We start from the raw sequence: 103,774 nt of genomic DNA, 5'->3' as shown, positions 1-103,774 counted from the left end.
CGGCGCCGGGCTGGAGCTCGATGCCATCGCCGCCGTGGTCATCGGCGGCACCAGCCTGATGGGCGGGCGCGGCAGCCGCATCATCGCGGTCGGCACGAGCGTGGTGCGCGCGCTTGAGGCGGCCGCCAATCCCGATGGCAGCGTGCGTGCAGGCAATGGCATTGCGACGGGCCGCGTCGCGCGAGACACGCCGCTTCGCGTGGTCGATGCGATTCTCACAGGCGTCCACCAGCCCGGCGAAAGCCATTTCGAGCTCCTGCGCGCCTTTGCCGACGATGCTCTGCTCGCCAACGCCTCCGCAGCCTTCGCCGCGCACCGATACCGCACGCATGAATTCGGCGATTCCATGCTGCTCGTCGGCAACCGCTGGATCGATCGCGCGAACCGAACCGTGCGCGAGACGCAGTCTCCACTCTATAGGCGATCCGATGATCTTAGTTTCCAAGGCTTCTGGGAAAACAATGTTTTGACTAAACAATTGATTTAAAACGACTATATTGACATTGGTAACTACGAATCTGGGGATCAGGAGTCCGAATCTCTTCGGCGCGCCAATCGGAGCGCTCAGTCCTCGGGCAGCCGGCCAGAGAACTATCCTTCCAGAAGCGACGCGAGATCAAGGGACGTCGCCTGGCCGGACGTGACGCGCAGGAGGGGGCATCTTTGCAACCGCGACGATCACTCCGGCACGCCGGAGATGCCCAGCGCCTCGACGTAACTCTCGGCGAACACCTTGTCCCGCCACGGGTTGATCTGTCTCTGCAGGGTGAGCGTGTAGGTCGGGAACGCCTCCATCAGCCGCCGCGCCGCCGCCTGCGCCTCGTCCAGCCGGTTGAGTTTGACCAGCGCCATGATCACCACCCGGTGCGAGGAGCCGTAGTTCGGCATCTCGTGCAGCGCGCGTTCTCCCCATGCCAGCGCTTCTTCGTAGCGCTCGAGCATCAGGTAGCTCATCCCGATGCCGGAGAGCGCGATGCCCTTCTCGGGGTCGACCGGGCTCAGCCGCATTGCCCTGTGAAAGTGCTCGATCGCGACGAGCGGGCGGCTGGAATGTGCGTTCACCCAGCCGCTGCCCGTATGGCCTTGCGCCGAATTGGGGTTGAGCAGCAGGGATCGTTCGATCGTGCCCAGCGCCATCTCGTAGTCCTTCGCGCTGTAGGCGATCACCTGCGCGGCGAAGCGTAGGCTCGTGGGGTCGTCGCGCGCTTCCGCCAGTACCTCGCGCGCCATGCGCGCGGCGACCCGGGTATCGTCGGGCTCGTGCCAGCACTGGCTCACGGATAGGCTGCGGATATAGGCGCCGAGTGCCTTCGCCAAGTTGAAGCTGGGGTCGATGCTGAGCGCCTCGTTGGTGAGCCGGCGCACGTCGGCAAAGCCTTCGCGCGTCATGCTGTAGAAGCGCGGCAGCGCGCGAAGGTAGAGGTCGTAGGCGCTGATGTAGTCAGTCGGCTTCATGCGCGCCTGCTTGATCTCCTGCAGCCGGATGCTCGGCTCGACGGCGCCGACGACGCTCTCGGTCACCTTGTCCTGCAGGTCGAAGATGTCGCTCACGTCGCCCTCGAAGCGGTCGGCCCAGACATGGTGTCCGCTGATCGCGTCCACCAACTGCCCACTGATGCGGACCCGCGATCCTGCTCTGCGGATGCTGCCTTCGAGCACGTAGCGGACGCCCAGCTCGCGCCCGACCTGGCGCAAGTCCACCGCCCGGCCCTTGTAGGTGAAGGACGAGTTGCGGGCGATCACGAAGAAGGAGTTCACCCGGCTCAATCCCGTGATGATGTCCTCCACCAGCCCGTCGGCGAAGTATTCCTGGTCGGGGTCGCCGCTCATGTTGGTGAAAGGCAGAACCGCGATCGAGGGCTTCTCGGGCAGGGAAGGCAGTGCAGCCACCGAGGCGCTGGCGTCGGTCTCGACGCGGTAGGCGCGCACAGGCCGCTCGATGTTCTTGAGGCGCAGGTCGCCGAGCGGCGTGAAGCCGCAGTCGAGCTTGCCCTGAAGGTGGTCGTAGGCGGTGCCCGAGACGACCACGGTGCCGGGATCGGCGATGCTTTCGAGGCGGGCGGCGATGTTGACCCCGTCGCCGTAGAGGTCGCCGTCCTCCTCGCAGACCACGTCGCCGAGATTGACGCCGATGCGGAAGCGAATCCGCTCTTCCTCGGGCGTCTCCGCCTCGTGTTCTGCCAGGGCCTGCTGGATCGCCATCGCCGAGGTCACCGCGTAAACGACGCTCGCGAACTCGCACAGCATGCCGTCGCCGGTGAGCTTGACGATCCGACCCTGGTGCTCGGAGACCAGCGGTTCGAGGAGGTCCTTGCGGTAGATCTTCAGCCGCTCGAGCGTGCCGCGCTCGTCGCGCTCCGTCAGGCGCGAATAGCCGACCACGTCGCAAGCCAGGATCGCTGCGAGGCGGCGCTGCGTGGTTATTGCACCGCTCAGCCAAGCGCCTGCACGCGGGCCGCCCCGCGTCCATGTCCTGCCAACTTCCGGACGCCCTATATGCATGGTACCCATCTCTCCCAGTCGTCGCCGATACAGAACGGAGAACGCAGCTGACCCTGCCTTCACGAGACTTCGCTATCCCGCTTGCGAGACGTGGAGCGTTCCAGTCGCCGCGCTAATAGCCAACCGACGACACGCCCACGCAGCCTCTGGGACGCTGACCACTCTCCCAGAAGGCCGGAAATATTTCCTGCTCTGTGTAACCGGTTGACGCCACCGTGGCGGGTGCTTTGTCACCGCGATGTAACAGCGAGATGCCCTACGAACGCCCGCATCACACCAGACGTTCGAGCTTAGAGGTGCTGAGGTCGGCAAGTGGTGCAAAGCCGATCCTCCGCTCCGAGAAGTGATCTTAGAAATCAATGGGCGCAGCAATGACATAGCGGTGCCCAGTTTCATCCTCTCCGACGCGCCATTTGCAGCCGATAGTCGGTGACCGCAAACGGCAGCACATTTTTTTGTTTCTGGCAGATCAGCGGCGATCGGCGGATGGGAAAGCGCCAGCACATTTCCATGGCTGTCATAATCCTGTTCCGCCGTCGCAACGCCTGGTGAATGTCTGATGGATCCACCCTTTGCTCAACTCACCCGCAAAGCGAACTTGCCGACGTAGTGGGTGGCAAGCGCTCGGTGCGCATCGACAACCCTGTCGAACGGGAATGTACGGGCGACATGGACGTCGAACGGGCCAGAGTCGATCAGGCGGTTAAGCTTGTCGGTCGCGTCCTGGCTGCGGGCGCCGTTGTAGCGAATGAGCTCCACGCCGGGCCGGACATTTGGATCGGGCGTCGCGCCGTGCGGGCAGGCGACCCGACCGCCGTCGCGCACTGACGTCAGCGCGCGGTCGGCCGCCTCACCGCTTACTGTGACAAGGGCAGCGTCGAGGCCGCCGGCGGCGAATTCACGAGCGGCCGCCACCACGTCGTCCTTGCGCCCGTTGACGATGGCGTCGGCGCCCAGCCGCTGCGATAGCGCCACGCCGTCATCGCCCGAAGCCACCGCCAATACGCGGGCGCCCAATCGTTTTGCGAGTTGGATGGCCATGTGACCGATACCGCCGCTGGCGCCGAAGATCATTATTGCATCGCCCTGCTTTAGGCCGACCTCTTCCAGGCCGCTGAGCGCGGTCAACGCATCCCAGCCCATGACGCCGGCTTGCTCGATCGTGAGCTTGGCGGGGATGAGCGACACGTTGTCCGCATCCGTCACTGCGTAGGTGGCATAGGTTCCACCCTTGGGAAGTGGCATGGATGCAGCGTACACCCGGTCGCCTTCCCTAAAGCGGCTAACCTGGCCGCCAACGGCGACGACTGCGCCCGCGCAGTCCCAGCCGAGCACATAGGGGAATGTCGACGGCATTCCGAAAGCCCCGTCGTAGCCACCCTCACGCTCGAGCGCGTCCCACGAGGCCACGCCCGCCACTTCGACCCGGATTAGGACATCGCTCGGCCCGACCTCGGGCATTGGCACGGCTCGCACAATAACCAGCTCGGCTCCACCGAACCGGTCGATGGCGGCGGCCTGCATTGTATCCGGTTTTGCATTCCTCATGCTTTTTCTCCTAAAAATACTGTTGGTCATGGAACGGCCACCGCTTCCAGCGGTCGTCGATCGAGCCTCGCCGACGTGATTTGTTGTTTCGCGCCGGAGTTCGCTTTTCGGAGGCGTTCCATGATTGGTTGATGATGAAGGCTTGGATCGCCTCCTGTCCCTTTTGCTGTCCTGTCCCGGACGGTCGTGCGATATTCCGCTTCAAGCAGCGCGCGGGGGAGCGCCGATCCCATACGTCCAGTGTCTGGGGCACCAATTGTAGGCATCATTCCGACATCCCATATTTGACTGGCCCAACGCTCGGCTCGCTTGTCGTCCGAGGCAGAGTTATGGCTTGGGAAGCGCGACACCAATACGCACGCAGGCGTAAGTGGTTACCTGCCGGTAAGGAGGGCAAAGTGAACAAACCCACCGAGAATGGATTGGCAACCGCGATAAAGATGGTTTCCGGCAAGTGGAAGCTGGACATCATCTGCGAACTCGGCGCGACACCACGCAGGTTCGGCCGGCTGCGGCAGTCAATTCCGGCGATCAGCGAAAAGATGCTGACGCAGCAGCTGCGAGAACTCGAGGCAGACGGGCTTGTGAACCGAAAAGTCCATCCGGGTTCTCCGGCGAAGGTCGTCTATTCGTTGACGGAAAGCGGATCGACGCTCTGTGCCGGGGCAGAGGGCTTATGCCGCTGGGGTGAACAGGTGCATTGCTCGGGTCAGCCGGAATGATCGCCGCGATGAAGCGACTGCGGTTCGCACTTTCACGTCGCTGACGATTTACCCGACGAGACTTTCCAACGGTCGATGACGAGGATATCGTCGACGAACTGTCGAACCAGCGCCTTGTTGGCCGTCCTCCAGTTTGACAGTGGGGTGCCGGATGCGCGGGGTTTTGCTGTTCATTCTGTTGGTGCTTGCACCGATTGCATCGCATGCCGCCGCCATCCACGACGCCGCGAAAACGGGCGATGTCGCGGCGATTGCGGCAGCGCTCGACGCAGGTGCCGATGTCGATGAGAGTGATGGGCAAGCCACACCACTCTATCTTGCGGTCAGGGGCGGGCATTTTGCGGCGGCAAAACTGCTCATCGAACGCGGTGCCGACGTCAACGCCGCCCCGACGCCGGGTTTGGGTCCTGCCCTCATGCCGGCTCTGGCAAAACGCCGGATCGATTTGATCAATCTGTTGCTGGAGAGGGGCGCAAATCCAAATTCGCAGCGCAACCGCGAAAACGCCCTTCACATCGCCGCCAGATCCGGTTGCCTCGATTGCGTGAAGGCACTGGTTGAGGCCGGCGCGGATGTGAATGCGAAGACAAAGGACGGCAAGACATCGCTCCATCTGGCGAAATTCAAGGGGCAACGCGAAGTGGCTGATTATCTCATCGCGCACGGCGTCATCTTGCCAACGCCAGCCCCGATCTCGAAGAAGTTGGCTGCCGCCGACGTGGAGAAAGGCCGAGCCTCCTTCTCCCGCCTCTGTGCCTACTGCCACAATGCCGTGCCGGACGAAGGGGCCAATCAGGGACCGACTTTGTGGAACGTCGTCGGTCGCGACAAGGCATCTGTGGCCAAGAGGCGTTACTCCGACGCCTTGCTGGCATGGCAGGGTGTCTGGACATACGAGGACCTGAACAAATTTCTGCTTGAGCCCATGCTCACGACGCCGGGCGTTTACATGGAAGTGCCGGGTGCTCCGGACGGGACTGAAAGAACAAACATAATTGCCTACTTGCGCACACTCAGTGACAAGCCCATCCCGCTACCCTGAGCCCTCGCGCCCAGGAGTGGCGCGGCCGGGTTGCGCCGAAGCCGATGAGCGCTCGAATTCTGCATGGAGGTCACTTCGCTTCCCCTTGACCATTGACCGGTTGGTCCGATCTTGGCTGGGGCGGCGAGAGCAGTTTTTGGGGCGCAAGTCGGACCGCTCCGAGCGGTGATCTCAGAAAGGCGCAGCAACAATGTACGAGACCCAGTTTCATCCTGTCCGGCGCGCCAAGCCACACTTTGGGGCTAGACTGCAGTGCACGCTCCGCATGCCCAGCCGTTGAGTTCACCTCGACTTGGCTTTGAGTTGCGCTATCTAGCCAAAAATGGAGGCAGCCGTGCGTATGAAGTTCCTACTGGTGACATCAGCGACGATGATGGCGACAGTCGTTGCCCACGCGGGCAGCCAGTCCTCGAACACCAGCTCGAATAGCTCGTCGAACAACGGCGTTGTGCGTGAGCGGATTGTCGAGACCTACTGTGAAGATGACTATTGTGAGACCTACGTCAAACGCAGCGTTTACCAGGAAGACCGATCCTCCCGTCGTTACAAAGACTATGATCGTCGCCGCTATCGCGACCGCTACACCGATGAAGACGACGAGGACTAAGGAAGAAGCCGGGCCGCTGACGCATGCCAAGGCCCGATCTTGGCATCGGATCGGCGGCCCAGCTTCTCGCATCGTTCCGAAATTTTTGGCCCACCCAGGACGAGGATGACGGTTCGCGACTTTGCGGCGACAAGGATTATCGCCGCCAGAAGGGCTTGGCGATCTCTGCCTCGACCTGCCGTCTCGTCAGCCCGATGTCGTCGATCAAATGCGGATTGTCCTTCGCCATCTGCTCAAGCTCCCAGCGAAAGCGTTTCCGGTCGTCCCAGGCCGCGATGATGCTTCGCAGGGTCGTCAGGTGCCGACGCAATATTCCCGCCGGCTCGACGGGCGTTGCCCCTGCCTGATGCGGGGCCGATGCAAGAGTATCGTTCATAGCAACCTCCATAGGTTTGAGGTCCAGGGACCTTCGACCTGAAAGAGGCTGAATTCTGCAGGATACGAACAGCGTCGTAATTAAGCTCTGCCAAATAGTTCTCAAAGCTTCCAAACGGGCTATAGATACGCCGCATGCAGGGATCGCGCTTCGCCTTTGGTCCGTTCGTGCTTGATCCCGGTGCGGGAACGCTGCTTCGCAACGATGTCCCCGTTGCCGTAGGGTACCGCGGGCTAAAGCTGCTTGCGGCGCTCGTTGGACGAGCCGGCGAAATCCTTGAGAAGGCCGAGTTGATGGACGCGGCGTGGCCGGGCACGGCCGTCGAGGAAGGCAACCTCACCGTACAGATCGCGCTGCTGCGAAAGCTGCTTGGCCCGGCTGCAGATGGCGGCGAATGGATCGCCACGGTTCCGCGCGTCGGCTACCGCTTCACGGGGCCCGTCGAACAGCTCGGCGCGAAGCGAAAACCTTTGCCGCTGCCCGGCAAGCCATCGATAGCGGTGCTGCCCTTTGTCAATGTCAGCAACGATCCCGAGCAGGAATCCTTCGCGGATGGCTTGACCGAAGACCTGATCACCGACCTGTCCAGGATCTCCGGGCTGTTCGTCATCGCACGCAACTCGGCCTTCGCCTACAAAGGAAAGGCGATGGACGTACGCGATATCGCACAGGATCTCGGCGTGCGCTACCTGCTGGAGGGGAGCGCACGGCGCGTTGCGGGGCGCGTGCGCATCAACGCCCAGCTGGTCGACGCAGTGAGTGGCGACCATCTATGGGCGGAGCGCTTCGATCGCAGCCTGGAAGACATTTTTGCCGTTCAGGACGAGGTCACCGGCAAGATCGTCGAGGCGTTGCTCGGCAGGCTGCGCGCACCGCCGCCGCGCAACCGGCCCAAAAGTCTCGAGGCTTACGATCTCTGCGTGCGGGCGCGAAAGCTGATGGATGACACGCCGCAGACGGCGCGCGAAGCGCATCTGATGCTTACCCGCGCGGTTTCGCTCGATCCGGAATATGCCGAGGCCTATCGCTGGCTTGCCATGAACCACTGGATGGGATGGGTGCATTCCGGCGGACCAACCAAAACGGCCCGTAGCGTTGCGTTGGAACTGGCGCGCAAAGCCGTGGCGATCGATCCGAACGATGCCGGCTGCCGCTGGGTTCTGGCTTACCTGCTTGCCTATGAGCGCAGCTTCGCCGAGGCGGATGCGGAATTCGCCAGGGCGATCGAGCTCGATCCGAACGAGGCCGATGCCTGGGCGGCATTGTCCGACATCGCGGTCCTGGCCGGACGGGTCAAGGAAGGCCTTGAGCACATTCGCAAGGCGTTCCGGTTGAACCCGTTTCCGGCAAGTTGGTACTATCTGACGCTTGGCCAGGCGCAATATGCCGCCGGCCAATACGAAGCGGCTGTCGAAACACTGCGCAGGGACGAGACTTATCGTACAAGCTCGCGCCGCTTCCTGGCGGCAAGCCTTGCCCAACTGGGCCAGGTCGACGAGGCGCGCGCAGAGGCCGAACTGTTCCTCGTCGGCAACCCGCATTTCACCACGCGCCACTGGACCGCGACGGAGCCATTCCGCGACGCTGCGACGCTCGAGCATTTCGTCGATGGCTTCCGCAAGGCCGGCCTTCCGGAGTGACGTGCCGTTCGTGCGACTATTCCTCAAGGCGACTCGTGGCGTCACGATCGCGCTCGTACCGTCTGGTCAGCGGAAACGGCGGCAACCAGGACTCGCGACGGATGATCCAGCTTTCGTAGGTTGGCATCAGTTGGTCAGGGGCATCCAGGGATCCCAGGTTCACTTCGATTTCGTCTGCGGTGCGTCCGAAAATTGTCGAGCCGCAGCGGGGGCAGAAAAACCGCCCGGCGTAGTCGCGCGTCTCGCCTTCGATCGTCACCGCATCCTGGGGGAACACCGCGGAAGCGTGAAAAAGGGCGCCATGATGCTTGCGGCAGTCAAGACAATGACAAATGCCGACCCGGTATGGGAGTCCCGACGCCACAATCCGGACGTTGCCGCACAGGCAACCGCCAGTGAATCGGTCCATGCTGCGTCTCCTCCAAAATCAAGTGGTCGCAATGGCTACAACGAACGGCACCGTCATTGCAATTGCCCCGTGCGGGGCCGTCTGCGGGACGCATCGACTCCGCAGTGGGCGATAGCTGGCTCGCTTGCTGCAGCCGCAACCAGCTGGAAAGTTCGGACGAAGCGGCCCTTTCGCTCTTGACAATTACACTCGTCAACGCGCATTGACAGGAAAGATTGTCAATGTGAGGGCTGCATGCTCGATATCGAAGTCATAGATCGGCCGAGCGCGGCCGCCGCCGCGTTGGAGCCCGTTCGGAGTCAACTCCTCTCAGAACTGCGGGAGCCGGCCTCGGCCGCTACCCTCGCCACACGCCTCGGCCTCAAGCGGCAGAAGATCAATTACCACCTGCATGCTCTGGAGGAGCACGGGCTTGTCCAAGTTGCAGACACGCGCAAGTGGGGTGGCCTGACGGAGCGGCTCATGGTGGCGAGCGCCACAAGCTATGTCATCTCGACGAGCGCACTGGGTCCGGTCGGCGCCGATCCGGACAGCACCCCGGACCGCCTGTCGGCAAGCTACCTGATCGCGCTCGGCGCCCGGCTGGTGCGGGAGATCGGAGTTCTCCAGCGCGCCGCCACCGATGCCGGCAAGCGCTTGGCGACCTTGGCGATCGACACCGAAATCCGCTTCCGCTCCGCCGCCGACCGCGCCTCGTTCACGCGTGAATTGACTGAGGCCATCACCACGCTGGCGGCACGCTATCACGACGAAACCGCGCCGCAGGGACGGTCGCATCGCCTTGTCGTGACGGCGCATCCGTCACCAGCCAAACCGCAAGGAAAGGAGATTCAGTAAAAAAGATGCTGCCGGCGATCGCTCGGTCGATGCAGCAAGCATCGCAAAACGGGAGGAGCCAAAATGGCGAACCCGGCTTGGAAAGCACTTCCCAACGCCCGCGGAGTAGCGCCGCAGGGGAAACGCAATTGTCAGTTTCATCCACGCTGGCGGCGCCGACGAAGCTTTCCGAGCTATGATTGCCGACTTCGTGCGGGCAAGCCGCTGGGGTGCTTCTGCGCAGTCTGCTCCGCAAGCAGATCGAAGAGCCATGCCACGCCCGCATCCATCATCGCGACCTTGGGAGCGACGGCGTTGAGCCGGAAGCCGGGCAACGGCAACGGGGCATCGAGGCTCAGCACGCCGAAACGCGCCGCATGCATGGCAACGAACCGCCGCGGCAGGGCCGAGATGAGGTCGGTCTCGGCGATGACCGCGAGCGCAAACATGAAGTTCGGAACCGTCAACGCAACCCGTCGCGCCCGGCCTTGCTTGGCCAGTTGTTCATCGACGAAGCCGTAAGGATCGCCGCTGTCCGAGACGACCAGATGCTGCATGCTGCAGTATCGTTCCAGGCTCGGATCACGCGCGAACGGATGTCCAGGGCGCATGGCAATGACAAAGTCCTCTTCGTAGATGCAGCGCTTTTCGAAGCGAGGCGGGATGTCATCGGACGGAATGATCGCGATATCGATGGCGTGCGCCTCGAGATCGACAATCGCGCTCCGCCAGACGCGGGCTGGCGAGGGCAAGATCTGACGCACGCCGACGTCGATGCGTGGCGCAATCCGGCTGAGTTCGGCGAGGAGCGGGCGCAGGATCACGGCTGAGACACCGTCCGGTGCGCCGATTGCGAACCGGCGCATGGCCGTGGCGGGATCGAAGGGCGCGGCAGTCGCCATCACGCTGCGCACGCGCGCCAGAACGTCGGCGATCGGCGCGGCGAGTTCCGTAGCACGCGCCGTCGGCACCACGCCCTTGGGCGTTCTCAGGAACAGCGGATCGTTGAGGAGCCGGCGCAGCCGGCCTAGTCCGTGACTGACTGCCGATGGCGTCAGGTTAAGCCGGTCCGCCGCCCGGCCCACGTGGCCCTCTCCGAGCACGGCCTCGAAGAGGACGAGGAGATTGAGATCGGTGCGCGAAAGATCAGTTTCATTCAGCATATTCCTGAAATCATATCATCGGCTTCATCAAGATCAACATGCAATTCTGCCGGCTGAGCGGTGCATCGCTCGGACGAACGCGAATGGCGGCTCGAGCACCGTCACGCGGACCCGCTCGTCCCGGGTGTCAGCCTGGAGCAGGCGGCCGCGCTGGAGCTACAGCGGACCCAAAGAGATGGCACCGCCCATTACAAGGCCTGTTGCGCTGGCGGCTCTTTCGCCACTGCGGCTTCCTCCTGGCTGAGGGCGCCCGGCCGGAGCTTGAACAGGATCAGCAGCGGCCCGGCGACGAAGATGGAGGAATAGGTCCCGGCGAGGATGCCGAAGATCATTGCGACTGTGAAGGACTGGATCACCTCGCCGCCCCAGATCGAAAGCGCCGCCAGCGCAAACAGCGTGGTCACGCCGGTCAGGACCGTTCGCGCCAGCGTCTGGTTCATCGACAGGTCGAGCAGCTCGGCAATCGGCATTCTTTTATAGCGGCGCAGATTCTCGCGGACCCGGTCATAGACGACAACCGTATCGTTGATGGAATAGCCGACAATAGTCAGGATCGCGGCAATCGAGGTCAAATTGAACTCTATGCCGGCGACGACGTAGAAGCCGACCATCAGGATCACGTCGTGGAACGTCGAAATGATGGCGCCGAGCCCGAACTGCCACTCGAACCTGATCCAGATGTAGACGAGCATCGCCAGCAGCGAGGCGAGCACGCCCATTGTGCCGTTGAACGCGAGTTCGGAGGACACTGTCGGACCGACAACCTCGATGCGGCGGAACTCGTAGTCGGTTTCGAGCGCGCTTCTTACCTTCTCGACGGCGGACTGTTCGGCAACGTCGCCGCCCCCCTGGGTGCCGATGCGGATCAGCACATCCCGGGCCGAGCCGAACTCCTGCACCTGCACCTCGCCCAGTTCGAGACCCGTCAGCCGCTCACGGATGTCGCCGATGTCGGCCTGCTGGCCCTTTGCCTGCACCTCGATGCTCGAACCACCGCGGAAGTCGATGCCGTAGTTCATGCCGACAGTGAAGAACAGCACCGCCGAAGCGATCGACAACAGCACGGACAGCGTGAAGGCGTATTTTCTGAAGGCCATGAACGGCACGCGCGTGTCGTCGGGCACCAGCCGCATGACACCGGCGGGCATGGTTTTCGGCCGCTGCCGGCGAAGCCAGAACGCGACCAGCCAACGCGTCAGCGTGAACGCCGTGAACACGGTGGTGACGATACCGATGGCGAGGGTGACGGCAAACCCCTTGATCGGCCCCGAGCCGAGGAAGAACAGGATGACGGCGGCAATCAGCGTCGTCACATTGGCGTCGACGACAGTCGCCAGCGCCTGTTTGAACCCGGAATCCATCGACTGCACGATCGAGCGCCCTTGGCGGTTCTCTTCGCGGACGCGCTCGAAGATGATGACGTTGGAGTCGACCGCCATGCCCATCGTCAGCACGATGCCGGCGATGCCAGGCAGCGTCAGCGTCGCCCCGAGCACGGACAGGACGGCGATGATCAGTGCGACGTTCGCGAGGAGCGCGATATTCGCGATCAGCCCCAGTCGCCCATAGGCGAACAGCATGAAGCCGACGACGAGGACCCCGGCGATGATTGCCGCGAACTGGCCCGCCTCGATCGAATCGCTGCCGAGGCTCGGACCGACGGTGCGCTCCTCGACGATGGTGAGGTCGGCAGGCAGTGCACCGGCGCGCAGCAGGACCGCAAGATCGTTCGCGCTCTCCACCGTGAAACTGCCGGATATCTGCCCGGTGCCGCCCAGGATCGGTTCGCGGATCTGCGGCGCGGAGATCACCTCGTTGTCGAGGATGATCGCGAACAGGCGCCCGACATTGGCCTGGGTAGCCTGACCGAAGCGGGTGGCGCCGCGGCTGTCGAAGCGAAACGAGACCACCGGCTCGTTGGTGCGCTGGTCGAAAGTTGCCTGCGCATCGACAAGGTTTTCGCCGGAAACGATGATCCGGTTCTCGATCAGATGCGGAACCCGCGGCTCTTCCGTCGAATACATCACCGTCGAGCCCGCCGGCGGGCGGCCGGAGATCGCCTCCTCGACCGGGATCGACTGGTCGACCATCTGGAAGGTCAGCTTAGCCGTCTGTCCGAGGATATCCTTCAGCCGCTGCGGATCCTGCAGGCCCGGCACCTGGACCATGATGCGGTCCGATCCCTGGCGCTGGATGATCGGCTCGGTCGTGCCGAGCTCGTTGACGCGCCGGCTCACCACCTCGATCGATTGGGTCAGCGCCGCGGCGATCCGGTAGTCGATCCCGGCTTCGGTCAGCGTGAAGCGCAGCAGGCCCGGTTCCGGCTCGGTCATCTCCATCTCGGTCACCGAGCCGCTCATGAACATGCCCGTCGAGATCGGCTGCACCAATCTTTCGAGCGCGCTCTTCGCCGCTTCGATCTGGCCTTGGTCGCGAATGCGGACCTGGATGGAACTGGCGGTGCCGGCAAGCCCGGTATAGCCGATCTGGGCATCGCGCAGCGATGTGCGGACCTCGTCGCGTGCCGATTCGAGGCGTTCGTTGGCAAGGTCCTGCCGATCGATCTGGAGCAGGATGTGCGAGCCGCCCTGCAGGTCGAGCCCCAGCGTCAGCTGCTGCTTGGGCAGCCAATTCGGCAGCGATGCCAGAGTGGAGGCGGGAACCAGATTGGGAGCTGCGTAAAGAATACCGGCCAGGACCGTCAGCCAGATGAGAATGGTCTTCCAGCGCGAAAAATGCAGCATGTTCTTGTCCGTTCAGCCCATATCGGGCACAAACCGCCTCCGACAAGAGCTTTGGCGTTCCGATCGGCGAGCAACTCGACGAACGGAACGCGATGTGAAGTTTTGCGAGTCTAGAGCCGCGGTCGCGCGGCCAGGTTCACGCCGTGAGAAGCGGAGGCGCGCGCGCATCAAAGGCGTGGATCGGCGACATTTCCGGCCGGCCGTCAGACCATATGCCAAACGGTGCGGCTGACGCAGTTTCGAGCGGCAGCCGCAAATCCGCGATAATGCAAAACGGTTTGCCATCTCTCGCAATGACAGGTGTCTTGACACGGGAAGTCTCAGCGCCGACGTGGCGCGCAACGCTGCGGGCAAGGACAGTCGGGTGTGCGACTGGCTCGGTCGCGCCGATTTGGCCTTCGGCAAGGTCATGCGCAACCTGGTCGGCTGTTGCCGCAGGAATGGTCCAGATCAGAAAGAGCAGCGAAGCCAGCAGCCGCAGACCGGCACCCAGGCTGAGCACGACGCCGGGCCCGTCCCGTCCTCGGCCGCCTCGTCTCATCCCATCGCTACGGCGTGCATACACTGCGACCAAAACGCTTTCGCTTTCGTTGCCTCGGTAAGCGGCGAGCCGCTTTCCTGGTCTCACTATAGCACTTGCGTTGCGAATTGAAGCGCAGCTTTCACGTACTCAAAGGGTAAGTCAGTTGGCCGATCGGCTGGCAGCCTACCGCTTCTCGACCAACCGGACATAGTTTTGCAGGATACCGCACCAGCCACGATCGGATTCGAAGATCTCACGCACCGCTTCACCGGCCGCGCCCATGTTCTCAAGCTGACGATGCTCGAGCTCGACGCGAGTCGCGTTCTCGCCGGCCTCGGAGAACTTGACCTCGACTTCGGTCAGCAGCGACGGATCATATTGCCAGTCGGCGCGAATCCGCCATGCCAGGACGATGCGGTTTGGCGGCCAGCACTTCGCCCCAGTCGCATTCCGTCCCATCCTCGCCACCGATATCAGCATGTATTCCAAGGCGATGGCGGCAAGCGGCGTCGCTATTGCGAGATTATCGATCGGCTGGTGGCGCACGGGCTGGCACGCGCTGGTCGATCAGCTTGACCGTGCCAACGGCCCAAAAAAGCCGATGATACGCGTTATTCGCGTATGACCAGGGTCGAGGAAGGCTATGTCCAAACCCTCAGGGAAGGACGATCGATCAGGCATCACAAACTTCCACGCAAAGCGTGCGATCCCATGATGAACATCCACGTCACTTGTCCGTAGATGCGGGCACCGGGACGCTTGGCCAGAACTCTTGCGATGTGCGCGAGCAGTTCTTCCACGCCAGTCGCATGGACTGTAGGGTCTGTGTATGTCGCGCCGTCGCTCCAGATCGGTAACAGCAATGCCCGCCGCTGCTCGGCGTTCTGATCGGACAATACGAATCGATGAGAAGCGTCAAAGGCATTCTATTCCCCCAAGTAGGTCACTGGTCTGACCGGCCCTGCTCGGACAACAAAGCCCGATCCCGCTGGCTGACGGCAAAGCGTGGTCCGCCTCAATAAGGCCGGAGACCAAATCCGCTCAGCCAGTCAGAAGGGATCCGCCTCGCACTCCAGATCGGAGAGATCTCTTATCCGGACTTCCCAGAAATTGCGACAACGCTGCGAAATCATCATGTAAGCGGCCAGTTGCAATCGCCCGTTGGAAGATCGCGTCGTAACCGTCGGCCACAGAGCGGTCGATCTTGCGCGCCTCCATCAGCTCCAAAAGATGCTGGAATGCGCCGTAATGCGGGGAGATCGACGAGAGCGTCTCATCGTCGCTGGCAAAACGGCCAGCATCCGTTCGCTTGATCAGGTCGGCGACAAGCCCGTCAACAACAGGCGCTGTTGCGGTCCACTGCCGAGCCAACTCGCCGAGGTCGATCTCTTCGGCCTGACTCACGGCGATCGCATGCAGCGTGCCGAACAGCGCGCCCCACGTGAGAGCAAGCAGCGCGCTATCAAGTGCGTTCGCACGTCCCGGCTCTTCCCCGATATGCTGGACATTGCCGCCCAAGGCACGAAACATCTCCTCGTTCGCGTCGAAGCCTGGCTTGGCCCCGAGATCAGTATCGTCCCGGCATCTGTGCCGATGAAATCCGGCGTGGCCATGATTGCGCCATCGAGATAGCTGGCTCCGTGCTCGGCAAACCATTCAGCGGCTTCAAGTGCGCCATGCGGCGTTCCCGAAGTGAGTTCCACGACCAGCTTGCCGCGAATAGCTGAAGCAACAGCATCGTCGTGCAGAACTGCAGCGGTTGCCTGGTAGTCACTTACGTTCACAATGACAATTTCAGCCGCATTGACAGCTTCCAGGACGGACCCCGCGACAGTGGCGCCGAGCGTGGCCAGCGGTTCGGCCTTCTGTTTCGTCCTGTTCCAGACCGTCGTCCGATATCCCGACCGGAGCAGGGCGCGGGCGAGCGCCGATCCCATACGACCCGTCCCGACAACGCTGATTGAAAGCTTCATTGCAACACTCCATGCCAATAGACGCCAATAGGCGAGCGGCGCCAATGTTTGCCGTCAAGGGCAGAGGTATGTCGGAGTGAATGGGGCGCATAATACGCACCTGGAGGTAAGTGGTTACCCAACGGTAAGGAGAGCATCATGAATGAGCCGACGGGCAATTGCGGCTTCGCAACGGCGATCATGGCGATCGAAGGGAAGTGGAAAGTGGATAGTCTTTGTGAGCTTGGAACGGCGTCTCGCAGGTTCGGCCGATTGAGGCAGTAGATTCCGGCGATCAGTGAAAAGATGCTGACGCAGCAATTACGCGAACTGGAGGCTGACGGGCTTGTGAACCGAGAAGTCTATCCGTGATCGCCGACCAAGGTCGTCTATTCGTTGACAGAAAGCGGAGCGGCGCTCAATGCTGGAGCAGAGGCGTTATGTCGTTGGGGTGAGCAATTCCCTTCCCGCACCGATGCTTAAGGATGCCGTTCGCCATGCGAGTTGGAAGTTGGCTCATGGCGCTTCGCCCTCGGCCGAAAACAGCGACAGCCAATACCGGGCGATATCGTTGCGGCGCATGAAGACGGCGAAACTGTATGTCAATCCGCAGAACTCTGGACACAAGGATGCCGATCCACCACGCCAGGCGACAATTTCGGGGCCACCGCCCTTTGCGGGGCTTGTCTGGCTTGGAGCGGCATCAGTACGGCGTTTGCATTGACGGAAGTCTGGAGGTGCTCAGCTGGCTGTCAGTCCGTGTGTGCGCCCAGGCGCCACGGCACTGACCGATTCCCGCTCGACCAGCGGGCATTCAAGCTTGGTAATGGGGTAGCGGCCGCGGCCGGGCGGTGCAGGGACTTCCAATTGCTCGATCGCCCATTGCCCCATCGCCATATGCGGCAGGATCGACGTCGTCAAAGGTGGGAACAGATGCCGGGCGATTTCCTCGTCGTCATAGCCGATCACGGAAATATCCCCAGGGATGTGCAGGCCGGCTTCCTTCAGCGCTTCGTAGCAGCCGATCGCGGTTCGGTCGTTCTGGCAGAAGATTGCGGTTGGGCGGTCCTTGAGCGCCAGAAGCTTGACGGTCGCGGCGTAGCCGGCGCTCGCTGACCAGTCGCCCTCGACCACCAGCTCCGCATCGAACGGGATGTCGGCCGTCGCCAGCGCCCGGCGGTAGCCCTTCAGCCGATCCTGCGCCGCCTGCATCCACGGCTCGCCGGTGATTGTGGCGATGCGGCGGTGGCCATGGCTGATCAGGTGGCGGGTGGAACTCTGCCCGCCGGCGATTTCGCTCGGCACCACGGCGGGGAAGGCGTAGTCGGCGGTATAGCAATTGAGCAGGATGACCGGGATATCGAGGTCGTAGAGATAGTCGGGCGCGGCGATCTCGCGCGTGAAGATGGTCATGTAGATCAGCGCCGAAATGCCTCGCTTGGTCAGTGCCGCAATCGCGCGCGGCTCCATGACGGAATCACCCAAAGTCTGAGCGACCAGCACGACGTTCCCGGCATTCCACGAGGCTTGGCGCGCTCCTTCTATGGCGACGACTGCCTCGGGACTGGTCGCCAGTTGATCGACTGCGAAGCCGATCACCCCGTCCAGCCCTTCGAACGAGGCGATGGGGCTGCGAAGAGCAGAGAAGGCTGGTGGCGCATAGCCGAGACCCCGCGCGGCCTCAATCACCCGATCGCGGGTCTGCTGCGAGAGCCTTATGCCCGGCGTGTTGTTGAGGACGAACGAAACCGTTGCCTGCGAGCAGCCGGCGGCCTTGGCGATATCGGTCATGGTGACGCGACTCTTGGGATTCTTGGCCGATGGCTTTCGGCGCCGGGAGGCTTCGAGGGGAGGATCGCGCAGATCCGTTGGTTCGCTCATGGCATTGTATTCCATATTCCCGGCTTGGCTAACCAGCGGTCGTCCTGGGACATCATTAAAGACGGCAGGACGGCCGACGGCGCTTCGCATTTATAAAACAGGCATCGATTAATCATTATTATCATCCTGGCAGCCGAATGGCTAGCAGCGCGGAGACAGCGATACGCGGTTCTGGAGATCGATTGCTGGGAACGTGATCCAATTTCAAGGTTCCCTTTCTCACCACACGGCAGGCAGCCATTCGCCAGCGACAACCAGGTTTCCAACCAGAGACTAATACTATTTACTAATAGCAGTAAGCGTTCTATTCTCAATTCGTCATGCCCGGCTCGGGACCGAACGGGCCATGACGGGAAGCAGGCGTGTGGCGCGGCATCCGGGCTCTTGGGCCGGCAAAGCAACGCCACGCAATTACTGAAATGTCAGACAAATCCGACTATACGAACTGCCAATGAGTCTCTAAAGTCCAAAATCGCGGCTGGGATGGCGCCGTTCTTTCGCTGCCAGCACCCTTGAGGAGGAGGGCGTCCAAGCCGCATTCGACAAAGTTCAGATCAGCGAAAATGACTGGATCAAACGGGAGGTTGAACATGAAATCTGCGATACGAAATGTGTCCGTCGCCGCAGCGGCCCTGGCTCTCGGTCTGTCCTTCACGGCGATCGCCGGTGCCCAGGACAAACCGACGCTGGCCTTCGTCGTCAACGGCGCTTCCGATTTCTGGAAGGCGGCCGAAGCCGGCGTCAAGAAGGCCCAGGCCGAATTGCCCAACTACAATCTCGAGCTCAAATATCCGGAACAGTCGTCGGTCGCCATCCAGCAGCGGCTGATGGACGATCTGGTGACGGCCGGCGTCAAGGCGATCATGGTTTCGGCCGTCGATCCCAAGACCTCCACCGACGGGCTCAACAAGATCGCCTCGGAGACGGCGCTGTTCACCACCGACAGCGACGCGCCGCAGACCAAGCGTATCGCCTATATCGGCTCGTCCAACATCGATGCCGGCAAGCAGGCGGCCGAGATCGCCAAGAAGGCGATGCCCGACGGCGGCAAATGCCTCGGCTTCGTCGGCCTGCTCGGCGCCGACAATGCCAAGGAGCGCATCGAAGGCATGAAGGAAGGGCTCGCCGGCACCAAGATCGAGCTGATCGACGTGCGTGGCGACGACATCGACCAGGCCCGCGCCAAGAAGAACGTCGAGGACGCGCTGGTCGCCAGCCCAGACGTCACCTGCATGGTCGGCTTCTATTCCTACAACACCCCGCGCATCTATGAAGCGCTGCGCGACGCCGGCAAGCTCGGCCAGATCACGGTCGTCGGCTTCGACGACGATCCGATCACGCTCGGCGGCGTCAAGGAAGGCACCGTTGCCGCCACCGTCGTGCAGCAGCCGTTCGAGTGGGCCTACCAGGGCATGAAGCTGATGGCTGCCTATCTCGAGGGCGACAAGTCGGGTATTCCGGAGAACGGCCTGATCATCATCCCGACCAAGATCATCGGCAAGGACGACGTCGACGCCTATGCCGCCAATCTGAAAGCGATGTCCGGAAACTGATCGTCGTCGGCGCTGGCCCCTCATCCCCCTTCTTCCCGTGCAGAACGGGGAGAAGGGCAGTGGTTGCAACACTGGCGAATCCTCCGTTTTTTACGGGGAGAGGGTGAGGGGGAGGGCAGCGCGACGCTGGCGTGACTGGCTCCGCTTGTTATTGACGGGCCTGATCAGGCTCGTCAATCTGCGGGGAGGCCGGCCCGCCAACTGCTGTCAGGCATGATGAACTATTCCGACGCATCCATCGGCGTATCCACGATTGCCCCGTTCCTCAGTCTCGAGGGCGTGCGCAAGACCTATCCCGGCGTGGTCGCGCTGGACGGGTTTTCGCTGGAGGTCAGGCCTGGCGAGGTTATCGGCCTCGTCGGCGAAAACGGCGCCGGCAAGTCGACGCTGATGAAGATCCTCGGCGGCGTGACCACACCCGACACTGGCACGATCACCGTCGACGGCGTCGCCCATGACGGGCTGACGGTCGAGGCCAGCATCGGTTCCGGTATCGCCTTCGTCCACCAGGAACTCAACCTGTTCGAAAACCTCGACGTTGCCGCCAACATCTTTTTCGGCCGCGAGCCGTTGCGCGCCGGTCCGCTCAGGCTTGTCGACCGCACCAGGCTGCGCACGCTGGCGGCGCCACTGCTCAAACGCGTGGGCGCCAATTTCTCGGCAAACACCCCGGTATCGGCGCTGTCGCTTGCCCAGCAGCAGATGGTCGAAATCGCCAAGGCGCTGTCGATCGAGGCGCGGCTGGTCATCCTCGACGAGCCGACGTCGAGCCTGCCCCTTGCCGAAACCGACAAGCTGCTCGATGTCATCAAGGCGTTGAAGGCCGACGGCATCAGCGTCATCTTCATCTCGCATCGCCTTCACGAGGTCGAGCGGGTTGCCGATCGCGTCGTCGTGCTGAGGGACGGCATGCTTGCCGGCACGCTGCCGAAGAACGCCATCAACCACGACCAGATGGTCAAGCTGATGATCGGCCGCATGCTGAAGGAGCGGGAGAAGGCTGCAGAATCGGCGCGCCCGCCCGGCGCCGTCGCGCTGTCGGCCAAGGCCGTTCGCACCAGCGCCTATCCAGACCGACCGGTCGATCTCGGCGTCAGGCGCGGCGAAATCCTTGGCCTGGCGGGCCTTGTCGGCTCCGGCCGCACGGAGCTTGCGCGCGTGCTTTTCGGCATCGAGAAGAGCCTTGGCGGCGCGCTCCAGCTTGATGGAAAAGATCTGGTTCTTGGTTCGGCGGCCGACGCTGTGGCCAACGGGATCTTCCTCGTCCCCGAGGATCGCAAGCTGACCGGCATCCTGCTCGACCTGTCGATTGCCCAGAATATTTCGCTCCCCAATCTGCCGGCACATGCCCGGCGATCCCTGGTCTCTGCCCGCGCCGAAGCCGTCACCGCCGAGAAGCAGAAACGCAATCTCGGCATCAAGGCGCCCTCGGTGGCGACGCGCACCGGCACGCTGTCCGGCGGCAACCAGCAAAAGGTGGTGCTGGCCAAGTGGCTGGCCATGAGCCCCAAGGTGATGATCCTCGACGAGCCGACCCGCGGCATCGACATCGGTGCCAAGGCGGAGATCTACGGGCTGATGCGGGCGCTGGCCGATGCCGGCGTCGCCGTGCTGATGATATCGAGCGACATGGAGGAGGTGATCGGCGTCTCCGACCGCATCGCCGTGATGCATGAGGGCCAGATCTCAGGCATCCTCGACAAGGAACAGTTCAGCCAGGAAAACGTGCTGCTGCTGGCCGTCGGCAAGCAGCCGAAATAGCTTTTGTTTGGCGCAGGTTCCGGTCGCAAAACCGCGCAACACTTTTGCGGAACCTGCTTAGGCAGGCATTGGGGAGAAGACGATGAGCAAAAAAGATCTCGGCCTGCTGATCCTGATCCTTGTGGTCGGAGCGGTGGTGGCGATCATCAACCCGCGATTCCTGCTGCCGATCAACCTCGCCAACACATCGAACCTGATTGGGCTGTTCGGTATCCTGGCGATCGGCCAGGCCTTCGTCATCATCACCGGCGGCATCGAATTGTCGGTCGGCTCGGTGGTCGCGCTGCTCGGCGTCCTGTTCGTCGATTTCATCGCCACGCGCGGCATGGCATGGCCGGTGGCACTGCCGCTGATCCTGGTGCTTGGCGGCATCATCGGGCTGGCACATGGCTGGCTGATCACGCGGCTCAAATTGCAGCCTTTCGTGGTGACGCTGTGCGGCCTGTTGATCTATCGCGGCGTGGCGCGGTTCTACACAGCCGACGGCACGGCGGGCTTTGCCTTCGGACAGAACTTTCCGGAGCTCGAATTCCTGACCGCCGGGCGATCCTATGGCGTGCCGAACAGCTTCATCGCGCTGATCGTCATCGCCATCGTGATGTGGGTGGTGCTGCACCGTTCGGTGTTCGGCCGCTACCTCTACGCCATCGGCAAGAACGAGGAAGCGGCGAAATATTCGGGCATCCGCACCGGCCGCGTCGTCATGGCGGCCTATGTCATCTGCGGTGTGCTGACGGCGCTGTCGGCGATCTATTTCGCCATGTACACGCGCTCGATCTCGCCGGCCAGCCACGGCCAGTTCTACGAACTCTACGCCATTGCCGCAGCTGTGCTCGGCGGCTTCTCGCTGCGCGGCGGCGAAGGCTCGCTGATCGGCGTGATCCTGGGTACGGTTCTGCTGCAGGAACTGCAAAACCTCGTCAACCTGCTCGGCATCCCGTCCTCGCTCAATTTCGCGGTGATGGGCGGTGTGATCTTGATCGGCGTGCTGGTCGACCAGCAATGGGGCGTGTACCGGGAGCGGCGGCTGATGCTGGAGGCAACCCGCAAAGGCGCGGCCGGCGCGGCAGCGGAGTAGCGGCTCCGCCTCTCCCTTCTCCCACAGAGGGAGAAGGTAAGAGGCGGCTTAAATCGTGCCCGACCGGTCGGAGAACGCCATTGCCTTGCGCAGCACTTCGACAAAACGCTCGCCGGCCGCCTCGCGCTGGCCGCTATTGTCGATCGGGGTGACGCCTGGCCCGGACAACGCCACATTGGCGCTGCGCGCCAGCCGCGCCAGCACTTCGCCGCGCGACTCGCGGCCGCGCATCGCCAGTCGTTCGGCCAGGATCTGCGGCGATGCGGTGATCTCGACGACAGCCAGATTGGCATAGCGATCGCGCAGCGCCGGGATGATGGCGCGGGAGACATTGGCGATGGCGACGCGGCCATTGGCCACCGACCGGTCGACTTCAGCCGGGATGCCGTAGCGCAAGCCATGCGCCTCCCACGAGATGGCGAAGGCGCCATCCGCTTCCGCCTCGACGAAGGCCGCATCGGCCAGCGTGTCGTGATCCTCGCTTGCCGTGTCGCTCGGCCGGGTGATGACCCGGCGCACGAACTCCAGCCGGGCCTCGTCGGCAAACAGCGACCGGGCATAGCCGATCACCGTGTCCTTGCCGGCGCCGCTCGGCCCGACGACAGCGACGAACACCCCGTCGCGGATCGGAAACGCCGCGGCCGACAATTCACGCTCGATCGACGCCGACACCATCACGCGACCCGACGTCCCTGCCGCCAGACCGTGCGGACAACCGGGACATGATCGTCAAGACGGACGCGAACCAGATCGGCGCGCCGGCCCTGCTCGATGACACCACGGTCGGCGAGCCCGACTGCCTCGGCCGGGTTCTTCGAAACCATCGCCACTGCCTGCGGCAGGGAGATGCCGTCGACAACGTCGCCGAGGAAAAACGCCGACTGGATCAGGCTGAAGGGGATGTAGTCGGACGACAATATGTCGAGCAGGCCTTCGCCGGCGAGTGTCCGGGCTGAAACATTGCCCGAATGCGAGGCGCCGCGCATGACGTTCGGGGCGCCCATCAGCACCCCGAGCCCTGCCGCCTTCGAAGCTTTTGCGGCCTCTTTGGTGGTCGGGAATTCGGCGACGCGGACGCCTTGTTCGATCGCCTCGTCGACATGGCCGGTCGTGGCGTCGTCATGGCTGGCCAGCACGATGCCGCGCTGATGGCAGGCAGCAGCGATGAAGGCGCGGTTCGCCCCAGAATGCGTCGCCGACTCCGCCATCCGCTTCTCGCAGAATTGCTGGAATTCGCGATCCGTCAGCTTCAGCTTGCGCTGGTAGTAGTAGGCATAGGTTTCCAAATCGACGAACTGACGCTGTCCCGGTGCATGGTCCATCAGCGACGCCAGCTTGATCCTGTCATCGCCGTCAAAATGCGCGAAGGCTGCGAGGCAATCCGGCGCCGAAACCTCGCAGCGCAGATGGATGAAATGGTCGGCCCGCAGCCGGTCCTGCTGGACGCTGTCCTCGATCGCATCGGCCAGCTTGCGCATGTCGGCCGAATTCATGTCGGCATCGTCGTCCATGCCGACGCGCAAGGCATCGAGCACGGTGGTGATGCCGGCGGTCGCCACCTGCGCGTCGTGGGCGAGAACGGCGGCGATCGGGTTCCAGCGCACCTTCGGCCGCGGCGCGTAGTGACCCTCCAGATGGTCGGTATGAAGCTCGACCAGCCCGGGAATGATGAAATCGCCGGCCATGTCCTCGCCGTTCCGGCCGGCGCCGGCATCGATCCCGGCGATCAAGCCGTCGCGCAGCACGATCGAGCCTTCGACGATCTCGTCGGCAAGCACGATGCGGGCATTGTTGAGAACGGTCTCGACGGTCATTTCAGGCAGTCCTTGGAGCATTTGCAGCCAATTGGGATGAGTTGGCGTCGCACAAAAGCGGTTAAAACAAGTAGTTTTCAGGCGGTTTTTCTCGCCGGGCGGCGCCCGAGCGCGTGATGGGAGAGCACCATGAACGGGGCGCCAGGTTCGGTTTCGACAAACAGGGTCAGTGCGTCCACCGGCACCGGCCGTTGCAGGACTCCCGCAAACAGGCTGTCGATTGCTGCGCGAAGACGAGGGCTTTCCTGTGACGAGGCCCGGCCGGACAGCGTCATATGAAAACGGAAGGTCTCGAAGACATAGGGGTAACCCCACTGGCAGAGATTGCGGAATTCAGCCGGCTTCAGCGAGTCAGGGCTGCGCCGTTCGATCTCAGCCTCGCTCAGCGGCGCGCGAAAACGGTCGAAGTCGCGCACGACGTCGTCGGCGAAGCGGTTGAGCGCCGGCAGCGGACCTTCCGGCACCAGCGCGAAGAAGCCGTCGATCTGGCTGACGACCAGCCGAGGGATCGTCACCACTGGGGTCGTTTCGGCGAAATCGTCCAGTGCCGCCCGAAGTGCGGCTTCCGTTTCGTTCGAAGCCAGCCGGAAGGGCGCCTTCAGCGTCGCATGAAAACCGTAGCGGCGCGCCGAAGCGGTATGGAAGGCGACTTCCGCCGCCGACAGTTCGCCCACGGCCTCGACCGGCCTCGTGGCGGCGCCGAACGGGTCACGGCCGAGCCAATTGGCGGCGATCCGCGCCAGCGGTTCGTCCTGCCGGGGGGTGAAATAGATTGCGTAGCGCATCGAAAGTCCTCGTCAACTCCCGCTGCCATAGGCGATTTGCATGACGAAATGACGAAGCTGATGATCGCTCCTGATAACAAACTTGTTTAGGCGGGTCATTAGCCGACGATTTTTTCGCCTTGGGCCAGTTGCCGACCCGGACGGGCAGCGCCTCAGGCCTTCATCAGCCATTCGTGCTCGGGCGCGTTGTGGAATTTCCACGTCCGCTTCGGCCCGGCCATGACGTTGAGGTAGTAGAGGTCGTAGCCATGGCAGGCGGCGCAAGGGTGATAGCCCTTGGGCACCAGCACAACGTCGCCGTCCTCGATCGCCATCGCCTCGTCGAGCGACCGAGCGCCGTTCCGGTCGGCATCGGTGTAGACGCGCTGGAAGGCAAAGCCCTGCGGCGGATTGAGGCGGTGGTAATAGGTCTCCTCGAGATAGGATTCGGCCGGCAGATTATCCTGGTCATGCTTGTGCGGCGGATAGCTCGACGTGTGGCCGCCGGGCGTGATGACCTCGACCACCAGCAATGAATCGGCCGGCTTGCCTTCCGGCAGGATGTTGGTGACATAGCGCGTGTTGGTGCCCTTGCCGCGAACCTCCTGGCCGAGATCTTTTGGCGCAATGACGCGGACCGGCAGGCCACCGCCAAGCCCCGGCGCCGAGCAGACCGCGAGTTCGAGACGGGTGTCGGCGGTCACCGACCAGTCAGAGCCCTGCGGCACATAGACCGACCACGGCTTGCCTTCGAAGGGCGACATGCGTTCGCCGAGCAGGCCGAGATCCTTGCCGCCGGCCTTGGCCTTGCCCTTGCCGGTGACGAACACCAGGCAGACTTCACGGCTCGCGGTTTGTCCGGAGACGGTCTCGTCGGGCCGCAATCGATGCAGATCGAAACCGACATAGGTCCAGCCGGCGTTTTGCGGCGTCACATGGGCGACGCGGCCATGGCCCTTATCGGCTTTGACGAGCAGTTTCGACATCTTGGCTCATTCCTTTGGTTCGGTGTCGGCCGAACCCTTGCCGCCGTCGGCCGGCTTGTAGAGATAGAAGAACTGCCAGACGGCATAGCCGGCGAAGCCGAGCGCGATCGTGCCCCAGAACGGCGCGCCGGTGGCAAACTCGACCACGGCCCAGACCAGGCAGACGGCGACGATGGCAACGCGCCGCCACAGCGGCCGGAAGAACGGATGCTCTGAATCCTTCATCGGATCAGCCCCCGCATCGGATCGCCCCGTCGCCGGGAATAGAGTCGCTCAAGCATTGGGGAAGCCCTGCGTTTCAACCGTGTAGCCGGCGGCCGTCATCACCCGCATCAATTCCTTGTAGCCGACTTGCGCCATCCTGAGCGGCGGATTCTTCTTGGGGTCCTGCTCGGCCTCGACCACGAACCAGCCTTCATAGCCGTAGTTCGCCAGCCTTTCCACAATGGCACCGAAATCCAGCGAGCCATCTCCCGGCACCGTGAAGGCGCCAAGCGCCACGGCATCGAGGAAGGATAGCTTCTGGCGATCGAGTTTCTCGATCACCTCCATCCGCACGTCCTTCACATGGACATGGTTGATGCGCCGGTGATGATTGTCGATGGCGCGCAGCACGTCACCGCCGGCAAAAGCCAGATGGCCGGCGTCGAGCAGCAATGGAATGCCTTCTCCCGAATGGCGCATGAAGGCGTCGAGCTCCGGCTCGGTCTCGACGACCGCCGCCATATGATGGTGGTAGGAGAGCGGCATGCCCTGCTCGGCGCACCATTCGCCGAACTGCGTGAGACGCCTCGCATAGGCTTTCATCTCGTCGTCCGAAAGCCTCGGCTTGGTGGCGAGCGGCTTTGAGCGGTCACCCTGGATGGAGCGGCCGACCTCGCCATAGACGATGCAGGGCGCGTCCACCGCCTTGAACAGATCGATCATCGGCTGGATGCGATCCTTGTTCCTGGCCATGTCTTCGTCGACCAGAGTACCTGAGAACCAGCCGCCGCAGAGCGTCACGTCGGCGTTCTTCAGGATCGGCAGCATGATTTTCGGATCACTGGGAAAACGGCGGCCCATTTCCATGCCGGTGAAGCCCGCCGAGCGCGACTGCGCCAAGCATTCCTCCAGCGACACGTCATCGCTGAGTTCCGCAAGATCGTCGTTCCACCATGCAATGGGGGACATGCCCAGTTTGGCTTTCAAGTCGTCACTCCAATGTCAGTTCGTTCAATTTTCATTCGCCGACATCAATCACCAACACTCTGCATCCGCCGCTTTTCTTCATAGGCTTTGCGTGCGGCGTTGACCTGCGGCCGCGAAGAAACTTCCGGCACGGCGACGTCCCACCAATGGCCGCCGACATCGGTCGACACCAGTGGGTCGGTGTCGATGACCAGTACCGTCGTCTTGCTGTTGTCTTTTGCTTTTGTCAGCGCCGTTTCCAACCCGGAGATCGACGAAACCTTCTCGGCGATGGCGCCGAGGCTTGCCGCATGCGCGGCGAAGTCGATGTCGGGCATAATCTCGTGGCGGGCGTCCTTCAGCAGATTGTTGAAGTTGGCGCCGCCGGTTGCCATCTGCAGCCGGTTGATGCAGCCGTAGCCCCTGTTGTCGAGCAGCACGATGGTCAGCTTGAGGCCGAGCATGACCGAGGTTGCGATCTCGGAATTGAGCATCAGATAGGAGCCGTCGCCGATCATGACGACGACCTCTTCGTCGGGCTTCGCCATCTTGACGCCGAGCCCGCCAGCGATCTCGTAGCCCATGGTTGAGAAGCCGTATTCGGCGTGGTAGGAGCCGGGCGCGCCCGCCTGCCAGAGCTTGTGCAATTCGCCGGGCAGGCCGCCGGCGGCATGAAGCAATATCACGTCGGAGCCCATGGCGCGCTGCACGGCGCCGATCACCTGCGCATCCGACGGGTAGGCGGCATTGGTCGAGGCCGTCACCTTGCCGGATTCGGCCTGCCATTCTTTCTTCCCCCCGGCCGCATTATCGGTCCAGGCAGCCGGCGCCTGCCAGCCATTCAGCGCCGCGCCGAGCTCGGCCAGCCCTTCCGCCGCATCGGCTACCAGCGGCAACGCCTGGTGCTTGCCCGCGTCGAAAGGCTGGACGTTCAGCCCGATGATGGTCTTGCCGGAATTCTTGAACAGCGCCCACGAGCCGGTGGTGAAATCCTGCAGCCTGGTGCCGACGGCGAGCACGACATCGGCTTCTTCAGCCAGCCTATTGGCCGCCAAAGTGCCGGTGACGCCGACCGCCGCCATGTTGAGCGGATGATCGTCCGGCAGCGAGGATTTGCCGCCCTGCGTCTCGCAGACCGGGATGCCGGCGCCTTGCACCAGCTTCGCCAGTTCGCCGGAAGCCTGCGAATAGAGCACGCCGCCGCCGGCAATCACCAAGGGCTTTGTTGCCGCCTTCAGCGCCGCCACCGCGGCCGCCAATTCCCCACGATCCGGACGCGGCCGGCGCTGATGCCAGACCCGTTCGGCAAAGAAGCTCTCGGGGTAATCAAAGGCCTCGGCCTGCACGTCCTGGCAGAGCGCCAAGGTCACCGGTCCGCATTCGGCCGGATCGGTCAGCACCTGCATGGCACGGTTGAGCGCCGGGATGATCTGCTCGGGCCGGGTGATGCGGTCGAAATAGCGCGACACCGGCCGGAAGCAGTCGTTGACCGTCGCCGTTCCGTCGGAAAAATCCTCTGCCTGCTGCAGCACGGGATCGGGGATACGATTGGCGAAGACGTCGCCGGGGAGAAACAGGACGGGCAACCGGTTTACATGCGCAAGTGCCGCCGCCGTCACCATGTTGAGCGCGCCGGGGCCGATCGAACTGGTCGCCGCCATGAACCGGCGGCGGAAATTGGCCTTGGCATAGGCGATCGCCGCATGCGCCATGGCCTGTTCGTTGTGGGCGCGAAAAGTCGGCAATTCGTCGCGCACCTGATAAAGTGCCTCGCCGATGCCGGCGACATTGCCGTGGCCGAAGATCGCCCAGACGCCGCCGAAGATCGGCATTTTCCTGCCGTCGATCTCGGTCATCTGGCAGCCGAGAAAGCGGGTCAGCGCCTGCGCCATCGTCAGGCGGATTGTCTTGGTCATGTTGTTTTCCTCCGCAGTCCTTGTGCCGCGCCTTCTTATGCTGCTTTGCGGCCGCGCGCGGCAAGCCATGCCTCGGTCAGCCCCTCGAAGCGCGACGCCATGTCGGCCACCGCCTCCTCGTCCGACATCTTGCCGGCAAGCCATTGTTCGGCCGCGTTGATGAAGATGGTGCGACCGACGGCGAAGCCCTTGACGATGGGCGCCTTGGCGGTGGCGGCAAAGGCCGCTTCCAGCTCGTCCTGCGGCGCTTCGAGGCCGAGCAGCACAACCCCGCGGCACCACGGATCGTTCTTCAGGATCACCGCTTCGATCTTCGCCCAGGCCCCGGCTGAGGCCTGCGGTTCAAGCTTCCACCAGTCGGGCTTGATATCAAGCGAATAGAGTTCCTCCAGCGCCCGCGGGATCGTCGTGTCGTCGAGCTCGCCGTGCTTGCCGGCGATGATTTCGATGAGAAGTTCTCTGCCTACTTTCCGCGCGGCCCCGAACAGGCTTTTGAGCTTCTGCTGCTGCTCGGTCTTCAGCGCCTCCGGGTCGTCGGGGTGGTAGAAGCACAGGCACTTGATGCAATGGTCGACCGGCCACTCGACCAGTTGCGAGCCGATATCCTGCGAGAATTCGAAACGAAGCGGCCGCGATCCGGGCAATTCGACTGGCCGGCCAAGCCAGGCGAAACGATGGCGGGCGAATTCGAACATCGCCTCGCGGCCGTATTTTTCGTCGAGCAGCATGCCATAGCCGGCGCGGCCGGCGGCAACCTTTGCCGCCGCCTTGACCGTCAGCACCTTGAAATCATGGATGCGCGACGGGTCGGCGCCTGCCTTCGCGGCGACATCGTCAAGCTGGATGCGGTGATCGCAGGCCAGCGCCATCAGCGAGGGAATGTCGCGTCGGCGCGTCGTCGTCCAATGGATATGGTTGATCGCCTCGTCCTTGCGCAGCGCCAGGTGCCTGCTGCCGTTCTTCAGGAAGAACTGCAATTCCTCGAAGGTCGGGTATTCCGGTGCACAGAGCAGCCGCGACACGGCGAAGGCGCCGCAGGCATTGGCCCAGGTCGCTGCCGTCTCCAGGCTTTCGCCGCCGAGCCAGCCGCGCAAAAAACCCGACATGAAGGCATCGCCGGCGCCGAGCACATTGTAGACCTCGATCGGAAAACCCTTGCCAACGATCCCGTCCTCGAGGTCGTCGCTGATCGGCCCGTCATAGACGATGCAGCCCATGGCGCCGCGCTTCAAGACGATCGTGGCCTTGGACAGGGAGCGGATCGTCTTCAACGCGCTCAGGCAATCATCGGCACCGGAGGCGATCATGATCTCTTCTTCGGTGCCGACGATCAGGTCGCAGTCGGGCAGCACAGTCTTCAGCTGGGCGGAGACCCGGTCGGATTTCACATAGCGCTCGAAGCCTTCGGCATGGCCGGCAAGGCCCCACAGATTAGGGCGGTAGTCGATGTCGAACACCACCTTGCCGCCCGTGGCCTTGATGGCACGGATCGCCTTGCGCTGCGCGGCGTCGCTGTTGGGCCGCGAAAAATGCGTGCCGGTGACGACGATGGCGCGTGCCGAAGCGATGAACGTCTCATCGATGTCGTCTTCCGAAAGCGCCATGTCGGCGCAGTCGGTGCGATAGAAGATCATCGGCGACACGCCCTCGTCCTCGACCGACAGCAGCACCAGCGCGGTCAGCCGGTCCGGATCGGTCCTGAGGCCGTCAACCGAAACCCCTTCGCGCGTCAACTGCTCGCGGATGAAGCGGCCCATCTGCTCGTCGCCGACTCGGGTGAGCAGCGCCGAGCGCAGGCCGAGCCTCGCCGTGCCGACCGAAATGTTGGCCGGACAGCCGCCGACCGACTTGGCAAAGGAGGTGATGTCCTCCAGGCGCGAGCCGATCTGCTGGCCATAAAGATCGACCGAGGCGCGGCCGATGGTGATGACGTCGAGCGGCGCATGTTTCGCGTCCACGGCTTCGCTCATTCGAACCTCCCATCAGCCTTGTTGTCTTGGGTAACACGCGCGAGCGGCAGCGTGGCGCCGGCAATATGAAATAATAATTCCAATCGATAGTCAATATGGAACGCGCGTTCCTTTGCTGAAAAGTAGCCTGTCAGGCCCTGCGCTTCCCGCCGGAGTCGCGCCGCTTTTAGCCGACCGCAACGGTCAGCGCCATGGCCAGCGCCATCGTCGCCGACAGCGAGCGGAAGCCGGCGAAATCGGCCTCGGCGACCTCGAACCAGACTTTAGCGAACTGGGCGAGCGGGGAAAAGGAACTGTCGGTGATCGCTACGATCGGAACGCCTTGCTCCGAGATGATGCGCGCCTCCTCGATGGCCGCCGGGGCATAGGGCGAGAAACTGATGGCGATGACGGCATCCCTGGGCGAAGCAAAGCTGATAATCTCGGCGTTGAGGCCGGCGGCTGATTCGATCAGCTGGTTGCGGATCTTGAGCTTGCCCAGCGCATAGGCGATGTAGGAGGCGACCGGATAGGAGCGGCGCTTGGCCAGCACATAAATCGTCTCCGCCTTCGCCAGCAAGGCGATGGCAGCTTCGAAATGGTCTTCGTTCAACCTGCCTGAAATATCGTTGAGCGAGGTGCTCGCCGCGGCGACGAAGCCGTCGAAAATCGCCCGGTGACCGGCGCCTTCCTCGGCCTTGGCGCGCAATGCCGCCAGCCTTTCATCATAAGACGAATTGCGCTCGCGCAGGCGCTCGCGAAACACCAGCTGCAGGCTGGTGAAGCCGTCGAAGCCGAGCTGCTGGGCGAAGCGGATCAGGGTCGAAGGCTGGACGCCGGCGGAGGCGGCGATGCTGGCGGCGGTGCCGAAGGCAATATCGTCGGGATTGTCGAGCGCATAGGCGGCGATCTGCGCGATGCGCTTGGGCAGGCTCTGGCGCCGTTCCAGGATCGTCGTACGCAGCGTCTCGAAGTCGCGGGGCACCCGTTCGTCCATCGTCGCTCCGCCCAGGTCCATCAGTCGATGCCGTGTGATGCCCTATCATAGCGAGCCTGTGCAAGAAGGCCATAAAAAATGAGCCATGCGTTCCATTTCTGGAAAAAATGGACTAATTCATCCACGCAACCTTTCTGGCAGTGGAGACAAGGAAATGGTCGGAGTCGGTCTTATCGGCACGGGGTTTATGGGCAAGTGCCACGCCATCGCGTGGAACGCGGTCGGCACCGTCTTTCCCGACGTGGCCAAGCCAAGGCTGGTCCATCTCGGCGAGGTCGATGACGACCTTGCCAAGCGCCGGGCGACCGAGTTCGGCTTCGCCAAGGGCTCCGGCGACTGGCGCGCCGTCGTCGATGACCCGGACGTCGATATCGTCTCGCTGACCACGCCGAACCAGTTCCACCCGGAGATGGCCATCGCCATCCTCGAAGCCGGCAAGCATCTGTGGTGCGAAAAACCGATGGCGCCGAGTTTTGCCGAGGCGCAAGCCATGGCGGCGGCGACCAAAAAATCCGGCAAGGTGGCCGCGCTCGGCTACAACTACATCCAGAATCCGGCGATCCGCCATATCGGTGCGCTGCTCGACGAGAAGATCATCGGTGAAATCAATCATCTGCGCATCGAGATGGACGAGGATTTCATGGCCGACCCGGAGGCGCTGTTCTTCTGGAAGCACGAGGCGGCGTCCGGTTACGGCGCGCTCGACGATTTCGCCGTGCATCCGCTGTCGCTGGTCTCGGTGCTGTTCGGCCGCGTCGCCCGCGTCATGTGCGACATGGCAAAGCCCTATGCCGATCGCCGGGTCGCATCAGGCGGGCGTCGCGCGGTCGAGACCTACGACATCGCCAGCGTGCTGATGCATCTCGAAAACGGCATTGCCGCCGCACTGCTGGTCAACCGTTCGGCTTGGGGCCGCAAGGGCCGGATCGCCATTCAGATCTTCGGCTCGAAGGGCTCGATCCTGTACGACCAGGAGCGGATGAACGAGTTCCAGCTTTACCTGACAGCCGACCGCCCGACCGAGCAAGGCTATCGCACCATCCTGGTGGCGCCGCACCACAAGCCCTACGACGCCTTCCTGCCGGCGCCCGGCCACGGCCTCGGTTTCAACGACCTCAAGATCATCGAATGCCGCGAGCTTTTGACGCGGCTGGCCGGCAAGCCGGCGCGGATCATCGATTTCGACGAAGGCCTCGAGATCGAGCGCACGGTGCATGCCATGGCGCGCTCGTTCGAGGAACAGCGCTGGATCGCGGTGCGCTAGCGACCCGCAATCCGAGCCTCGACGCCACCCATGCCAGAGCAAGGGAGAGCTTGTGTTGGAGAGGGCCAATTGTCGATATTGACGCAGCCCCTCATTGCCCATGAGGGGCGGCGCCGGCCTTTCAAAGCCAAGCAGCACGGTAGCAACCGCCCGCAAAATTCCGTGCCAACCGCTTCAGGCGGCTCCCGGACGGCTGGCGACTAGGGCGCGTCGCGCTGACCGGCGCCGCTCGACGGCGTCGGCAAGGCCGTGCAGCACCGTCTCGGTGGTTGTCCAGTCGATGCAGCCGTCGGTGATGCTCTGGCCATAGACGAGCGGCTTGCCAGGCATGACCTCCTGCCGGCCGGCGACGAGGTTGCTCTCGATCATGACGCCGATGATGCGTTCGTCGCCTGCCGCGACCTGGCCGGCGACGTCGGCCGCCACCATCGGCTGGTTCTCCGGCTTCTTGTTCCTGTTGGCGTGGTTGACGTCGATCATCAGCCGTGGTGCTACGCCGATCCGGCCGAGTTCCGCGCAGGCGGCAGCTATGCTCGTTGCGTCATAGTTCGGCACAATGCCGCCGCGCAGGATGACGTGGCAGTCCTGGTTGCCGGTCGTCGTCGCGATGGCGCTGCGCCCGCCCTTCGTCACCGCCATGAAATGGTGCGGCTGGGCGGCGGACTTCACCGCCTCGGCGGCGATCCGCAGATTGCCGTCGGTGCCGTTCTTGAAGCCGACCGGGCAGGACAGGCCGGATGCGAGTTCGCGATGGATTTGGCTCTCTGTCGTGCGCGCGCCGATCGCACCCCAGGCGACGAGGTCGGCAATGTATTGTGGGGTGGCCATGTCGAGGAATTCGGTCGCCGCCGGAAGGCCAAGATTGTTGACAGCAGAGAGCACGTTGCGGGCCATCCGCAGGCCCTTGTCGATGTCGAAGCTGCCGTCCAGGTCGGGATCGTTGATCAGGCCCTTCCAGCCAACCGTCGTGCGCGGCTTCTCGAAATACACGCGCATCACGATTTCCAGCCGGTCCGACAGGCTCTCGCGCAGCGCCGCCAGCCGGCTGGCATAGTCGACGGCAGCGACCGGGTCGTGGATCGAACAGGGGCCGACGACGACGACCAGCCGATCGTCGGCGCCAGTCAGCACGGCGTGGATAGCGTTGCGTGACGCGGCAACGGTGCGCGTCGCCGTCAGCGTGCGCGGTATCTCCCGCATCACGTCGTCCGGCGTACTCAGCTCTCGGATTTCCTTGACCCGAAGATCATCTGTGGTGGTCAACACGGCTTTCTGCTCCTGATTGGGAGACCTGCCGGCTGAAAACAAAAAAGCCGCCAGGTCTGGCGGCTGTTCGGATGTTGTTGCTGCAATCTTCAGATCGAGCGCAATCCTCCCGCCGCCAGCGAGCTGCCGTAGCTAAAGTACCAAAACGAGGCGGTCAGGTGGATCATGCCAGCCCTTTAGCCGAAGCCGGGGCGCTTGTCACGCATCCAGGCGAGATTGGGGAACAGGTCTTCTCCGTCCTGAAGCGCACCCCTCCTTGCCTCGGGTCGCTTGAGGCCCAACATGCTGCGCCAAGCGGTTCATGCAGTCCAGGGATAGAAGAGTCCGATTTCAAAGCCTTCGAAATCGTTGGTATTGCGCGTTGCCAAGGTGAGCTCCTGCGCAATCGCGGTGGCTGCAATCAGGCCGTCCATCGACGACAGACCGCGACCGCGGCGCTTCGCAAGGCCCATCAGGTCTCCCCAGGCCAGGGCAACCGATTCGTCCACGGGAAGAACCCGCTGTTCGAAACGCTGCGGTAGGTCTTGGACGAGCCATTGGGCCAATGCCTCGCGTTTCCGGCCCTCATCCATGAGGGCGACGCCGCGTCGGATCTCGGCGATCGACACGACGCTGATGAATGAGCGGTCCTCATCAAGTCCGTCCAGCCAGTCCAGAACGCGTGCGTTCGGCGCCGGTCTTGTCACCTCGGACAGGACATTCGTATCGAGCAGTAGCCTCACAGCGGCAGATCACGCGGTTCGTCGCGCTGACGCTCAAGGTTGAGATCGGTGCCGCGCAGCGGCGACTCCAGCAGGAACTCCGCAAGCGTACCCTTGCGTACGGTCTTTCGCTGCCATTCCTCGACCGAGACCACAACCACGCTTGGTTTGCCGTTTCTGGTGATCGTCTGCGGCGAAGACTGCGCACGCTCGATAACCTCCGAGAGCCGGGCTTTTGCCCCAGCGACTGTCCAGCTGCTATCCTCTTTGGGCTCAGACAGCATTTCGACCTCCGTGACCATTCTGACCATCTTGACTATATGGAAATGGCGATACGGCGGCAACAGGGAAGGAGAGCGGTTTTCAGAGCCCGGGTGCCTTGGTGAGTTTGGTCGAACCGATCATTCCGGCGAAGACCCTGCAATGGTTTGGTCGTAGTCGACCAGCGAGCCGGTCATGACGCCGGACTGCGGGCTGATCATATAGCTGATCAGCCTGGCAAGCTGCGCCGGCTTCACCAACTGGCCCATCGGCTGCGCGGCCTCGGCCTTTTCCAGCCAGTCGTCCGGCGCGTCGTGCCATTTCTTCTGCACGATCGCCTCGCCCTCGGTATCCATCCAGCCGGGCAGCACGGCGTTGCAGCGGATGCGATTGTTGCGATAGGCATTGGCGACATTCTTGGTCAGCGTCGCCAGTGCGCCCTTGCTCGACGAGTAGGGCGCCAGGAACGACTGGCCGCAATGCGCCGACATCGACAGCACATTGACGATCGAGCCGGGCGCCTTGCGGTCGAGCAGATGCGCCACCACACCCTGCATCAGGAAGAAGGGGCCGCGCACATTGGTCTGGAAGATCTGGTCAAAAAGATCCTCGGAGGTCTCGACCAGTGAGCCGCGGGCCGAGGTGGCGGCGGCGTTGACCAGCGCATTGACGGTGCCGAAATGAGCGATCGCCGTTTCCACGACCCGCTTGCAGTCGGCCACCACTGAGACGTCGGCGCTGATGAAGATGGCGTCGACGCCGTCTTTCGCAAGTGCGGCGACCGCCTTGTCGCCCTTCTCCCTGGAACGGCCGACCAACGCCAGGGAGCGGCAGCCCTCGTCGGCCAGCACCTCGGCGACGGCGAAGCCGATGCCTTGCGCGCCGCCGGTGACGATGGCGCGTGTTTCTGAATTGCGACCGGCGGAACCGTTCATCGCCTTGCTCCTGTGCTTGATGGTCAAACGAGGCGGACGGTCTTGCCTTCCCTAGCTGATTTCAGCGCCGCGTCCGCCAGCCTCAGCGCGACCAGCCCGTCCCCACCGCTCGGCGACGCCTTGTTGCCTGACGTCGCCGCCGCGATGAAGGCGGCGATCTCGTTGGCATAGGCGTCGAGGTAGCGGGTCATGAAGAAGTCGTGCAGCGGCGGGCGCGTGTAGCCCTTTTCATTGGCCAGCTCGACCGACACCGGCCGCTGGTTCTCGGCCGCAACCATGCCTTTCGAGCCATGCACCTCGATGCGCTGGTCGTAGCCATAAGTGGCGCGTCGCGAATTGGAGATGATGCACTGCTTGCCGGAGGCGGTTTCGAGGATGACGCTGACGCTGTCGAAGTCGCCGGCCTCGCCGATCTTTTTGTCGACCAGCACCGAGGCGTGGGCGCTGACCGCCACCGGTTCCTCGCCGAGCAGGAAGCGTGCCATATCGAAATCATGGATGGTCATGTCGCGGAAGATGCCGCCCGAGCGGCCGATATAGTCGAGCGGCGGCGGGCCGGGATCGCGTGAGGTGATGGTCACCATCTCGACCGTGCCGATGGCGCCGTCGTCGATCGCCTTGCGCACGGCGGCGAAATGCGGATCGAAGCGGCGGTTGAAGCCGACCATCAAAGTGGCGCCGGCCTTGTCGACCACGGCCAGGCATTCTTCCACTCGGCCGGCGTCAAGGTCGATCGGCTTCTCGCAGAAGATCGCCTTGCCGGCCTTGGCGAACCGCTCGATCAGATCGGCATGGGTGTCGGTCGGCGTGCAGATAATGACCGCATCGATATCCCCGGCTTTTTCGATGGCGTCGATGCTGCGCACTTCCGCGCCATAGGCCGACGCCAGATCGGTCGCCGCCTTCTCGAAGGCATCGGCAACTGCGACCAGCCTGGCCTGCGGATTGGAACCGACGGCGCGGGCGTGGACCTTGCCGATGCGGCCGGCGCCGAGAAGAGCGAAGCGGAGAGACATGAAAATTTCCTTTGGGATGGTTCGAAATGGAAGTGCGTCTTTACTGCACCGTTCAGGGCAAGGCGCAGTAGATTTTCTTATTTCGGCTGATCGGCGACGGGCCGATGACCCGCCGCGCCGGCATCCGCCCTAGGCCGCAAGTTCGGCCTCCCCGGTCTTGGCGCCGGTGATGTATGAGACGATGTCGTTGCCGTCGGTGTCCTGCTTGCGCAGATTGGCGACGATGCGGCCGCGCCGGAACACCACGATGCGGTCGACGAGGTCGAACACCTGGCGCATGTTGTGGCTGATCAGGATCAGCGGCTCGCCATTGGCTTTCAGCGTGCGGATGATGTTTTCGACCTGCATCGTCTCCTGCACACCAAGTGCTGCCGTCGGCTCGTCCATGATGATGAGCTTGGACGCAAAGGTAGCGGTTCTGGCGATCGCCACGCACTGACGCTGGCCGCCCGACATGTGTCGGATGGTGTTGGAAAGGTTGGGAATCTTGACCGCCGTGCGGATCAACGCTGCCTCGGTCGCCTTGCGCATGAACTTGCGATCGAGGATCGAGAAAGGCCCGAGATTGAACAGCACCTTCTCGCGGCCGAGAAACAGGTTCGACGGCACGTCGAGATCGTCGGCAAGCGCCAGGTTCTGGAACACCGTTTCGATGCCCGCCTCGCGCGCCGCGATCGGGCCGGCGAAGTTCACTTCCTTGCCGTCGAACCAGACCTTGCCGCTGGTGCGCTGCTCGACGGCGGTGATCTGGCGCACGAAGGTCGATTTGCCGGCGCCGTTGTCACCCATGATGGCGACATGCTCGCCCTTGCGCAGTTCGAAATTCGCGCTTTCGAGCGCATGCACGCCGCCATAGTATTTGGTCAGGTTTTCGGTCTTCAGGACGATGTCTGACATGATCAAGCCCTCATTGCCCGCAGGCGCTGGCGCCACTGGTCGAGAACGACTGCGCCGATGATGATCACGCCCTTGACCATCTCCTGGTAGTAGGCGTCGAGGCGCAGGAAGGTGAAGCCGGAGATGATGACGCCGAAGATCAGCGCACCGATCACCGTTCCGATGATCGAGCCGCGGCCGCCCGACAGCGAGACGCCGCCGATGACCGCCATGGCGATCGCGTCCAGTTCGTACATCACGCCCATGCCGGCCTGAGCGGTGAGGTTCTTGGAGCTCAGCACCACGGCGGCCAGCGAGGCGAGGATGCCGGCAATGACAAAGACGAGGATCTTGTGGTTCTGGACATTTATGCCGGACATGCGCGCGGCGTCCTCGTTGGAGCCGATGGCATAACAGTGCTTGCCGTACCTGGTGTATGACAGGATCAGCTGGAACAGAATCGCCAGCGATATGAAGATGATGACCGGCATCAGCCCCTTGCCGATGGCGGCGAAACTTTCGGTGGGAAACGAGATCGGCTGCCCCTTGGACCACCATTTGGCGATGCCGCGCGCCGTGACCATCATGCCGAGCGTGGCGATGAACGGCGGAATGCGCGTGTAGGCGACCAGCGTGCCGTTGACCAGGCCCGCCAGCAGGCCGCAGCCGATCGCGACCAGCACCGGCACGATCACCGGCAGGTCGGTCCAGCCTTGCGCGAGGAACACCGCCTTGGGATTAGGGTTGCCGTTGACCGTCGCCACCTGGGCGAAACTCATGGCGATCATCGCCGTGGCGCCGACGATCGAACCAGAGGAAAGGTCGATGCCGCCGGAAATGATCACCTGCGTCACGCCAATGGCGATGATGCCGACGATCGACACCTGCAGGATGATGATCTGCAGGCGCGCCTCGTTGAAGATCGTATCGACATTGGGGCGGGTGTTGAACAGAAAGCTGTCGCCAAGAAAGACGCGGCCTATCAGCTCGAAGGCGCCGACCAGGATGATGAGCGCCAGGAAAACGTTGAATTCGGCAGGCCATGTCCGCTTTTTCGCATCATAGCTCAATCCGCCGACGCCATGGGTTGTCTGTGTCAACTCTTGCTTCCTCCATCAGCAGCAGTCGCCCTCCCGCCGGCTGTTCACGGCGATGAGCGAAAGAGGAGCGGCGCTGTTTTTTGTCCTTCGAACATCGGATTCTCAAAACGGTTCGATGCTCTGACGCGCCGCTCCCTATCGAAAAATGGTCCTCTGCCTCAGTTCTTCTGCAGGAACTTGTCAATGTTTGCCGGCGTGACCAGCTGGAAGGGGATGTAGACCTTCTGCTCGACCGCCTCGCCCTTGGAAAGCTTGAGCGCCGCGTCCAGCGCCCCGGCGCCTTGGCCGGCCGCGTCCTGGAACACGGTGACGTCGAGATCGCCCGCCTGCATCGCGGCAAGCGCGTCCTGGGTGGCGTCCACGCCGCCGACAACAACCGACTTCATGTCGATGTTGGCAGCTTTCATGGCCTGGATGGCGCCGATGGCGCTCTCGTCATTGTTGGCGATCACGCCATCGAACGGCGCGCCGGTCGACAGCCAGTTGGTCATCAGGTTCTGTGCTTCCTCGCGTTTCCAGTTCGACGTCTGCTTGTCGATGATCTTGATGAAGCTGCATTCGGGAGTGGCGATCACATCGTCAATGTCCTTGGTGCGCTGCACCGCGGCCTGGTTCGACAGTTCGCCCATGATCACATAGACCTTGGCCTCGGTCTTGCCGGCTTCCTTGAACAGCCGGCAGACTTCCTGGGTCTCGAGAGTTCCTGATTCAACCTCGTTCGAGGCAACGAAAGCCTGGTTGTCCGGCAGCGTGTCGACATTGACCGGCTCGCGGTTGACATAGACCAGCGGAACGTTGGCCGCAGCGGCGGCATCCGACATTGCCTGGGTGGCCGAGGTGTCGACTGGATTGACGACAATAGCGTCGACGCCCGAGGCGACGAAGTTCTTGATCTGGTCGAGTTGCTTGGCGACGTCGTTCTGCGCGTCCTCGACCTGCAGTTCGACGCCTTCCATGCCTTTGGCCTGCTCGATCATGCCGTTGCGCAGCACGGTGAGAAAATTGTCGTCGAACAGCGCCATCGACACACCGATTTTGGCAGCGAGGGCGGACGAGCTCATCAGCGCCAGGAATGCGGCGCCCAACAGCAGCTTTTTCATTCTATTTCTCCTCCACACAATTGGTGTCCGGCTGCACCGATCTACCCGGAATCCCCGATCTCCCAGGGAATCTCTCCCGATTGCTTCTCCGTTTCCGATGGCGATTTCCGCGTTGGCTGGAACGCCAAGCCCTCCGTTGAAATAGATGTTCCGGAACGAAAGAACCAAAATACCTAGTTGGTGAAATATTTATTCCATTCTACTGGCGGGCGTCAAGGAGATTCCGAAAGCGGCTGCCGGTTTTTTCGGACAACGCGGCTGAGGGCCGGCAAACCTTCTGCAAGAATCCATCAGGCTGATGGTTCACATCACTGCCGACGCCCCCGATCTAAACAGGATGTCTTGGCTGAGCCCAGATGTTCTGCCGAGCCTAGATGTTTTCCGGCAGATAGATGTCGAAGGGCAGGAAGGTCTGGCCCGGCGCATTGGCGGCGCCTGCCTCGATGGCATGCACCATCAGCCCGACAAGCTCGCGGCATAGTGCTGCCAGCGGCGTCGAAATCACCATGGTCAGGATGTTGTCGGCGAGCGCCGCGCGCGATTCGGCGTTGATCTCGTTGCAGACGACCACCGGCATGTTTGCCGGCCTGGCCGCCCGTAGCGCGGAAACCGCGCCTTCCATGCCGCCGCCAGCGACATAGCAGCCGGCCAGATCCGGGTACCGCGCCAGAAGATCGATCATTGCATCATGGGTCACCTGGTTGGCTTCCAGGTTGACCAGCGTCTCCATCACCGTGAATTCCGGCGCATGCTCGCGGAAAAACGATCTGAAGCCGATCTCGCGCAGCTCATGGCCATGGAAGCGATGGCTGCCGACGAAAAGGGCGACCTTGCCGGGCTTCCTCGCCGCTCTGGCGATCATCCAGGCCGCGGTGCGACCGACCTTGCGGTTGTCGAGGCCGACATAGCCCTCGCGGATGCCGGCTGCAAAGTCGGATAGCAGGGAGAAGACGGGTTGCCCCCTCGCCTTCAGGGTCTCGACGGCCGCCGTTAGCGTCGGATGGTCCGGACCGACAAGGGCGACTGCCCTGGATTTCGCCGCCAGCTTGCGCATCTGCGCGGCGATCTCGTCGGGGGCCAGCGAACTGGCGAAATCGATGGTGGCGACGCCGCGGAAGCGCTGCGACTGCGAGACAGCCAGTTCGATCTCGCGGGCGAAATCGCTGTAGAAAACATCATTGCCCCTCAGCAGCAGAAAGCCGAGCCGGTATTCCGGCAGTTCCTGGCGCATCCGCTGCTTGATCAACCCGGCGGCGTGGTAGCCGATGCTGGTGGCGGCCTCATAGACGCGGCGCGCGGTTTCCTCGCGCACCGGCAGGCGATTGTTCAACACCCGATCGACGGTGGCGACACTGACCCCCGAAATACGGGCCAGATCGGTGATGGTCGGCCGTTTTGCCATACGCTTCCTGCCTGATTGCCTGGCATAGGCTATACATCATTCTGATGGGAAATGATAGAAACTATCTTCATGATGTTGAGCCTATCACGGCTTGGCGTTATTTTAGGGCATAAGCACCTGTGGCAGAGGCATTCAGACGGATGCCGACGGAGGCAGCCTCAATGGAAGCGACACTACCCGTAATGCCGTCCCGGCGAGATTACAGCCTGCTCGGCCGCAACGCGAAGCGCGCCGTCGAGACCGGGCTGGCGGCGGCCGAATGGTATCATACCGACGTGCCCCGCAAGCAGATGAAGGAGCTGATGCAGCGCTCCGATGGGCCGGCGATCCGCGACACCATCATCTGGCTCTCCGCCCTGGTCCTGAGCGGCGCCGGCGGCGCCTGGTTCTGGGGCACATGGTGGTGCGTGCCGTTCTTCTTCGTCTATGGCGTGCTCTACGGCTCTTCCACCGATTCACGCTGGCACGAATGCGGCCACGGCACCGCCTTCAGGACGCAGTGGATGAATGATGCGGTCTATCAGATCGCCTGCTTCATGATCATGCGCAACCCGGTGACCTGGCGCTGGAGCCATACGCGGCATCACACTGACACGATCATCGTCGGCCGCGATCCGGAGATCGCGGTGATGCGCCCGCCGGACCTGTTGCGCGTCGTGCTCAATTTCTTCGGCATTGTCGATGCCTGGCATGCCATGAGCGACATGGTGCGCAATGCGGCCGGCATCATCAGCCCGGCGGAAAAGACCTTCATTCCCGAGCAGGAGCAGCCAAAGGCGATCCGCATTGCCCGCATCTGGACCGCGATCTATGCCGCGACAATCGCGCTGGCACTTTATAGCGGCTCGTTCCTGCCCTTGATGCTGGTCGGTCTGCCCAGGCTTTACGGCGCCTGGCATCACGTCATGACCGGCCTGCTGCAGCATGGCGGCCTCGCCGAAAATGTCATCGACCACCGCCTCAACAGCCGCACGGTCCACATGAACCCGATCAGCCGCTTCATCTACTGGAACATGAACTACCATGTCGAGCACCACATGTTCCCGATGGTGCCCTATCACGCGCTGCCGAGGCTGCATGAGCTGATCAAGCACGACCTGCCGGCGCCGACGCCATCGATCCTGGCCGGCTATCGCGAGATGGTGCCTGCCTTCCTGCGCCAGCTGCGCAATGAAGACTATTTTCTCAAGCGCGAACTGCCGCCGACTGCCAAATCTTATCGCGAGGAATTCCACAACGACAACGATGCTGTCGCGGCAGCAGCCGAATGATTTGCGCGCCTGTGCCGGGCACATTGACCAAGCAAAATTATGCCGGGAGGACCAATGAGCGACTGGGTCGAGGCCTGTGGTGCCGATGACATCGACGAAGAGGACGTGATGCGGTTCGACCATGGCGGCCGCACCTTCGCCATCTATCGCAGTCCCGACGACGAATATTTCGCGACGGACGGCCTTTGCACGCATGAGAAGGTGCATCTGGCCGACGGGCTGGTGATGGACGACATCATCGAATGCCCGAAGCACAATGGCCGCTTCAACTACAAGACCGGTGCAGCCAGGGGCGCGCCGGTCTGCGTCAATCTCAGGACCTATCCGGTCAAACTCGATGCCGGCAAAATCCTCATTCAGATCGGGTGACGGTGATGGCGAAAGGAATGCTCATCATCGGCGCCGGCGAATGCGGCGGGCGGGCTGCCCTGGCGCTGCGCGATCTCGGCTATGATGGCCCGGTGACGCTGGTCGGCGACGAGCCGCATCTGCCCTATGAGCGGCCGCCGCTGTCGAAGGACGCGATGGCCGGCGATGCCCCGGTGATCAAGGCGATCGCCAGCGACAAAATCCTGGCCGAGAGATCGATAAGGCATATCCATTCGGTTCAGGCGGTGGCGATCGACCGTGCTGCGCATGTCGTGCGCCTGCCGGACGGCTCGGCGCTGCCATACGACAAGCTGCTGCTGGCGACCGGTTCCCTGCCGCGCAGACTGCCAATGCCGGGCCTCGGGCCGCGTTGTGCCTATCTCCGGACCTTCAACGACGCGCTGGCCATTCGCGCCCATCTCCGCGCCGGAAACCGCATCGCCATCATTGGCGGCGGCTTCATCGGTCTTGAGCTCGCCGCCGCAGCACGCAGACTGGGCGCAGTTGTCACCGTCATCGAGGCGCAGCCGCGCATCCTGATGCGCGGCGTGCCGGCCGAGATCGCCAAGATCGTCCACCAGGCGCATGAAGCCGAAGGCGTCAAAATCCTGTGCGGCGACGCAATCGCCGCGATTGCCGATGACGGCGCCGAGGTGCGCATCGCGCTTGCCGGCGGGCAGGACATCGTCGCCGACCTGGCGGTGATCGGCATCGGCGCTGTACCGGTGACCGGACTTGCCGCAGAAGCGGGCCTGACGATCGACAACGGCATAGCCGTCGATGCCGAGCTTCGCAGCAACGATCCGGACATCTTTGCCGCCGGCGATTGCTGCTCGTTTCCGCTTGCCGTCTATGGCGGCCGGCGCGTGCGGCTGGAGGCCTGGCGCAACGCGCAGGAGCAGGGCGCGCTTGCGGCCAGCAACATGCTTGGCGCCGGTGAGGTCCACTCGGCTGTGCCATGGTTCTGGTCGGATCAATACGGCCTGACCTTGCAGATATCTGGGCTGTCGGACGAGGGCAGCAAGGTCGTGCGCCGCGACCTCGACGACGGCGCCTTCATCCTGTTTCACCTGGCGCAAGACGGCAGGCTGGTCGCGGCGAGCGGCATCGGTCCGGGCAATTCTGTCGCCCGCGACATCAGGCTGGCCGAGATGCTGATCGCAAAAAGGGCGAAGCCGGCGCCTGAGGCGCTCGGTTCGCAAACGATCAAGCTGAAGTCGCTGCTGGCGGCGTGAGCCTGGTGCGTGCCGATTGTCGAAAGCCGGCGCCGCCCCTCATTGCCCTGCCGGGCATTTCTCCCCGTAAACGGGGAGAAAGAAGCTGGCCGCAACCTTGGCGTTCTTTCTGCAACCCTGGGCGATTGGGGAAATCCTTTGCGAAGGCGTCCTTCTCCCCGTCGCTATACGGGGAGAAGTGCCCGGCAGGGCGATGAGGGGCAGCGCAAACGGCGAAGAGGCGACTTCGAGCTCAAAGTCCAGATCTCAACACCCACTAAAACAGCGCGTTGAGCTCCGGCAGTTTGTCGTTGACCAGCCAGCCATAGTAATTTTCCTCGGGCAGCTTCTCCGGTTCGCCCGCGGCGCGGCGCCTGTCGTTTTCGGCCTTCAGCGCATGCGCACGCTGTTCCGGATTGCCGACATTGTAGAGGGTCGATGTGATGCCGGGATTGCTCGATATGTCGAAGCCGGCAATGCTCTGATAGGCGTCGATCGATTTCCGGATCGTCGCCGCGACATAGTCCAAGGTCAGGTCCGGATCCATGATGGTCTTGTAGACCGCGTTCGGATCGCCGACGTCGAGCTTCGGCAGGCCGGACACCTGGTGCACGAGATCGCTCATCTGCAAGGCGGTCAGCGGATTGAGCTGGCCCAGGCCAAAGGTCTGGCCGGCATAATAGGGCTGGAAGAAAGTCGCGCCGAAGCGGTCGTCGGGGAAGCTTGTCCCCCCGACAGTCTTGCCGCGAAAGGAAAGGTTCCACACCTGCTCGCGGCATTCCCAGAGCTCGTAACTATCCGATTTGCCGACGCATTCCTGGAATTGCGGCCGTTGCACGAAATCGGTGATGTCCTCGCCTTCATAGGCGAAAGACAGCTTGCTCGACAGATAGGAGATCGCCTTGACGTAGTAGGTCTGCAGCCGGTCGTAGGCGTCGACATTGTAGGTGTGCTCGCCGACGATGGCGCCGACGATATGCATAGGATCGATGCCATAGGTCGCTGCTGCCTGCTCGATCTTGCCGCGAAGACCGGCGTCGTGCTGCAGCAGCGCATAGACCTTGCGGTATTTCGACTGGAAGGTGGTGTTGGTGGCCTGGGTGCGCCGGCTTGAGGCGCCCGGTATGTTGGGCTGCTCGACATGACTGTTGCCCGGCGGCACCATCGTCGCCGCTTCGGCGGCGAACATGGCTGTCGCCAGCGTCAGCCCGAGAGTGACGAGGATCGTTTTTTTCATGCGCCGCCGCCTGCAACAACGCATGACCCTCGGAACCGATTCTCGGGGTCATGCGCAGAACCAACTGTACAGCGTCCTTTGCGCATCCAAAAAGCTGCGCGGCGCTGGTGTTGCCGGCAAACTAGGTAAAGCTGCAACGGGAGTCGAGAGCCCCGTCGCCCGGCAAGACAAAAGCTGGCCAGATGCTTCCATTTGGCCACACGTGCCGGCTCCGCCGGTCCGACTCTTGCGGATGGATCGCCTGTTAGAGGATGAATCGCGACAGATCCGTGTTTCTCGACAGATCGCCGACATGCTTCTCCACATAGGCGGCGTCGACTGTCACCGACGTGCCGTGGCGGTCCGGCGCGTCATATGAGATCTCGTCCAGCACCCGCTCCATCACCGTCTGCAGTCGCCTGGCGCCGATGTTCTCGACGCTGGCGTTGAGATCGACGGCGATGCCGGCCAGTGACTCGATGGCGTCGTCGGTGAAGACGAGATCGACGCCCTCGGTCTTCATCAGCGCGATGTACTGCTTGATCAGGCTGGCCTCGGTCTCGGTCAGGATGCGCACGAAATCGTCCTTCTCCAGCGCACGCAGCTCGACGCGGATCGGCAGACGGCCCTGCAGTTCGGGCAGCAGGTCGGATGGCTTGGCAACGTGGAACGCGCCCGATGCGATAAACAGGATGTGATCCGTCTTCACCGGTCCGTATTTGGTCGCGACCGTGGTGCCTTCGACAAGCGGCAGCAGGTCACGCTGCACGCCTTCGCGGGAAACACCGGCGCCCATGCCGCCTTCGCGCGAGGCGATCTTGTCGATCTCATCGAGGAAGACGATGCCGTCGTTTTCCGTCGATTCGAGCGCCCTGCGCACCACCTCGTCCTGGTCGAGCAGCTTGTCGGACTCGTCGCCGACCAGCACCGCGTAGGATTCCTTCACCGTCGTCTTGCGGGTCTTGGTCTTCTGGCCGCCCATCGCTTTCGACAGCATGTCGTTGATGTTCAACACGCCGATATTGGCGCCCGGCATGCCGGGGATCTCGAAGCCGGGCATGCCGCCGGTGCCGGTATCGCTCACTTCGATCTCGATCTCCTTGTCGTCGAGCTCGCCGTCGCGCAGCTTTTTGCGGAAACTGTCGCGCGTCGCCGGGCTCGCCGTCTTGCCGACGAGCGCCTCCAGCACGCGTTCCTCGGCATTGATATGGGCGCGCGCCTTGACGTCCTCGCGCATCTTCTCGCGCACCAGGCCGATGGCGATCTCGACCAGGTCGCGGATGATCTGCTCGACGTCGCGGCCGACATAGCCGACCTCGGTGAACTTGGTCGCCTCGACCTTGACGAACGGCGCACCGGCAAGGCGCGCCAGGCGGCGCGAGATCTCGGTCTTGCCGACGCCGGTTGGGCCGATCATCAGGATGTTCTTCGGCATCACCTCTTCACGCATCTGGCCTTCGAGCTGCTGGCGGCGCCAGCGGTTGCGCAAGGCGATGGCCACGGCGCGCTTGGCGTCCTTCTGGCCGATGATGAAGCGATCGAGTTCCGAAACGATTTCGCGGGGCGAGAATGTGGTCATATCGCTAAATTCCACTTTGCCACTGCCGGATGGACTCGAACGGATGCAGCAGCATGATCACGTTGAGTGTCAGATTGTCCCTGATGATGTAGCCGACACCGAATTCGAAGATGAGAGCGAGGGTCACGATCACCCATATAGGAAGCCTGCGCGCCATCACAAATCCCAGCACCATCGCCAGCGTGTCCGCCACCGAATTGATGATGCTGTCGCCGTAATAGTCGAGCGAGATCGTGCCGGCGCGGTAGCGCTCGATGATCAACGGGCTGTTCTCGAGAAGCTCCCAGCCGCCCTCGATGACGACGGCAAAAGCCAGCCTGAGCCCGATCGGCGAGCGCGGGAACAGAGCCCACGCCAGCGCGTAGAACAGGAAGCCGTGGATGAGGTGCGAGAATGTGTACCAGTCGGAAATATGCTGGGAATTCTCCGAGCTCTGCACGATGCCGTGCCACAGCTTGACATAGCCGCATTCGCAGATCGGCGTTCGGCCCATGCCGTAAAGGGCTCCAGCCTGGAATATAATCAGGCCGAGGACGAGCAGAAGTCCCATCCGCCAGCTGTCTTCATAGGCCGAGACGGTCTTGTCGGCGCCGCTTGTACTCATGCTGTTACTGCCCCTCTTCGGCGCCTTATTCGGCGTCACCCTATTCGATATTGCCCTCTTGGGCGTCGCCCTCTTCGGCGTCAATTGCCATCAGCACGGCGTCGCCATATTCCGATTGCCTGCGATCGATAGCTCTGAACCCGGCCTTTTGATAGGCACGGATCGCTCGTCCGTTGGATGGATCCGGGTCGATGATGACACGCGGTGCCCCTTCCTCGAACAGCTGTTCCACGAACTGCCGGACAATTGCCGAGCCGTGGCCGCGTCCGACAAGCTCGGGCCTGCCGATCGACAGATCGATGCCGAGCGTGCCGAAAGGCTGGTCGCTGTAGGGGTGGCCGTCCTCCAGATGCGGATCGTAGCTCTGCATGTAGCCGATCGGCTCGCCGTCGAGCTCGATGATCAGCGGCTCGACGGAAATGCTGTCGATATGCTCGCGGATCTGGGCGATCTCCGTCTCGGGATCGTCCCACCACTCCGCGACATGCGGCTCGGCCAGCCATGCCGCGATCATCGGCAGGTCCGCCTCGGTCACCGGTCGAAAATCATATCTATTTTCTTGTTTGGCCATGATCTCATGCGAACCGAAGGTCAGCGAAGCAAAAACCGATTTCCACTTTTCGGGATCATGGCCAGCGGCCGGCTCAGCCGGCATCGAGGATTTCGATGACAAAATTGTTGTTGGTGTAGACGCAAATGTCGGATGCGATCTGCATCGCTTTGCGGGCGATTTCTTCGGCATCCTTGTCGGTGTCCATCAGCGCGCGCGCCGCGGCCAGCGCATAATTGCCGCCAGAGCCGATCGCCATGACGCCATGTTCGGGTTCGAGCACGTCGCCGGTGCCGGTCAGCGCCAGCGAGACCGACTTGTCGGCAACCAGCATCATCGCTTCCAGCCGGCGCAGATAGCGGTCGGTGCGCCAGTCCTTGGCGAGTTCGACGCAGGCCCGCGTCAATTGCTCCGGATACTGTTCGAGCTTGGCCTCCAGCCGCTCCAGAAGCGTGAAGGCGTCAGCGGTGGCGCCGGCGAAACCGGCAATGACATTGCCGCTTTTGCCGATTCGGCGCACCTTCTTGGCGTTGCCTTTCATGATCGTCTGGCCAAGGCTGACCTGGCCATCACCGGCGATCACCACCTTGCCGCCCCTGCGCACGGTCAGGATCGTCGTGGCGTGCATGGTCAGTTCGTTCGACATCTCTGCTCCGATCAGCACCGGTCCCGACAAGGCGATTGGCGCATTACGAGTGACTTGATCGACCCTATGTATGCATAGGTCCGACGATTGCCAACCGGTCATCGGCCAGGCTCGATACTGCTTGGCACGGCAACTGGCAATCACCGGATCATGCTGCTAGAAGGCTCTCGTTTTCAAGCATGTGGACGCTTTCAAGCATGTGGACGCTTGAACGCCTGAACTCTGGACAAGGATGAGCATGCCGCCCCGTTCCGCCAACGCAAGCCGCAAGACCAGGGAAACCGACATCTCCGTATCGGTCCAGGTCGACGGCTCGGGAAAATCCGATATTTCGACGGGCGTCGGCTTCTTCGACCACATGCTGGACCAGCTGTCGCGCCATTCGCTGATCGACATGACGGTCAAGGCCAAGGGCGACCTCCACATAGACGACCACCACACGGTCGAGGACACCGGCATCGCGCTCGGTCAGGCGCTGGCCAAGGCACTGGGCGAGCGGCGCGGCATCATGCGCTATGCCTCGATCGATCTCGCCATGGACGAGACGCTGACGCGCGCGGCGATCGACGTTTCCGGCCGTCCTTTCCTTGTCTGGAACGTTGTGTTCTCGTCGCCGAAGATCGGCACGTTCGACACCGAACTGGTGCGCGAATTCTTCCAGGCCCTGGCGCAAAATGCCGGCATCACGCTGCATGTCACCAACCATTACGGCGCCAACAATCACCACATCGCCGAGACCTGCTTCAAGGCGGTGGCGCGTGCGCTGCGTTTCGCGCTTGAAAGCGACCCGCGCCAGCCTGACGCGGTTCCTTCCACCAAGGGATCTCTGAAGGGATAGGCCATGGCCGTCTATGTCGTGATGGAACCGCCGGGCCGCGGCGAAAAGCCTGACACAACGGCCTTTGTCCGTGATGGGTTTTCCTGGCTTGGCTTCCTCGTGCCGCCGCTGTGGCTGCTCTGGCACCGGTTGTGGATCGAGGCAGCACTGGCGTTTGTCGCCATGGCTCTGCTTTCGATGCTTGCCGAAGGGCTGAGCCTTGGGCTGGCCGGCCCGCTGCTGTCGCTGCTGGTATCGCTCTATGTCGGGCTGGAAGGGCAGGCCTTGCGGATCGCCGCACTGCGCCGTCGTGGCTGGCACGAATGGGGCGTCGTCGAGGCCGACAGGCTCGACGATGCCGATACGCGCTATGTGCTGGAAGCCGAAGCGCGTGCGGATGAGCCAGCGCCAGTGCCGCGCATCGTTCCGGACGCTGCCCATGCCCGGCCGGCACACACAGGCTTGGTGCTCGGACTGACGCACACGCCGGGAAGACCCTGACATGCGGGTCGCGATCATCGATTATGGCTCGGGCAACCTGCGCTCGGCCACCAAGGCCTTCGAGCGCGCCGCGCACGAGGCCGGCATCGCCGCCGCCATCGACCTGACCGCCGATGCCGAGCGTGTCAGAACCGCCGACCGCATCGTCCTGCCCGGCGTCGGCGCCTATGCCGATTGCGCGGCCGGGCTGCGCGCCGTGGCCGGCATGTGGGAAGCGGTCGAGGAGGTCGCGATCGTCAAGCGGCGGCCGTTCCTCGGCATCTGCGTCGGCATGCAGCTGATGTCGGAGCGGGGCCTGGAAAAGACTGTCACAAAAGGCTTTGGCTGGATCGCCGGCGATGTCAAGGAGATCACCCCGGCCGATCCTGCGCTAAAAATCCCGCAGATCGGCTGGAACACGATCGAGCTCACGCGCAAGCATCCGCTGTTTTCCGGCATTCCGACAGGCAGCAAGGGGCTGCACGCCTATTTCGTTCATTCCTACCATCTCGACGCGCAGAAGCCGGACGAGGTGCTGGCGATTGCCGACTATGGTGGTCCGGTTACAGCTGCTGTTACCAGCGACAATCTCGCCGGCACGCAGTTTCATCCCGAAAAGAGCCAGGCGCTTGGCCTGGCGCTGATCACCAATTTCCTGCGCTGGAGGCCCTAAGAAATGAGCAAGAAAGGCTACTGGATGGCGATGGTCGATGTCCGCGATCCCGAGGGCTACAAGCAGTATATCGAGGCGAACGCGGCGGCTTTTGCGAAATATGGCGCGAAGTTTCCCGTGCGGGCGGGGCGTTATGCGAACCCGGAAGGGCCGACAGGCAACCGCCACGTCCTGGTCGAGTTCGAGTCCTACGACAAGGCGATAGAATGCTACGAATCGCCTGAATACCGGGAGGCATTGAAGTACAGGCTTGCCGCCTCGACCGGTCACTTCGTCATTGTTGAAGGCGCCTGAACGGTGATCCTGTTCCCGGCCATCGACCTCAAGGACGGCAAGTGCGTGCGCCTGAAGCACGGCGATATGGCGACCGCGACGATTTACAATGACGACCCGGCCGCGCAGGCCAGGGCTTTCGAGCAACAAGGCTTTGAATGGCTGCATGTCGTCGACCTCAACGGCGCCTTCAAGGGCCAGAGCGTCAACGGCGCGGCGGTCGGCGCCATTCTCAAGGCAACGAAAAACCCGGTGCAGCTCGGCGGCGGCATCCGCACCCTGGCGCAGGTCGAGGACTGGCTCGATCGCGGCCTGGCCCGCATCATTCTCGGCACGGTGGCGGTGCGCGATCCGGATCTGGTCAGGCAGGCCTGCAAGGCATTCCCGGGCAAGATCGCCGTCGGCATCGACGCCAAGGGCGGCAAGGTGGCGGTCGAGGGCTGGGCCGAGGCCTCTAGTCTCGGCGTCATCGAACTGGCGAAGAAGTTCGAGGGCGCCGGCGTTGCCGCCATCATCTACACCGACATCGACCGCGACGGTGTGCTGACCGGCATCAACTGGGACGCCACCATCGATCTTGCCGACGCCGTGTCCATCCCGGTCATCGCCTCCGGCGGGCTGGCCTCGATCGCCGACATCGTGCGCATGACGATGCCCGATGCGCAAAAGCTCGAAGGCGCCATCTCAGGGCGTGCACTTTATGACGGACGTATCGACCCGGCCGAGGCATTGGCGATCCTGGCGGCCGGACCGGAGAAGGCGAGGGCGCGATGAAACTCTCGATCATCCTCGCACCCTATGACAGCGGCCTTTACCACGCCGGCTTTGGCCAAGGCCCCGACGCCATCATTGCCGGCGGCCTTGTCGATGAACTTGCCTTGCGCGGCCATGATGTCATCGTCGAGGACATCGGCGAGGTCGGCGATGCCCAGAGACGCGAAATCGCGACAGGTTTCGCGGTTTGTCGGGCAGTCGCCACCAAGGTCGACATGGCACGCGACGATGAGCGTTTTCCCATCGTGCTCGCCGGAAATTGCCTGACCGCCGCCGGTGCGGTGGCTGGCGACGCCGCTGATTCGATCATCTGGATCGATCAGCATGGCGATCTCAACACGCCCGAGACGTCGGCCTACGGCTTTCTCGACGGCATGGCGCTGGCGACGACGCTGGGGCTCTGCTGGCGGCCGATGACGTCAGCGATTCCCGGCTTCCAGGCGATCGACCCGTCGCGCTGCATGCTGGTCGACGCGCGCGACCTCGATCCAGATGAAAGGCGGCTTCTCGAGACGTTGCCGATCATTCGCGCTCAGTGGACCGATGCACTCGACAATGTCGGAAAGCTCAAGGCGGCCGGCGCGGCCCAAGTGCATTTGCATCTTGATCTGGATGTTCACGATCCGGATGTGCTGCAAGTGAACCGCTATGCGCTGCCGGGAGGTCCAAATCCGGAGCAGCTGCGGCAACTGGTTTGCGGGCTGGCCAAGTCGATCCCGATCGTCGGCATCACCCTGTCCGCCTATGATCCTGCCTTTGACGCCAAAGGCGAGGTTCCGCCTGTCGTTGGGCAATTGCTTGGCGATTTTCTTGCCGCGCATGCGAGGATCTGATGCTGAAAGCCCGCGTCATCCCCTGTCTCGACGTCAAGAACGGCCGCGTCGTCAAAGGCGTCAATTTCGTCGACCTGATCGATGCCGGCGATCCGGTCGAAGCGGCCAAGGCCTATGATGCCGCCGGCGCCGACGAGCTCTGCTTCCTCGACATCACCGCCTCGTCCGAAAATCGCGAGACCATCTTCGACATCGTCGCCCGCACCGCCGAGCAATGCTTCATGCCGCTGACCGTCGGCGGCGGCGTGCGCCAGGTCGCCGACATAAGAAAGCTGCTTTTGGCCGGTGCCGACAAAGTGTCGATCAACACGGCGGCAGTGAGGAATCCCGATTTCATCGCCGAGGCGGCCGACAAGTTCGGCAACCAGTGCATCGTCGTCGCCATCGATGCCAAGATAGTGTCAGGCGAAGGCGGGGCCGACCGCTGGGAGATTTTCACCCATGGCGGCCGCGAGAAGACCGGCATCGACGCGGTCGAATTCGCTCAGCAGATGGTCGATCGCGGCGCCGGCGAGATCCTGCTGACGTCGATGGACCGCGACGGCACCAAGGCCGGCTACGACATCGCGCTCACCCGCGCGGTCGCCGACGCCGTGCGTGCGCCGGTCATCGCCTCCGGCGGCGTCGGCACGCTCGATCACTTGGTCGAGGGCATTCGCGACGGCCATGCCGGCGCGGTGCTGGCGGCATCGATTTTCCATTTCGGCACGTACAGCATTGCTGAAGCCAAGTCGCACATGGCCCGCGCCGGCCTGCCGATGCGACTGGACTCGTCAGGGGATCGGCTCTAAAGCATGATCCCGAACCGAAGGTCCGCGCCAGCCAAAAAGGGGGAACCGGTTTCGGAAAAGATCATGCTTAAACAAGCAGATAGATGGCGCCATGGCTGAGTTTTCGCTCTCCGATCTGGAGACAATCATCAGGGAACGCGCGCATTCCGGCGATCCGGATTCGTGGACGGCAAAGCTGTTCGCGCGCGGCATCGACAAGGCGGCGCAGAAGCTCGGCGAAGAGGCGGTCGAAACGGTGATCGCGGCCGTTGGCGGTGACAGACAAGCCCTCGTTTCGGAAAGCGCCGATCTCATCTATCATTGGCTCGTCGTTCTGGGCGTCGCCGGCGTTCCGCTTGCCGATGTCCTGACCGAACTCGAGCGCCGCACCGGTCGTTCGGGCATCGCCGAAAAGGCGTCTCGGCAGGACCGGGGCTGATCGCTGCGGAGGGCAGGAAACTCGATGGACCAGCTCGCCCCCACCGAGAAATATTCGCCCTTCCGTTTTTTCTCGGCGGAAGAATGGTCGCAGTTCCGCGCCGACACGCCGATGACGCTCGGCGAGGACGAGATCCGTCGCCTGCGTTCGCTCAACGACCCGGTCGACCTCGAAGAGGTCAAGCGCATCTATCTTTCGCTATCTCGGCTGTTGTCGGCCCATGTCGAGGCCAGCCAGCTGCTGTTCAGGCAGCGCCAGGCCTTCTTCAACGCGGTGGATGTCGTCAAGACGCCCTTCATCATCGGCATTGCCGGCTCCGTCGCGGTCGGCAAATCGACCACGGCGCGCGTCCTCAAGGAATTGCTGGCGCGCTGGCCGTCGAGCCCCAAGGTCGATCTGATCACCACCGACGGCTTCCTGCTTCCCAACGAAATCCTGCGCCGCAACAATTTGATGGAGCGCAAGGGCTTTCCCGCCAGCTACGATGTCGGCGCCCTGCTGCGTTTCCTGTCGGGCATCAAATCGGGGCAGCGCAATGTCCGCGCGCCAGTCTATTCGCACCTGACCTACGACGTCGTTCCCGGCGCGTTCCAGACCATTGACCGGCCGGACATATTGATCTTCGAAGGCATCAACGTCCTCCAGCCGGGCAAGCTGCCGAAGGACGGCAAGATCGTGCCTTTCCTGTCGGATTTCTTCGACTTCGCCATCTATATCGATGCCGAAGAGGAGCTGATCCATCAATGGTACATTGCCCGCTTCATGCGGCTGCGCGAGACCGCCTTCCGCGATCCGGACTCCTTCTTCCACCGCTATTCGCAACTTTCGCAAGCAGCGGCCCGCGCCATCGCCGAAGGCCTGTGGGCCAACATCAACCTGAAGAATCTGCGCGAGAACATCCTGCCGACGCGAGCCCGCGCCGATCTCATCCTGCGCAAGGGCGCCAATCATCTGGTCGAGGAAGTGGCGCTGAGGAAGCTGTAACGAAGCGGTTAACGGCGGGCAGCTCGGCCTGCCGGTCGCGATTCCGATCCTGCTCACCTGTATTGTCCTTCCCGTGGTCAACTTCGTCGTTCTCGAACGCTGGATCTTTTCCGGTCGCTCAGCCGCGGGCCTCGGCCGTGACACGAAGCGGGTGCCGGTTTTGGGAAAATCCGATACCTGAAAAAAGTGATGAGCGGCGATACGGCTCGACTTGAAAGTCCGGGCTTTTGCGCGACAGCATTAGCCAGGATAGGTCACCCGCCGCAGCGTCAGATTGATCCGCCCGCCATTCCTGAGCAGTGCCGAGGTCGACGGATAGATACGGTCGACGCCGTGGAAACAGAGGCGGCCTTCGCCGCCAAGCACGACGACGTCGCCGCTTTTCAGCCTGAACGATTTGGTGCCGCCTTCGCGCGTGCTCTGGCCGACCCTGAACAGGCAATCGTCGCCCAGTGAAACGGAGACGACCGGCGCGGAGAAATCGATCTCGTCGCGGTCCTGATGAAGGCCCATCTTCGCGTCGGGCGAATAGAAATTGACCAGGCAGGCCTCCGGCGGATGGGGATAGGCAGACACCTCGCGCCACAGCTCCAGCAGCATGTCCGGGATCGGCGGCCAGGGCGTTCCGGTTACCGGGTGCGTCGGCTGGTAGCGATAGCCGTGCTGCTTGTCGGTGACCCAGCCGAGCGAACCGCAATTGGTCATGCGCACGCTCATCTCCTTGCCGGTGCGCGGCATCGCCGGCACGAACAGCGGCGCTTCCTGCACGACCTGCCTCACATCCTCGACCAGCGCTTCCTGCACGGCGCGGGACAGATAGAGGGGCATGTGGCGGACGCCTTTGGGCAGAACGAGCATGGTCGTTTGATCCGTTGGTCTGCAAACGACCAGAATGCCACCATCACACGAAAACGGCGACCCGAAAGCCGCCGCCATTGTCGATTGCTGTTGCCGATCTGGCCCGATCTGGTCAGGCCTGATCGAGATCCGGGATGCGCAGAACCTGCCCTGGATAGATCTTGTCCGGGTCGGTCAGCATCGGCTTGTTGGCCTCGAAAATGACCGTGTTCTTCGCACCCTTGCCCTTGCCATAGCTTTTTTCGGCGATCTTCCAGAGATTGTCGCCTTTCTTGACCGTGTAGAAGGTCGGTTGCTTGGCCGGGGCTGCGGGCGTGCCGGCCTCGGATGCGGCGACCTGCAATTCATCCGCCTGCACCTTGGACACGCCGAGCGTGTTGCCGACGGCGATGATGGCTTTTTCGAAGATCGACTGGTCCTTGACCACGCCTTTCAGCACAGCCGTGTCGCCCTTGACGTCGACTTCCACATTGTCGGTGCCGAGCGCGTGCGAATCGAGTTCCTTCTTCAGCGTATCGGCGGTTGGCTCCGGCTCATCGTCGCCGAAGCCGAGCTTCTTGCCGACGCCCTTGACGAAATCAAACATGCCCATCTGCGGTCTCCTTGCTGTGACGAATACCGAACTTGCCACCTGCAACCTCGAATTGGAAGCGGTCTCGACCGCGATCGATGTCGCGCCTGCCGCATCGGCCCAGAACTCGGAATCGATTTTTGGAAAAGCACCATGCGTGGCTGCCAGAGCGCGCACCCTTTGCGTCCGGGTGGACGCGCGTCAATCGTCGTCTACCCGACCGCGCAGTTTCTTGATCGTGCCGCGCCCAGCCTTGGTCTTCAGCCGCCTTTCGACCGCGCCTTTCGACGGCCTCGTCTTCTTGCGCAGCGGCGGCGGCGGTTCGGCGGCCTTGGCAACCAGTTCGGCAAGCCGCGCCCGGGCGTCCGCCCGGTTCTGCTCTTGCGTGCGGAAGCGTCCGGCCTCGATGACGATGACGCCATCCTTGGTGGCGCGCTGGCCCGCCAGCCTGATGGTTCGCTCGCGAACGCGCTCCGACAGGCCAGGCGCATTCGCCGCATCGAAGCGCAATTGCACCGCCGTCGCCACCTTGTTGACGTTCTGGCCGCCGGGACCGGACGAGCGGATGAAGTCCTCGTGCAGGTCATCCGGATGGATCACCGCATCGTCGGCAATGATGATCTTGTCGTCGGCGTTCATGCCGCAGTCATGGCGTGGCGAACGAAAAAAGAAAAGGCCCCCCGGGTCGGGGCTTCCCGATCCCGGCCCGGGCGTTCCCGATCCCCGGGTCGGGCCCTTGCCCGATCCCGATCCCGGCCCTGGTAGCCGGCTGGCGACTATTCCGCGGCTTCGCGCATGCGCGGCGCGGCGCCGAGCACGATGGCGTCGACATGCGGTTCGAATTTTTCGAAATTGACGGCGAACATGCCGACCAGCCTTGCCGCCTGCAGGTCATAGGCTGAGGTATCGGCCCATGTCGATCTTGGGTCGAGAATGGCACGGTCGACGCCCGCGACCGCCACCGGCACCTCGAAACCAAAATTGGCGTCGGTCCGGTAATCGGCCCCTTTCAACGAGCCGTCGAGCGCTGCGGCGAGCAGCGCCCGCGTTGCCTTGATCGGCATCCGCTTGCCGGTGCCGTAGGCGCCGCCGGTCCAGCCGGTGTTGACCAGCCAGCAATCGACGCTGTGATGGGCGATCAGCTCGCGCAGCAGATTGCCGTATTCCGACGGATGGCGCGGCATGAACGGTGCGCCGAAACAGGTCGAAAACGTCGCTTCGGGTTCGGTGACGCCCTTTTCGGTCCCTGCCACCTTGGCGGTGTAGCCGGAGAGGAAATGATACATCGCCTGCGCCGGGGTCAGCCGGGCGATCGGCGGCATCACGCCGAATGCGTCGGCGGTCAGCATGATGATGTTTTTCGGGTGACCGGCGCGGCCCGTCTTGCTGGCGTTGGGGATGAAGTGGAGCGGGTAGGCGCAGCGCGTGTTTTCAGTGAGATTGCCGTCGTTGAAATCCGGCACGCGGCCGGCGTCGAGCACCACATTCTCCAGCACCGTGCCGAAGCGCTGGGTGGTGGCGAAGATCTCCGGCTCGGCTTCGGCCGAGAGCTTTATCGTCTTGGCATAGCAGCCGCCTTCGAAGTTGAAGATGCCATGCGGACCCCAGCCGTGCTCGTCGTCGCCGACCAGCGTGCGCGACGGATCGGCCGACAGCGTCGTCTTGCCGGTTCCCGAGAGGCCGAAGAAGATGGCCGCGTCTCCGCCGGCGCCTTCATTGGCCGAGCAGTGCATCGGCATCACGCCCTTCGCCGGCAACTGATAGTTGAGCACGGTGAACACCGATTTTTTCATTTCGCCGGCATAGGAGGTGCCGCCGATCAGCACGATCATGCGCGTCAGATCGACGGCGATCACCGTTCCGGTTCGGCTGCCGTGGCGGACGGGATCGGCACGGAACGACGGCAGGTCGATGATCGTCAACTCGGGCACGAAATTATCGAGCTCGGCGGCTTCCGGGCGAATGAGCAGATTGCGGATGAACAAGGAGTGCCAGGCAAGCTCCGTGACGACCCGGGTCGTCAGCTTCAAGTCCTCATCGGCGCCGCCGACCAGGTCCTGCACATAAAGATCCTTGTCCGCCGCATGGGCGCGAAAATCGGCGAGCAGCGTATCGAACTGGGCCGGCGAAATCGCCTTGTTGTTGTCCCACCAGACATGCGGCCCGGTGGTCTCGTCGCGGACGACGAATTTGTCCTTGGGCGAGCGGCCGGTGTGCTGTCCGGTCTCGGCGACCAGCGCGCCATGCGCGGTGAGCCGGGCCTCGCCGAGGCGGATCGCTTCCTCGTAAAGGACGGCCTCGCCGAAATTATAGCGCACCGCGCCGGTGGTTTTCAGGCCGATCCTGTCGATCGCCCATGCGGGATTGCGTTGGCCGGCTTCCGACATGAGGGGTTCCTTCTTCAATTGCAGCATCCTGGCCGGCGAACTTCCGGAGCCCCCAACGATGGAGACTGTAACGGTCAGAACCAGAAAAGCCAAATGATATCAAATATTTAATCGATTTAAATATTTTGAAAGTTGTTTAAATCGTTTATATGTGCGAAAAATCAGGCGGGTGCCCAAAGGATTGGCGGTCTGTATCGGTCCAATCCATGTTGAGGTGAGATTGTGGCCGCCGGCATGCCGCTCGTGACAGCGGACGAAGCCTGTGCCACATTTTGTACCTAATTTGTCCTGCAAAAGCCCCTTCTCGACCAAAGAAGGGACAGCTCATGAGGGAGCCACTTGAAATGGCAACAATCGCGCTTGTCGACGACGACCGCAACATTCTGACTTCGGTGTCGATCGCCCTCGAATCGGAGGGGTATCGCGTCGAAACCTATACGGATGGGGCGTCGGCGCTGGAAGGCCTGGCGGCGCGCCCGCCGAATCTCGCCATTCTCGACATCAAGATGCCGCGCATGGACGGCATGGAACTTCTGCGCCGGATGCGCCAGAAATCCGACCTGCCGGTGATCTTCCTGACGTCCAAGGACGACGAGATCGATGAGCTTTTCGGCCTCAAGATGGGCGCCGACGACTTTATCCGCAAACCCTTCTCGCAGCGTCTTCTGGTCGAGCGGGTTCGCGCCGTGCTGCGCCGTGCCAGCGCCCGCGAGGCGTCGGCCAAGACGCCCAACCAGCAGGCCCGTTCGCTTGAGCGCGGCCAGCTTGTCATGGACCAGGAGCGCCACACCTGCACCTGGAAAGGCGAGCCGGTGACGCTTACCGTCACCGAATTCCTGATCCTGCATTCTCTGGCCCAACGCCCCGGTGTGGTAAAAAGCCGTGATGCGCTGATGGATTCGGCCTATGATGAGCAGGTCTATGTCGATGACCGCACCATCGACAGTCACATCAAGCGCCTTCGCAAGAAGTTCAAGGCCGTCGATGATGACTTCGAGATGATCGAAACCCTTTACGGAGTCGGATATCGGTTCCGCGAAGCGTAAATAGGCAATAGGCAGTAGGGAATAGTCGGTAGTCAGTTTTGAATGGTGCGAACGGCCACTCAGCATCGCCGCGACCTCAGCCAACCATTTCTCTATTCCCTACTGCCTACTCACTAATTACTAAGCGGGGGCTGCTATTCGATGGCAGTGGACGTAGAGCGAGTGAGACGGACGGGCGCCCGGCGCCCGTCGCGGATTCTGCCCGCATTCCTGTCGAGGATCACGGTGCCGATGCGCCGCTTCCTCGGCCACCATATCTTTTCCAGCCTGACGCGGCGCATTCTCTTCCTCAACCTCGCCGGCCTGGCCGTCCTGGTCACCGGCATTCTCTACCTCAACACGTTTCGCGACGGGCTCATCGATGCCCGCGTCGAGAGCCTGATGACCCAGGGCGAGATCATCGCCGGCGCGATCGCCGCATCGGCGACGGTCGAGACCGATTCGATCAGCATCGATCCGGAAAAGCTGCTTGAACTGCAGGCCGGCGAAAGCCTGGGCCCCGGCTCCGATCAGCTCGACAATCTGGACTTTCCGATCAATCCGGAGCGCGTCGCGCCGGTGCTCAGGCGCTTGATTTCGCCGACGCGGACGCGCGCCCGGATCTATGACCGCGACGCCAATCTGCTGCTCGATTCGCGCCACCTCTATTCGCGCGGCCAGATCCTTCGCTACGATCTGCCGCCGACCGACAAGGAAGAGCCCGATCTTCTCGAGCGAATCCAGAAATTCGTCTTCGACTTTTTCCGCAACACCGCGCTGCCGGTCTACCATGAGCAGCCGGGCGGCAACGGCGCTGCATTTCCGGAGGTGGTCAAGGCGCTTACCGGCAGCCCGTCGACCATCGTGCGGATCTCCGAACAGGGCGAGCAGATTGTTTCGGTCGCCGTGCCGATCCAGCGCTTCCGCGCCGTCCTCGGCGTGCTGATGCTGTCGACGGAAGGCGGCGACATCGACAAGATCGTCGCGGCCGAGCGCAAGGCGATCCTGCGCGTCTTCGGCATCGCCGCCCTTGTCACCGCCATCCTGTCGATGCTGCTTGCTTCGACCATCGCCAACCCGCTGCGCCGGCTGTCGGCGGCGGCGGTCAGGGTGCGGCGCGGCGTCAAGAATCGCGAGGAAATCCCGGACTTCTCCGATCGGCAGGACGAGATCGGCAATCTGTCGATCGCCGTGCGCGACATGACCAATGCGCTCTACGCCCGCATCGAGGCGATCGAAAGTTTCGCGGCCGACGTCTCGCACGAATTGAAGAACCCGCTGACCTCGCTGCGCAGCGCGGTAGAGACCCTGCCTCTGGCCAAGAACGAGGCGTCGCGCGCCCGGCTGATGGAGATCATCCAGCACGACGTCCGGCGGCTGGACCGTCTCATCACCGACATTTCCGATGCCTCCCGTCTTGACGCCGAGCTCGCGCGCGAAGACGCAGGAACCGTGGATCTCAAGAAATTCATCACCGATCTGGTCGACGTTTCGCGCACGGCCACGCGCAACAAGAAGACGGTCGACATCGAGTTCAAGGTCGCCAAACTGCCGCAGGGCGTCAAAGGCTATTTCGTCGCCGGCCATGATCTGAGGATCGGCCAGGTCATCACCAACCTGATCGAGAATGCCCGCTCCTTCGTTCCTGAGGAGCGCGGCCACATCGCCATATCGCTGGCGCGCGCCGGCAAGGTCAACATCATCACCGTCGACGACAATGGTCCCGGTATAAGGGCCGACAACATCGACCGCATCTTCGAGCGCTTCTACACCGACCGGCCGGCCGGCGAGGCGTTCGGCCAGAACTCGGGTCTTGGCCTGTCAATCAGCAGGCAGATCGTCGAAGCCCATGGCGGCACGCTGACCGCCGAGAACATCCCGGGCACCAAACCCGGCGAGATCAAGGGCGCGCGTTTCGTCGTGACACTGCCGGCGGAAGGCTGACGCATGATCCCGAAAAGTGGGAACCGGTTTTCGGACAAGATCATGCGTGAACCAAAAAGCATGATCCCGAAAAGTGGGAACCGGTTTTCGGACAAGATCATGCGTGAACCAAAAAGCATGATCCCGAAAAGTGGCGACCGGTTTCCGGACAGGAACTCATGCGTGAGCCGACTGTGAAGGCTGAGAACATTCACGGCACGGCGATCCTGATCGGCGAGCGTGGTGTCCTCATCACGGGACCGTCCGGGTCGGGCAAGACGACGCTGGCGTTCGCCCTCATCGATCATTGCCGCCAACGTGGATTGTTTTCGCGGCTGATCGGTGACGACAGGCTCCTCGCGGCCGATCACGCGGGGCGGCTGGTCTGCCGGGTGCCCGCTCCCATCGCCGGCCTCGTCGAGGTGCCCGGATTCGGCCCGCGGCCATTGTCGTTCGAGCCCGGCGGCGTCATCGACCTTTGCATCCGGCTGGTCCCGGCAAGCGAAATGGACCGCTTCCAGGAAGATGCCAGCGAGTTCATCGCGGGCTGTCCGGTGCCGCGTATTGATCTTGCCGAACGCAATGTTCCGGCGGCCCTGCCGGCCGTGATGGCGCGGCTGCCAATTGCGCCTTTCGTATGATGCGATTTCGAATTGTTGCTGCAATGCGTCAAAATGGCCTGCGCCTGTGCAATTTTGGGCTTGTCAACGCGCCTCGCGTCGACAAGATAGCGCTCCCGCCGCCTGAAAAGGCCGGCGAGCATGAAACGCCTGTGAAGCGGCGATGACGGGAGCCACCAAAGAATGATCGGACTCGTGCTTGTAACGCACGGTCAACTGGCCGCCGAATTCCGCCATGCCGTGGAACATGTCGTCGGGCCACAAGACAGTTTCGAGACCGTCGCGATCGGCGCCGATGACGATATGGAGCAGCGCCGCAGCGACATCATCGATGCCGTTGCCCGTGTCGACACGGGAGCGGGCGTCATCGTCTTGACAGACATGTTCGGCGGCACGCCGTCCAATCTTGCAATTTCGGTGATGGAATCCGGTCGCACCGAGGTCATTGCCGGCATGAACCTGCCGATGCTGATCAAGCTGTCCAGCATTCGCAAGGGCGACAATATGAGCGCAGCGCTGGACGAGGCGCAGGCGGCCGGCCGCAAATACATCAATGTCGCCAGCCAGCTTCTGAGCAGCAAATGAGCGCGCTGTCGGCCAACAAGGGTGACATCGTCCGGGAATTTCCAATCGTCAACCAGCGTGGCCTGCATGCCCGCGCCTCGGCAAAATTCGTTCAGGTTGCCAGCGGCTTCGACGCCTCCGTCCAGGTCGAGAAGGACGGCGTCACGGTTGGTGGCACCTCGATCATGGGCCTCATGATGCTGGCGGCAAGCCCCGGCTATTCGATCCGCGTCACCGCCAGCGGCCCGGAGGCCGAGCAGGTGATCGACGCGCTGGAGCAACTGGTCGCCTCCCGCTTCGGCGAAGAGTCCTGACGCCTGGAGCGCGTCGCGGCTGAACCCGATTTCGCGCCGGCGCGCCTCTGAGGACATGCACGGATAAAGATTTCTTTATATCCCATTGTCGTCCGACCGACGATCTGCTAGTCAGGCCGGCAACTCGCGCTCTTCGACACGCCTTCCGGCGCGGGCGCATCCCGAAGACAATTCTTGATCGGAGCACTGCCATGACGGGTAGCAATGACTATGTGGTCGCCGACATCTCGCTTGCCGGCTGGGGCCGCAAGGAGATCGAGATCGCCGAAACCGAAATGCCGGGCCTGATGGCCTGCCGCGAAGAATTTGGCAAGGCGCAGCCGCTCAAGGGCGCGCGCATCACCGGCTCGCTGCACATGACCATCCAGACGGCGGTGCTGATCGAAACGCTGAAGGCGCTCGGCGCCGAGATCCGCTGGGCCTCCTGCAACATCTTTTCGACCCAGGACCATGCGGCCGCGGCCATCGCCGAGGCCGGCATTCCGGTCTTCGCGGTCAAGGGCGAGTCGCTCGAGGACTACTGGGTCTACACCGACAAGATATTCCAGTGGGCCGATGGCGGCACCTCCAACATGATCCTCGACGATGGCGGCGATGCCACCATGTACATCCTGATCGGCGCGCGCGCCGAAGCCGGCGAGGATGTGCTCTCCAATCCAGGCAGCGAGGAGGAAGAAATCCTGTTTGCCCAGATCAAGAAGCGGATGGCGGCATCGCCCGGCTTCTTCGCCAAGCAGAAGGAGGCGATCCGCGGCGTCACCGAAGAGACGACGACCGGCGTCAACCGGCTCTATCAGTTGCAGAAGAAGGGCCTGCTGCCGTTCCCGGCGATCAACGTCAACGACAGCGTGACCAAGTCGAAATTCGACAATAAATATGGCTGCAAGGAATCGCTGGTCGACGGCATTCGCCGCGGCACCGACACGATGATGGCCGGCAAGGTTGCGGTCGTCTGCGGCTATGGCGACGTCGGCAAGGGCTCTTCGGCGTCGCTCAAGGGCGCCGGCGCCCGCGTCAAGGTCACCGAGGTCGATCCGATCTGCGCATTGCAGGCGGCAATGGACGGCTTCGAAGTCGTCACCCTCGAAGATGCCGCCCCGACCGCCGACATCATCATCACCACCACCGGCAACAAGGATGTCGTCACCATCGACCATATGCGGGCGATGAAGGACATGGTGATCGTCGGCAATATCGGCCACTTCGACAACGAGATCCAGGTGGCGTCGCTGCGCAATCTGAAGTGGACCAACATCAAGCCGCAGGTCGACATGATCACCTTCCCGGACGGCAAGCGGATGATCCTTTTGTCGGAAGGCCGCCTGCTCAATCTCGGCAACGCCACCGGCCACCCGAGCTTCGTCATGTCGGCGTCCTTCACCAACCAGGTGCTGGCCCAGATCGAGCTGTACAGCAAGCCCGGCCAGTATCAGAACCAGGTCTATGTCCTGCCGAAGCATCTCGATGAAAAGGTCGCGCGCCTGCATCTCGACAAGCTCGGCGCCCGGCTTACCGAACTGTCCGGCGAACAGGCCGCCTATATCGGCGTGACCCCGCAGGGACCGTTCAAGCCGGAACACTACCGCTATTAACCACAGCGGAAATTACCACTAGATATTGAGGCCGGGCGATTGACTTTCGCCCGGCTTTATTTTTGCGCTGATTGATTCTTCACGCCGATTCGCGCAAGCGCTATGGTGCTGATTCGCGGGCCCGGGGACGAGGGCCGAAGCCCGCATCAGGGCGGTCTTGCATTCAGGCGGCGAAGAGGACCAGGACATGCCGGGGGATTACCCGCCTTGCGCGGGACAGGCCGTTTCCGGCGGCCACAACGATATGGCGACCACGGGTTCCGCTGCCAGAGGCGGAAGCCTCTTATGGCGCGCTGGCGCCCGCGTCGGAAAATTGCTTGCTTCTTCCGCGCTCGCCGGCCCGCTGCTTGGCCTTTCGGCACATGCTGGACCGGCTGCTGCATCCCACGCGGCTGCGCCCAAAGCCGGGCTGTCGGTCAGCACGGTCGAGGTCATGCAACTCGCCATGTTTGTCGGCGTCATGGGCGCGGCACTTGTCTCGGCCATTTTCCTGATCCGCGAACGGGCGCGCACCTCGGCCCAGAATGGCGAACTCAGAGCCCGCTTGGCCGACGTCAACGCTGCGCTGCAGCGCTCCGAGGCGCTGCTCAACCTGCGCGGCCAGCGTGTCGTTGTGTGGGCATCGGAAAACAAAAAGCCCGAGCTCGTCGGGACATTGCCGGTTGAAAGCGGGGCTCCGGAAGACCGTGCCGCCTTCCTCGCGTTTGGCCGTTGGCTGATGCCGCGCTCGGCGGCGGCGCTCGAGAATGCCGTGGCGGGACTGCGGGAAAAGGCGAAGCCGTTCGATCTCGTCATCGAATCGCAGGCCGGGGCGCCGCTCGAAGTGCACGGCCGCAAGAGCGCAGCACACGTGCTCGTCCGCTTCGTCTCGCTTTCTGAAACGCAGCGAAGCGAGGCCAGGCTAAGAATTGAGAACCAGCGCCTTGCCGCCGACTATGACACCATGCTCGGTCTTTTCAACGCACTCAGCATGCCAGCCTGGCTGCGCTCGGCGGACGGGCGGCTGAAATGGGTCAACCGCGCCTATGCCAGGGCGGTCGAGGCGGAAAACGCCGAAGCTGCGGTTCGCGACGCGAAGGAGTTCCTGGGCGGCCAGGCGCGCGATGCAATCGCTGCGCAGCACAAGTCGCATCCCGTCTTCGAGCAGGCGCTTTCCACCGTGATCGAAGGCGACCGCCGCATGTTCGCCGTGACCGACTTCGCCGGCGCGGACGGCTCGGCGGGCCTCGCCTGCGACACCAGCGCCATCGAAACGATCCGTAGCGAATATGAGCGGACCGTGCGCAGCCATGCCGACACGCTCGACCAGCTCAACACCGCCGTGGCGATTTTCGATACCGATGAAAAACTGCGGTTTTTCAACCAGGCGTTTCAGAAACTATGGGGTCTCGACGCCGGCTTCCTGCACAGCGCTCCGGACAACGCCTTGTTGCTCGACCGGCTGCGCAGCGAAGGCAAGATCGCCGAGCAGCCCGAATGGCGGCGCTGGAAGGAAAGCCTGCTTGGCGCCTATCGCGCGGTCGAGTCGCAGGAACATTGGTGGCATTTGCCGGACGGCAAGACCATCCGCGTCGTTGCCAATCCGCAGCCCAAAGGTGGCGTCACCTGGGTGTTCGAGAACCTGACCGAGAAGATGGACCTTGAAAGCCGCTACCAGACCGCGGTGCGGGTCCAGGGCGAAACGCTCGACAATCTTGCCGAAGGCGTAGCCGTGTTCGGCCCCGACGGCAGGCTCAGATTTTCGAACCCTGCATTCGCAGCACTTTGGGGGCTCGACGCCGACGCCGCCAAGCCCAACGTTCACGTCTCCACGATCCGCGATCTGTGCGACCGGCGCGCCGCCGACAGCCCTTGGCGCGGCTTCGTTGCCGCCGTCACCGGTTTCGACGACGAGCGCCGCGACCGCCACGGCCAGACCGAGCTGAACAACGGCACCGTCCTGCGCTACGCGATGATCCCGCTGCCCAACGGGCAGGTGATGATGACCTTCGTCGACGTCACCGACAGCGTCAATGTCGAGCGGGCGCTGAAGGACAAGAACGAGGCGCTGGAAAAATCCGACCAGCTCAAGAACGAGTTTGTGCAGCACGTCTCCTACGAGCTGCGCTCGCCGCTGACCAACATCATCGGTTTCACCGAGCTGCTTTCGCTGCCCTCGACCGGGCCATTGAACCAGAAGCAGCGCGAATATGTCGAGCATGTCAGCTCGTCTTCCTCGGTCCTGCTCACCATCGTCAACGACATCCTCGACCTGGCGACCGTGGATGCCGGCATCATGGAACTCGATATCTCCGAAGTTCACGTCGACCGGACCATCGCTGCCGCTGCCGAGCTTGTGGCCGACCGGCTGGAGGAGCATGCGATCAGGCTCAAGATCGATGCGGCCACTGCGCCAAAGACGTTCCATGGCGACGAAATCCGCGTTCGCCAGATCCTCTACAACCTGCTGAGCAATGCCGCGAACTACGCTCCTGAGGCGAGCACCATCACGCTCGCCTGCCGCTCGCTTGCCGAAGGCGTGGAATTCTCCGTTCACGACGATGGTCCCGGCATGCCGCCGGAACTGCTCGATTCGGTGTTCCGCCGTTTCGAACCGCGCACCAATAGCGGCCGCCGGCGCGGCCCTGGCCTCGGCCTGTCGATCGTCAAGAGCTTTGTCGAGCTGCATGGCGGCAGTGTCCGCATCGAAACCGGCAAGGACATGGGCACCACCGTCATTTGTGCCTTTCCCGACACGCCGTCCGGCATCCGCGCAGCGGCCGAGTAGCGCGCTCGATGGCAGGCATGGTGCTAGAGCGTTTTCTGGCCGACGAGGCTGCGACCGCAAGGCTGGGCGAGGATCTGGCCATGTCGCTGCGCCCCGGCGACGTGCTGGCTCTCAGAGGCGATCTCGGCGCCGGCAAGTCGAGTTTGGCCCGGGCGCTGATCAGGGCAATGACCGACGATGCCGGTCTCGACGTGCCGAGCCCGACCTTCACGCTGGTCCAGAGCTATGAGGCGCGCGTCCCCGTCCATCATTTCGACCTCTATCGCCTGTCCGCGGCGTCCGAACTGGACGAACTGGGTTTCGACGAGGCGCTGGCGCAGGGCGCTGCGCTGGTCGAATGGCCGGAGCGGGCAGCGGCCTATTTGCCAAAGACTTCGGTGCTGATCGAACTCGTCCATCAGGACGCCGGACGCCTGGCGAGACTGTCGGGACAAGGCGCTGCCTTCGAGCGCGCGGCGCGCTCGTTGGCCATGCGCAATTTTTTGGAAAAAACCGGCTGGGGTGAAGCGCAGAGACGCTATTTTATCGGCGACGCCTCGGCCCGCTCCTATGAGGTCGCCTCGCTGGCCGGCCTGCCGCCGCGCGTGTTGATGAACTCGCCGCGGCTGGTGCTCGGGCCGCCGGTCCGCGACGGCAAGCCCTATGCGGTGATCGCCCACACCGCACAATCCGTCGCCGCCTTCGTCGCCATCGATCGGGCACTGCGGGCCGGCGGCGTCAGCGCCCCGGAAATCCACGCGCAGGACCTGGACCAGGGCTTTCTTCTCATGGAGCATCTCGGCTCGGAGGGGTTTCTCGGCCAGAACGGTCAGCCGCTGGCGGAGCGCTACGCGGCGGCGGCCGAACTGCTGGCGATGATGCACGGCAAGACGTGGCCCGATCGCATCGAGGCCGCGCCAGGCGTCTTTCACGATGTGCCGCCTTTCGATCGCGACGCCATGATGATCGAAGCCGAATTGCTGCTCGACTGGTATGTGCCGGCGATCACAGGCGGCCCGGCAAGCGATGCCTTGCGCGCCGGCTATGCCAAGCAATGGAACGCGGCTCTCGACCGGCTGGAGGGGCACGAATACACGCTCATGCTGCGCGACTTTCATTCGCCGAACATCATCTGGCGCGGCGAGCGTAGCGGTCACGATCGCCTTGGCATCGTCGATGTCCAGGACGCGCTGATCGGCCCCTCCGCCTATGATCTCGCCTCTCTCGCCATGGATGCCCGGGTTACGATCTCGCCTGAGATCGAGCGGCGGACGCTCGATGCCTATATCGCCGCGCGCCACAAGGCTGGCGTTTTTAACGAAGACGAATTCGTCGAGACCTATGCGATCATGGCAGCGCAGCGCAATTCGAAGATCCTCGGCATTTTCGTCCGGCTCGAAAAGCGCGACGGCAAGCCCTATTATCTAAAACACCTGCCGCGCATTCGCGATTATCTCCGGCGGGCGCTGGCGCATCCGGCACTGGCCGGCCTGCGGGATTTCTATACCGCCCACGGGCTGCTGGAGGAGCGGCCGCTGTGACGACACGCCCCAAAACCGCAATGGTGCTTGCCGCCGGGCTGGGAAAGCGCATGCGGCCAATCACCGACACAATGCCAAAACCGCTGGTCGGGATATCAGGCAAGACGTTGCTCGACTGGAGCCTGGACGGCCTGGCCCGCGCCGGCGTCGACAAGGCCATCGTCAACGTCCATTATTTTCCCGAGCAGATCGTCGCCCACGTCGCCGCGCGCCGCGCGCCGCGGGTCGTTATTTCCGACGAAAGCCAAACACTGCTCGATTCCGCCGGCGGTATCGTCCATGCTTTGCCGGAACTGGGAGGGGCTCCCTTTTACATCGTCAACGCCGACACCTTCTGGATCGACAGCGGCGTGCCCAACCTTGCCCGCCTCGCCCTTGCATGGGACGCGGCGAAAATGGATATTCTGCTGATGCTCGCGGATTCCCAGTCGGCAACCGGACACAGCGGCGGCACCGATTTCCTGATGGCGCCGGACGGCGCCTTGCGGCGTTCGAAAGGCGACCCGACAGGCCTGATCTATGCCGGCGCGGCGATCGTCCATCCCAGGCTTTTTAGGGATGCGCCGGCCGGCCCACACTCGCTCAACGCCTATTTCGATGCGGCCATCGCAGCCGGCCGCCTGTACGGCATGGTGATGCACGGCTATTGGATCACCGTTGGCACGCCCGACGCCATTCCGCTTGCGGAAGCGGTCGTTGCCACCGCTCTTGCTGAGTCGCCCGGCACTCTTACCGAGTTGACCAGCGCTCTCACCGAGTTGAAATGAGCGGCTCCCGCCGCGTTTCCTCGATCCCGCCCGGAGCGCCGTTTCTGCCGACGCTGGCCGAGGCCCTGCTGTCAGGGCGGCTTGTTCCCGGTTTCCGCTTCGACGGCGATCCGCTGGCGCTGGCCGACGCCACCATCTACGTGCCGACGCGCCGCGCCGCGCGGGCGCTGCGCGGCGTCTTCGTCGACTGTCTGGGTGGCCGCTCGGCGATCCTGCCGGTCATCCGCCCGCTCGGCGAGTTCGACGAGGACGAGGCCGCGTTCGAGGCCGACGCATCGGCCGCCATCGACCTCGCGCCGCCGATCGCCGCGATCGAGCGCCTGCTGCTGCTGGCGCCGCTGGTGCGCGCCTGGAAACGCCGCCTGCCGGCGCATGTCGCGGCACTTTTCGACGAGGAGATCGTCGTGCCGGCGTCGGCCGCCGATGCCATCTGGCTGGCGCGCGACCTGGCCCGGCTGATGGACGAGATCGAGACGGAAGGCACGGACTGGACCAGGCTCGCCGATCTGGTGACCGGCAACCTCGCCGGCTGGTGGCAAGTGACGCTCGACTTCCTGAGCATCGTCACCGAAAACTGGCCGAATCTCCTCGAAGAACGCAATCGCTCCAACCCGGCTGCGCATCGCAATGCGCTGATAAGGCTGGAAGCAGCGCGGCTGAAGCGCAATCCGCCGACCGGGCCGGTGATCGCCGCCGGCTCTACCGGGTCCATTCCCGCCACCGCCGAACTGCTTGCGGTGATCGCCGGCCTGCCCAGCGGCGCGGTCGTGCTGCCCGGCCTCGACCTGATGCTGGATGAGCCGTCATTCCAGGCAATTGCGGTGCCCGGCGCGCGGCCGGCCTTGCTTGGCCACCCGCAATACGGCCTGGCAAAACTGATCGGCAAGATCGGCGTGCTGCGCGGCGATGTCGAGGAGATCGCCGTTGCCGAAAGGCCGCTCGCGCTGCGCGCCGCACTTGTCGGCGAGGCGCTGCGGCCGGCGGAGACCACCGAGCTGTGGGTCGAGACGCGCGCCCGCTTTACGGCCGGCGATATCACCGAGGCCTTCGCCGACGTGACGCTGCTCGAAGCCGCCGGCGAGCGCGACGAAGCAGTGGCGATCGCCGTCGCGCTCAGACGCGCCGTCGAACAGCCCGGCCAGCGCGCCGCGCTCGTCACCGGCGACCGCGCCCTGGCGCGGCGCGTTTCGGTCGAGTTGTTGCGCTTTGGTGTCGTCGCCGACGATTCGGGCGGCACACCGCTTATCAACACGCCAGCCGCCGGCCTGCTCAGACTGGCGCTTCAGGCGGCGTTCCGCCCCGGCGATCCCGTGGCCCTGCTGTCGCTGCTCAAGCACCCGCTGCTTGGCCTCGGTCTGGAACGCACAAGCGTCCGTCACGCGGCGGAGATCGTCGAACTGGTGGCGCTGCGCGGCGGCACCGGCCGCCCCGACATCGCCTCGCTGCCGGAGCTCTTCGAGGCCCGGCTCCTCGAATTCGACGATCGCGGCAATCGCCGCCCGCCCTTCTGGCGATCGCGGCTTTCGGTCAGGCGCATCGAAGGCGCCCGCGAACTGCTCGTCCGCCTTGCTGCTGCGCTGGCGCCGCTGACCGCCTTTCGCAGTCAAGCCGAAGCCGATCTTGCCGAATTGACCCGGGCCAGCGTCATCGCGCTCGAAAGTCTCGGCCGAACCGCGGATGGCAGTCTGAGCGGACTCTATGCCGGCGATGCCGGTGAAAAGCTCGCCGAGCTTTTGCGCGGCCTGGTCGCTGCCTCGGCGTCGTTCTCCTTCGCGGCCGACGAATGGCCCGACGTGATGGAGGCGTTGATCGCGCCCGAGACGGTCAAGCCGGCACAAGGCACCGACAGGAACATCGCCATCTGGGGTGCGCTGGAAGCCCGGTTGCAGAACGTCGACACGCTGGTCGTCGGCGGGCTCAACGAAGGCGTGTGGCCGCGCAAGCCGGAAAGCGACCGCTTCATGTCCCGGCTGATGAAGACCGGCATCGACCTCGAGCCGCCCGAACGGCGCATCGGCCTGGCCGCCCATGATTTCCAGATGGCGATGGGGGCGAAGAAAGTGGTGCTGGCGCGGTCCGCCCGCTCCGGCGACGCACCGGCGGTGCCGTCGCGCTGGCTGCAGCGCCTGCTGACCTTCATAGGCAAGGACCATGCGGCGGTGCTTCGCCGGCGTGGTGATGAATTCCTGTCCTGGGCCCGTGCGCTCGATGCCGGCGAACGAAGAGACTTCGCGCCGCGGCCGCAGCCGAAGCCACCGCTGGATGTGCGGCCGCAACATTTCTCGGTCACCGAGATCGAAACGCTGCGCCGCGACCCTTACGCGATCTATGCCAGGAGGATCCTCCGCCTGATGCCGCTCGACCCGGTCATCCGCGACCCGGGTGCTGCCGAACGCGGCACGCTGTTTCACGCCATCCTGCATCTCTTTTCGCGGACCGTGGCCGATCCGCTTGTGCCGGAGGCGCTGGACGGTCTCATTGCCGCCGGCCGCGAATGCTTTGCCGAGACGGCCCTTCCTCCCGATGTCGAGGCGGTGTGGTGGCCGCGCTTCGAAAAGCTCGCCGCCGGCATCATCGAATGGGAGCGCGGCCGCGCCTTCGCCGTGACAATGCGGCATGCCGAGGAGCACGCCGAGAAAACAGGCGTCGGCCAGTCCGGCGTGACGCTGTCCGGCTATGCCGATCGTGTCGATCTCCTGGCCGGCGGCATGGCCGACATCCTGGATTACAAGACCGGCTCTTCGCCGTCGAAGGCGCAGGCCCATACGCTGCTTTCGCCGCAACTGGCGCTCGAGGGCGCGCTGCTCAGGCGCGGCGCCTTCAAGGGGCTAGGCGCGCGCGAGCCGTCGCAGTTGGCCTTCATCAGGCTGAAGCCGAACGGCGAGGTGTTCGAGGAATCCATCCTCGAATACAACCGCAAGCCGCGAACCGCCGCAGACCTCGCCGAGGAGGCCTGGGCGCGGCTCGAAAAACTGCTGATCCACTATGCCAACCCCGCGACCGGATACCTGTCGCGGGCGTTGCCGTTCCGCGAGGGCGAGACCGACGGCGACTACGACCATCTCGCCCGCGTGCTCGAATGGTCTGCCGGCGGCGACGCCGACGACGAGGGAGGGGAGGCATGAAGAAGGCCTATCCCATTCCGACCGATACCGCCGTCAGCCAGGCAAGCGCCTCAGATCCGCAAAATTCCGCCTGGGTGTCGGCCAACGCCGGATCGGGCAAGACCCATGTGCTGGCCCAGCGTGTCATCCGTCTTCTGCTGCGTGGCACCGATCCGTCGAAGATCCTGTGCCTGACCTACACCCGCGCCGCCGCCGCCAACATGTCGAACAGGGTGTTTTCGACATTGTCGGAATGGACGGCGCTTGGCGACGCAGAACTGGCGACAAGGATAGAGGCGCTGGACGGTCGCCAGCCCAATCGCGAAGCCATGCGCCGCGCCCGCCGGCTGTTCGCCGAGGCGCTGGAGACGCCCGGCGGGCTGAAGATCCAGACCATCCACGCCTTCTGCGAATCGGTGCTGCACCAGTTCCCGCTGGAAGCCAACATACCGGCCCATTTCGAAATGCTCGATCCGCAGATGGAGGCGTCGCTCTTCGCCGCCGTCCGCCGCGACATGATCTCGGGCACGGCCGCCGGCGATGCGGAGCTGGCCGAGGCTTTCGCCACCATTCTGGAACGCGGCGGCGAACACGGGCTTGACGCCTTGCTGGCCGAGATCGTGCGCAAGCGCGAAGGTCTGCGCGCCTTCATCAGCGCGGCTGGCGGCGGTGGTTTTCAGGCGCTGTTCGACGAGTTCAGGTTTCGCGCCGGCCAGACCGCGGATGGCCTGGCGGCGTCCGTCTGGCCGCTGCCGGGCTTCCTGCCGGACTATTTCATCACCTTCGCCCGTGCTGCTGAAGCCGCCGACGCCCGCACCGTACTCAACAACCTTCTGCCCTATGCGCGCCTTGCCTTCGCCGAGGATGATCCGGTTCGCCGGCTGCATCTGCTGGCAAAAGCCTTCCTGCGAGGCGATGGCGAGCCTTATGAGCCGGCAATGTTCAAGAAGGCGTTGCTCGACCGGTTGCCGGATCTTGCCGAGCGCTATCTGTCAGCGGTCGATGCCATTCTCGAAATCTCCGACCGATTGGCCTTGTTCAGGATGCTGGAGGGCACACGTGCCGCGCTGACCATCGCCGACTGGCTGATCGCCCGCTACGAGCACTTGAAGCGCGCCCGCGGCTTCCTCGATTTCAACGACCTCATCACCCGGACGGTCAATCTCCTGGCCCGGCCCGACGCCGGCCCCTGGGTGCAATACAAGCTCGACCAGGGCATCGACCATATCCTGCTCGACGAGGCGCAGGACACCAGTCCCGACCAGTGGGAGGTGGTGAAGCGACTGGCCGAGGAATTCTTTGCCGGGCTCGGCGCACGCGACAATGTTCACCGCACGGTGTTCGCCGTCGGCGACGAAAAACAGTCGATCTATTCCTTTCAAGGAGCGGCGCCCGACTCCTTCGCCGACTCAAGGCTGCTGTTTTCCGCAAAAGTGCGCGACGCCAAAGCCGCCTTCGCCGATCTCAAGCTGACCTGGTCGTTCCGCTCGACCGAAGACGTGCTTGCGGCGGTGGACCGTGTCTTTGCCGACCCGCTCGTGCGGCGCGGCATCAGCCACGATCCCGACCCGCTGACCCACAAGGCGATCCGCAGCGATGCGCCGGGATATGTCGAGGTCTGGCCGTCGATCGGCGCCGACGTCGTCGACGAACCCGACGACTGGACGCAAGCCGTCGACCACGCCCATGCACCGGCGGTGCGTGTTGCCGAAAACGTCGCGGCAACCATTGCCGGCTGGATCGGCGCCGGCGAGATCATCGAAGGCCGCGGCAAAAACCTTCGACCCGGCGACGTGCTGGTGCTGGTGCGCAAGCGCGATCGTTTTGTCCATGCGCTGACGCGCGCGCTGAAGCGACGCGACATCCCGGTCGCCGGCGCCGACCGCCTGAGCCTGCCCGGCCACATCGCGGTCAAGGACCTGATCGCGCTCGGTCACTTTCTCGTCCAGCCCGAAGACGATCTGTCGCTCGCCGCCGTGCTGCGCAGCCCGATTTTCGACGTTTCGGAAGAGATGCTTTTCGCGCTCGCCGGCGTCCGGCCGTCCGGCCTCTCGCTGATCGCATCGCTCAGGCAGCAGGCAGGCGAAAGCGCTGCCTTGGCCGCAATCGCTGCCCAGCTCGACACATGGTCTGATGAAGCCGCATTCAGGCCAGTGTTCGAATTCTATGCCGGGGCTCTCGCCCGCGACGGCTTGCGCAAGAAAATGATCGCGCGGCTCGGGCCGGAGGCCGGCGACATCCTCGACGAATTCCTGAGCTTCTGCCTGGCCGAGGAGCGGACCGGCCTGCCGGGACTGGAATCCTTCCTGGCGACGCTGGAAAACGCCGGCCCCGAGATCAAGCGCGAAATGGACCAGACCCGCGACGAGGTTCGCGTCATGACCGTGCATGCCGCCAAGGGCCTCGAGGCGCCTGTCGTGTTCCTCGTCGATGGTGGCTCGGCGCCGTTCAGCGATCAGCATCTGCCGCGACTGATGCCGTTCGATGGCTCGGGCCAACACTGGGACGGCAAGGGCTATCTCTGGCGTTCGGCCAACGATGTCGCCAATGGCTTTTCGCGGGCCGCTTCGGTCCGTGCGCGCGAACTGGCCGACGACGAATACCGCCGGCTGCTCTATGTCGGCATGACCCGCGCCGAGGACCGGCTGATCGTCTGCGGCTATCACGGCAAGCGGGCGCCGAATACCGGCACCTGGCACTCGATCGTCAGCCGCGCGCTGGTCGGCGCGCCCGAAAGCATCGAGCGGCAGCATCCCGCCACCGGCGAGACCGTGCATCGCTTTCACGTGACAAAATTGCCGCCGGTCGCACAGGCGGCCGCCGAAGCGGCGCGGCAGGCGCAACAGTTCGAGCCGTTGCCGAAGAGCCTGTTCCAGCCCTTGCCGCCCTTCGAGGATCTGCCGCGGCCGCTGTCGCCGTCCGGCGCCTCGGCGCTGATCGACGAGGCCAGGCAAGCCGTAGTCGACACCGGCTCGCCGGTGCTGGACACCGAGGCAGAACCTGGCTTTGCGGTGATGCGGGGGCTGGCGCTGCACAAATTGCTGCAGATGCTGCCCGGCATCGCCGAGACCGAACGCCGCGATGCTGCGGAGCGCTACCTCAAGCGCGCTGGCGCGCAATGGCCTGAAAGCGAGCGCGACAAGGCCTTGGCTTCGGTGGCGGCGATCCTTGCCGACAGCCGCTTCGATCAGCTGTTTGCGCCGAATTCACGCGCTGAGGTCGCGGTCATGGGCAGCCTGGAGGTCAAGGGCAAGCTGCGCTCGATCTCCGGCAAGATCGACCGGCTGGCGGTCACATCAGGCAGGGTGTCGATCGTCGACTACAAGACCAACCGGCCGGCGCCTGCAGCGCTGGCGGACGTTCCACCGGCCTATGTCCTGCAGCTCGCGCTCTATCGCGCGCTGCTCCAGCCGCTTTATCCCGGGCATGAGGTCTCGGCGGCGCTGCTGTTCACTGAAGCGCCGCGATTGATCGAGCTGCCGCCGGCGGCGATGGACGACGCCCTTGCCCGACTCACGGGAGCGTGACACAACAGCTGCTTGAAGAAGGGCGCGATCACCACCACATTTGGTGCGACAATAACTCTCGAAAGGATTTTCGCATGGCCACCGTCAAGGTCGACAAGAGCAACTTCCAGACCGATGTGCTTGACGCCAAGGAGCCGGTCGTCGTCGATTTCTGGGCGGAATGGTGCGGCCCGTGCAAGATGATCGCGCCGGCGCTGGAAGACATCGCCATCGAACTCGGCGGCAAGGTCAAGATCGCCAAGCTCAACATCGACGAGAATCCCGAGCTGGCCGCGCAGTTCGGCGTGCGCTCGATCCCGACGCTGATGATCTTCAAGGGCGGCGAAATGGCCGACATGAAGGTCGGCGCCGCGCCGAAGACGGCGCTGTCGCACTGGATCAACGGCAATCTCGCCTGATCCGGCGGAAATCCGCAGACAAGCCCGGCCCTCGCGCCGGGCTTTTTGCTGCGTCAACTAATGTACCGCGCGTCCCCCTGGACGCGCGAAGGACGCTGCTGCACTTGATCTGACCGAAGATCGGATCGGGATTTTCTGGGTCATGCGGCTGGTCCGCCGTGGCACTCGCCACTTGCCGGCCCATGTTCTTGTCTGGCTTAAAGCAGGAGAACGACATGACCGGATCCGCAAAGGCCACCGTCTTCATCGACAATGAGCGCGTCATCGTCACCGAATACCGCTTCGCGCCGGGCGACAATACCGGCTGGCACCGCCATGGCCATGATTATGTCGTCGTGCCGCTGATGGACGGCAAGCTCAAGCTCCTGACCAAGGACGGCGAATCCTTCGCCGAAATGAAGAAGGGGGCGCCCTATTTCCGCAAGGAGGGCGTGGAGCATGACGTCATCAATGCCAATGAGGGCGAGTATGCCTTCATCGAGATTGAGCTGAAGTAGTCCCCACCGAGGCCGTCTTCGCCATAGGCGTGAGGCGATCACCAATCCGCGATACGATCGCCTCCGACGAATTGTGCACTTTTCTCAGTATATTCAAACAGTTCTATCTTCACGTTGTTAGGATCGCGAATCCACGCCTGGTAGGTATCATCGCATGCGTGTTTCTTTGACGTGACTTCAACGCCTTTCGCTCTTACGTCGGCGATCGCGGCGTCAAGGTTTTCCACTTCAAGGCAGAAGTGGTTGATCTGGTTCAGCTCGCTATAGCTGGCCCCGTCTTTCTGGAACACCTCGACGTGGCTGCGGCTGCCGCAATTGAGATAGAAACCGAAAATCTTGCCGTCGCGCAGGAAGTTGAACTGGGTGTCCATGCCGAGGACGTCCCGATAGAAGCTTCGCGTCACTTCGAGATCATCTGCGAAGATGCAAACGTGAGCGAGCTGCTTTACCTTGATCATGACTGGCTCCTCGCGGTGATCTGACGAAGTCCGGCGTCATCGTGCCCTGGTGAACACGCGCCTCAAACCGGCGGCGTGCCATTTTCGGCCAGCACCGCGCCGGCCAGATAGAGCGAGCCGCTGATCAGGATGCGCGGCGGCGGTCCGTCCCACGTGTCGCGCAGCAGCATCAGCGCATTGGCGACGGAGCTCACCGGTTCGGCCGACAGGCCGGCCTCGACGGCGCGGATCGCCAGTTCGTCATTCGGCACACTGGCCTCGCTGAGGCTCACCGGCACCGTGTAGACATGCCGCACCAGGCCCTTGAAGGCGCGGAAATAGCCGCTCTGGTCCTTGGTGTTGATCATGCCGCAAATCAAGAACAGCGGCCGCGGGTTTTTTTCCTCCTGCTCGGCCAATGCCTCGGCGACGACCACGCCGGCGCCGGGATTGTGGCCGCCGTCGAGCCAGATGTCGGCGCCCTTTGGCGCCAGTTCCGTCAGCCTGCCTTGCGGCAATTTCTGCATCCGCCCCGGCCAGGTGACATTGGCCATCGCCTTGTCGGCGACGCGATGGCTGATCTCGAAACCTGCCGACTTGACCGCCGCAATCGCCGCCGCCGCATTGGCGAACTGGTGGCGCCCTGGCAGCCGCGGTGGCGACAGGTCCATCAGCCCGTCTTCGTCCTGATAGACCATCCGGCCGTTTTCCTCGAAGGCGAGGAAATCCTGGCCATAAACGAAGGTGGGACAGTCGAGCCGCTCGGCGGTTTCGATAAGCACCTGAAGCGCCGTTTCGCTTTCCTGCGCGCCGATGACCACCGGGCAACCGCTCTTGATGATGCCGGCCTTTTCGGCTGCGATCAGTTCGACACGGTCGCCGAGAAAGGATTCGTGGTCGAGCGAGACCGGCATGATCACCGACACCGCCGGTTCCTTGATGACATTGGTGGCATCAAAGCGGCCGCCAAGGCCGACCTCGATGATGACGGCATCTGCCGGATGTTCGGAAAACAGCAGGAAGGTGACGGCGGTGAGGATCTCGAAGACGGTGATCTTCTGGCCTTCATTGGCCTTGGCGACGCGGGCGATGGCATCGGCGAAGACCTCGTCCTCGACCAGCCTGCCGCCGCCGTCGGCGGCCAGCCGGTAGCGCTCATGCCAATTCACCAGATGTGGCGATGTGTGGACATGGACGCGGTGGCCGGCCGCTTCGAGCAGCGCCCGCGAAAACGCGGCGCAGGAGCCCTTGCCGTTGGTGCCGGCGATGTGGATGACCGGCGGCAGATGGTCCTGCGGATTGCCAAGCCGCTCCAGCAGCCGCGAAATGCGGTCGAGCGAAAGATCGAAGCCCTTCGGATGAAGCGACATCAGGCTTTCGATTTCGCGGTCGGCGGCAAGCGTGCTCATGGGAGAATCCTAGCGCATGACCCCGAAAATCGAAATCGATTTTCGGAAAGGAATCATGCGTGAAATCAAGATGCTACAGCGCCACAGATGGCGCGCAATCGCGGTTCGCGACGACGGATGTCGCGTCAGGCTTGCGGGCGTGCTTCCGCCGGGACCGCCACCGGCGGCAGGATTTCCGGTTCCAGCGGCTTTTCTTCTTCCGGCAGCTTGAGCAGCATTTTCAGGAGCCGTGCGATCGTCTGGCGCATCTCCAGCCGCGACACCACCATGTCGACCATGCCGTGCTCCATCAGATACTCGGAGCGCTGAAAGCCGTCGGGCAGCTTTTCCCTGATCGTCTGCTCGATGACGCGCGGCCCGGCAAAGCCGATCAGCGCGCCGGGCTCGGCGATGTGCACGTCGCCCAGCATGGCGTAGGAGGCAGTGACGCCGCCGGTAGTCGGGTTGGTCAGAACGACGATATAGGGAAGACCGGCTTCCTTCAGCCGATCGACGCCGATCGTGGTTCTCGGCAATTGCATGAGCGACAGGATGCCCTCCTGCATGCGGGCGCCGCCGGAGGCCGCGAACAGGATCAGCGGCCGCTTGCGTTGCACTGCGACCTCGAAGCCACGAACGATGGCGTCGCCGGCGGCCATGCCAAGCGAGCCGCCCATGAAGGCGAAGTCCTGCACGGTCACCACCACCGGCAGGCCTTCGACGGTGCCCAGCGCATTGATGATCGCGTCCTCCAGCCCAGTCTTGGCCTTGGCGTCCTTCAGCCGGTCGGTGTAGCGCTTCTCGTCGCGGAATTTCAGCGGATCCTGCACCACCTTGGGGTTTTCGAGCATCTCGTACTTGCCGTCGTCCATGAAGAATCTCAGCCGCTCCCTGGCCGAGATCTTCATGTGATGGCCGGAGGACGGGATGACGAACTGGTTCTGCTCCAGATCCTTGTGGAAGACCATCTCGCCGGTCTCCGGATCCTTGATCCAGAGGTTTTCAGGCATGTCGGTGCGCCGGCCGAGCATCGAATTGATCTTCGGTCGAACGTAGTTGGTGATCCAGTTCATCGCTTCGGCTCCTGTCCTGACGAAGAGTTAGACCATGATCCCGAAAAGTGGAAACCGGTTTTCGGTGGAGATCATGGTCAACCAGAAGATCAAGACTATTCGGCGGCAGCAAGGCGGGCCGCGCGCACGCCTTGCGAAAGCCCGCTGACCAGCGTGGCGACCGCCTCGGCCGGGTCGGCGGTCTTTTCGCCCTTCGGCCCCAGAACATTGGCGACCGCATTGACGATCGCAGTGCCGACGACGACGCCGTCGGCCGACGCTCCGATGATGCGCGCCTGCTCGGCGGTCTTGACGCCGAAGCCGACGCAGACCGGCAGGTCGGTATGACCCTTGATGCGCCCGACCGCCGCCGCCACCTTGCCGGTGTCGGCCAGCGCCGAGCCGGTGATGCCGGTCATCGACACGTAATAGACGAAGCCGGAGGTGTTCTGCAGCACCTTGGGCAGGCGCTTGTCGTCGGTGGTCGGCGTCGCCAGCCGGATGAAATTGATGCCGGCCTTCAGCGCCGGAATGCACAGCTCCTCATCCATTTCCGGCGGCAGGTCGACGACGATCAGTCCGTCTATGCCGCTGGCCAGCGCATCCCTGAGGAAGCGGTCGACGCCGTGGATGTAGATCGGATTGTAGTAGCCCATCAAAACGATCGGCGTTTCATTGTCGGCGGCACGGAATTCCGAAGCCATCTTCAGCGTCTTGACCAGCGTCTGCCCGCCTTTCAGCGCGCGCAGGCCGGCCGCCTGGATCGCCGGGCCGTCGGCCATCGGATCGGAAAACGGCATGCCGAGTTCGATGATGTCGCTGCCGGCGCCGGGCAATGCCTTCATGATCGACAGCGAGGTGTCGTAGTCGGGGTCGCCGCCCATGAAATAGGTGACGAGTGCCGGGCGCCCTTCGGCCTTCAGCTTGGCCATACGGCGGTCGATGCGGGTGGTCATGATCAGATCTCCATGCCCAGCATATTGGCCACCGTATGCACGTCCTTGTCGCCGCGGCCGGACAGGTTGACGATGACGATCTGGTCCTTGTCCATGGCGGGCACGATCTTCACCGCATGCGCGATGGCATGGGCGGATTCGAGCGCCGGAATGATGCCTTCGACGCGTGTCGTCAACTGGAACGCCTCCAGCGCCTCGTCGTCGAGAACAGGCACATAGTCGACGCGGCCACTGTCGCGCAGCCAGGAATGCTCCGGCCCGACGCCGGGATAGTCGAGGCCGGCCGAAATCGAATGCCCGTCCATGATCTGCCCGTCGGCGTTCTGCAGGAGATAGGTGCGGTTGCCGTGCAGCACACCGGGCGCGCCGGCGTTCATCGAGGCGCAATGCTCGATGCCGTCGAGGCCGCGGCCACCGGCCTCGATGCCGATGATCTTTACGCTGCGGTCGTCGAGGAACGGGTGAAAAAGGCCGATGGCGTTGGAGCCGCCGCCGACGGCGGCAATTATGGTGTCCGGCAGCCGGCCTTCCTGCTCGAGGATCTGGACGCGCGCCTCGATGCCTATCACCGACTGGAAGTCGCGCACCAGCTCCGGATAGGGGTGCGGGCCGGCGGCGGTGCCGATCAGGTAGTAGGTATCCTCGACATTGGTTACCCAATCTCGAAGAGCTTCGTTCATGGCGTCCTTCAACGTGCCGTGGCCAGCGCTCACCGGCCGCACCTCGGCGCCGAGCAGCTTCATGCGGAAGACGTTCGGGCTTTGCCGGGCGACGTCGGTGGCGCCCATATAGACGACGCACGGAAAGCCGAAACGCGCCGCCACGGTGGCCGACGCCACGCCGTGCTGGCCGGCGCCGGTCTCGGCGATGATGCGTTTCTTGCCCATGCGCTTGGCCAGCAGGATCTGGCCGAGGCAGTTGTTGATCTTGTGCGAGCCGGTGTGGTTCAGATCCTCGCGCTTGAAATAGACCTTTGCGCCGCCCCCGAGGCCCTTAGCCGCGGAAACCTCGCGAAGATGCTTGGTCAGGCCTTCGGCGAAATAAAGCTTCGACGGCCGCCCGGCATAGTGGATCGAAAGGTCAGTCAGTTCGGCCTTGAAATCCGCATCGTCCTTGACCTCGTTCCAGTGCCGCTCGAGGTCGAGGATCAGCGGCATCAATGTTTCGGCAACGAAACGACCGCCGAAGATGCCGAACATGCCCTGCTCGTCGGGTCCGGTGCGGAAGGAATTGGGTATCGCCGGCTTGTTCATCGCCGATCTCCTAGCTTGTGGTTTGAAGCACGGTCAGGCGGCGCGGCTGTCGCGTGCTGCCTTGACGGCCCGGAAAAACTGTTCGATCAGCGCCGGATCCTTGACGCCCGGCGCGCTTTCCACGCCTGAGGAAATGTCTAGTCCGGGCGGGTTGGCAAGCCGAAAGGCATCGCCGATATTGGCGGCGTTGAGCCCACCGGAAAGCATGTAATCGACGCCTGCGTCAAGGCCGGCCAGAACGCGCCAGTCGAAGGCAACGCCGTTGCCGCCCGGCAGTTGGGAACCCTTCGGCGGCTTGGCGTCGAACAGGAAACGGTCGGCAACGCCGACGAAGGGTCTTATCCGCTCCAGGTCGGCAGCCTCGCTGACCGGCAGCGCCTTCATCACCGGCAGGCCATAGCGGGCCTTGATCTCGGCCATCCGCTCCGGCGTTTCCGAGCCATGCAGCTGCAGCATGTCGGGCTGCATTTTTTCGACGATTTCATCCAGAAACGCATCGCCGGCGTCGACTGTCACGGCAACCGCCCTAGCCTTGCCGATTGCCGCTTCGCGCAAGCGGCCGGCTTCCGCCGGCTCGACATAGCGCGGGCTTTTGGCAAAGAAAATAAAGCCGACATGGCTGGCGCCGCCGGCCAATGCCGCGGCCAATGCCTTGTCGGTCTTCAGTCCGCATATCTTGATGTCGAGCGCCATGACGCGGGGATTGGCACGAAACGGCAAAAGAGTCGAGAAAAAGCGCGTGTTTGCCACCGGCGCGGAACGCGCTACCTTCCTAAGACAAGAGAGCGGAACGGGCTACTTACTTCAGATAATACAGGCGGGAGCAAACAAGCATGGCAGACGATACCGTCGCCCAACTCAGGCAAAAAGTCGCCCAGGCTCGCGAGGTCATCGCCCATCTGATGGACAAGGCCGCCTTCAACGGCGCCGAGGCACAGCGCGCGCTCGACTATTTCGGCAGCAACGCCTTCAAGAAGGACTTCCTGCCATGGCCGCGCCATACCGACGAGGGGCTGCGCCCAGAGGAGTTGAACGCGGCGAATGATGATTGACCGGGCGATCTATTCGAACATGATCGCTTGCAGCGCGCCACCATTGCGCTTGAGCCAGTCCTTGCAGCGCTCGGTGTCGGGGCAGAGCTGCTCGCACAATTTCCAGAATTTCGGGCCGTGGTTCATCTCCTTGAGATGCGCCACCTCATGCGCGACGAGGTAGTTTATGACCGGTCGCGGCGCCATCATGATCCGCCAGGAGAACGACAGGTTGCCGTCCGACGTGCATGACCCCCAGCGGCTCGACGTGTCCTTGAAGCGGATTGCCTTGGCGCGCTTGCCGATCGTCCCGGTGTGCCTGACCACCAACCGCTCGATCTCGCGCTTGGCCTCGCGCTTGAGGAAATCGGCGATGCGGCGCGGCAGGTGCACGCGCTCGCCATGCACGATCATCAGCGGACCGCGTTCGTCGCACGACAGCGTGACGGTACCGCGTTTCGAGGGCTCATGAACGATGCGATGCGGCACGCCGCGCACCGGTATTTTGATACCGGGCCGCACCTGCGGCCGGTTGGGCACCTTGGCCAGCCGCTGCTCCAGCCAGTCCTGATGGCGGTCAAGGAATTTTTCCACCTCGCCTCGCCGTAGGCCCGGTGGCACGGTGATGCGCAGGCCCCGGCCACCGGAATCGATGCGCAGCGTCAATCGCCGCGCCCGGTCGCTCTCGACGATCTTGAGCGGCAGCGTGCGGCCGGCAACACAATGCTCCCGCTCCACGACGGGGGCGGGCCTGGGTTTGGTCAGGTTGCGGAAGAAGCCGAATGACATGGCCGGGACGATACGTGATTCGAGGAAAACGAATAGAACAAAAAAGAAACGGCGCCGCTGACGCGACGCCGTTTTTGATTATTATTTATGTCGAGGCAAGTGCCTTACTCGTCAAGCAGGCCTGGCGTGGATTTGCCACCGCCGGTTGTGGGCCCGCCGGTTGTGGGTGACGTCGACTTGTTGCGGTTCGCTATGAAGCGGTCGAACTCTTCCTGGTCCTTGGCGCGACGCAATTCCCTGGCGTATTCGTCGAACTCGCTCAGCATCTCGTCGAGCTTGCGGCGCTCTTCATTGAGCCGCTCGAGTTCTTTTTCGCGCCAGTCGTCGAAAGCGACGTTGCCGGTGCGGGCAGAGCCGTGGCCCCAGCGCGCCGCTTTGTCGGAACCGCGGCGGCAGCCGGCGAAGATGCCGTCGGTCGCGCGGTTGACGTCGCGCTTGAAGCCGTCAAGCCGGTCGCCCCAGATGATGTAGGCGAGCATGGCGAGGCCGAGCGGCCAGAACACCATAAAACCGATCACCATCAGAGCGATGGTCGCCGGCGTCCAGGCCGGACGGATCAATGCAGATGTGTTCATTTTCTCCCAATCCTTCAGTTGGAGACAGCCAATCCCGGCTGCGTGGAATCGAAATGGGATGAGAAAAACGGCGATTCAAGACAGTGTCGGCCAAAACCGGACAAGCGATTGAAATGATTATCGTTTTTTGAGCGTTTCAAGGAAAAGGACGACCAGGCCCGCAATCAGGCCCCAGAACGCCGCACCGACGCCGAATAGCGTCAGCCCCGAGGCGGTGACGGCAAAGGTGACGGTAGCGGCCATGCGTTCGCCGTCTTCCTTCAAGGCGATCGACAGCGCGTTGGCGAGCGGCGCCATCAGCGCCAGTCCGGCGACCAGCACGATCAGGCTCTGCGGCAGCACGGCAAAGATCGCCACCAGCGAGGCGCCGAAAATGGCGAAGACGAGGTAGGCAAGCGCGTAGAAGGGACCGGTCTTCCAGCGCTCGCCCGGATCGGGATGCACGTCGGGGCCGGTGCAGATCGCCGCCGAGATCGCCGCCAGGTTGGTGGTCGAGGCCCCGAATGGTGCCGACAGCAGCGAAAGCAGGCCGGTGACGCCGATCAGCGGGCCGGGTTCCGGGTGGTAGCCCGCGGCCCTCAGCACGGCGAGGCCGGACAGGTTCTGCGAGGCCATGGTGACGAGATAGAGCGGCAGCGCCAGGCCGATGATCGCCGTGACGGTGAACTGCGGCGCAATCAGCGTCAATGTCGAAAGTTCCGGGGTCGGCAGACCACCGACCCGGCCGGTGAGGAACGCGGCAGCGCCGCCGCCGATCAGCACCGCCAGCACCGAGAGCGCCGGATTGAACAGGCGGATGACAAAGAAGGCGGCGATCAGCGGCAGGATCAGCCACGGGTCGACGGGAATTGCCTTCACAGCATTGATGGCGAAGGTGACGACGATGCCGGCGAGCATCCCCGACGCGACCGAGGCCGGTATCCTGGCGATCAGCTTGGTCAAGGGCCTGAACAGGCCGGTGGCAATCAGCAAGATCCCGGTGACGATGAAGGCGCCGACGGCCTCGTTAATCGAAAAGCCGCTCGATGCCGCGATCAGCGCCACCCCCGGCGTCGACCATGCGGCGATGACCGGCATCCTGGTGCGCCACGACAGCCACAAGCTCTCGATCGCCATCGCGAGGCAGATCGCCGTCACCCAGCTCGCGGTTTCGACTTGCGTCGCGCCGACTGCCTTGGCGGCGGCGATGACGATGGCCAACGTGCCGCCGAAGCCGACAATCGCTGCAACGAAGGCGGATACCGGAATGGAAATGCGCATGTCCTAGCCTGCCTGCCGCACGATGGCATCGACCGCCCGCACCAGCATGTCGAGATCCTGAGGCCGCGACAGACGATGGTCGCCGTCGGGGATCAGCGACAGGGTGACGTCGTCGGCCGGCAGCAGGCCGACCAGTTTCAGGGCATGGCTCGGCGGCACGTCGGCATCGGCCAGCCCTTGCAATATGTGGACGGGGCAGTGGGTGTCGATCGGCCCGGTCAGCACCCGGTTGTTGGGGCCGTCCTCGATCAGCGCTCGGGTGTAGATGTAAGGCTCGGCTGAATAGTCCGACGGCTCCTCGAAAAAACCTTTTTTGGCAAGATCGCGCTTCTGCGCTTTGGTCAGCGCCGGCTCGACCAACTCGGCGGTGAAATCCGGCGCCGGCGCTAGAAGCACCAGACCGGCTATGCGGTTCTCGCCTGGCGTGTGCCATTCCTGGCGCAATTCCTGGACCATGCGCAGCGCGATCCATGCGCCCATCGAGGAGCCGACCAGGATTTGCCTGCCTTGCGTGAAATGATTGAAGACGGCGAGACTTTGCGAAAGCCAGTTCGAGACGGTGCCGTCCGCAAAGGCGCCGCCCGATTCGCCGTGACCGGAATAGTCGTGACGCAGGAAAGCCCGGCTTTGCCCGCTCGCCCATTCCGCCAGCTTCTCGGCCTTGGTGCCCAGCATGTCCGACTTGTAGCCGCCGAGCCAGACAATGCCTGGCTCGGCACCCGCAGCGCGCCTGACAGCGATGCTGGTTCCGTCGACGTCGAGAAAAACCGGTGCGGTCATGGCTCACTCCTCACGCAGGTCTTTTGACACAGCGGACGGTTCAACGAAAAGTGCTCGGCAACTTTCTTCGTTTGGTGCAGGCAGAAGTGAGGGAACAGGTGATTTCCTGTGAGCGCTGTGCTATTGACTCCGGCCGCGCGCTCACCACATTGGCGCGTTCGCAATTCTGAATTGAAAACCCCGAACGAAACGGCTCAAGGAGACCACGACCATTCGCAGACCTTTCAAAGCAACGGCGCCCACCAAGGAGGGCCCGCGCTCCAACCGTGACATCCGGGTTCCCCGGGTCCAGCTTATCGACGCCGAAGGCCACAACCATGGCGATGTCTCCATCAACGACGCATTGCTGCTCGCCGAAGAGGCTGGGCTCGATCTGGTCGAGATATCGCCCAACGCAGTGCCGCCCGTCGTAAAAATTCTCGATCTCGGCAAGCTGAAATACGCCAACCAGAAGAAGGCGGCCGAGGCGCGCAAGAACCAGAAGGTCATCGAGATCAAAGAGATCAAGATGCGCCCGAACATCGACAGCCATGACTACGAGACCAAGATGAAAGCGGTCCGGCGGTTTTTCGAGGAAGGTGACAAGGTCAAGCTGACATTGCGCTTTCGCGGCCGCGAGATGGCGCATATGGAACTCGGCATGCAGCTTTTGAACAAGGTTCGCGAGGAAGTTGCACCGATCGCCAAAGTCGAAGCCGAACCGAAGCTCGAAGGCCGCCAGATGATGATGGTGCTGGCGCCCCGCTAAGCGATTCCGCTAAAGCGGTCCCGTCAAAGAAAAGGCCGCTTCGGCGGCCTTTTGTTTGTTTTTGTCTTCGCCATGATTTCTCCGCAAGTTGCATCGACAAGGATTCCGGTTGCCGGTCCTCGCGGCGAAAGGATTGTCCATGGCCGCTGCGGCACGTTCTCCGATTGAAAGATCGTTCGACGAAATGGGCCGCTATCAGCGGCGCCGGCGCGTCCTGCTGGCGCTGCTGGTCGGTGCTTTTTGCGCTTTGCTGATCTTCGGCGGCTCCACGCACGATGAACTAGGCCACGAACGCATAGAGGGGCAGTACGGCATCGCCCTGATACTGATCGGGATTGGCGGCCGGCTCTGGTCGATCCTCTATATCGGCGGCCGCAAGTCGGCCGAACTGGTTGCTACCGGCCCATATTCGGTGATGCGCAACCCGCTGTATTTTTTCTCCACCATAGGGGCCGCCGGCATCGGCGCCCAGACCGGCAGCGTGATCGTCTCGGTGGCGTCGGCGGTTTTGTGCGCGGCCGCGTTCTACATCGTCACGCTGCGCGAGGAACGGCATTTGACGACCGTGCTCGGGGCGCCGTACAAGGACTACATCGCACGGGTGCCGCGGTTTTTTCCCAATCCCCGGCTTTATCGCGATCAGGCCGAGGTCACCTTCACACCGCGCATTTTTAATCACACGCTGCGCGACGGCTTGATGTTCGTGGCTTCCGTACCGTTTTTCGAACTCATCGAGTCCGGACAGGAAAGCGGTGTAATTCCCGTCCTCTTCTGGCTGTATTGAACTGCGGATGCCGCGATCGCCGGCAAGTTCCTCGACGATTGGATTCCCGACATGCTCAATGAAGTTAAATCGGCGCAGGCCGAACAAGCGCAGGCCAGGCGTGCGCTGGGCAGATATCAGCACGCGCGCAGGATGGTGCTTGCCGCCCTCGTGGTCGTCATGTTCGCAGCGCTGCTGTTTGGCCAGTCTGCTTTTCCTCCCGAAAGCGTGCCGCACGAAACGATCGAAATGGTCGGCGTCCTGCTGATCTTTCTCGGCATTGTCGGGCGCTTGTGGTCGACGCTCTATATCGGCGGACGCAAATCCTCCGAGGTGGTTACCGGCGGACCCTATTCGATCACCCGCAATCCGCTCTATGTCTTCTCCTCGATAGCTGCCGCCGGCGTCGGCGCGCAGATGGGCTCGATCACTGCGGCGATCGGCTTCGCGGTGATTTGCGCCGCCGCCTTTCATGTCGTCATCCTGCGCGAAGAGACGTTCCTGAAGGAGGCCTTCGGAACGCCATTCCAGGCCTATATGGCGCGAGTGCCGCGCTTCTTCCCGAAGCTTTCGCTGTATCAGGAAGGCGACACCGGCGGCTTCAAGCCGCGCCTGCTGCGGACGACGCTGCTGGACGGACTGGTGTTCCTCGTCGCCATGCCGTTTTTCGAATCGATCGACGCCGCCCAACAATCGGGCATACTGCCGGTGCTGTTCCGTTTCCCATAGGCCCATTGTGTGTCGGCACAGGGTGTTGCACGCCGGCCCGCTTTGACGTATAGCACCGCCGTTCCCAAAAACCGCCCGGCAGGGCATGCCGTGGCGGTTTCATTTGCTTTTCGGGCTTTGGTCGGCCTGAAGCGAACAAAAGCGCGATGATGCGCACATAAACGGAGTAGCAAAATGCCCAAGATGAAGACCAAGTCAGCCGCCAAGAAGCGGTTCAAGATCACAGGTACGGGTAAAGTCCTGTCGGCTGCGGCCGGCAAGCGTCACGGCATGATCAAGCGTTCCAACAAGTTCATTCGAAATGCCCGCGGCACGATGGTTCTGGCTGAACCGGATGGCAAGAAGGTCATCAAGAATTTTCTGCCGAACGGCCTCTAAGGCATTCGGTCTGGACAAGTTTTAAGGAGATCATGACATGGCACGCGTAAAAAGAGGCGTCACCTCGCACGCCAAGCACAAAAAGGTCCTGAAAGCCGCCAAGGGCTTCTACGGCCGCCGCAAGAACACCATTCGCATCGCCAAGCAGGCGGTGGAAAAGTCGCTGCAGTATGCCTACCGCGACCGCAAGAACCGCAAGCGTTCGTTCCGCGCTCTGTGGATCCAGCGCATCAATGCCGCGACCCACGAGCATGGCCTGACCTATGGCCGGTTCATCGACGGTCTCAACAAGGCCGGCATCGAGATCGATCGCAAGGTCCTGTCGGACATGGCCATCCACGAGCCGCAGGCATTTGCCGCCCTTGTGGCCAAGGCCAAGGTCGCGCTCGAGTACCTCAAGAACACCACGCCGAACGCTTTTGAAAGCGCTGTAGCCTAACCAGCGCCTTCCCAAGCACATCGACACTTGATTTGGGAAACCCGCGCTGGCAGGGCTGGCGCGGGTTTTTCTTTGCCTTCAATCGAGTCTGAAACATGAGTGACATGGAAACTCTCGAAAATTCCCTGATGAGCGACATTGCGTCGGCTGCCGACGAGCAGGCGATCGAAGCCGTGCGTGTTTCAGCGCTCGGCAAGAAGGGCTCGGTCTCCGAAATGCTGAAGACGCTCGGCTCGATGAGCGCAGAAGAGCGCCAGATAAAAGGCCCGGCGATCAACGGTCTCAAGAACCGCATCACCGAGGCGCTTACCGCGCGCCGCGCCGAACTCAAGGACGCAGCGATCGCATCACGGCTCGCGGCGGAAAAGGTCGACGTCACGCTGCCGGTGCGGCAATCGCCGGCCGAGCGCGGCCGCATCCATCCGATCAGCCAGGTCAGCGACGAGATTGCCGCGATCTTCGGCGACCTCGGCTTTGCCATCGCCGAAGGTCCCGATATCGAGACCGATTACTACAATTTCACCGCGCTGAACTTCCCGGAAGGCCATCCGGCGCGCGAGATGCATGACACCTTCTTTTTCCAGCCGGACGAGAAGGGCGAGCGCAAGCTTTTGCGCACCCATACCTCGCCGGTGCAGATCCGTACCATGGAGATGCAGAAGCCGCCGATCCGCATCGTCATTCCCGGAAAGACCTACCGCCAGGATTCCGATGCCACCCATTCGCCGATGTTCCATCAGGTCGAAGGGCTGGTGATCGACAGATCAGCCAACGTCGCCAACATGAAATGGGTGCTGGAGGAGTTCTGCAAGGCCTTTTTCGAGGTTCCGCAGGTCAAGATGCGCTTCCGGCCGAGCTTCTTCCCGTTCACCGAACCCAGCATGGAGGTCGACATCCAGTGCGACCGTTCGCGGCTGGGCGAGGTGCGCTTCGGCGAAGGCTCCGACTGGATGGAGATCCTCGGCTGCGGCATGGTCCACCCCAATGTGCTGAGATATGGCGGGCTCGATCCCGACGAATATCAGGGCTTTGCCTGGGGCATGGGCATCGATCGCATCGCCATGCTGAAATACGGCATGCCGGACCTGCGGGCCTTCTTCGACGCCGATGTGCGCTGGCTGTCGCATTACGGCTTCCGGCCGCTCGACATGCCGACGCTGTTCGCAGGCTTGAGCACATGACAGCGGCCCACACCGGCGGCTGCCGCTGCGGCGCCGTGCGGTTCGAGGCTTCGGCCGAACCGCACCATGTCAGCTATTGCCATTGCGGCGATTGCCGGCGGGCCAGCGGCGCGCCGGTATCGGCCTTCGTCGGCTTCATCACCGAGCAGGTCGCCTTCACGGGCAAGGCGCTGAAGATGTTCGAGAACGGACCGGTGACGCGCTCCTTTTGCGGCATCTGCGGCTCGCCGATCGCCTATGTCGATGAGCGGCTGGCCGACCACATCTATTTCATGCTCGGCGCCATGGACATGCCGGCCTATTTCAAGCCGACGCACCACGCCCATGTGCGCGAGCAGCTTCCCTTCGTGCACATGCCGGATGACTTGCCGAGACATCTGAAGACCAGCGTGCCCAGACCAGACGGAACACAGTCATGAAATTCACCCTCTCCTGGCTCAAGGACCACCTCGAGACCGACGCCTCGCTCAACGAGATCGTCGAGCGGCTGACCTCGATCGGCCTCGAAGTCGAGCATGTCGACGACAGATCGAGCCTAAAACCCTTCGTCATCGCCAAGGTGCTGGCGGCGGTGCAGCACCCCGATGCCGATCGGTTGCGCGTGCTGACGGTCGATACCGGCGACGGCAAGGCACCCGTGCAGGTTGTGTGCGGAGCGCCGAACGCCCGCGCGGGCCTGATCGGCGCCTTTGCAGCACCCGGCACCTATATTCCGGGCATCGACGTGACGCTGACGGTCGGCAAGATCAGGGGCGTCGAAAGCCATGGCATGATGTGCTCCGAGCGCGAGCTTGAGCTTTCCGAAGAGCATGACGGCATCATCGATCTGCCGGCCGATGCGCCGGTCGGCACCAGCTTCGCCGCCTATGCGCATCTCGACGATCCGGTCATAGAGATCAGTTTGACGCCGAACCGTCCGGATGCGACCAGCGTCTACGGCATTGCCCGCGATCTGGCGGCGAGCGGACTCGGCCGCCTCGTCGGCGGCGCGATCATGCCGCATGCCGGCAGCGGCATGTGCCCGGTGAAGGTGACGATTGAAGCCCCTGAGCTTTGCCCCGGCTTCGCCCTGAGATTGGTGAAAGGCGTGAACAACGGTCCGTCGCCGAAATGGCTGCAGCAGCGGCTGATCGCCATTGGGCTTCGGCCGATCAGCGCGCTGGTCGATATCACCAATTTCGTCACCTTCGATCGCGGCCGGCCGCTGCATGTGTTCGACGCGAACAAGGTCGCCGGCAATCTTACCGTGCGCCGGGCGCGTGACGGTGAAAAGGTGCTGGCGCTTGACGGCCGCGAATACACGCTGACGCCTGACATGTGCGTGATAGCAGACCAGGACGGCGTCGAATCGATCGCCGGCATCATGGGCGGCGAGCATTCCGGCTGCGACGAGAAGACCACCGACGTGCTGATCGAATCGGCGCTTTGGGATCCGATCACCACGGCCCGCACCGGCAGGACGCTCGGCATCATCAGCGATGCGCGCTACCGCTTCGAGCGCGGCGTCGACCCGGAATTCATGGTGCCCGGCGTGGAACTGGCGACCAAGCTGGTGCTGGACTTCTGCGGCGGCACGCCGACCGAAACCGAAGTCGTCGGCTATGCCGGCCACGCGCCGAAGATCGTTTCCTTCCCGCTGTCGGAAGTGAGGCGGCTGACCGGCACAGAGGTGCCCATGGAGGAGAGCCTCGCCATTCTTTCGCGCCTCGGCTTCAAGCCGGAAGGCGCGGGCGATGTCGTCGATGTGGCGGTGCCGTCCTGGCGGCCGGATGTCGACGGCAAGGCCGATCTGGTCGAGGAGGTCATGCGCATCCATGGCGTCGACAACATCGCGCCGCAGCCGCTCGGCGCGCACGATGCCGTCAACGCCAAGATCCTGACTGTCCTGCAGGTCCGCACCCGCGCCGCCAAGCGGGCGCTGGCGGTGCGCGGCATGATGGAGGCGGTCACCTGGTCGTTCATTCCGGCAAAACACGCCGAACTGTTCGGCGGCGGCCAGACCGCACTCAAGCTCGCCAACCCGATCGCTGCCGACATGTCCGACATGCGGCCGTCGCTGCTGCCGGGCCTGATCGCCGCCGCGCAGCGCAATGCCGACAAGGGCATCGGCGATGTCGCTCTGTTCGAAGTGTCCGGCACCTACGAGGGCGATGCGGCCGACCAGCAGCGGCGCGTCGCCGCCGGCGTGCGGCGCAGCACGGCCAAGCTCGACGGCTCCGGCCGCCACTGGGCCGGCAATGCCGGTCCGGTCGGCGTGTTCGACGCCAAGGCCGACGCGATCGCAGCACTTGAAGCCTGCGGCGCGCCGGTCGAGCGGCTGCAGATCGAGGCCGGCGGCCCGGCCTGGTATCATCCCGGCCGCTCCGGCACGATCAAGCTCGGGCCGAAGGTCATTTTGGGCACGTTCGGCGAGTTCCACCCGAAGACGCTGGAGGAACTCGACGTCTCCGGGCCGCTCTGCGGCTTCGAGGTTTTCATCGATGCCGTGCCGGAGCCGAAGACCAAGCCGACCCGGACAAAACCGAGACTGGAACTGTCCGCGTTCCAGGCGGTCAAGCGCGATTTCGCCTTCGTCGTCGACAAGGCGGTCGAAGCCGGCACGCTGACCCGCGCAGCCCTTGCCGCCGACAGGAAGCTGATCACCAACGTCTCGGTCTTCGATGTTTTCGAAGGGGCGTCACTCGGCGCCGCCAAGAAATCGATCGCCATCGAAGTGTCGATCCAGCCGGTCGAAAGGACGCTGACCGACGAGGATTTTGAGGCGCTGGCCAAGCGCATCGTCGAGAATGTGCACAAGCAGACCGGTGGCGTGCTGAGAGCGTGACGGCTGCGGGCACATGGCGATCACTGTTGTGCCGTGTGAGCCGAGTATTCTCCGCAGACGATGGCGGGACAGCGCCCCCCTCTGTCCTGCCGGACATCTCCCCCTCAAGGGGGGACAATGGCTGTTTCGCCGTCCCGCCATCTTACGGCGTTGGCAGTTCGCGAAAGTCGGAGAGATTCAATCTCCCCCCTTGAGGGGGAGATGTCCGGCAGGACAGAGGGGGGTGTCTCGCGCCCATATCTCGCGATTATTTTTGCATTGCGCGGCGCTCGAAAAAGGCGCGCCGAACGTCCCGTTTCGATTGCTCCGTCGATCACCGTTCACCCATTGACCAGCGCCAGCATTTCTTCGGTGTAGCGCTTGCCGACGACCTTCTCCGGCGACAGGGCGTCGCCAATGGCCGCCACTTCCGCCCGGCTCAGCGCAATCTGTGCTGCTGCCGCATTCTGCTCGAGATGGCGGATTTTTCGCGCACCGGGAATCGGCACGATGAAATCGCCCTGATGCAGCACCCAGGCGAGCGCCAGCTGCGCCGGCGTCACGCCCTTGTCCGCCGCCATTGTCTCCAGCGTCGCGACAACGGCCGCATTGGCCGCCATGGCGTCGGCCTGGAAGCGCGGCAGTCCACGCCGCCAGTCATCGGCGCCGAGCACCTCTGGCTTGGCGATCGTTCCGGTCAGCAGGCCGCGGCCGAGCGGGCTGTAGGGGACGAAGCCGATGCCGAGCTCGCGGCAGACGGCAAACACCTCTTCCTCCGGATCGCGGCTCCACAGCGAATATTCGCTCTGCACGGCTGATATCGGATGCACCGCATGCGCCCGGCGGATGGTCGCGGCACTCGCCTCCGACAGACCGAGCGCGCGCACCTTGCCCTCGCACACCAGCTCGGCCATAGCGCCGACCGTATCCTCGATCGGCACATTGGGATCGACGCGATGCTGGTAGTACAGGTCGATCACCTCGGTGCCCAGCCGCTTCAATGACGCTTCGGCCACCGCCTTGACGTGTTCGGGGCGGCTGTCGACACCGGCCATGCGCTCGACGCCGTTACCTTCTTCAAGAATCCTGAAGCCGAATTTCGTCGCGATCGTCACCTGGCCACGCACCGGCTTCAGCGCCTTGCCGAGCAGGATCTCATTCTCGTACGGGCCATAGACCTCAGCCGTGTCGAAGAAATTGACGCCGATATCGACGGCGCGGCGCAGTGTGGCGATCGCGTCCACCTCCGGCTGGCCGCCATAGCCGAAGCTCATCCCCATGCAGCCGAGGCCGACCGGATAGACGTCAAGTTCATTTCCAAGCTTGCGGGTTTGCATCACGCGTCTCCTTGTTGTGATGCGGCAAAGATAGCGCCTTGCACTGCGTTCGATAATCGGCGCTTACTCGCACGGGCTGTTCTAAAAGATAGACCAATGAATCGAACACATCTCTCGCAACTCGCAGTGCTGGCTACCGTCGCCCAGTGCGGCAGCTTTCGCGGCGCGGCCAAGGAGCTCGCCATCGCGCCATCGGCAGTCAGCCACGCGGTTTCCAGCCTGGAGGCGCGTCTTGGCGTGCGGCTCCTGGCGCGCAGCACGCGCAGCGTCGCCCCGACCGAGGCAGGCGCACAGCTGCTCGAGCGGCTGAGGCCAGCGCTGTCGGAAATCGATCTGGCGCTGGAATCGGCGGTCGAGGCGCGCGACCGGCCGGCGGGCAATCTCCGGCTGACCGTGCCGCGCACCGCCGCCCACCTGGCGCTGACGCCGCGGCTCGGTGCCTTTGCATCGGCCTATCCCGACATCGTGCTGGAGATCGTCATCGAAGACCGCTTCACCGATGTGGTCGAAGGCGGCTTCGACGCCGGCGTCCGGCTCGGCGAGAGCCTGCAGCGCGACATGATCGCGGTGCGCATCGGTCCAAACCTTCGCGGCGCCGTCGTCGGCGCGCCATCCTATTTCGCAACCATGCCCAGGCCGCGCCATCCACACGATCTCGTCGGTCACCGTTGCATCCGCTTCCGTTTCTCCAGCGGCATCCTCTACCGCTGGGAATTCGAGAAGGACGGCGAGGAGATCGAGCTGGCGGTGCAAGGGCCGCTGATCCTCGACGAGGACCATCTGATCGCCAATGCGGCGGCCGACGGCGCTGGGCTTGCCTTCCTGTTCGAGGACTATGTCCGCGAGGCGTTGGCCACCGGCCGGCTCATTCGCGTGCTGGAAGACTGGTGCCCGCCCTTCGACGGTTTCTTCGCCTACTACCCGAGCCGCCGCCAGATGCGGCCGGCGCTGCGAGCCTTTGTCGATTTCTTCAAGATAGAAAGCCGGTTTGTGGGAGCGTCGTCGGCTTCGACATGACACATACAGGTAGAAGGGGATAGCCTTTTCAGGACCTGGCTTCCTCGCCCCCTTTGCGGAGACGAGGAAACCAAGCTCTGCGGAGGGCAGCGCCGGCATCCGAACAAGCCGCAGACGATCGACTTGCTCGCTGCCATGCTTCGCATTGGCTTTTTTGCCGATTTCAGGCAAACCTCCACGCCTGCAATTTGAAGAGGGAGAAGCCTGATGTTCCGATGGGGTGTTTTGTCGACGGCCAAGATCGGCCGCGAGCATCTTTTGCCTGCAATGGTCGAGGCGGAGAACGGCGTGCTGTCGGCGATCGCCAGCCGCGACCTGTCGAAAGCCCGTGCCCTGGCCGATCGGTTCGGCGCCCCCCATGCCTTCGGCTCCTATGACGAACTGCTCGCATCCAGGGATGTCGACGGCGTCTACATCCCGCTGCCGACCGCCCAGCATGTCGAATGGACCGCCAAGGCGATCGAGGCCGGCAAGCATGTTCTGGTCGAAAAGCCGCTGGCGCTCGACGCCAGGGACATTCCGCCGCTGATCAAGCTGCGCGACGCCAAAAACGTGCTGGTCTGCGAAGCCTTCATGGTCGTCTACCACCCGCAATGGGTCAAGGTGCGCGAGCTGATCGCCAACGGCGCCATCGGCCGGCTGCGCCATGTCCAGGGCGCGTTCTCCTACTACAATGTCGATCCCAAGAACATGCGCAACCAGCTCGACCTCGGTGGCGGCGCGCTGCCCGACATCGGCGTCTACCCGACGGTGTCGACGCGCTTTTCGACGGGCAAGGAGCCGCTGCGCGTCCAGGCGACGATCGAGCGCGACAAGACATTCGGCACCGACATCTACTCCTCGATCCGCGCCGATTTCGGTGACTTCGAATTGTCGTTCTATCTGTCGACGCAGATGGCGGCGCGGCAGGCGATGGTGTTCCACGGCGAGAAGGGCTTCATCGAGGTGCTTTCGCCGTTCAACGCCGGCATCTACGACCACCATCGCATCGAGCTGCACAACCAGAACCACAGCGAGGCGCAAGTGTTCCGCTTCCCCGGCATGCAGCAATACCGGCTGGAGGTCGAGGCCTTCGCGCGGGCGGCACAGGGCGGCACCGACCGCGTCTTCACGCTGGAAGAGTCCGTGCTCAACCAGAAGGTCATCGACGCCATCTTCCGCGCCGGCGAGAAGGAAGGCTGGGAGACGGTCTGACAATCGTCAGCCGGGGAGGAGAGCCGGGGGGAGAAAGTGGCTGACGATGCGGATGTGATCATTGTCGGCGCCGGCCTTGCCGGGCTCGTCGCGGCGGCCGAACTGGCCGAAGCCGGCAAGAAGACCATCGTTGTCGACCAGGAGCCTGAACAGTCGCTCGGCGGCCAGGCGTTCTGGTCGCTTGGCGGCATCTTCCTCGTCGATTCGCCCGAGCAGCGGCGCATGCGCATCCGCGATTCGCATGATGTGGCGCTCGAGGACTGGCTTGGCACCGCCGCCTTCGACCGTGCGGAAGATTTTTGGCCGCGCCGCTGGGCCGAGGCCTATGTCGGCTTCGCCGCCGGCGAGAAGCGCTCCTGGCTGACGCAGCGCGGCATGAAGTTCTTCCCAATCGTCGGCTGGGCCGAGCGCGGCGGCGGCAACGCCGTCGGCCACGGCAATTCGGTGCCGCGCTTTCACGTCACCTGGGGCACCGGGCCGGGCGTGCTCGACCCGTTCGTACGGCGCGTGCGCGAGGCCGAGAATAGCGGGCTGATCCGATTCAAATTCCGCCACCGGGTCAACGAACTGACGCAGACAGGCGCCGCCGTGAATGGCGTGCGCGGCGACATGCTTGAGCTGAGCGATGTCGAGCGCGGCCGCAGGAGTTCGCGCGATATCGCCGGCGATTTCGAGCTCAAGGCGCAAGCGGTCATCGTCGCCTCCGGCGGCATCGGCGGCAATCCCGAGCTTGTCCGCAAAAACTGGCCGCAGCGGCTCGGCACGCCGCCCAAGTGCATGATCTCTGGCGTTCCCGACCATGTCGACGGCCGCATGCTGGCGATCACCGAACAGGCCGGCGGCAGCATCATCAACCGCGACCGCATGTGGCACTATGTCGAAGGCATCAGGAACTGGGCGCCGCTCTGGACCGACCATGCAATCCGCATCCTGCCCGGCCCGTCGTCGCTGTGGCTCGACGCCCGCGGCAAGCGCCTGCCGGTGCCGCTCTATCCCGGCTTCGACACACTGGGCACGCTCAGCCACATCATGAGCACCGGCTTCGATTATTCCTGGTTCATCCTGACCAAAAAGATCATCCAGAAGAAGTTCGCGCTGTCGGGCTCCGAGCAGAACCCCGACCTCACCGGAAAAAGCTGGCGCCAAGTGCTTGGCCGCGCCACATCGGGTGTTCCCGGTCCGGTAAAGGCGTTCATTGAGAAGGGCGAGGATTTCATCGTCGAGCCTGATTTGCCGGCGCTGGTCGCCCACATGAACGCGCTTGTCGGCGGCGAGCCGCTGCTCGAACTGGCGCAGGTCGAGCACGAAATCCGCGCCCGTGACCGGCAGCTCGACAATCCGTTCTCCAAGGATATGCAGATCACCGCCTTGCGCGGCGCCCGAACCTATCTCGGCGACCGGCTGATCCGCACGGCCAAGCCGCACAAGATGCTCGACCCTGCCAATGGGCCGCTGATCGCGGTCAGGCTCAACATCCTGACCCGCAAGACGCTGGGCGGCTTGCAGACCGATCTCGACAGCCGCGTCCTGGGTACCGATGGCCAACCGGTCGAAGGATTGTACGCGGTTGGCGAAGCCGCCGGTTTCGGCGGCGGCGGCATGCATGGTTATGCGGCGCTGGAAGGGACGTTTCTTGGCGGCTGCATTTTTTCAGGCCGCAGCGCCGGCCGGGCGGCGTCGCGGGCAGTGGGGTAGGACCCTCACCAGATCCATTCGCCGCGTCCCAGAGCCGACACCGCGTCGACGATCCGGGAAAAGCTCGAGCGCGCACGACCCACCGTGTGCCGGCCTCTGAGATAGCCATGCACCAGCCCCGGCTCTTCGAACCAGTAGGCGTGACCCTCCTCCGCGACGAGGCGGTCGCGATAGGCCTCGCCGTCTGACGACAGCGGGTCGCATTGGGCGGTGATCAGCACAGTCGGCGGGAGATTGGCAAAATCGGCATCGGCCAGCGGCGACAGCGTGAGATCGCCGGTGCGGTCTTCGCCGCCGGTCCTGATATTCGTGTAGAAATCGAGGTCGCGGACCGTCAGCATCGGCGCCTCGGCATGGGTCACGTAAGAGCCTTGCGAGCGGTCGCCGCCAAGGCCGGGATAGATCAGCACCTGGCCGATCGGCCTTCGTGCATGGCCGCGCGTCGCATGGCTGACCGCGGCGGCAAGATTGCCGCCGGCGCTGTCGCCGCAAAGCAGGATCGGGCGCTTGTAGGTCGTCGCCGCCCATTCGAAGGCGCTGATGGCATCGTCGAAGCCGGCCGGATGCAGATGTTCCGGCGCCAGCCGGTAATCGACAGAAACCACCTCATAGCCGGTGCGGCTGCAAAGCTCGGCACAGAGGTCGTCATGGCTGTCGAGCCCGCCGAGGATATAACCGCCGCCGTGAAAATAAAGCACCATCGCCGCCGCTTCCGGCGCGGGTGTGCGGTAGATGCGGATCGGGATGGGATGCGAAGGCGTGGCAATGGCGGTGGTCTCCGCCGTAACGTTGTCTGGGTGGCCGGCAGAGAATTCACGGCACATGCGGTCGTAGATGTCGCGCTGCTGATCGATGGTGTAGTCGATCGCATCAGGCGGAAAATAGGAATTGGTCCGCTCGACGAAGGCCCAGGTCTCGGCGTCGATGAGTTTTTTGTAGTCGGTCATGGACGCTGGATGGGCTGCCAAGGTTGAGCCTGGGCACCCCCCTCTGGCCTGCCGGCCATCTCCCCCGCAAGGGGGGAGATCGGATATCGTGTCGGCTTTCGCCAATCTTCAACGTCGCAGGATGGGATGTATGGCCGAAGCTGCCAATCTTCCCCCTTGCGGGGGAGATGCCCGGTAGGGCAGAGGAGGGTGGGCCGGATCGCCATCATCTCCGCGATACCTTCACTTCCCTTTCCACACCGGGTCGCGCTTTTCGGCAAAGGCGCGAAACCCCTCAAGATTGTCCTCCGAGCCGTACAGTGCGTCAACCGTCGGCAATTGGCGGCGCGTCACCCGGTTCATCGCGTCCTGGAAGGTGAGCGCTTCGGCGACCCGCGCCGTCTCCTTGATCGCGGCAAAGACCAGCGGCGGACCGCCGGCCAGCAGTCGTGCGATCTCCCAGACGCGATCCTCGAGCTTCTCCTTGGGCAGCACCTCGTTGACCAGACCCCAGCGATGCGCTTCGCCGACATCCATCCAGCGGCCGGTGAGCAAAAGCTCCATGGCGACATGATAGGGAATGCGCTTCGGCAGCTTGATCGTCGCTGCATCGGCCAGCGTGCCGGCGCGAATTTCCGGCAGCGCAAAGGAGGAGTGATCCGACGCGTAGATGAGGTCGCAGGACAGCGCCAGCTCGAAGCCGCCGCCGACCGCCATGCCGTTGACGCAGGCGATGACCGGCTTGTTGAGATCGCGCAGCTCCTGCAGCCCGCCGAACCCGCCGACGCCATAGTCGCCGTCGACAGCATCGCCGCTGGCCGCGGCTTTCAGGTCCCAGCCGGCGCAGAAGAACTTGTCGCCGGCGGTCTTGACAATGGCGACCCGCAGATCCGGATCGTCACGGAACGCCTTGAAGGTCTCGCCCATCAGCCGCGAGGTGTTGAGGTCGATAGCGTTGGCCTTGGGCCGATCGAGCGTGACTTCGAGGATCGTGCCCTCGCGGCGGGTGGTGATGACGTCAGACATTCTAGTTTTCTCCAAGCACCAGCAGCGCGTCGGCGATCCAGGCGCCTTTGCCTTGCGCGCAGACGATCAGCGGGTTGATGTCGAGCTCCTCGATCTCGCCGGCATTTTTCTGCACGAAGGCGGCGATGCCTGATATCGCCTCGATGGCCGCCGCGAGATCGGCCTTGGGCCGGCCGCGATAGCCTTCGAGCAGCGGGAACAATTTGAGCCCGCGCAATGCCGCCTCGATGTCGTCGCGGGTCGCCGGCAGCATCAGCGTGACGCTGTCGCGCAGCAGCTCGACCAGCACGCCGCCGGTGCCCAGCGTCATCACCGCGCCGAACATCGGGTCGCGGGTGAAGCCGACGAGCAGTTCGGCGACGCCGTCGCGCACCATGCGCTCGACATAGAGGCCGGTGCCGAGCGCATCGAGATCATGGGCGGCCGTGCTGACGGATTCGGCGTCCCTGAGGTTGAGCCGCACCGCGTCAAGCTCGGATTTGTGGGTGACGCCCAAAGCCTTCAGCGCAACCGGAAAACCGAGCGCCATCGAGGAGATGACAGCCTCGACCGCATTGCCGGCGCGTTCACCCCTCGGCACGGGGAGCCCGGCCTCGATCAGCCGCGCTTTCGCCTCGGCCTCATCAGGCGTGACATGGTCGCCGGCCGGCGCCCCGGAAGCGGAGGTGTCGATCGGCTGCGCCTGCGGCTCGCGCCAGGCCCAGCCGATGAAGGCGGCCGCCTGGGCGGCGTCCATGGCTTCGGAAATGCCGAACAACGGCACCATGCCGCGTCCCATCAGGCCGGCGGTGTATTCCTCGGGCAGGTTCTCCGGCAGCGAGGAGACGATTGCGCCCTGCGCCTTGTTGGTCTTCAGCGCCGATTCGAAGGCGCGCAGCGTCGTCCACCAGTCGGTATCGGAGCAGCGGTCGGGGCGCGGGAAATCGAGCACCAGCATGTTGAGGTCGAAGCCGCCCGACACCATGGCGGTGAAGGTGGCGGTCATCGCCGGCTCGTTGTTCCAGATGAAGGTGTGGTAGTCGAGCGGGTTGGCCACCGCAACCAGCGGCCCGAGCGTCGATTTGACGTGGGCGCGGTGGGTGTCGGTCAGCGCCGGGAAATTCACCCAGCGGCCTTCGGCGCTGTCGGCCATGACAGACGCTTCGCCGCCCGAACAGCTCATCGACGACAGCCGGTAGCCGGGCAGGGGGCCGGTGACGTGCAGCAGCTTGAGCGCCTCGATGAAGGCAGGGATGGAATCGACGCGGGCGATGCCGAGCCGCTTCAGGAAGGCGCCCGAGGCAGCGTCCGAGCCGGCCAGCGACGCGGTATGCGACACCGTTGCTTGCCGCGCCTGCTCGGAGCGGCCAACCTTCATGGCGATGATCGGTTTCTTCAGCTCTCGCGCCCGCGCGGCCAGCCTTTCGAAGCCGGCTACCGAATCGAAGGCCTCGATATGCAGGCCGAGCGAAGTGACCCGATCGTCCTCGATCAGGCCGAGCGCCATTTCCGAAAGGCCGGTCTGTGCCTGGTTGCCGGCGGTCATCAGAAAGGCGATCGGCAGGCCGCGCTTCTGCATCGTCATGTTGATGGCGATGTTCGACGACTGGGTGATGATGGCGACCCCGCGGCCACCCTCGGCCAGCCTGATGCCGCCATGCTGGTCGGGCCATAAAAGCGCGCCATCGGCATAATTGATCAGGCCGTAGCAGTTCGGCCCGATGATCGGCATCTGGCCCGCCGCAGCGACCAGTTCCGCCTGCAATCGCTCGCCATGCTCGTCATAAGCCTCGGTCTCGAGAAAGCCGGCGGCGAAGCAGACAGCGCTGCCTGCGCCGCGTTCGGCCAGCGCCTTGACCACCTCGATGGTCGAATGCCGGTTGACGCCGACAAAGGCGGCGTCGGGGGCGCCGGGCAGGTCGGCCACCGAGCGGTAGGCCTTGCGGCCGGCGACTTCATCCTTGGTCGGGTGCACCGGCCAGATCTCGCCGGCAAAGCCCATCTTGATCGACTGCGCGACGACGGCGGCGGCCTGCGCGCCGCCGAACACGGCGATCGTTCGCGGGCGCAAGAGGCGCTCAAGTTTGTGCATTTATCAGCCCCCGAACGGGCGCAGCAGCGCACGTGAAATGATGTGGCGCTGGATTTCCGACGTGCCTTCCCAGATGCGCTCGACGCGGGCGTCGCGCCAGATGCGTTCCAGCGGCAGATCGTCCATCAGCCCCATGCCGCCATGGATCTGGATCGCCTCGTCGGCGACGAAGGCAAGCATTTCGGT

At 63.4% G+C, this 103,774-nt stretch carries 100 protein-coding genes and 2 pseudogenes (1 of these 102 cut by a window edge); 49 read left to right on the top strand and 53 right to left on the bottom strand.

The genetic code is table 11. The annotated features are described in order from the left end of the window. A pseudogene (locus tag AC0L18_RS13970) lies at positions 1–355 on the top strand (S-adenosylmethionine:tRNA ribosyltransferase-isomerase); the annotation flags it as partial. Between the two features lie 323 nt (positions 356–678). On the opposite strand, the gene AC0L18_RS13965 reads toward AC0L18_RS13970, so the two are convergent. The 3 genes from AC0L18_RS13965 to AC0L18_RS13955 form a co-directional block, all read right to left on the bottom strand. Then, positions 679–2,502, bottom strand: a complete 1,824-nt coding sequence (locus AC0L18_RS13965; RefSeq protein WP_473492781.1) for an adenylate/guanylate cyclase domain-containing protein — start codon at positions 2,500–2,502, stop codon at positions 679–681. 392 nt (positions 2,503–2,894) lie between these two features. After that, positions 2,895–3,023 (bottom strand): hypothetical protein, encoded by a 129-nt coding sequence (locus tag AC0L18_RS13960; RefSeq protein ID WP_023796963.1) that lies wholly within the window; start codon positions 3,021–3,023, stop codon positions 2,895–2,897. Between the two features lie 55 nt (positions 3,024–3,078). Beyond that, positions 3,079–4,050 (bottom strand): quinone oxidoreductase family protein, encoded by a 972-nt coding sequence (locus tag AC0L18_RS13955; protein WP_473492779.1) that lies wholly within the window; start codon positions 4,048–4,050, stop codon positions 3,079–3,081. Between the two features lie 398 nt (positions 4,051–4,448). On the opposite strand from AC0L18_RS13955, the gene AC0L18_RS13950 reads away from it, so the two are divergent. The 3 genes from AC0L18_RS13950 to AC0L18_RS13940 all read left to right on the top strand — a co-directional run bounded on the left by AC0L18_RS13950 (position 4,449) and on the right by AC0L18_RS13940 (position 6,421). Next, the gene (locus AC0L18_RS13950) at positions 4,449–4,772 is read left to right on the top strand and encodes a winged helix-turn-helix transcriptional regulator (RefSeq protein WP_473492777.1); all 324 of its coding nucleotides are present in this window, start codon (positions 4,449–4,451) and stop codon (positions 4,770–4,772) included. Between the two features lie 163 nt (positions 4,773–4,935). Beyond that, on the top strand, positions 4,936–5,814 hold the full coding sequence (locus tag AC0L18_RS13945; protein WP_473492775.1) for an ankyrin repeat domain-containing protein: 879 nt from the start codon (positions 4,936–4,938) through the stop codon (positions 5,812–5,814). 334 nt (positions 5,815–6,148) lie between these two features. Beyond that, positions 6,149–6,421, top strand: coding sequence for a hypothetical protein (locus AC0L18_RS13940; protein WP_473492773.1), 273 nt, complete (start codon positions 6,149–6,151; stop codon positions 6,419–6,421). Positions 6,422–6,557: 136 nt separating this feature from the next. Here the strand turns inward: AC0L18_RS13940 and AC0L18_RS13935 are convergent, their stop codons facing one another. Beyond that, positions 6,558–6,797 carry a DUF1127 domain-containing protein gene (locus AC0L18_RS13935; protein WP_473492771.1) on the bottom strand — a complete coding sequence of 80 codons (240 nt, stop codon included), beginning with the start codon at positions 6,795–6,797 and terminating at the stop codon, positions 6,558–6,560. Between the two features lie 134 nt (positions 6,798–6,931). On the opposite strand from AC0L18_RS13935, the gene AC0L18_RS13930 reads away from it, so the two are divergent. Further along, positions 6,932–8,437: a winged helix-turn-helix domain-containing tetratricopeptide repeat protein gene (locus tag AC0L18_RS13930; protein WP_473492769.1), complete on the top strand. Its 1,506-nt coding sequence runs from the start codon at positions 6,932–6,934 to the stop codon at positions 8,435–8,437. 16 nt (positions 8,438–8,453) lie between these two features. On the opposite strand, the gene AC0L18_RS13925 is transcribed toward AC0L18_RS13930, so the two are convergent. Continuing rightward, complete coding sequence (locus AC0L18_RS13925) at positions 8,454–8,846, bottom strand: GFA family protein (protein WP_473492767.1); 393 nt, start codon at positions 8,844–8,846, stop codon at positions 8,454–8,456. Between the two features lie 234 nt (positions 8,847–9,080). Between AC0L18_RS13925 and AC0L18_RS13920 the strand changes: the two genes are divergently transcribed. Further along, the gene (locus AC0L18_RS13920) at positions 9,081–9,683 is read left to right on the top strand and encodes an ArsR/SmtB family transcription factor (protein ID WP_473492766.1); all 603 of its coding nucleotides are present in this window, start codon (positions 9,081–9,083) and stop codon (positions 9,681–9,683) included. A gap of 173 nt (positions 9,684–9,856) precedes the next feature. Here the strand turns inward: AC0L18_RS13920 and AC0L18_RS13915 are convergent, their stop codons facing one another. The 5 genes from AC0L18_RS13915 to AC0L18_RS13895 form a co-directional block, all read right to left on the bottom strand. Then, positions 9,857–10,825, bottom strand: a complete 969-nt coding sequence (locus AC0L18_RS13915; RefSeq protein WP_473492765.1) for a LysR family transcriptional regulator — start codon at positions 10,823–10,825, stop codon at positions 9,857–9,859. Between the two features lie 188 nt (positions 10,826–11,013). After that, positions 11,014–13,569 (bottom strand): protein translocase subunit SecDF, encoded by a 2,556-nt coding sequence (gene secDF, locus AC0L18_RS13910; protein ID WP_473492764.1) that lies wholly within the window; start codon positions 13,567–13,569, stop codon positions 11,014–11,016. Positions 13,570–14,275: 706 nt separating this feature from the next. Continuing rightward, on the bottom strand, positions 14,276–14,638 hold the full coding sequence (locus tag AC0L18_RS13905) for an SRPBCC family protein (protein WP_473492763.1): 363 nt from the start codon (positions 14,636–14,638) through the stop codon (positions 14,276–14,278). 495 nt (positions 14,639–15,133) lie between these two features. Further along, the gene (locus AC0L18_RS13900; RefSeq protein ID WP_473492762.1) at positions 15,134–15,610 is read right to left on the bottom strand and encodes an imine reductase family protein; all 477 of its coding nucleotides are present in this window, start codon (positions 15,608–15,610) and stop codon (positions 15,134–15,136) included. Continuing rightward, the gene (locus tag AC0L18_RS13895) at positions 15,493–16,065 is read right to left on the bottom strand and encodes an NAD(P)-dependent oxidoreductase (RefSeq protein ID WP_473492788.1); all 573 of its coding nucleotides are present in this window, start codon (positions 16,063–16,065) and stop codon (positions 15,493–15,495) included. The genes AC0L18_RS13900 and AC0L18_RS13895 overlap by 118 nt, the downstream gene beginning before the upstream one ends. A gap of 285 nt (positions 16,066–16,350) precedes the next feature. On the opposite strand from AC0L18_RS13895, the pseudogene AC0L18_RS13890 reads away from it, so the two are divergent. Both AC0L18_RS13890 and AC0L18_RS13885 read left to right on the top strand, forming a co-directional pair. After that, a pseudogene (locus tag AC0L18_RS13890) lies at positions 16,351–16,527 on the top strand (winged helix-turn-helix transcriptional regulator). Continuing rightward, on the top strand, positions 16,466–16,768 hold the full coding sequence (locus tag AC0L18_RS13885) for a hypothetical protein (protein WP_473492790.1): 303 nt from the start codon (positions 16,466–16,468) through the stop codon (positions 16,766–16,768). The pseudogene AC0L18_RS13890 and the gene AC0L18_RS13885 overlap by 62 nt, the downstream one beginning before the upstream one ends. A 17-nt stretch (positions 16,769–16,785) precedes the next feature. Here the strand turns inward: AC0L18_RS13885 and AC0L18_RS13880 are convergent, their stop codons facing one another. Further along, the gene (locus AC0L18_RS13880; protein WP_473492761.1) at positions 16,786–17,925 is read right to left on the bottom strand and encodes a LacI family DNA-binding transcriptional regulator; all 1,140 of its coding nucleotides are present in this window, start codon (positions 17,923–17,925) and stop codon (positions 16,786–16,788) included. Between the two features lie 590 nt (positions 17,926–18,515). On the opposite strand from AC0L18_RS13880, the gene AC0L18_RS13875 reads away from it, so the two are divergent. From AC0L18_RS13875 to AC0L18_RS13865, 3 genes are all read left to right on the top strand, one after another. Next, positions 18,516–19,478, top strand: a complete 963-nt coding sequence (locus tag AC0L18_RS13875; protein ID WP_023796948.1) for a sugar-binding protein — start codon at positions 18,516–18,518, stop codon at positions 19,476–19,478. 216 nt (positions 19,479–19,694) lie between these two features. Continuing rightward, positions 19,695–21,239, top strand: coding sequence for a sugar ABC transporter ATP-binding protein (locus AC0L18_RS13870; RefSeq protein ID WP_473492787.1), 1,545 nt, complete (start codon positions 19,695–19,697; stop codon positions 21,237–21,239). A gap of 82 nt (positions 21,240–21,321) precedes the next feature. Next, the gene (locus AC0L18_RS13865) at positions 21,322–22,317 is read left to right on the top strand and encodes an ABC transporter permease (RefSeq protein WP_077374661.1); all 996 of its coding nucleotides are present in this window, start codon (positions 21,322–21,324) and stop codon (positions 22,315–22,317) included. A 48-nt stretch (positions 22,318–22,365) separates the two neighbouring features. Here the strand turns inward: AC0L18_RS13865 and phnN are convergent, their stop codons facing one another. From phnN to AC0L18_RS13820, 9 genes are all read right to left on the bottom strand, one after another. After that, on the bottom strand, positions 22,366–22,995 hold the full coding sequence (phnN, locus tag AC0L18_RS13860) for a phosphonate metabolism protein/1,5-bisphosphokinase (PRPP-forming) PhnN (RefSeq protein ID WP_473492760.1): 630 nt from the start codon (positions 22,993–22,995) through the stop codon (positions 22,366–22,368). Continuing rightward, the gene (locus tag AC0L18_RS13855) at positions 22,992–24,131 is read right to left on the bottom strand and encodes an alpha-D-ribose 1-methylphosphonate 5-triphosphate diphosphatase (RefSeq protein ID WP_473492758.1); all 1,140 of its coding nucleotides are present in this window, start codon (positions 24,129–24,131) and stop codon (positions 22,992–22,994) included. Before AC0L18_RS13855 ends, phnN begins: the two co-directional genes overlap by 4 nt. A 77-nt stretch (positions 24,132–24,208) precedes the next feature. Further along, positions 24,209–24,916: a DUF1045 domain-containing protein gene (locus AC0L18_RS13850; RefSeq protein ID WP_091592516.1), complete on the bottom strand. Its 708-nt coding sequence runs from the start codon at positions 24,914–24,916 to the stop codon at positions 24,209–24,211. A gap of 152 nt (positions 24,917–25,068) precedes the next feature. Continuing rightward, entirely contained in the window at positions 25,069–25,881 is an 813-nt protein-coding gene (iolB, locus tag AC0L18_RS13845) for a 5-deoxy-glucuronate isomerase (protein ID WP_287171467.1), read from the bottom strand. 6 nt (positions 25,882–25,887) lie between these two features. Continuing rightward, complete coding sequence (locus AC0L18_RS13840) at positions 25,888–26,106, bottom strand: DUF3329 domain-containing protein (RefSeq protein ID WP_287051263.1); 219 nt, start codon at positions 26,104–26,106, stop codon at positions 25,888–25,890. 48 nt (positions 26,107–26,154) lie between these two features. Then, entirely contained in the window at positions 26,155–27,072 is a 918-nt protein-coding gene (iolE, locus tag AC0L18_RS13835) for a myo-inosose-2 dehydratase (protein WP_473492757.1), read from the bottom strand. Positions 27,073–27,116: 44 nt separating this feature from the next. Then, complete coding sequence (iolD, locus tag AC0L18_RS13830) at positions 27,117–28,967, bottom strand: 3D-(3,5/4)-trihydroxycyclohexane-1,2-dione acylhydrolase (decyclizing) (RefSeq protein WP_473492756.1); 1,851 nt, start codon at positions 28,965–28,967, stop codon at positions 27,117–27,119. Between the two features lie 35 nt (positions 28,968–29,002). Then, positions 29,003–30,937 (bottom strand): bifunctional 5-dehydro-2-deoxygluconokinase/5-dehydro-2-deoxyphosphogluconate aldolase, encoded by a 1,935-nt coding sequence (locus tag AC0L18_RS13825; protein WP_473492755.1) that lies wholly within the window; start codon positions 30,935–30,937, stop codon positions 29,003–29,005. Positions 30,938–31,103: 166 nt separating this feature from the next. Further along, a complete protein-coding gene (locus AC0L18_RS13820) occupies positions 31,104–31,913 on the bottom strand; it encodes a MurR/RpiR family transcriptional regulator (protein WP_473492754.1) in 810 nt (269 codons plus the stop codon). A 154-nt stretch (positions 31,914–32,067) separates the two neighbouring features. On the opposite strand from AC0L18_RS13820, the gene AC0L18_RS13815 reads away from it, so the two are divergent. Beyond that, on the top strand, positions 32,068–33,177 hold the full coding sequence (locus AC0L18_RS13815; RefSeq protein ID WP_473492752.1) for a Gfo/Idh/MocA family protein: 1,110 nt from the start codon (positions 32,068–32,070) through the stop codon (positions 33,175–33,177). Between the two features lie 174 nt (positions 33,178–33,351). On the opposite strand, the gene AC0L18_RS13810 is transcribed toward AC0L18_RS13815, so the two are convergent. The 9 genes from AC0L18_RS13810 to AC0L18_RS13770 form a co-directional block, all read right to left on the bottom strand. Then, positions 33,352–34,443 (bottom strand): 3-deoxy-7-phosphoheptulonate synthase, encoded by a 1,092-nt coding sequence (locus tag AC0L18_RS13810; protein WP_473492751.1) that lies wholly within the window; start codon positions 34,441–34,443, stop codon positions 33,352–33,354. A gap of 299 nt (positions 34,444–34,742) precedes the next feature. Continuing rightward, entirely contained in the window at positions 34,743–35,165 is a 423-nt protein-coding gene (locus AC0L18_RS13805; RefSeq protein ID WP_473492750.1) for a PIN domain-containing protein, read from the bottom strand. Next, the gene (locus tag AC0L18_RS13800) at positions 35,162–35,446 is read right to left on the bottom strand and encodes a type II toxin-antitoxin system prevent-host-death family antitoxin (RefSeq protein WP_473492749.1); all 285 of its coding nucleotides are present in this window, start codon (positions 35,444–35,446) and stop codon (positions 35,162–35,164) included. Before AC0L18_RS13800 ends, AC0L18_RS13805 begins: the two co-directional genes overlap by 4 nt. 99 nt (positions 35,447–35,545) lie before the next feature. Next, positions 35,546–36,340, bottom strand: a complete 795-nt coding sequence (locus tag AC0L18_RS13795; RefSeq protein WP_473492748.1) for an SDR family oxidoreductase — start codon at positions 36,338–36,340, stop codon at positions 35,546–35,548. A 23-nt stretch (positions 36,341–36,363) separates the two neighbouring features. Then, on the bottom strand, positions 36,364–37,356 hold the full coding sequence (gene iolG, locus AC0L18_RS13790) for an inositol 2-dehydrogenase (RefSeq protein ID WP_473492747.1): 993 nt from the start codon (positions 37,354–37,356) through the stop codon (positions 36,364–36,366). Positions 37,357–37,485: 129 nt separating this feature from the next. Further along, positions 37,486–38,253 carry an ATP-binding cassette domain-containing protein gene (locus AC0L18_RS13785; protein WP_023796933.1) on the bottom strand — a complete coding sequence of 256 codons (768 nt, stop codon included), beginning with the start codon at positions 38,251–38,253 and terminating at the stop codon, positions 37,486–37,488. A gap of 2 nt (positions 38,254–38,255) precedes the next feature. Further along, positions 38,256–39,332, bottom strand: coding sequence for an ABC transporter permease (locus AC0L18_RS13780; RefSeq protein WP_473492746.1), 1,077 nt, complete (start codon positions 39,330–39,332; stop codon positions 38,256–38,258). A gap of 158 nt (positions 39,333–39,490) precedes the next feature. Next, positions 39,491–40,432, bottom strand: coding sequence for a sugar ABC transporter substrate-binding protein (locus AC0L18_RS13775; RefSeq protein WP_473492745.1), 942 nt, complete (start codon positions 40,430–40,432; stop codon positions 39,491–39,493). 370 nt (positions 40,433–40,802) lie between these two features. Next, a complete protein-coding gene (locus AC0L18_RS13770; protein WP_023796930.1) occupies positions 40,803–41,834 on the bottom strand; it encodes a LacI family DNA-binding transcriptional regulator in 1,032 nt (343 codons plus the stop codon). Positions 41,835–41,995: 161 nt separating this feature from the next. Between AC0L18_RS13770 and AC0L18_RS13765 the strand changes: the two genes are divergently transcribed. From AC0L18_RS13765 to AC0L18_RS13755, 3 genes are read left to right on the top strand one after another with little or no spacing between them, the layout of a single operon-like run. After that, positions 41,996–43,105 (top strand): fatty acid desaturase family protein, encoded by a 1,110-nt coding sequence (locus tag AC0L18_RS13765; protein ID WP_473492744.1) that lies wholly within the window; start codon positions 41,996–41,998, stop codon positions 43,103–43,105. 54 nt (positions 43,106–43,159) lie between these two features. Then, positions 43,160–43,474: a Rieske (2Fe-2S) protein gene (locus AC0L18_RS13760; protein WP_128244598.1), complete on the top strand. Its 315-nt coding sequence runs from the start codon at positions 43,160–43,162 to the stop codon at positions 43,472–43,474. Positions 43,475–43,479: 5 nt separating this feature from the next. Next, positions 43,480–44,709, top strand: coding sequence for an NAD(P)/FAD-dependent oxidoreductase (locus AC0L18_RS13755; RefSeq protein WP_473492742.1), 1,230 nt, complete (start codon positions 43,480–43,482; stop codon positions 44,707–44,709). Between the two features lie 256 nt (positions 44,710–44,965). Here the strand turns inward: AC0L18_RS13755 and AC0L18_RS13750 are convergent, their stop codons facing one another. The 5 genes from AC0L18_RS13750 to hslV all read right to left on the bottom strand — a co-directional run bounded on the left by AC0L18_RS13750 (position 44,966) and on the right by hslV (position 49,283). After that, positions 44,966–45,925: a DUF1402 family protein gene (locus tag AC0L18_RS13750; RefSeq protein WP_473492741.1), complete on the bottom strand. Its 960-nt coding sequence runs from the start codon at positions 45,923–45,925 to the stop codon at positions 44,966–44,968. A gap of 244 nt (positions 45,926–46,169) precedes the next feature. Continuing rightward, complete coding sequence (gene hslU, locus AC0L18_RS13745) at positions 46,170–47,483, bottom strand: ATP-dependent protease ATPase subunit HslU (protein ID WP_473492739.1); 1,314 nt, start codon at positions 47,481–47,483, stop codon at positions 46,170–46,172. A gap of 4 nt (positions 47,484–47,487) precedes the next feature. Then, a complete protein-coding gene (locus AC0L18_RS13740; RefSeq protein WP_023796925.1) occupies positions 47,488–48,087 on the bottom strand; it encodes a DUF2585 domain-containing protein in 600 nt (199 codons plus the stop codon). A gap of 40 nt (positions 48,088–48,127) precedes the next feature. Beyond that, on the bottom strand, positions 48,128–48,658 hold the full coding sequence (locus AC0L18_RS13735) for a GNAT family N-acetyltransferase (protein WP_287305417.1): 531 nt from the start codon (positions 48,656–48,658) through the stop codon (positions 48,128–48,130). Positions 48,659–48,731: 73 nt separating this feature from the next. Next, positions 48,732–49,283 (bottom strand): ATP-dependent protease subunit HslV, encoded by a 552-nt coding sequence (hslV, locus tag AC0L18_RS13730; protein WP_023796923.1) that lies wholly within the window; start codon positions 49,281–49,283, stop codon positions 48,732–48,734. A gap of 238 nt (positions 49,284–49,521) precedes the next feature. Between hslV and hisB the strand changes: the two genes are divergently transcribed. From hisB to coaA, 9 genes are all read left to right on the top strand, one after another. After that, a complete protein-coding gene (hisB, locus tag AC0L18_RS13725) occupies positions 49,522–50,121 on the top strand; it encodes an imidazoleglycerol-phosphate dehydratase HisB (RefSeq protein WP_091592962.1) in 600 nt (199 codons plus the stop codon). A 3-nt stretch (positions 50,122–50,124) separates the two neighbouring features. Beyond that, the gene (locus tag AC0L18_RS13720) at positions 50,125–50,601 is read left to right on the top strand and encodes a DUF2628 domain-containing protein (RefSeq protein WP_473492738.1); all 477 of its coding nucleotides are present in this window, start codon (positions 50,125–50,127) and stop codon (positions 50,599–50,601) included. A gap of 1 nt (position 50,602) precedes the next feature. Continuing rightward, positions 50,603–51,253: an imidazole glycerol phosphate synthase subunit HisH gene (gene hisH / locus AC0L18_RS13715; protein ID WP_473492737.1), complete on the top strand. Its 651-nt coding sequence runs from the start codon at positions 50,603–50,605 to the stop codon at positions 51,251–51,253. A gap of 3 nt (positions 51,254–51,256) precedes the next feature. Next, positions 51,257–51,547, top strand: coding sequence for a DUF1330 domain-containing protein (locus AC0L18_RS13710; RefSeq protein WP_023796919.1), 291 nt, complete (start codon positions 51,257–51,259; stop codon positions 51,545–51,547). A 3-nt stretch (positions 51,548–51,550) separates the two neighbouring features. Then, the gene (hisA, locus tag AC0L18_RS13705) at positions 51,551–52,300 is read left to right on the top strand and encodes a 1-(5-phosphoribosyl)-5-[(5-phosphoribosylamino)methylideneamino]imidazole-4-carboxamide isomerase (protein ID WP_236377981.1); all 750 of its coding nucleotides are present in this window, start codon (positions 51,551–51,553) and stop codon (positions 52,298–52,300) included. Continuing rightward, the gene (locus AC0L18_RS13700) at positions 52,297–53,133 is read left to right on the top strand and encodes an arginase family protein (RefSeq protein ID WP_473492736.1); all 837 of its coding nucleotides are present in this window, start codon (positions 52,297–52,299) and stop codon (positions 53,131–53,133) included. The genes hisA and AC0L18_RS13700 overlap by 4 nt, the downstream gene beginning before the upstream one ends. Further along, complete coding sequence (gene hisF / locus AC0L18_RS13695) at positions 53,130–53,924, top strand: imidazole glycerol phosphate synthase subunit HisF (RefSeq protein ID WP_473492785.1); 795 nt, start codon at positions 53,130–53,132, stop codon at positions 53,922–53,924. The genes AC0L18_RS13700 and hisF overlap by 4 nt, the downstream gene beginning before the upstream one ends. Positions 53,925–54,015: 91 nt before the next feature. Beyond that, positions 54,016–54,342, top strand: a complete 327-nt coding sequence (locus AC0L18_RS13690; protein ID WP_023796915.1) for a phosphoribosyl-ATP diphosphatase — start codon at positions 54,016–54,018, stop codon at positions 54,340–54,342. A gap of 24 nt (positions 54,343–54,366) precedes the next feature. Then, positions 54,367–55,326: a type I pantothenate kinase gene (gene coaA, locus AC0L18_RS13685; RefSeq protein WP_473492735.1), complete on the top strand. Its 960-nt coding sequence runs from the start codon at positions 54,367–54,369 to the stop codon at positions 55,324–55,326. Between the two features lie 240 nt (positions 55,327–55,566). Here the strand turns inward: coaA and AC0L18_RS13680 are convergent, their stop codons facing one another. The 4 genes from AC0L18_RS13680 to AC0L18_RS13665 all read right to left on the bottom strand — a co-directional run bounded on the left by AC0L18_RS13680 (position 55,567) and on the right by AC0L18_RS13665 (position 59,142). Then, entirely contained in the window at positions 55,567–56,184 is a 618-nt protein-coding gene (locus AC0L18_RS13680; RefSeq protein ID WP_473492733.1) for an alpha-ketoglutarate-dependent dioxygenase AlkB, read from the bottom strand. A 112-nt stretch (positions 56,185–56,296) separates the two neighbouring features. Next, positions 56,297–56,776, bottom strand: a complete 480-nt coding sequence (gene lysM, locus AC0L18_RS13675; RefSeq protein WP_473492731.1) for a peptidoglycan-binding protein LysM — start codon at positions 56,774–56,776, stop codon at positions 56,297–56,299. 180 nt (positions 56,777–56,956) lie between these two features. After that, positions 56,957–57,394, bottom strand: a complete 438-nt coding sequence (gene arfB / locus AC0L18_RS13670) for an alternative ribosome rescue aminoacyl-tRNA hydrolase ArfB (RefSeq protein ID WP_473492729.1) — start codon at positions 57,392–57,394, stop codon at positions 56,957–56,959. A 137-nt stretch (positions 57,395–57,531) separates the two neighbouring features. Continuing rightward, positions 57,532–59,142, bottom strand: a complete 1,611-nt coding sequence (locus AC0L18_RS13665; protein WP_473492784.1) for a phosphoenolpyruvate carboxykinase — start codon at positions 59,140–59,142, stop codon at positions 57,532–57,534. Positions 59,143–59,486: 344 nt separating this feature from the next. Here AC0L18_RS13665 and AC0L18_RS13660 point away from each other — a divergent pair, with 344 nt between their 5' ends. The 13 genes from AC0L18_RS13660 (at position 59,487) to AC0L18_RS13600 (ending at position 77,760) form a co-directional block, all read left to right on the top strand. Then, positions 59,487–60,188 carry a response regulator transcription factor gene (locus tag AC0L18_RS13660; RefSeq protein ID WP_023796909.1) on the top strand — a complete coding sequence of 234 codons (702 nt, stop codon included), beginning with the start codon at positions 59,487–59,489 and terminating at the stop codon, positions 60,186–60,188. Between the two features lie 141 nt (positions 60,189–60,329). Beyond that, positions 60,330–62,111, top strand: coding sequence for a sensor histidine kinase (locus tag AC0L18_RS13655; RefSeq protein WP_023796908.1), 1,782 nt, complete (start codon positions 60,330–60,332; stop codon positions 62,109–62,111). Positions 62,112–62,269: 158 nt separating this feature from the next. Beyond that, positions 62,270–62,731 carry an HPr kinase/phosphorylase gene (locus AC0L18_RS13650; protein ID WP_473492728.1) on the top strand — a complete coding sequence of 154 codons (462 nt, stop codon included), beginning with the start codon at positions 62,270–62,272 and terminating at the stop codon, positions 62,729–62,731. Positions 62,732–62,893: 162 nt separating this feature from the next. Next, positions 62,894–63,295 (top strand): PTS sugar transporter subunit IIA, encoded by a 402-nt coding sequence (locus AC0L18_RS13645; RefSeq protein WP_027152037.1) that lies wholly within the window; start codon positions 62,894–62,896, stop codon positions 63,293–63,295. Beyond that, positions 63,292–63,588 (top strand): HPr family phosphocarrier protein, encoded by a 297-nt coding sequence (locus AC0L18_RS13640; RefSeq protein ID WP_023796904.1) that lies wholly within the window; start codon positions 63,292–63,294, stop codon positions 63,586–63,588. The genes AC0L18_RS13645 and AC0L18_RS13640 overlap by 4 nt, the downstream gene beginning before the upstream one ends. Before the next feature lie 191 nt (positions 63,589–63,779). Next, positions 63,780–65,180: an adenosylhomocysteinase gene (ahcY, locus tag AC0L18_RS13635; RefSeq protein WP_128168861.1), complete on the top strand. Its 1,401-nt coding sequence runs from the start codon at positions 63,780–63,782 to the stop codon at positions 65,178–65,180. Between the two features lie 187 nt (positions 65,181–65,367). Further along, complete coding sequence (locus AC0L18_RS13630) at positions 65,368–67,947, top strand: sensor histidine kinase (RefSeq protein WP_473492727.1); 2,580 nt, start codon at positions 65,368–65,370, stop codon at positions 67,945–67,947. 8 nt (positions 67,948–67,955) lie between these two features. After that, on the top strand, positions 67,956–69,467 hold the full coding sequence (tsaE, locus tag AC0L18_RS13625; RefSeq protein ID WP_473492726.1) for a tRNA (adenosine(37)-N6)-threonylcarbamoyltransferase complex ATPase subunit type 1 TsaE: 1,512 nt from the start codon (positions 67,956–67,958) through the stop codon (positions 69,465–69,467). Beyond that, on the top strand, positions 69,464–70,234 hold the full coding sequence (locus AC0L18_RS13620; RefSeq protein WP_473492724.1) for a nucleotidyltransferase family protein: 771 nt from the start codon (positions 69,464–69,466) through the stop codon (positions 70,232–70,234). Before tsaE ends, AC0L18_RS13620 begins: the two co-directional genes overlap by 4 nt. Beyond that, positions 70,231–73,359 carry a double-strand break repair protein AddB gene (addB, locus tag AC0L18_RS13615; RefSeq protein WP_473492722.1) on the top strand — a complete coding sequence of 1,043 codons (3,129 nt, stop codon included), beginning with the start codon at positions 70,231–70,233 and terminating at the stop codon, positions 73,357–73,359. Before AC0L18_RS13620 ends, addB begins: the two co-directional genes overlap by 4 nt. Next, entirely contained in the window at positions 73,356–76,865 is a 3,510-nt protein-coding gene (addA, locus tag AC0L18_RS13610) for a double-strand break repair helicase AddA (protein ID WP_473492720.1), read from the top strand. The genes addB and addA overlap by 4 nt, the downstream gene beginning before the upstream one ends. A 74-nt stretch (positions 76,866–76,939) precedes the next feature. Further along, positions 76,940–77,263, top strand: coding sequence for a thioredoxin (gene trxA, locus AC0L18_RS13605; RefSeq protein WP_091592579.1), 324 nt, complete (start codon positions 76,940–76,942; stop codon positions 77,261–77,263). Positions 77,264–77,478: 215 nt separating this feature from the next. Beyond that, complete coding sequence (locus tag AC0L18_RS13600) at positions 77,479–77,760, top strand: cupin domain-containing protein (protein ID WP_023796896.1); 282 nt, start codon at positions 77,479–77,481, stop codon at positions 77,758–77,760. Between the two features lie 38 nt (positions 77,761–77,798). Here AC0L18_RS13600 and AC0L18_RS13595 read toward each other — a convergent pair whose 3' ends face one another. The 6 genes from AC0L18_RS13595 to AC0L18_RS13570 all read right to left on the bottom strand — a co-directional run bounded on the left by AC0L18_RS13595 (position 77,799) and on the right by AC0L18_RS13570 (position 83,539). Then, positions 77,799–78,218 (bottom strand): VOC family protein, encoded by a 420-nt coding sequence (locus AC0L18_RS13595; RefSeq protein WP_473492719.1) that lies wholly within the window; start codon positions 78,216–78,218, stop codon positions 77,799–77,801. A 62-nt stretch (positions 78,219–78,280) separates the two neighbouring features. Continuing rightward, positions 78,281–79,606 (bottom strand): bifunctional folylpolyglutamate synthase/dihydrofolate synthase, encoded by a 1,326-nt coding sequence (locus AC0L18_RS13590; protein ID WP_473492718.1) that lies wholly within the window; start codon positions 79,604–79,606, stop codon positions 78,281–78,283. A 125-nt stretch (positions 79,607–79,731) separates the two neighbouring features. Next, a complete protein-coding gene (accD, locus tag AC0L18_RS13585) occupies positions 79,732–80,658 on the bottom strand; it encodes an acetyl-CoA carboxylase, carboxyltransferase subunit beta (protein WP_023796893.1) in 927 nt (308 codons plus the stop codon). A gap of 95 nt (positions 80,659–80,753) precedes the next feature. Further along, positions 80,754–81,593: a tryptophan synthase subunit alpha gene (gene trpA, locus AC0L18_RS13580; RefSeq protein WP_473492717.1), complete on the bottom strand. Its 840-nt coding sequence runs from the start codon at positions 81,591–81,593 to the stop codon at positions 80,754–80,756. A gap of 2 nt (positions 81,594–81,595) precedes the next feature. Then, the gene (gene trpB, locus AC0L18_RS13575; RefSeq protein WP_473492716.1) at positions 81,596–82,846 is read right to left on the bottom strand and encodes a tryptophan synthase subunit beta; all 1,251 of its coding nucleotides are present in this window, start codon (positions 82,844–82,846) and stop codon (positions 81,596–81,598) included. A gap of 33 nt (positions 82,847–82,879) precedes the next feature. Next, positions 82,880–83,539 carry a phosphoribosylanthranilate isomerase gene (locus AC0L18_RS13570; protein ID WP_473492715.1) on the bottom strand — a complete coding sequence of 220 codons (660 nt, stop codon included), beginning with the start codon at positions 83,537–83,539 and terminating at the stop codon, positions 82,880–82,882. A gap of 140 nt (positions 83,540–83,679) precedes the next feature. On the opposite strand from AC0L18_RS13570, the gene AC0L18_RS13565 reads away from it, so the two are divergent. After that, complete coding sequence (locus tag AC0L18_RS13565) at positions 83,680–83,898, top strand: hypothetical protein (protein ID WP_473492714.1); 219 nt, start codon at positions 83,680–83,682, stop codon at positions 83,896–83,898. 9 nt (positions 83,899–83,907) lie between these two features. On the opposite strand, the gene AC0L18_RS13560 is transcribed toward AC0L18_RS13565, so the two are convergent. The 4 genes from AC0L18_RS13560 to AC0L18_RS13545 all read right to left on the bottom strand — a co-directional run bounded on the left by AC0L18_RS13560 (position 83,908) and on the right by AC0L18_RS13545 (position 87,281). Further along, the gene (locus AC0L18_RS13560; protein ID WP_027152023.1) at positions 83,908–84,666 is read right to left on the bottom strand and encodes a M48 family metallopeptidase; all 759 of its coding nucleotides are present in this window, start codon (positions 84,664–84,666) and stop codon (positions 83,908–83,910) included. A 104-nt stretch (positions 84,667–84,770) separates the two neighbouring features. Further along, positions 84,771–85,241: a DUF2852 domain-containing protein gene (locus AC0L18_RS13555; protein WP_473492712.1), complete on the bottom strand. Its 471-nt coding sequence runs from the start codon at positions 85,239–85,241 to the stop codon at positions 84,771–84,773. Between the two features lie 117 nt (positions 85,242–85,358). Then, on the bottom strand, positions 85,359–86,501 hold the full coding sequence (locus AC0L18_RS13550) for a benzoate/H(+) symporter BenE family transporter (protein ID WP_236377961.1): 1,143 nt from the start codon (positions 86,499–86,501) through the stop codon (positions 85,359–85,361). 3 nt (positions 86,502–86,504) lie between these two features. After that, a complete protein-coding gene (locus tag AC0L18_RS13545) occupies positions 86,505–87,281 on the bottom strand; it encodes an alpha/beta hydrolase (protein ID WP_473492711.1) in 777 nt (258 codons plus the stop codon). A 211-nt stretch (positions 87,282–87,492) separates the two neighbouring features. Between AC0L18_RS13545 and infC the strand changes: the two genes are divergently transcribed. From infC to pheT, 8 genes are all read left to right on the top strand, one after another. Then, a complete protein-coding gene (gene infC / locus AC0L18_RS13540; RefSeq protein WP_077374810.1) occupies positions 87,493–88,029 on the top strand; it encodes a translation initiation factor IF-3 in 537 nt (178 codons plus the stop codon). A 139-nt stretch (positions 88,030–88,168) separates the two neighbouring features. Then, a complete protein-coding gene (locus tag AC0L18_RS13535) occupies positions 88,169–88,813 on the top strand; it encodes a methyltransferase family protein (RefSeq protein WP_287171452.1) in 645 nt (214 codons plus the stop codon). Positions 88,814–88,864: 51 nt separating this feature from the next. Further along, positions 88,865–89,521, top strand: a complete 657-nt coding sequence (locus AC0L18_RS13530; protein WP_128244572.1) for a methyltransferase family protein — start codon at positions 88,865–88,867, stop codon at positions 89,519–89,521. A gap of 174 nt (positions 89,522–89,695) precedes the next feature. Next, entirely contained in the window at positions 89,696–89,899 is a 204-nt protein-coding gene (rpmI, locus tag AC0L18_RS13525; protein ID WP_006201248.1) for a 50S ribosomal protein L35, read from the top strand. Between the two features lie 37 nt (positions 89,900–89,936). Then, positions 89,937–90,338, top strand: a complete 402-nt coding sequence (gene rplT, locus AC0L18_RS13520; protein WP_023796882.1) for a 50S ribosomal protein L20 — start codon at positions 89,937–89,939, stop codon at positions 90,336–90,338. 95 nt (positions 90,339–90,433) lie between these two features. Next, positions 90,434–91,519: a phenylalanine--tRNA ligase subunit alpha gene (gene pheS, locus AC0L18_RS13515; protein ID WP_473492709.1), complete on the top strand. Its 1,086-nt coding sequence runs from the start codon at positions 90,434–90,436 to the stop codon at positions 91,517–91,519. Then, positions 91,516–91,938 carry a GFA family protein gene (locus tag AC0L18_RS13510; RefSeq protein ID WP_027152017.1) on the top strand — a complete coding sequence of 141 codons (423 nt, stop codon included), beginning with the start codon at positions 91,516–91,518 and terminating at the stop codon, positions 91,936–91,938. Before pheS ends, AC0L18_RS13510 begins: the two co-directional genes overlap by 4 nt. Further along, positions 91,935–94,343, top strand: coding sequence for a phenylalanine--tRNA ligase subunit beta (gene pheT / locus AC0L18_RS13505; RefSeq protein WP_473492707.1), 2,409 nt, complete (start codon positions 91,935–91,937; stop codon positions 94,341–94,343). Before AC0L18_RS13510 ends, pheT begins: the two co-directional genes overlap by 4 nt. A 320-nt stretch (positions 94,344–94,663) precedes the next feature. Here the strand turns inward: pheT and AC0L18_RS13500 are convergent, their stop codons facing one another. Continuing rightward, positions 94,664–95,659, bottom strand: a complete 996-nt coding sequence (locus tag AC0L18_RS13500; RefSeq protein ID WP_473492705.1) for an aldo/keto reductase — start codon at positions 95,657–95,659, stop codon at positions 94,664–94,666. A gap of 96 nt (positions 95,660–95,755) precedes the next feature. Between AC0L18_RS13500 and AC0L18_RS13495 the strand changes: the two genes are divergently transcribed. The 3 genes from AC0L18_RS13495 (at position 95,756) to AC0L18_RS13485 (ending at position 99,565) form a co-directional block, all read left to right on the top strand. Then, positions 95,756–96,676 (top strand): LysR family transcriptional regulator, encoded by a 921-nt coding sequence (locus AC0L18_RS13495; RefSeq protein ID WP_473492704.1) that lies wholly within the window; start codon positions 95,756–95,758, stop codon positions 96,674–96,676. Between the two features lie 207 nt (positions 96,677–96,883). Further along, the gene (locus AC0L18_RS13490) at positions 96,884–97,870 is read left to right on the top strand and encodes a Gfo/Idh/MocA family protein (protein ID WP_473492703.1); all 987 of its coding nucleotides are present in this window, start codon (positions 96,884–96,886) and stop codon (positions 97,868–97,870) included. 36 nt (positions 97,871–97,906) lie between these two features. Continuing rightward, positions 97,907–99,565 (top strand): FAD-binding dehydrogenase, encoded by a 1,659-nt coding sequence (locus AC0L18_RS13485; protein ID WP_473492702.1) that lies wholly within the window; start codon positions 97,907–97,909, stop codon positions 99,563–99,565. 5 nt (positions 99,566–99,570) lie between these two features. Here AC0L18_RS13485 and AC0L18_RS13480 read toward each other — a convergent pair whose 3' ends face one another. The 4 genes from AC0L18_RS13480 to AC0L18_RS13465 form a co-directional block, all read right to left on the bottom strand. Further along, a complete protein-coding gene (locus tag AC0L18_RS13480; protein ID WP_473492701.1) occupies positions 99,571–100,512 on the bottom strand; it encodes an alpha/beta hydrolase in 942 nt (313 codons plus the stop codon). A gap of 222 nt (positions 100,513–100,734) precedes the next feature. Continuing rightward, positions 100,735–101,517 (bottom strand): carnitinyl-CoA dehydratase, encoded by a 783-nt coding sequence (locus AC0L18_RS13475; RefSeq protein WP_473492700.1) that lies wholly within the window; start codon positions 101,515–101,517, stop codon positions 100,735–100,737. 1 nt (position 101,518) lies between these two features. Then, positions 101,519–103,588 carry an acetate--CoA ligase family protein gene (locus AC0L18_RS13470; protein ID WP_473492698.1) on the bottom strand — a complete coding sequence of 690 codons (2,070 nt, stop codon included), beginning with the start codon at positions 103,586–103,588 and terminating at the stop codon, positions 101,519–101,521. Positions 103,589–103,591: 3 nt separating this feature from the next. Beyond that, positions 103,592–103,774 carry the end of an acyl-CoA dehydrogenase family protein gene (locus tag AC0L18_RS13465; protein ID WP_473492697.1) on the bottom strand. 981 nt of this gene lie beyond the right edge of the window, so only the last 183 of its 1,164 coding nucleotides appear in the window; its start codon lies off the right edge, out of view; its stop codon occupies positions 103,592–103,594.

The organism is Mesorhizobium sp. WSM4819 (genome assembly GCF_055811215.1).
This window is presented reverse-complemented; position numbering and strand designations above follow the sequence as displayed.

Excerpts from the sequence above, each read along its gene's own strand:
- AC0L18_RS13875 (WP_023796948.1), top strand. The coding sequence starts at position 18,516 with ATGAAATCTGCGATACGAAATGTGTCCGTCGCCGCAGCGGCCCTGGCT.
- AC0L18_RS13710 (WP_023796919.1), top strand. The coding sequence starts at position 51,257 with ATGAGCAAGAAAGGCTACTGGATGGCGATGGTCGATGTCCGCGATCCC.
- AC0L18_RS13815 (WP_473492752.1), top strand. The coding sequence starts at position 32,068 with ATGGTCGGAGTCGGTCTTATCGGCACGGGGTTTATGGGCAAGTGCCAC.
- ahcY (WP_128168861.1), top strand. The coding sequence starts at position 63,780 with ATGACGGGTAGCAATGACTATGTGGTCGCCGACATCTCGCTTGCCGGC.
- AC0L18_RS13735 (WP_287305417.1), bottom strand. The coding sequence starts at position 48,658 with ATGGCCAAACAAGAAAATAGATATGATTTTCGACCGGTGACCGAGGCG.
- AC0L18_RS13555 (WP_473492712.1), bottom strand. The coding sequence starts at position 85,241 with ATGAACACATCTGCATTGATCCGTCCGGCCTGGACGCCGGCGACCATC.
- AC0L18_RS13755 (WP_473492742.1), top strand. The coding sequence starts at position 43,480 with ATGGCGAAAGGAATGCTCATCATCGGCGCCGGCGAATGCGGCGGGCGG.
- AC0L18_RS13470 (WP_473492698.1), bottom strand. The coding sequence starts at position 103,588 with ATGCACAAACTTGAGCGCCTCTTGCGCCCGCGAACGATCGCCGTGTTC.
- lysM (WP_473492731.1), bottom strand. The coding sequence starts at position 56,776 with ATGGGCATGTTTGATTTCGTCAAGGGCGTCGGCAAGAAGCTCGGCTTC.
- AC0L18_RS13750 (WP_473492741.1), bottom strand. The coding sequence starts at position 45,925 with ATGAAAAAAACGATCCTCGTCACTCTCGGGCTGACGCTGGCGACAGCC.
- trpB (WP_473492716.1), bottom strand. The coding sequence starts at position 82,846 with ATGAACAAGCCGGCGATACCCAATTCCTTCCGCACCGGACCCGACGAG.
- coaA (WP_473492735.1), top strand. The coding sequence starts at position 54,367 with ATGGACCAGCTCGCCCCCACCGAGAAATATTCGCCCTTCCGTTTTTTC.
- AC0L18_RS13760 (WP_128244598.1), top strand. The coding sequence starts at position 43,160 with ATGAGCGACTGGGTCGAGGCCTGTGGTGCCGATGACATCGACGAAGAG.
- AC0L18_RS13720 (WP_473492738.1), top strand. The coding sequence starts at position 50,125 with ATGGCCGTCTATGTCGTGATGGAACCGCCGGGCCGCGGCGAAAAGCCT.
- AC0L18_RS13870 (WP_473492787.1), top strand. The coding sequence starts at position 19,695 with ATGAACTATTCCGACGCATCCATCGGCGTATCCACGATTGCCCCGTTC.
- AC0L18_RS13795 (WP_473492748.1), bottom strand. The coding sequence starts at position 36,340 with ATGAACGGTTCCGCCGGTCGCAATTCAGAAACACGCGCCATCGTCACC.
- iolD (WP_473492756.1), bottom strand. The coding sequence starts at position 28,967 with ATGACCAAGACAATCCGCCTGACGATGGCGCAGGCGCTGACCCGCTTT.
- AC0L18_RS13690 (WP_023796915.1), top strand. The coding sequence starts at position 54,016 with ATGGCTGAGTTTTCGCTCTCCGATCTGGAGACAATCATCAGGGAACGC.
- AC0L18_RS13765 (WP_473492744.1), top strand. The coding sequence starts at position 41,996 with ATGGAAGCGACACTACCCGTAATGCCGTCCCGGCGAGATTACAGCCTG.
- AC0L18_RS13490 (WP_473492703.1), top strand. The coding sequence starts at position 96,884 with ATGTTCCGATGGGGTGTTTTGTCGACGGCCAAGATCGGCCGCGAGCAT.
- iolG (WP_473492747.1), bottom strand. The coding sequence starts at position 37,356 with ATGTCTCTCCGCTTCGCTCTTCTCGGCGCCGGCCGCATCGGCAAGGTC.
- AC0L18_RS13680 (WP_473492733.1), bottom strand. The coding sequence starts at position 56,184 with ATGCTCGTTCTGCCCAAAGGCGTCCGCCACATGCCCCTCTATCTGTCC.
- AC0L18_RS13700 (WP_473492736.1), top strand. The coding sequence starts at position 52,297 with ATGAAACTCTCGATCATCCTCGCACCCTATGACAGCGGCCTTTACCAC.
- AC0L18_RS13930 (WP_473492769.1), top strand. The coding sequence starts at position 6,932 with ATGCAGGGATCGCGCTTCGCCTTTGGTCCGTTCGTGCTTGATCCCGGT.
- AC0L18_RS13590 (WP_473492718.1), bottom strand. The coding sequence starts at position 79,606 with ATGAGCACGCTTGCCGCCGACCGCGAAATCGAAAGCCTGATGTCGCTT.
- AC0L18_RS13855 (WP_473492758.1), bottom strand. The coding sequence starts at position 24,131 with ATGACCGTCGAGACCGTTCTCAACAATGCCCGCATCGTGCTTGCCGAC.
- AC0L18_RS13770 (WP_023796930.1), bottom strand. The coding sequence starts at position 41,834 with ATGGCAAAACGGCCGACCATCACCGATCTGGCCCGTATTTCGGGGGTC.
- AC0L18_RS13775 (WP_473492745.1), bottom strand. The coding sequence starts at position 40,432 with ATGAAAAAGCTGCTGTTGGGCGCCGCATTCCTGGCGCTGATGAGCTCG.
- AC0L18_RS13650 (WP_473492728.1), top strand. The coding sequence starts at position 62,270 with ATGCGTGAGCCGACTGTGAAGGCTGAGAACATTCACGGCACGGCGATC.
- AC0L18_RS13800 (WP_473492749.1), bottom strand. The coding sequence starts at position 35,446 with ATGGTCACGGAGGTCGAAATGCTGTCTGAGCCCAAAGAGGATAGCAGC.
- AC0L18_RS13840 (WP_287051263.1), bottom strand. The coding sequence starts at position 26,106 with ATGAAGGATTCAGAGCATCCGTTCTTCCGGCCGCTGTGGCGGCGCGTT.
- AC0L18_RS13535 (WP_287171452.1), top strand. The coding sequence starts at position 88,169 with ATGGCCGCTGCGGCACGTTCTCCGATTGAAAGATCGTTCGACGAAATG.
- AC0L18_RS13645 (WP_027152037.1), top strand. The coding sequence starts at position 62,894 with ATGATCGGACTCGTGCTTGTAACGCACGGTCAACTGGCCGCCGAATTC.
- hslU (WP_473492739.1), bottom strand. The coding sequence starts at position 47,483 with ATGACCACATTCTCGCCCCGCGAAATCGTTTCGGAACTCGATCGCTTC.
- rpmI (WP_006201248.1), top strand. The coding sequence starts at position 89,696 with ATGCCCAAGATGAAGACCAAGTCAGCCGCCAAGAAGCGGTTCAAGATC.
- accD (WP_023796893.1), bottom strand. The coding sequence starts at position 80,658 with ATGAACTGGATCACCAACTACGTTCGACCGAAGATCAATTCGATGCTC.
- AC0L18_RS13925 (WP_473492767.1), bottom strand. The coding sequence starts at position 8,846 with ATGGACCGATTCACTGGCGGTTGCCTGTGCGGCAACGTCCGGATTGTG.
- AC0L18_RS13570 (WP_473492715.1), bottom strand. The coding sequence starts at position 83,539 with ATGGCGCTCGACATCAAGATATGCGGACTGAAGACCGACAAGGCATTG.
- AC0L18_RS13600 (WP_023796896.1), top strand. The coding sequence starts at position 77,479 with ATGACCGGATCCGCAAAGGCCACCGTCTTCATCGACAATGAGCGCGTC.
- AC0L18_RS13550 (WP_236377961.1), bottom strand. The coding sequence starts at position 86,501 with ATGCGCATTTCCATTCCGGTATCCGCCTTCGTTGCAGCGATTGTCGGC.
- AC0L18_RS13785 (WP_023796933.1), bottom strand. The coding sequence starts at position 38,253 with ATGTCAGACATCGTCCTGAAGACCGAAAACCTGACCAAATACTATGGC.
- iolB (WP_287171467.1), bottom strand. The coding sequence starts at position 25,881 with ATGTCGAAACTGCTCGTCAAAGCCGATAAGGGCCATGGCCGCGTCGCC.
- AC0L18_RS13955 (WP_473492779.1), bottom strand. The coding sequence starts at position 4,050 with ATGAGGAATGCAAAACCGGATACAATGCAGGCCGCCGCCATCGACCGG.
- AC0L18_RS13595 (WP_473492719.1), bottom strand. The coding sequence starts at position 78,218 with ATGATCAAGGTAAAGCAGCTCGCTCACGTTTGCATCTTCGCAGATGAT.
- AC0L18_RS13630 (WP_473492727.1), top strand. The coding sequence starts at position 65,368 with ATGCCGGGGGATTACCCGCCTTGCGCGGGACAGGCCGTTTCCGGCGGC.
- tsaE (WP_473492726.1), top strand. The coding sequence starts at position 67,956 with ATGGCAGGCATGGTGCTAGAGCGTTTTCTGGCCGACGAGGCTGCGACC.
- trxA (WP_091592579.1), top strand. The coding sequence starts at position 76,940 with ATGGCCACCGTCAAGGTCGACAAGAGCAACTTCCAGACCGATGTGCTT.
- pheT (WP_473492707.1), top strand. The coding sequence starts at position 91,935 with ATGAAATTCACCCTCTCCTGGCTCAAGGACCACCTCGAGACCGACGCC.
- rplT (WP_023796882.1), top strand. The coding sequence starts at position 89,937 with ATGGCACGCGTAAAAAGAGGCGTCACCTCGCACGCCAAGCACAAAAAG.
- secDF (WP_473492764.1), bottom strand. The coding sequence starts at position 13,569 with ATGCTGCATTTTTCGCGCTGGAAGACCATTCTCATCTGGCTGACGGTC.
- AC0L18_RS13530 (WP_128244572.1), top strand. The coding sequence starts at position 88,865 with ATGCTCAATGAAGTTAAATCGGCGCAGGCCGAACAAGCGCAGGCCAGG.
- AC0L18_RS13880 (WP_473492761.1), bottom strand. The coding sequence starts at position 17,925 with ATGAGCGAACCAACGGATCTGCGCGATCCTCCCCTCGAAGCCTCCCGG.
- AC0L18_RS13895 (WP_473492788.1), bottom strand. The coding sequence starts at position 16,065 with ATGAAGCTTTCAATCAGCGTTGTCGGGACGGGTCGTATGGGATCGGCG.
- AC0L18_RS13965 (WP_473492781.1), bottom strand. The coding sequence starts at position 2,502 with ATGCATATAGGGCGTCCGGAAGTTGGCAGGACATGGACGCGGGGCGGC.
- hslV (WP_023796923.1), bottom strand. The coding sequence starts at position 49,283 with ATGTCGAACGAACTGACCATGCACGCCACGACGATCCTGACCGTGCGC.
- AC0L18_RS13960 (WP_023796963.1), bottom strand. The coding sequence starts at position 3,023 with ATGACAGCCATGGAAATGTGCTGGCGCTTTCCCATCCGCCGATCGCCG.
- AC0L18_RS13660 (WP_023796909.1), top strand. The coding sequence starts at position 59,487 with ATGGCAACAATCGCGCTTGTCGACGACGACCGCAACATTCTGACTTCG.
- trpA (WP_473492717.1), bottom strand. The coding sequence starts at position 81,593 with ATGACCACCCGCATCGACCGCCGTATGGCCAAGCTGAAGGCCGAAGGG.
- AC0L18_RS13500 (WP_473492705.1), bottom strand. The coding sequence starts at position 95,659 with ATGCAAACCCGCAAGCTTGGAAATGAACTTGACGTCTATCCGGTCGGC.
- AC0L18_RS13865 (WP_077374661.1), top strand. The coding sequence starts at position 21,322 with ATGAGCAAAAAAGATCTCGGCCTGCTGATCCTGATCCTTGTGGTCGGA.
- AC0L18_RS13920 (WP_473492766.1), top strand. The coding sequence starts at position 9,081 with ATGCTCGATATCGAAGTCATAGATCGGCCGAGCGCGGCCGCCGCCGCG.
- AC0L18_RS13825 (WP_473492755.1), bottom strand. The coding sequence starts at position 30,937 with ATGAGCGAAGCCGTGGACGCGAAACATGCGCCGCTCGACGTCATCACC.
- addA (WP_473492720.1), top strand. The coding sequence starts at position 73,356 with ATGAAGAAGGCCTATCCCATTCCGACCGATACCGCCGTCAGCCAGGCA.
- AC0L18_RS13820 (WP_473492754.1), bottom strand. The coding sequence starts at position 31,913 with ATGGACGAACGGGTGCCCCGCGACTTCGAGACGCTGCGTACGACGATC.
- hisH (WP_473492737.1), top strand. The coding sequence starts at position 50,603 with ATGCGGGTCGCGATCATCGATTATGGCTCGGGCAACCTGCGCTCGGCC.
- AC0L18_RS13560 (WP_027152023.1), bottom strand. The coding sequence starts at position 84,666 with ATGTCATTCGGCTTCTTCCGCAACCTGACCAAACCCAGGCCCGCCCCC.
- AC0L18_RS13545 (WP_473492711.1), bottom strand. The coding sequence starts at position 87,281 with ATGACCGCACCGGTTTTTCTCGACGTCGACGGAACCAGCATCGCTGTC.
- AC0L18_RS13480 (WP_473492701.1), bottom strand. The coding sequence starts at position 100,512 with ATGACCGACTACAAAAAACTCATCGACGCCGAGACCTGGGCCTTCGTC.
- AC0L18_RS13915 (WP_473492765.1), bottom strand. The coding sequence starts at position 10,825 with ATGCTGAATGAAACTGATCTTTCGCGCACCGATCTCAATCTCCTCGTC.
- AC0L18_RS13565 (WP_473492714.1), top strand. The coding sequence starts at position 83,680 with ATGGCAGACGATACCGTCGCCCAACTCAGGCAAAAAGTCGCCCAGGCT.
- AC0L18_RS13850 (WP_091592516.1), bottom strand. The coding sequence starts at position 24,916 with ATGCGCTACGCAATCTATTTCACCCCCCGGCAGGACGAACCGCTGGCG.
- AC0L18_RS13495 (WP_473492704.1), top strand. The coding sequence starts at position 95,756 with ATGAATCGAACACATCTCTCGCAACTCGCAGTGCTGGCTACCGTCGCC.
- AC0L18_RS13740 (WP_023796925.1), bottom strand. The coding sequence starts at position 48,087 with ATGAGTACAAGCGGCGCCGACAAGACCGTCTCGGCCTATGAAGACAGC.
- AC0L18_RS13665 (WP_473492784.1), bottom strand. The coding sequence starts at position 59,142 with ATGTCGGAAGCCGGCCAACGCAATCCCGCATGGGCGATCGACAGGATC.
- hisB (WP_091592962.1), top strand. The coding sequence starts at position 49,522 with ATGCCGCCCCGTTCCGCCAACGCAAGCCGCAAGACCAGGGAAACCGAC.
- AC0L18_RS13510 (WP_027152017.1), top strand. The coding sequence starts at position 91,516 with ATGACAGCGGCCCACACCGGCGGCTGCCGCTGCGGCGCCGTGCGGTTC.
- AC0L18_RS13935 (WP_473492771.1), bottom strand. The coding sequence starts at position 6,797 with ATGAACGATACTCTTGCATCGGCCCCGCATCAGGCAGGGGCAACGCCC.
- addB (WP_473492722.1), top strand. The coding sequence starts at position 70,231 with ATGAGCGGCTCCCGCCGCGTTTCCTCGATCCCGCCCGGAGCGCCGTTT.
- AC0L18_RS13655 (WP_023796908.1), top strand. The coding sequence starts at position 60,330 with ATGGCAGTGGACGTAGAGCGAGTGAGACGGACGGGCGCCCGGCGCCCG.
- AC0L18_RS13475 (WP_473492700.1), bottom strand. The coding sequence starts at position 101,517 with ATGTCTGACGTCATCACCACCCGCCGCGAGGGCACGATCCTCGAAGTC.
- arfB (WP_473492729.1), bottom strand. The coding sequence starts at position 57,394 with ATGAACGCCGACGACAAGATCATCATTGCCGACGATGCGGTGATCCAT.
- pheS (WP_473492709.1), top strand. The coding sequence starts at position 90,434 with ATGAGTGACATGGAAACTCTCGAAAATTCCCTGATGAGCGACATTGCG.
- AC0L18_RS13640 (WP_023796904.1), top strand. The coding sequence starts at position 63,292 with ATGAGCGCGCTGTCGGCCAACAAGGGTGACATCGTCCGGGAATTTCCA.
- AC0L18_RS13885 (WP_473492790.1), top strand. The coding sequence starts at position 16,466 with ATGCTGGAGCAGAGGCGTTATGTCGTTGGGGTGAGCAATTCCCTTCCC.